Raw genomic sequence first — 112053 nt, forward strand, 5'->3', positions numbered from 1 at the left:
CCTCCCGCCGTTGTGGAGCCACCGGCCGACGAGCTGCCGGCGCCCGTACCCGAGCCCGAGCCGGAAGCGCCGCCGACCCCGTCGGCGCCCCCGGTCCGCGAGGCGGCGCCCCCGCCCGCACAGACGGGCCCGGCTGCCGGACCGGCGCAGCCCGCCGGCCCGCCGGCCACGACGCCGCAGCCGATCCCCGCGGCCGGAGCGTCAGGCGGGGTCGCCGATCTCCGCCGCATGTGGCCCGAGGTGCTCGTCCGCCTCAAGGAGATCAAGCGCACCCCATGGAGCCTGATCTCGCAGGAGTCCGTCGTCTCCGACGTCTCCGAGGGCGTGCTGACGCTCGCCTTCCGGCAGCCGACGCTGCGCGACACGTTCGCCCGGCGCCCGGACTTCCAGGAGTGCCTGCAGCAGGCCATCAAGGACGTCTTGCTGCTCGACCTGCGCATCGAGGCCATCGTCGACCCGTCCGCCGACCCGTCGGCGCAGAACCGCGGCGGGGCCGCACCCTCGGCGCCGGCCCGGCCCGCGCCGCCCGCGGCGGCACCGGCGCCATCCGAGGCGACCAGCGCGCCGGCCGATCCCGCACCCGCCGAGCCTGCACGCGCCGAACCGCCTGCCGGCCCCGGCGCACCATCCTCCGGCCGGGCCGCCGCGGCCAAGGAGGCCGCCCGCCGGGTCCAGGAGCAAAGCGCAGCCGCGGCCGCCGGAGCCGCCGCCGCGCAGGCGCACAGGGCCACCGATGACGACGCCGATCCCGACGACGACGCCGATCTGGCCGACGACGGCGTGTCCGAGCGCGAGCTGCTCGAGCGGACCCTCGGCGCCACCGTCATCGCGGAGATCGAGCACGAGTGATCACTTCGTCAACGCACCTGGTCAGATCGGGCCGGGTCGGTGACGTAGGCTCGCTGTGACCATGTGCCTAGACAAGACCCCGCGTGGGTGAGGAGGCAGCCGTGTTCCCGCCTGGTTCCGAAGGCTTCGACATGAGCCAGCTGCTGCAACAGGCCCAGCGCATGCAGGAGCAGCTCCTCTCCGCCCAGCAGGACCTCACCGAGGCCGAGGCCACCGGCAGTGCGGGCGGCGGGCTGGTCCGGGCCACCGTCACCGGGGCCGGCGAGCTCACCGACCTGCAGCTCGACCCGTCCGTCGTCGACCCGGAGGATGTCGAGACGCTGGCCGACCTCATCATCGCCGCGGTCCGCGACGCGCACGCCGAGATCCAGCGCCAGGCCAACGAGCAGCTGGGCTCCATCAACGCCGACGTCGCGGGCCTGCTCGGCGGCGCCGGCGGCGCGGGCAACCCGCTGGCCGGCCTGTTCGGCGGCGCCCCCGGCGGCGCGCCCGGCTCCCAGGACACCATCCGTGGCGAGATCGAGGGCGACGACCGCAGCGACGACCGCCCGTCCGGCCAGGGCAGCTGAGCCGAGGCGAGCACCATGTACGAAGGCGTCGTCCAGGATCTGATCGACGAGCTGGGGCGGTTACCCGGTGTCGGGCCCAAGAGTGCCCAGCGCATCGCGTTCCACCTGCTCGCCGCCGACGCCGACGACGTCCGCCGGCTGGTCGCCGCGCTCACCGAGGTCAAGGAGAAGGTCCGGTTCTGCACGGTGTGCGGCAACGTCGCGCAGCAGGAGCAGTGCCGCATCTGCCTCGACCCGCGCCGCGACCCGTCGGTCCTCTGCGTCGTCGAGGAGCCGAAGGACGTCGTCGCCATCGAGCGGACCCGCGAGTTCCGCGGCCGCTATCACGTGCTCGGCGGCGCGATCAGCCCCATCGAGGGTGTGGGTCCCGACGATCTGCGGGTACGGGAACTGATGACCAGACTGGCCGACGACACCGTGCAGGAGATCATCCTGGCCACCGACCCGAACCTCGAAGGTGAGGCGACGGCGACGTACTTGGCCCGGTTGATCAAGCCGATGGGGTTGCGCGTGACGCGCCTGGCCAGTGGACTGCCAGTGGGCGGTGATCTCGAGTACGCCGACGAGGTCACTTTGGGCCGCGCATTCGAGGGACGGAGACTGCTGGATGTCTAGCGCTGTTGCACGACCTGCCGACGACCCTGCCGCCGAGTACGGCGACTTCGCCGCGGAGATCGCCGACCAGATCGAGAGCTTCCTGCTGGCCGTCCGCGAGATCGCCCGTGGCGCCGACCCGGGCAGCACGCTGTCGCTGCTGCTCCTCGAGGTCAGCCAGCTGTGCCTGGCCGGCGGCCGTCTCGGCGCCATCAGCGACGTCGTGCCCGACGAGCGGTTCGAGCCCGACGCCGGCCCGGACGCCGACGTCGACGAATTGCGGCTGCGCATCGCCGCGCTGCTCGAGCCGGTCGACGGCTACGTCGAGGTCGTCGACCCCGTCGACCCGGAGCGCGGCGCCACCGGGTTCCGGCTTTCCGACGACCTCGCCAGCATCGCCCAGGACCTGCTGCACGGGCTGTCGCACTACAAGGACGGCCGGGTCATCGAGGCGCTGTGGTGGTGGCAGTTCTCCTACCTGTCCTCGTGGGGTTCGACGGCGGGCTCCGCGCTGCGTGCGCTGCACTCGCTGATCGCCCACACCCGTCTCGACCACCACGACGAACGGATCGAGGTCGCGCAGGAGGCGCTGCTCCCCGTCGAAGCCGAACTCTAGGCCGAAATCTGAACAACCTGTCCCGCGATCCGGACGTCTCGGGGCACAGCCAGCAGGTCGCCTAGACTGCCAGAGGCACTGATGGCTGTGGGAGGAGTGTGCCGTGGGGCTGGTTGTGCAGAAGTACGGGGGTTCCTCCGTCGCTGACGCCGCGGCCATCAAGCGGGTGGCGCAGCGCATCGTCGCCACCAAGAAGGAGGGCCACGAGGTCGTCGTGGTCGTCTCCGCCATGGGCGACACCACCGACGAACTGCTCGATCTCGCCCAGCAGGTTTCGCCGCTGCCGCCGGCCCGAGAACTCGACATGCTGCTCACGTCCGGTGAGCGCATGTCGATGGCGCTGCTGGCCATGGCCATCGGCGACCTCGGCCACGAGGCCCGGTCGTTCACCGGCAGCCAGGCCGGCGTCATCACCGACTCCGCGCACGGCCGCGCCCGCATCATCGACGTCACGCCGGGCCGCATCCGCCAGGCGCTCGACGGCGGCGGCATCGCCATCGTGGCCGGCTTCCAGGGCGTCAGCCAGGACAGCAAGGACATCACGACGCTCGGCCGCGGCGGCTCGGACACCACGGCCGTCGCGCTGGCGGCGGCACTGAACGCCGATGTGTGCGAGATCTACACCGACGTCGACGGCGTCTTCACCGCCGACCCGCGCATCGTGCCGACGGCGCGGCGCATCCCGCACATCACGTACGAAGAGATGCTCGAGATGGCCGCATGTGGGGCGAAGATCCTGCACCTGCGCTGCGTGGAGTACGCGCGCCGCTATGGCATCCCGATTCACGTGCGATCCAGTTTCTCGACGCTCACCGGTACGTGGGTGTCCGATTCCGAGGGAAGTGAGCAGGCCGACATGGAGCAGCCGATCATCTCCGGCGTCGCGCACGACCGCAGCGAAGCGAAGATCACCGTCGTGGGCGTTCCCGACAAGGTCGGCGAGGCGGCCACGATCTTCAGCTCGGTCGCCGCGGCCGACGTCAACATCGACATGATCGTGCAGAACGTCTCGGCCGTCGACACCAACCGCACGGACATCTCGTTCACGCTGCCGGCCAGCGACGGGCGCAAGGGCGTCGAGGCGCTGACGGCCGTCCAGGCCACCGTCGGCTTCGAGTCGCTGCGCTACGACGACGGCATCGGCAAGGTGTCGCTCATCGGCGCCGGCATGCGCAGCCACCCCGGCGTGAGCGCCAAGTTCTTCAGCGCGCTGGCCGACGCCGGCGTGAACATCGAGATGATCTCGACGTCTGAGATCCGTATCTCGGTGGTGGTCCGCGCCGACGACGTCGACGCCGCGGTCACCGCCATCCACCGGGCCTTCGACCTCGACTCCACCCAGGTCGAGGCGGTCGTCTACGGAGGTACCGGGCGATGAGCGACAACCGTCCCACCCTCGCCGTCGTCGGGGCCACCGGCGCCGTCGGCACCGTCATGCGCGACATCCTCTCGACCCGCCAGAACGTCTGGGGCGAGATCCGGCTCATCGCCTCGGCGCGTTCGGCCGGCCGCCGGCTCACCGTCCGAGGCGAGGAGGTCGTGGTCCACGAGCTGACCGCCGACGTCTTCGACGGCGTCGACGTCGCGATGTTCGACGTGCCCGACGAGGTGTCCGCCGAGTGGGCGCCGGTCGCCGCCGAGCGCGGCGTCGTCGTGGTCGACAACTCCGGCGCGTTCCGCATGGATCCCGACGTCCCGCTGGTGGTGCCCGAGGTCAACGCGCGGACGGTCCGCAACCGGCCGCGCGGCATCATCGCGAACCCCAACTGCACCACGTTGACGATGGTCGTCGTGCTCGGCGCGTTGCACGCCGAGCTGGGGCTGACGGCGCTGACGGCTTCGTCCTACCAGGCTGCGTCGGGTGCCGGTCAGGCCGGCATCGACACGTTGCACGACCAGCTCAACAAGGTCGCCGGCAACCGCGAGCTGGGCACTCACCCGGGCGACATCCGCCGGGTCGTCGGCTCTGACCTCGGCCCGTTCCCGGCGCCGCTCGCTCTGAACGTCGTCCCGTGGGCCGGTTCGCTGAAGAACGACGGCTGGAGCTCCGAGGAGCTGAAAATCCGCAACGAGTCGCGGAAGATCCTCGACCTCCCCGACCTCAAGGTGTCGGCCACCTGCGTCCGGGTGCCGGTCGTGACCACCCACTCGGTGGCCATGCACGCGACGTTCGAGAACGAGGTCACCACCGAGCGGGCCTGGGAGATCCTGCGCGACGCGCCCGGCGTGGTCTTGTACGACGACCCAGCGCGTGGCGAGTTCCCGACCCCGGCCGACGTCGTGGGCACCGACCCGACGTGGGTCGGCCGCATCCGCCGCTCGCTCGACGATCCGTACTCGCTCGAGCTGTTCGTCTGCGGCGACAACCTCCGCAAGGGCGCGGCGCTCAACACCGCGCAGATCGCCGAGCTGCTGGCCGCCGAGCTCACTGCCGCCTGACGCCGCCGCCGGCCCGGCGTCGTCAGGGCGCCGGCCGCACCGCGGCGAGCGTGGCCGGTCCGCCCGTAGCCCATCTACCGGTCAGGACGTGGTCGCCGGCCTGCCCCGTGCCGACGACGCGGACGACGACCAGCTCCAGACCGCCTGCCCGCACGACCGTCGTCGGACCGTCGTCGTGCGGGGTCAGCGGAGTGTCCACGGGCAGCGACGGGTCGTCCTCGCGGCCACTGCCGGTCACTTCGGCCGTCGGCTCGCGCGGAACGAGCTCGCCGTCGACGTCGATCAGTTCCTCGGCCTGCGGGGCACCGGTCAGGACGGCGCGGGCCAGCGCGGCGACCCAGACCGGGTCGGCGCAACCGTCGTAGACCCAGCGGGTGCCGAGGACCGAGTGCTCGGTGGTGCCGACGAGCGCGTGCTCGGCGCCGGCGAGCGGGGCGCCGCGGTAGGTCAGCGGCACATGCAGCACTGTGCCGTCGGAGCCCTGGACGAGGTGCGCCTCGAGGCCGACCTCGCCGGCGGGGTCGTCGAACCGGTAGGCGCCGGCCTGCTGCAGCGCACCGGCGCCGGCGGCCCATGGCCGGTCCGGCAGCCAGGTCGCCAGCAGCTCCAACTTGGTCGGCCGCAGTGTGGCGCGGTGGATGAGGGCCACGGTCAGGCGAGCTTGGCCTTGACGGCGGCCGCGACCTTGCTGCCCTCGACCCGGCCGAGGACCCGCGGCTGCACCAGCTTCATGACCTTGCCCATGTCGCGCGGCGACTCCGCGCCGGCCTCGGCGATGGCGGCTGTGACGATGGCGTCCAGTTCGTCGTCGGTGAGGGGCTGCGGCAGGTACTCCGCGATGACGGCGGCCTCGGCCTCCTCGTTCGCGGCGCTGTCGGTGCGGCCGCCGGTGCGGAACGCCTCGGCCGCCTCGCGGCGTCGCTTGACCTCGCGGGTCAGCAGGGCGGTGACCTCGTCGTCGGTGAGCTCACGTGCGGCGGAGCCGGCCACCTCCTCGTTCCCGATGGAGGTGAGCACCATGCGAAGGGTGGCCTTGCGCACGTCGTCCTTGGCGCGCATGGCCGCGGTGAGGTCGGCGCGGAGTCGTTCCTTGAGGGCTGCCATGCGCTGATTTCCTTTCCCTTGTGGTACTCGCCGCCGCTCGGGACCCTCGCGGTCGGCCTTGGGCTAGTCTGCCTCAGCAGCCATGCGCCGGTGGCAGCCCCGGCGCCGAGCACGGTGCGGGCACGGCCGCCGGCGGCCGGATCGCCTGGGCGGACACCGGCGCCAGCCCCGGTTCCGGTTCCGGCTGCGCGGCGGCCGGAGCGGTCGCCGTCGGCTCGGTGAGGACGCGCGGCCGCAGCGTCATCGCCGCGACGGCGCCGGCGGCGAGCAGCCCCGCGCAGACGCCCACCGCGATGCGGTAGGCGTCGGTGAGCAGCTCAGGGTCCTCGTACGCCGCGCCGGACAGCCCTGCGATGGCGGGCAGGGCGGCGACGGCCAGCAGCCCGGCCGCGCGGGCGACGCCGTTGTTGACGCCGCTCGCGACGCCGGCGAGGTGCTGCGGCGCCGACGCCATCACCGTCGCCGTCAGCGTCGGGACCAGCGTCGTCAGGCCGATGCCGAGCAGCGTCACGCCCGGCAGGACGTCGACCAGATAGCTGTCGCCGTCGCCGACCGCCGCCAGGAGCACCACGCCGACGGCACCGATGAGCGAGCCGGTGACCAGCGGCGGGCGGACGCCGAACCGCTTGGCGAGATCGGCGGACCGGCCCGAGAACAGCAGCATGAGGATCGTCGTCGGGATGGTCGCGATGCCCGCTTCGAGCGGAGTCCAGCCGAGTGAGAGCTGGAGCTGCAGCACGAGGAAGAACATGACGCCGGACAGCCCGGCGTACACGGCGAGCGTCATGAGGTTGATGCCGCTGAACGTGCGGTCGGAGAACAGTGACAGCGGGACCATCGGATGCTCGGCCGCCCGCTCCCGGTGGAGGAACGCGACCGCCGCCGCCACTGACAGCACTGCCATGGTGACGTTCAGCACGGACGCGCCGGAGTCGGGCCAGCTGATCAGCGCGTACGTGCTGGCCCCGAGCGCCGCAGCGCCGAGCACCGCCCCCGCGACGTCGAACCGGCCGCCGGCCTCCTCGTCGCGGCTCTCCGGAGCGGTGACGACGATCAGCCAAACGGTCACCGCGGCCAGCGGGACGTTGATGGCGAAGACCCAGCGCCAGTCGAACTCCAGCAGCCAGCCGCCCAGGAGCGGCCCGATGACGCCGGCGACCCCGGTCAGGCCGGCCCACACGCCGATGGCCCGCGGGCGGTCGTCGGGATGCATGGTGGTCTGCAGGATCGCCAGCGCGCCGGGCGTCAGCAGCGCGCCGCCGATGCCCTGCAGCGCCCGCGCGGCGATCAGCACCTCCGCCGTCGGCGCCACCGCGCACAGCACCGACGCCACCGTGAACCAGACGACGCCGAGCAGGTAGATGCGCCGCCGGCCCAGACGATCGCCGAGAGAGCCGCCGAGCAGGATCAGCGCGGCCAGCGTGAGTGTGTAGGCGTTGACGGTCCACTGCAGCGCGGCAAGGCTCGCGTCCAGCTCACGCCCGATGGTCGGCAGAGCGACGTTGACCACGGTGCTGTCGAGGAACGCCATGCCGGAACCGAGCGCCGTGGCCGCGAGCAGTGCGCGGCCGCGCGGAGTGGCGAGTCGTACACCGTCGGTCATGGGCAAGGAGAGTACCCGTGGGGTCCGACTGTGGGAGTCTGGAGACATGGTCGTGAAGCGGGTTGCGCTCGGTCTGGCGGCGTCGGCCGCCGCCGGGCTCGTCTACTCGGCCGGTTACGAGGTGCGGTCCTACCGGCTGCGACGCTTCGACGTCCCGGTGCTCGGGCCGGGCAGCCGGCCGCTGCGGGTGTTGCACCTGTCCGACCTGCACCTCACCCCCGGTCACCGCGGCCGGGCGGCCTGGGTGCGCCGGCTCGCGGCGCTGGAGCCCGACCTCGTCGTCAACACCGGTGACAACCTCGCGCACCCCGAGGCGATCCCGACGGTGCTCGACGCGCTCGGGCCGCTGCTGCGTGTGCCCGGGGTGTTCGTCTTCGGCTCCAACGACTACTTCGGCCCGCGGCCGAAGAACCCGGCGCGCTACCTGCTGCCGCTGGAGCGGATCCGCCACCAGAACGCGCGCGACCACGCCGACGCCGTCGACCTGCCGTGGAAGGAACTGCGCGACGAGTTCCGCTCAGCCGGGTGGCTGGACCTCACGAACAACCGCGGTGCGTTGACCGTCGACGGGCGGCGGCTGACCTTCGCCGGCGTGGACGATCCGCACCTAGGCCGGGACCGGCTGGACGAGATCGCCGGACCGGCTCCCGGTGATGCCGATCTGGCCGTCGGGGTGGCGCACGCGCCGTACCTGCGGGTCCTGGACGCCTTCCAGCGCGACGGGTACCGCCTGCTGCTCGCCGGCCACACCCACGGCGGCCAGATCTGCCTCCCCGGGGTCGGCGCGCTGGTCACCAACTGCGACCTCGACGCGGCGCGGGCGAAGGGTGTGTCGCGGCATCCGCGACCCGGCGGTGCTGGGGCAGCATGGATGCACGTCTCGGCCGGCCTCGGCACGTCGCCGTACGCGCGGGTCCGGTTCGCCTGCCCGCCGGAGGCGACCCTGCTGACGCTGACGGGTGAGCGCTGACGCTCGTCGTGCGGGCGGGGGCGACCGAGTGCTGAACCGGATTTCGATCCTGCGCCCGGCTCGGATATGCTGGCTCAGCACTTCGGGGTGTGGCGCAGCTTGGTAGCGCGCTTCGTTCGGGACGAAGAGGTCGCAGGTTCAAATCCTGTCACCCCGACACAGGTCAGAGCCATATCGATCACTCTCTAGCGGTGGTTCGATCATGGACTGTGGGGATCCCGTGGGATGATCTTGCTTACAAGGTCGGCGGTACTGCTCCTGGAGCTGCCTCGTTCGGCGTGTTCATCCGGTGATTCGTCGTCCGCTCGGTGCCGCCCTTCCATGCGCTCAGGTTCGTTGGCCTGATCCGCGCAGGAGACTCGCGACGGCACGGCCGCGGCGGACAGTGGGTGTTGATCATGGAGAAGGTCACCACCCGCCCGATGCCAAAGGCGACCTTCGCCATGATCAACGGAGATCTGGCGCCGCCGTGTGGTCGTTCGACTCGCGTCGTCACGGTGGTGTCGCCGATGACAGGACCCGGCCGGCAGCGCCGGCGACAGTTCGTCGTAGCCCCCATGACGCCGACATCCTCAATCTCAGCGGCGGCCAACACCGCAATTGGCACGGTCTTCGTGCGCGCTGGGATCGTTGCCGACACCGACGCTCCAAGAAGGAAACGCCATCTACTTCTTTGACAGCGGCGAGGCGCCGACCGCGTTCCGCGAACCCGAACTCGCGTGCACGATTCCTGCAGCGTATGACGCGATGGACGAGCGCCGGGAAGCCTATGAGCTGCAGTACTCACTGCAGCCCGACCGTGGGCCATTCGCTGCGGTAGGTCGGGTAACGGACCCGCCATAGCCGCCAGTCGATCCGGCACCGCCAGGCAGAAGCTCACCCAGCGACAGCGGAGGATCGACTTCGCTCCCCAGGCGGCTGTGCCGGCGGTCCCGCGACCAGGCAGGCTTCGGCTATCTGGACGTGCCCGCCGCCCAGAGCGCCTGGTTGCGGGTCCGCACACGACCTTCGGGCGTGACCAGCGGGGCCCATGCCTCGGTGACCTTGCGCCATACCCGCTCGGCCACAGCGTCCGGCTGACCGCGCACGAGATTCGCGATGGGGGCGGACAAGTCCTTCGTCCACTCGGTCATCGCCTCTGGGGACGCGGTTTCGTAGACAGCCTCGACGGAGCCGGTCTCGACGTCGCGGAACCCCGCTTCCGCCAGCAGCGTGGCCAACCGGCCGGCGTCGGCCAGGGCGAAGATGCCGGGCCGGCCAGGCGGCGGTGACGGCAGCCCCAGTTCCGCGAGCACCACCGGGACGGGCCGTGCGAAGTCCACCGTCGCCGGCGGCCCCCAGACCGCCGCCGCCAGCCGTCCGTCCCGCTTGAGAAAGGACAGTAGTCGCCGGAGAGTACCGGGGACGTCGGGCAGGAACTGCAGGCCCTGCCGGGAGAGCACGGCGTCGAACGTCCCTGGGTCGAAGGAGAGGCCCTCGGCGTCGGCCTCCACGAACTCGATGTTGGCGAGCCCGTGAGCGGCCGCCCGCTCCCGACCGAAGGCCAGCATCTCGGCGCTGATGTCGGTGGCCACGACCCAGCCGGCCGGGCCGACCGTGCGCGCGGCCGCAAGCGCGGGCTCCCCGTAGCCGGTTGCCACGTCGAGCACCGCGTCGCCGGGGCCGATGCCGGCCCGCTCCACGAGCGTCCGCGTCACGGCTTGCCCGCCATCCTCCACTACGTCGTACCAGCGGCGCCACCCTGGCGCCACCCCGTTCCAGTCCCGGCGTTGGCTCTGCTTGAACGCAACCGCGTCGAACGTCTCGGTCATCATCGACACCTCCATCAGGTTGAGTCTCTGGACCCGAGTCCACTCCTCGCAGGGGGGAGGCGCATCGCCCGATCGCACCAAACCTGCCCGACCCGGCGGCTGATGTGTACACACCATTCGGGGTCGCTCAAGCGAGGCCGCAGCGGACGGCGTATGCGGCCGCCGCCGCGCGGGTGGAGACGCCGAGCTTGGTGAAGAGGTTCTGCAGGTGACGACCCACCGTGTGCTCGCTGATCGACAGGGTGACCGCGATCTCACGGTCGGTCATGCCGGACGCGATGAGACGCAGCACCTCGGTCTCCCTGGGCGACAACACCGCAGGACGGTCGAAGTGGACGCCCAACAGGGCCAGGAACGTCGGCGGCTCCGGATCCGCGTCGAGACGGCCCAGGGACGAGTGCGCGGCCTCGATGTCGAGGGCGGCGCCCTCCGCATCACCCAGGTGGCGCCGCGCCACGCCGAGGCAGGTGCGGGCGTATGCCTCCTCGTACGGGAGGCTCAGGGACGCCCACCTTGACTGGGCGTCGCGCAGTTCGGAGAGGGCGCGTGGAAAGCTGCCCTCCATGAGGAAGGCCACTCCCCGAGCGTGGGAGGCGCGTGCCTGCGGAACCGGGAGACGCGTGCGCTGGGCGATGGAGGTCAGCTCGGCTGCGGACTCGCGGGCCAGGTCCACGTCACCGGTCACCGGCGCGGCCTCGAGCTGGGCCCACCGGAACGCTGCCCGCTCCTCGTCCGCGCGGCTTTCGTCGACGAGGCCCGTCCGCAGCGCCGCCAGGGCCGCCTCGACCCGGCCCTGCGCCAACCACACCAGCGAGATTCCTGGCTGCGGGTCGCCGCCGAGCTGGTGGGCGCGCAGATACGCCTGCTCGGCGCCGGTCAGATCGCCGCGCCACCGGCGAATCTCTCCAAGGGAGCAGAGCGCACTCGCCGCTGACAGGGGCTTCCCGCTCGCCAGCTCCTCGGCTGCGGCCCGGATCTCCGCCTCGGCCTCGACCCATCGACCCAGCAGCCCCAGGACCTCACCCCGGTGGACGCGACAGATCCCGTGGAAGGGCGTGGTTGCGGGAAGGGTGTCGCACCAGGCGCGCGCTGCCTCCGTCCACTCGGACGCGCGTGGCAGGTCCGCAACCGCTCGGCACTCGGCGATGACGGCGCAGTACACGGCCCCGCAGAAGTAGTCCGTGAGCTGGCCGGTGAGCACGAACGTCATAGCCTCGTCGAGGGCCGAGGACCCCTCGTCGAGTTGACCGAGCGCGTGCTGGATCCGACCCTGCAAGACCAGTCCGAGTGCGATCACTGCGGGACTGCTTGTCTGTTCCCCGAGTGCGACAGCGTCCGCAGCCCGGCGCCGAGCCTCGTCCAGCTGGCCCCGGTTGAGAGCCAACTCGGCGTCGGCCAGCGCCACCAGCCCATGCTCCGGGACCTCGGTCAGGCTCGCCAGGTGGCGTCGCGCCCGACGTAGCCAACCCAGTGCCACCGCCTGGTCGCCTGCAAACAGGTTCTCCCAGAACAGCCGCCACGCCTGCCGAGCTGCGGCGCGGTGGTCGCCAGCGTCGGCGTACGCCGCGAAGGACTGGCGCCGCGCGGTCATCGCCTCGTCGACGTGGCACAGCAGCCAGGCTGAGTCCGCGAGTGCTTCGAGCTCCCCAGCGGTCAGGTCATCGACGTCGCGGTCGCTGAGGCGCACGTACTCGGCCACCCACTGCCCGCGGGCAGCCACCGGGCTGTGGTTCCGCGACCCCGCGGAGCCGGTCGGGCGTGTCACACCAGAGCCTCTCGATCCTGGTCCCACTGTGGCAGATTTCGGCCCCACCTGCCCCGGCGTGAACGCGTCCACTTGGCTCGGACGCACGAGGCTGGAGTGCCGGCCGGCGTCGTGCATCGCAACCTCCTTGATGCCATGCGTTCGGCGATCGCGATCACCGATGCGTCGGCAGACCACACCGCCCGCCACCCAGGCCTGACGACGTACGCCGATCGGGGCGGGTGGCCACGATGACCCTGGGTCCAGGCGCCCGACCACTATTGACGCAACCTCACGTGAGCGCCGGGGCCGCGGTGTGGTGTGAGACGAATTCTGCGATCGGCTCGGCTACGGCCGCTGGGTCCGTGGTGACCGAGAAGTGATCTCCAGCCTCGAGGATTACCTCCTCACGCTGCGGGAACAGCTCGTGGAGGAAGGCTCGCGTCGCGGGGTTGACCGGGTTCTCCGAAGCGGAACCCCACGAGAGCACTGGGTTGTCGATCGTTGCCGCCTGCTCGACCCCGTAGTTCCACTGGACCAATGCGGAAGCTTCGCCCTCGACGAATGTTGCCGCGTCCTTGATGCCCTGGTTGACGACGCCGGGCCCCGCGGCTTCCGCCGCCGCGCGCCAATCCAGACCAGTTGGCTCGAAGAGCGCATCGTAGGCGCCTGCGATGTCACCCGCCTGGTAATGACCCACCATCGCCGCGAATGCCGGTTCCAGAATTCTCAGCAGGTCCGCGAAGTCGCTGGCAGCCAGCCAACTGCTCGACGGCAGCGGCTCGAGCAGCGCCAGAGACCGTACTCGGTCGGGGTGGGAGGCTGCGAGTACGAGAGCGATCATCGCACCCTCGGAATGGCCGACAAGGTGTGCCCGGTCCACCTCGAGGTGGTCCAACAGGGCGACGATGTCGGCCGCCTGCATGCCGAAGCCACCGGCCGGTCCGCCGCTCTCGCCGTATCCGCGCCTGTGGTAGCGGATCCTCTGGAACCCGCTGAACGCCGGCTGTTCGGCCAACGGACGAAGGAAGTCGGCCCAGATGGCGCCATGGATGAACAGCACCGGTTCCCCCTCACCCTGGACGTTGTAGGCCAACTCGATGCCGTTCACGTTTGTTGTCTTCATCGGAACCCCTTAGGTCGTAGGTCTCGTTCCTGTGGTGCCCGCCTTGCGAGCTTCTGATTTGAGACTGGCCGGCCGAGCAGCGGGACGGATCGGCATTGGCTGCCACCCTGAGTCCGAGGGCCTGGGTACAACTACCCATCCGCGATCCGGCGGGCCATGCTGGTGGCATGGAGGCCGCCGCCACGGCACACCTGGCCCGCGCACGGGACCTTCACCGTGCCTCCCGGTGGGCGGAGGCGTGCGCGGAGTACGCCGCGGCAGACGCCGAGGAGCCGCTCGCCGTCGAGGATCTGGAGGCGTTCGCCGAGGCGGCCCAGGTCTCTGCCCGGGGTGACGAGGCGGTCGCCCTGCTCCAGCGAGTCTTCGACCTCCAGGTCAGGGCCCACGAGCTCGATGACGCGGCGCAGGTCGCGTTCTGGCTGTGGTGGGTCCTGTTGAACAACAATGAGCTCGTCCACGCAAACGGTTGGCTCAGGCAGGCGCGCCGCACCCTGGGCCCCGACATGGCCACAAGCCTGTGGCTCAAGATCCCCGAAGCGATGTTCCACGCAACGACGGGCGACTACTCTCGCGCCGACGAGCTGCTGAGGGCGATCGTCGACGATGGTGAGGGCGAGGTGGTCCCATGGGCTTTGAGCATGTGGGGTCAGACCCTGATCGACGACGGGCGGCTCCAGGACGGGCTGGATCGCCTGGAGGAGGCGATGGCCATTCTCCTCGACCATGGCCTGTCGCCACGCGTCACCCCATGGATCTACTGCGCCGCCGTCCGCGGGTGCTGTCTGGCGCGCGACTTCGCTCGCGCCCGGGCGTGGAACCGGTCGATGGCCAGGTGGCTCGATTCGCTGAACAATCTGGTAGGCGCATACCTCGGGAACTGCCGCATCTACCGCTCACGGTTGATGCTCCTCAACGGTGCCTGGCCGGACGCCCTCGACGAGATCGCCGCGGTCTGTGCCGACCTCGACGGTTACACCGGCTGGGTCTGCGGCCACGCGTACTACCAGCTCGGGGAGGTACGCCGGCAGCGTGGCGAGTGGGATGCCGCCGAAGACGCCTACCGCCGCGCCGCGGAACATGGCTGCCCTACACAGCCGGGACTCGCCCTCCTCAGACTCGCCGAAGGTGACGCCGACGCCGCGTCGGCCGGCGTCCGGCGCGCGCTGACCGAGGCGACCGCGAAGCCCGACCGCCTCGACCTGTTGAAGGCCGCGGTCGCCATCCACCTCGAGGAGGGGAAGATCGAGGCGGCCCGGGATTTCGTGACCGAGTTCGAGGAGATCACGCAGGAGCTGAGGACGCCTGTTATCGAGGCCGAGAGGTCGGCCGTCAGGGGCGCGCTGGCCTTCTCCGAGGGCGACCCGGCAGGTGCGTTGCCACTCCTTCGGCGGGCCGTCGGCATCTGGCAGTACCAGGATGTGCCGCACGAGGTGGCCAAACTGAACGTCCTGATCGGGCAGGCTTGCCGCGCGCTCGCTGACCACGATGGTGCGCGCCTCCAGTTCGCAGCGGCCCGGGACACATTCGAACGGCTCGGCGCACGTCCGGATCTGGCTCAGCTGGACCGGATCGTCGCGGCCACGGACGCTGGTTCAGAGAAGCACGGGCTCACTCGACGGGAGATCGAGGTCCTCTGCCTCATCGCCCGCGGCAAGGCGAACCGTGCGATCGCCAACGAGTTGCACCTCAGTGAGCGCACGGTCCATCGCCACGTGTCCAACATCTTCACCAAGCTCAACGTCGACTCGCGAACCGCCGCAGTCGCGTACGGAATCAAGCACCGCATCGTCGAGATGGGCACCCTCTGAGGGTCGAGCTCGCGTTCGTGGCGGCGTGCAGCATTCCCGCAGGCGACGCTGACCCGTGACGTTCGCCGTCTGCTGCCCCGTTCTCTTGCCTCGACCACGCGTCTGCGGCCAAGAACGCGCAGCGATCAGGAAAACGGGGCAAGTCTGGGCGCACCTCGGGCCACGTGCCGTTGGCAGTATCAGTTGCCGGAGCTGTTGGTGAGGTGCTCGACCAACCAGGCAGCGTCATACTGCACGAAGCCGAGCAGGGCCGATCCCTGTGTGTGCTGCCAGGTCCGGCCGATCGTGTACAGGCCGGGGACGCGCGTGATTCCCCTGCGCTGTATCAGCTGTCCTTGATCGTCGAGGGCTTCGGGAACTCTGACCCAGGTGTCGTCGACGCGGTAGCCGGTCGCCCAGACCACTGTGTCGGCCTTGCTCTTCGAGCCGTCCGCGAAGCTCACCGTCGAGCCGGCGGCGCTGGTGGTCTGAGGCCGGAAGGTGACCCCGTGCCGCCGCAGGTCCCTCCGGGAGGAGCCGATGACTGGGACGTTCCTGGCTTTCAGTCTCGTGCCGATGCGCGAGTCCGCGGTTGCGCGGACCAGGCCGAGCCGATCGAGCCACCAGAACAGATCACGTCCGAGCGGCCGCTGCGGAACGCTGCGGTTGCGGCGGCGCTCGGACAACTCCACCTTGCGCCCGGAGTTGACGAGTTCGGCAGCGATCTGGAAGCCGGAGTTGCCACCGCCGACGACCACGACCCGACCCGGCGCGATCTGGTCGGGACTGCGGTAATCGGAGGTGTGCATCTGCGTGACGTCGGGCGCCAGACCCGCCGCCACCCTCGGGACGTACGGAACCGAGAACGGACCCGTGGCGACCACGACCTGACGCGCGACGAGGTGCTGTCCGCGCTGTTGTCCGCGCTGCAGGGTCAGGTCGAAGCCGCCGTCGGTGCGGACGAGCCCGGTGACGCGGGCGCCGAGGCGGACAGGAAGTGCGAACCGCTCGGCGTAGGCGACCAGATACTCGCCCACGTCGTCCTTGCCGGGATAGGTGTCGGGGGGAGCCGGGAACGGCATTCCTGGCAGGCCCGCGTACTGCGCGGGTGTGAACAACCGCAGCGAGTCCCACCGCTCCCGCCACACGTGACCGAGTCGCGCGCCCGCTTCGACGATCGTGAAGTCGACACCTGCTCGGCGTAGGTGGTAGCCAACGGCCAATCCGGCCTGACCGCCTCCGACCACGACGACCTCGTGCTCACTCATCTTCGCATCTCCGTTCCGTGGAGTCTCGCAGCTGGGCGCCGGTTACCACCGCGTTGTCGTTGCCTGCCTGTGTCGCCGCCTGATGACGAGGTTGACGCCTAGGGCGAGGGCCAGTCCGGCCAGGCCGAGGAGGAGAGGGCGCATGGCCAGCGTCCATGGCCAGCTGCGACCGGTCAGGCCCAGCTCTGCGGTTGGGTATTCCAAGATCTTGGCGGTCCACAGTGCCGTGCGGATGTCCGTGATGCGTGCCATCTCCCGCAGGGCCGGGTCGAACGCGAAGCCCGGTTGGGCGTGCAGATAGGCCACGGGCACGTCGGCGCGGCGAGCGGCGGCGACGATGTCATCGTCCGGGTTGGCAGCAGTCTCGGTGCCGGGGACCAGGAGGTGATCGACGCGGACTGTCGCGTCCAGGTCGGCTCGGGGAAGGAACGTCAGGCCGTGGCGGGAGCGGATGGGGTCGTCGTCGGTTGCGATCGCGACGGTCCGGGCGGCCTTGACTTCGGCGTAGGGGGCGAACGCCGCGGCGAGCTCGAGCTCCCCGACTCCATCGGTGAGCACCACCCCGATGGTGGTGTTGTCGGCCCGGAAGCCGAGGTTGAGCAGGTGCGTGACGGCGTCGTCGGGAGCCAGCTGTGAACGCGGCAGCGTCGCGGCCTTCCCCGGTGAGTAGTACCGCCAGCCCGCGGTTTCGGCAGCCGCCACCGCGGTGTCGGTGCCCAACAGCCGCTCGATGACACGCAGCGTCCCGTCTACCGAAGAGAGCAGGCCACCGGTGGTGATCACATCACCGTCGTCGACGTATCGCAGCCCGCGCCGCCAGATCACGCCGGGGTTGTCGTTCTGCAGGGTGCGGAGCCGGTACCAGTGCGAGGTCGCCTCCCGGCCGTCGAGCAGTCCAGCCTCGGCGAGCAGCCGTGCACCGGTGCACACGCCGAGCAGCAGCCCGTCGCTGGCGGTGTCTCGCAGCCACGCCGTCACCGCGGCGTCGGAATCGTCGGACTGGGGCATGTCCGGTACCACGGTGACGTCAGGCGCCGACCCAGCCAGCCGCTGCTCCAGCTGCGCGAAGCTGAGGTCGGGCACCAGGTCCAGCCCGCCGAGCAGGGGCAGCGGGCGGCGTTCGGGAGCGACCGTGTAGAGGTTGAACGCTCCGGTCTCGGCCAGGATGTCGTACGGGACCAGTGTGTCGGCGACATTGGCACCGCTGTTGCCGACAACGACGACAGCGGTGGGCTTGCTGGGATCGTGCGCCGGCGGCGTGGCAGCGGTTAAAGCGCTGCCCGCGGTGGGCTCCGGCTGCGCGTACCGGCTCTGCTCGTAGGCCCTGGAGTCGGCGACGAACGCTGCGGACGGAATCGCCAGGAAGGCGAGCAGGACGACCAGGCCGCGGCCGAGCACCGACAGCACGCGCCGCCACCAGCGACGACGCTCTCTGCCGGCGGGCCGTTCGTGACCTGTGGTTCGCTGGTCGGGGACGAGCTGCGCGGCGCTGTGCATGCTGACCTCCGCAAGTTCGGCCGGACCGGACGGGGTCTCGGCTCGGGTGGTGCTACGCGTTGCTCAGTCTCGTCTGACCTCGAAAGACGCAACCAGTGCGCACAGCCATCACCTTGCTGGGGGTTCCGCAGGTACCCGACGTGCAGATTGCACAGTGCCCGCCGCGCACCCCGGAATGAGTGGGACGCCCCGAACGGCCGGTTCGCTGTCAGACTGGTTCCAAGGGCCCGCGCGCGGGTCCGGGGGGCCGAGGTGACCGGATGAGCGTGACACGGGTCGTCATCGCCGACGACGACGTCCTCCTGCGGGAGGGGCTGGCGAGCCTGCTCGACCGCTCAGGGTTCGACGTCGTCGGGCAGGCGGGGGACGCGCCCGAACTCCTCGACCTCGTCGCGCGCAGCGAGCCGGACCTCGTGATCGTCGACATCAGGATGCCGCCGGGGCACTCGACCGAGGGGCTGGAGGCGGCGCACGCGATCCGGCGGGATCATCCGGCGACGGCGATCCTGGTGCTGTCGGCGCACGTCGAGGTCGAGCACGCCATGCAGCTGCTGGCCAGCGGCGAGGGCATCGGCTACCTGCTGAAGAGCCGGGTCACGGACGTGGCGGAGTTCGTCGACACGGTGGAGCGGGTGGCCCGCGGCGCGACTGTCGTCGACCCGGCGTTGGTGCAGGAGCTGGTCGGCGCCCAACGCCGACACGATCCGCTGGCGGTGCTGACGGAGCGCGAGCGGGAGGTGCTGGCGCTGGTCGCCGAGGGACGGTCCAACGCCGGCGTCGCACGGCGGCTGTGGGTCACCGAGGGCACGATCGAGAAGCACGTGCGCAGCATCCTCACCAAGCTCGACCTGCCGGAGACCGACGAGGATCACCGGCGGGTGCTGGCGGTGCTCACGTTTCTCGAGCAACGCTAGTCAGAAGGCCGGCCGCCAGGTGCGTCCTCGGCGGACGGCGCGGTCAGCCGTGCCGCCAGCAGCCGCCCGGTCTCCTGGACGACGGACGGGATGGCCTCGAGCGGCACGTTGAGCATCGCCACGAGGTCGCGGGTCGACAGATCTTCCTGGTGGGCCAGCATGGTTCGGCTCCTTCCACCCCCGTGCTCCCAGCATCGCCGCGGCCGGCGGCCGTGTCGTCAGGGCCAGCGGGTGATTCTTCTACCGGCTAGCTGGAATTCCGGAACTCCTGCTGTCCCCGATGCGCCGCCCGGGCGGCCGGAGGGAAGCTCGAGGGAAGCGTCCGTTCGAGTGTGCGAGGAGGTCCGCAATGAGCCGCATGGTCCACGTCGTCCATGGCCCGACGGCCACTGCCGGGACCCCCGTCCGTCCGGACCATCCCCATGACGTCGTGGTGCCGGGCTGGAAGCCGGACCCCCCCAACGCTGCCCCCTGGCACCACGACTCCTCAGCCGGCACCCCCCGCGCCGGCTTCTCCCAGGCCGGCGATCCCCTCCACGCCGGCCCGCCCGCCGCCGTCCCCGAGGCCGACCCACGCCTGTCGGCGACCGTGCACGGCGAACACCACACCGGTCTGCTGCGGGTTCGGCTGGCCGGGGACGGCGGCGACGCGGCGGAGTACGAACTGGATGTCGAGCAGGCGCTGCAGCTCTCGCAGCGGCTGCGCGACGCCGCCGTGGCTATGCAGGAGTTCCTGTCCGCGCCGAAAACCTTCGGCGCGGGCCGGGATTCCCGTTAGCAGCAATGCCGGGCCGATGCTCTGGTGCAATGCTGGTGCGGTGGTGCGGCGCTGTGTCATCGTTGATGACAACGAGCGATTCCTGGCCGTGGCGCGCTCCAGCCTCGAGCGCGGCGGCCTGGAGGTGGTGGGAACCGCGACCACGACGACACAGGCCCTCGAGCTGATCGGCGCCCTGCGACCGGACGTCGTGCTGGTGGACATCGCTATCGGCACCGAGAGCGGCCTCGACCTCGTCCACCGGATCGCCGCGGCCGAGGCGGGTCCGCAGGTCGTCCTCATCTCCACCCGCCGGGAGGAGGACGTCGCAGAGTTGGTGTCGGCGAGCCCGGCAGCCGGATTCGTCTGGAAGGCCGACCTGTCGGCGAGGGCCGTGCGAGATGTGGTGGCGTCGGGAGAGCAGTGATGCGTCAGGATTCCTGACCGGCTCGCCGCCGCGACGGTGGGCGGGTGGGGTGTTCATCGGCGCCGGCCTCGTGGTTCTGGTGACCGGTCTGGTCGCGATCCTGAATCTGAGCCTGCCGCCCCGCGGGTTGCTCGTGCTGTACCTGCTGGCCGTCCTGCCGGTGGCGATCCACTGGGGAGCCGGGCCCGCGGCGCTGGTGTCGGCGCTGAGCGTGGCCACGTTCGTCCTGGTCATCGCGCCGGCCCACAGCGAGGGCCCGGCCGTGGTGGCGTTCGCCGTGTTCCTGGCGGCCGCGTTCGTGGTGGACGAGCTCGCCGCGGGGCTGCGCCTCAGCGCGGCGCGGTCGCGGGAGCTCGCCGACGAGCAGTCGGCGCTTCGGCGGGTCGCGATGCTGGCGGCCCGGGAGACACCCGCGACGGAGTTGTTCGAGGCCGTGACCCGCGAGGTGGGTCTGCTCTGCGCCGCCGACCTCGCCCGGCTGGGGCGCTACGAGCCCGGTGGGACGGTGGCTGGCATCGCCGCCTGGAGCCGGGCGCCGACGCGGCTGCCGGACGGCGTCCGGATCGCCGTGGGCGAGGTGGGCGTCGCCCGCGAGGTGCAGCGCACCGGCGGCCCGGTCCGGGTCTCCGACGTACCGCTCGGGAACGACGAAATCGCCGCGTCCGTCAGGGAGTTCGGCCTGCGGTCGTTGATCGGCTGCCCGATCGTCGTCCGCGGGGAACCGTGGGGCCTCGTCGTAGTGGCGGCACGGAACCCGCGGGCGTTCCCGCCGGAGACGGAGGAGCGGCTCCTGCGCTTCACCGAACTGGTCGCCACCGCGGTCACTAACGCCGAGGCCCGCGCGGAGCTCCGGCGGAACGCCGACGAGCAGGCCGCGCTGCGCCGGGTGGCGACGCTCGCCGCGCGCGGCGGCGCCGACCCGAGCCCTGTCTTCCGGGCGGTCGCCGACCAGGTGGTCGGGCTGCTCGGCGCGGACTCCACCGCGGTGTTGCGGTTCGAGAGCGACGGGACGGCGACGTACCTCGCGTCGCGCGGCTGGCGCGATGCCGAGCGACGCCGGCCGGGTGCGCGGTGGCGGCCGGAGACGCCGTCGGTCATCGAGCGGGTGCTGCGCACCGGCCGGTCCGCCCGGCTCGACTACACCGGGGTTGCCGAGCCGCTCGAGCCGGCGCCGAGTCTCGGCGGCGAGGAGATCACGTCGGCGGTGGCCAGTCCGATCGTGGTGGAGTCGCGGCTGTGGGGCAGCATCGGCGTGGCGTCGCGGGCCGGGCCGCTCCCGCCCGACACCGAGGACCGGCTGGTCGCGTTCACCGAGATCGTCGCCACGGCCATCGCCAACACCGAGAGCCGGGCGCAGCTCGCCGCGTCGCGCGCCCGCGTCATCGCCGCGGCCGACGCCACCCGCCGCCGGCTCGAGCGCGACCTGCACGACGGCGCACAGCAGCGGCTTGTCTCGCTCGCCCTGGAGCTGCGCAACGTCGAGGCGGAGGTGCCGGACGAGCTGCCCGGTCTGAGCGCCGACCTCAGCCGGCTCGCCGCTGACGTCACCACGGTGCTGGACGAGCTGCGCGAGCTGTCGCGCGGCATCCACCCGGCGATCCTCTCCGAGGGCGGTCTCGGCCCCGCGCTGCGCACCCTGGCGCGTCGCTCGCCGGTCCCGGTCGAGCTGGCTGTCCGCCTCGACCACCGCTACGACGAGGCGGTGGAGGTCGCGGCGTACTACGTGGCCTCGGAGGCGCTCACCAACACCGTCAAGCACGCGCAGGCGACGTACGTGGAGCTTGTCGTCGAGGAGCGTGGCGGCGAGCTGTACCTCCTCGTCCACGACGACGGCGTCGGCGGGGCCGCCCAGGGCCGCGGCACCGGGCTGACGGGCCTGTACGACCGGGTCGAGGCACTCGGCGGCACCATCCGGGTCAGCAGCCCGGCCGACGACGGGACGCGTATCGAGGTCGCGCTGCCGCTGACGCCGCGGTGAGGCCGCGTCGTTACCCTGACACGGTGACGACGCGGGGAGAACGTCCGGCCGTGCGGGGCATCGGGCTGGGTCTGGCGGCCCTGGGCCGGCCCGGCTATCTCACCCTCGGCCACGGCGACGACTTCCGCGACGGTGCGACGGTGGACGACCTGCGGGGGCGTACGCACACGGTGCTCGATGCGGCGTGGGCGGCGGGCGTGCGGTACGTCGACGCGGCGCGGTCGTACGGCCTGGCGGAGCGGTTCCTCGGCGAGTGGCTCGCGGCGCATCCCGGCCGCCGCAACGAGCTGACCGTCGGCTCGAAATGGGGCTACACGTACACCGCCGACTGGCGCGTCGACGCCGAGGTGCACGAGGTGAAGGACCACTCGGCGGCGACGTTCGAGCGGCAGTGGCAGGAGACGCTCACGGCGCTGGGCGGGCCGCCCGACGTGTATCTGGTGCACAGCCTCACGTCGGACAGCTCGGCGCTGGACGACGCCGAACTGCTGGACCGGCTGGCCGCGCTGACGGACGACGGCGTCACCGTCGGGTTCTCGGCCAGCGGCCCTGACCAGGGCGCCGTCATCGAACGCGCGCTGGCCGTGACGGCGGCCGGCCGGGCGCCGTTCCGCGCGGTCCAGGCGACGTGGAACGTGCTGGAGCCGTCCGCCGGCCCGGCGCTGGCCCGGGTCCACGACGCCGGCTGGCTCGTCGTCGTCAAGGAGGGCGTCGCCAACGGGCGGCTCACCGATCGCGGCGACGTGGCGAGGTTCCGCGCAGCGGCGGACGCGGCCGGGGTCGCGCCCGACGCGCTGGCGCTGGGCGCGGTGCTGCGGCAGTCGTTCACCGACGTCGCGCTCAGCGGCGCCACCACCGTCCACCAGCTGCGCAGCAACCTCACCGCCAGCGACGTCGTGCCCGGCGACCTGCCGGACGACCTCGCCGAGGACCCGAAGGCCTACTGGGCGACGCGGTCCGGCCTCACCTGGAGCTGATCCGGCACTCAGCGCCCGCGCAGCTCGTCGTGCAGGCCGCGGGCGACCCGGCCCATGGCGATCTCCGCGGCCGGCTGGGCGGCCGCCGCGACCTGCGACCGGGTCAGCGCGACGACGGCGAACCGGCCGCCGTCGGCGTGCTCGACGACGCCGGCCTCGTGGCGCAGGTTGAGCAGCGTGCCCGTCTTGGACGACCATGTCGAGGCGTCGCTGACGAACTCCGGCGCGAGCCGGTTGCGGTGCACGTTCGCGGCCAGCAGTTGCCGCAGTCGCGCCGCCACCGCCGCGTCGATCGTGCCGCCGGTCCAGATGACGGCGAGCAGCCCGGCCAGCGACCGCGCCGTCGCGGTGTTGGCCCGGGCGACGTCGAGCTCGGCGATCGGGCTGCCGCCGCTGCGCCCGGTGGTCCCGATAGCGAGGTCGTGACGCAGCCCGCCGGCCAGCGCCTCGGCGGGCGTCGCCATGAGGACGTCCATGCGGTGCCGCAGCGTGAACCCGTCGATGCCCAGCTCGCGCAGGACGGCCGCGACCCGCCCCGGCGGGGTGAGGTCGAACAGCGCGTCCGTGGCGGCACTGTCGCTCAGCGACGTGCTCAGGTACACGAGGTCGGCGACGGCGACGCGGGCCGGGTGATGGAACCGGGTGATGCCGGTCGGCCCGGGGGTGTCGACCCGGCCCGGCGCGACCTCGACCGGCTGCGCGCCGTCCAGCTCGCCGCGACTGATCCGGTCCAGCGTCGCGAGCGCCAGCGGCAGCTTGACCAGCGATGCGATCGGCAGCTCGACGTCGGCGTCGAGGGCCAGTTCGGCTCCGTCGTCGAGGTTGCGGACGAGGAACGAGCCGGCCAGTCCGGCGTCGTCGAGGCGCTCGCGCCATTCGCGCAGAGACGTCACGACGGGTCCGCGCCGAGACAGCGGGCCAGCAGTGGCCCGAGCGTCGCCGTCGTGCGGTCGGTGTCGAGGACCGACGCGGCGACGACGGCGTACCCGCGCACCAGCGGCGCGTCGCCGAGCGGCCGCCAGGTCAGCCCGGTGTCGGCCGCCTCGCGCGGCGTGCACAGCAGCGCGTCGTCGGTGCGGATGACCTCGGCGACGGCGCCGGCCAGCGACGACACCCGCAGCTGGGACGGACGGAGCCCAGCGGCGACGGCGAGCCGCGCGAGCGCGTCGCCCACGTGCGGCACATCGTCCTCGGGCCGCAGCCAGAGGCGCCGGTCGGGCGTGCCGGCGTCGCGCCGAGGCCGGAACTCGGCAAGGAACACCCGCCGTCCGGCGGACGGCCGCAGCGTGGCCGGCCCGAGCGGCACCGTCCACCGCGCCTCCGGCTCCGGCACCGGCAGGACGGCGGCCCGGACGGCTCGGTCGCGGACCAGTTCGCGCCGGCGGTCCGGCTCGGCGTGCTCGACCACAAGGGCGACCCCGGCGTCGCGGGCATCGGCGATGAGGTCGACCAGGGCGGCGAGCGGGAGGTCGACGGGCAGCGCGAGACCGACCGGTGCTGAGCCGGCCCGGACCGCTCCGACGCGCAGGTCGTCGGCGGCGTCGAGGACGCGGCGCGCGGCGGGCAGCATCGCACGTCCGAAGTCGGTCAGCGCGGCCCGCCGCGTCGTGCGGTCGAACACGACGCCACCCAGGTGCTCCTCGAGCGCCGCGACCCGGCGGCTCGCGACCGGCTGCGGGATGCCGATGGCGGCCGCGCCCTGGGTGAAGCTTGCGCGCTCGCTCACGGCGACGAACGCGGCGCAGGCGGCGACCAGGTCCATGCCGGCACCGTACTATGCCGGATCGGCATGGAATCTTCGGTATCCGTCTTTGCGTGTATGAGACGGCGCGACGAGGCTGACGGCATGCGACTCACCACCCTTCCGGTCCTCGCGGCCGTCACCGCCGCGGTCCTCGCCGGCTGCGGCTCGGACGACCCGCCGACTCCGGCGGCGACCAACCCGGCCCCGACCAGACCCGTCGAGACGAGCCCGCCGGCCGAGATTGCCGGCCCCCCGGTCGCTGCCGCGTTGGCCGCCCTGGAGACGGACTACGCCGCCCGGCTCGGCGTCTACGCGGTCGACACCGGAACCGGCGAGACGGTGGAGCATCGCGCCGACGAGCGGTTCGCCTTCGCCTCGACCCACAAGATGCTGTCCGCCGCCGCGGTATTGCAGGCCACCGAGCCCGCGGAGCTGGCGCAGGTGATCCCGTTCGACGCCGCCGACGTGGTCGGCTTCTCGCCGGTCACCGAGCCGGCCGTCGGCACGGGGCTGACCCTGCTGGAGGTCATCCAGGCGGCGATCACCGTCAGCGACAACACCGCCGCGAACCTGCTGTTCGAGCAGGTCGGCGGGCCGGACGGGCTGGAGGCCGTCGTGCGCGGCTTCAGCGACGAGACCACGTCGTTCGACCGCATCGAGCCCGACCTCAGTGAGTGGGCGCCCGGCGAGACGCGCGACACGACGACGCCTCGGGCGATGGCGGCGAACCTGCGGGGGCTGCTGCTCGGCGACCTGCTGGCCGAGGAGGACCGGACGCTGCTGCACGACACCATGCGCGCCAACACCACCGGCGACGAGCTGATCCGGGCCGGCGTGCCCGAGGGCTGGGTGGTCGCGGACAAGACCGGCTCGGCGACACACGGCGGTCGCAACGACATCGCCGTCATCGAACCGCCCGGCGCCGCGCCGATCGTGCTCGCCGTCTACAGCAACCGGCTGGATCCCGAGGCCGAGTCCGACCCGGCCCTCATCGCCGCCGCCACCGCGATCGTCCTCGACGCGCTGGCCGGGTGATCACGGCTCGGACGGGCGCAGCCGCGACCCGTAGCGCGCGAACAGCGCCTCGTTGTGCGCGTCGCCCTCGGGCACGTTCGCCGAGACCAGCACCGGCACGTCCTCGCCGGCCGCGAGCAGCAGCCCGCACACCTCCGTCACCAGGAGCTGTGCGATCAGCACGCCGGTCAGCGACGACGTCGGGGTGATCCGGACGCCGGTAGGCAGCTCGAGGGCGGCGTCGCCGCGCGGCGAGCCGTTGTCGATCACCACGTCGGCCAGCTCGAACAGCCGCAGGCCAGACGGGTGCCGCGACGTGATCTGCCCGCTGTGCTCGGCCGACGTGATCGCGATGACGGGGTGCCCGGCGGCCTTGACCAGCCGCGCCATCTCGACCACTGATCCGTTGCCGCCGGAGTTCGACGTGATGACGAAGACGTCGCTGGGGTGGATCTCGGCGAGGTCGAGGATGCGCTGGGCCAGTGAGGGGTCTCGCTCGACGGTGGCGTCGAGGATCTCCCGCGGGTCGGCGCCGCCGTACATGACGAGGTCCTTGATCGACAGCGCGTTCGCCGGGACCAGCCCACCGGCCCGGCCGACGATCTCGGCGGTGATCGAGCGGGAGTGCCCGGTCGCGAACGCCTGGATCAGCCCGCCGGCGCGCAGCCCGTCGACGATCAGCCGCGCGGCCGCGGAGATGGCCTCGGCCTGTGTGGCGATCAGCCGGTCGGCCGCCTCCCGCAGGATCCGAGCGGCGGCCTTCTGGCCGATCGGCTCGACGTCGGTGGTCATGGGTGTCAGCCTCCGTGGGTGGTGCGGTGGACGAGGTCGTGCATGACCCCGGCGACCCGCTCGGCGGCGTCGGGGCGGAACGGTGAGATCAGAACCTCGTAGCTCGGCGTGGCGAAGTCGGCCGCGGCCGGCAGGTAGCCGGCGTAGCCGTTGGCGTAGCCGAGCAGCACGGACGGCGCGGCGGTATCGCGCAGCGCGAGGAACGGCTCGCCACCGATGCCCTGCAACGTCAGCCCGCCGAGCCGGACGGCGGCCAGCTCCAGGGGCACCGTCTCCGGGCCGTCGGCCCGGTCGGCGGCCGCCTCGACGCCCTGGAGCGCGGTGACGACGGCGCGCCCGGCCGGGTCGTCGTCGGCCAGCCCGGCCAGCTGGGCGGCGAACGCCTCGCGCAGGCCGGCGAGCCGCTTCCGGTCGTCGTGGCGGGTCGGCAGCGGCAGCGTCGCGCGGGCCGCGGCGATGCCGTCGTCGGCGGTCCAGGCCCGGCCCGGCGCGGCGGCGAGCGCGGCGAGCTGCTGCGCCGCCAGGCCGGCGAGCCGCCGACCCTCGGCCACGGTCTGCGCGGTGCGGGTCCAGCGGGTGCTGATGTCGCCGGCCGCGCCGGTGGCGACGACGATCCACGGCGACCCGTCGAGCCGCGCCCGCAGCTCCTCCCGGATCCACGCCGTGAGGTCCCCGCTGACCACCGACGACGATGCCGGCAGTACCGTCGGGTGCACCGGTACCACGGCCAGTACCCCGGCGAGCCGGTCGCCGTCGGCGAAACGCAGCAGGTCCACCGGGACCCGCCGTTCGCCGGTGTCGGCGCTGCGGCGAGAGCCGACGCCGTCGAGCCCGCCGTCGTGGTGGCTCGCGACGCACTCGGTCTCGCTCGCCACCGCGAGCCGGGCCGCCTCGGCGGCCGCGTCCGCGACGGCCGTCAGCCACGAGGCCGGCGTCGTGCCGCCGCCGGCTCGCGAGCCGACGTCGGGGCCGGAATGCGTATGGGTCGCGCAGACCCAGACCTCACCCTTGGCCCGCCGGCGGATCTCCGCCACGAGGTCGGCGTTGACCCCGACCAACTCCGCGACGACCAGCAGGAACCGATCCGGGCCGGCTGCGATCGACACGCAGTCGACCCGTAGCGGCGCCAGCGCTCCGGACGAAGGTGACGTGCGCGCGGCGTACCCGCCCAGCGGTGTGCCGTCCGGGATGGTGAGCGTCGCGGACCCGTGCCCGGCCCTCATCGCACGGCCTCGACCAGCCGCCGGGTGATCGCCATCGGGTTCGTGACGGCGGTCCCGACGACGACGGTGTGCGCGCCCGCATCGAAGGCGGCCAGCACGTCGTCGCGGGTCCAGTACCGGCCCTCCGCGACGACCGGGCAGTCCAGCTCGCCCGCCAGCGCCTTGACCAGCGCGAGGTCCGGCCCGTCGTCACCCGGACCACCCGAGGCGGTATAGCCGGACAGCGTGCTGCCGACGAGGTCGGCTCCGGCCGCACGGGCGTACCGGCCGGCGTCGAGCGTGTCGACGTCGGCCATGACGGGCACGCCGAGGCGGTCGTGGATCTCGGCCACGAGGTCCGCCAGCGAGCCACCGTCCGGCCGTGGCCGCGCCGTCCCGTCCAGCGCCACGACCGTCGCGCCGGCCTTGACCACGGCGGCGGCCGTCTCGAACGTCGGTGTGATGTAGACGCCGTCGCGGTCGCTGGTCTTGTTGATGCCGAGCACCGGCACCGAGACCGCGGCGCTGATCGCGGCGACGTCGGCCGGGCCGTTCGCCCGGATGCCGGCTGCGCCGCCGGCCTCCGCGGCCCGTGCCATCAGTGCCATCGGACCGGGGCCGTGCAGCGGGTTGTCCGGCCCGGCCTGGCACGACACGACGATCGAGCGGAGCGGGAACACGGCGTCAGACATGTGCGTCACTCCCGGCGGTCAGCATCAGCGGCGTGTACGGGCCGAGCCCGCCGGCCAGCAGCCGCACGGCGCCCTCCAGCGGGCTGCCCAGCGGCTCGCGCACGCGGATGCCGGGACAGTGCACCTGGACGGCGTCGGCGAACGGCCGCCGCACGAGGTCCTCGATGGCGAACAGCCCGCCGGCATAGGACACCGGGACGTCCTCGGCGCCGGAGAACGCGCGGGCCAGCACGGCCGCCGTCGTCGTCACCAGGTCGTCGACGGCGGCGGCCCAGATGCGGCGCGCCACCGGGTCGCCGGACCGGGCCACCGCGGCCACCCAGGGCGTGCACGTGGCGAGCAGCCGCACCGGCGCGGGCGAGGTGTAGATGCGCTGGGACAGCCCGGCGAGGTCGCCGAAGGCCTCCTGCGCGGCCTCGGTCAGCGTCGTCGCCGGGCCGCGGCCGTCGCGGGCTGCCAACACCGCGCGCAGCGCCGCCCGGCCGATCGCGAACCCGCTACCGTCGTCGCCGAGCAGGTAGCCGTGGCCGTCGGCCTGGTGCGCGGTCCCGTCGGCGGCGATGCCGAGGCAGACGACGCCGGTACCGGCCGCGATCACCACTCCAGGGTCGCCCCCGAGCGCGCCGGCGTGTGCGGTGACCATATCCGCGCCCAGCCACACCTCCGCGCCGCCCAGGCGGTCGCGGATCCGGGTGGCCAGCCGGCGGCGCCGGTCCGGCCGCAACGGCGCCGCCGTCAGCCCGAGGCAGATCCGCCGCACGCCGGCCGGCGACCCGAGCGCGCCGTACGCCTCCATGACCGCGTCGGAGACGCTGTCCAGCAGGTCGGTCTCGGCGCTGTACGCGAACCCGCCGGCGTGCGCGATCTCGACGGCGGCGCCGTCACGGACCAGCGCCATCCGCAGGTTCGTCTGCCCGCCGTCGACGGCCAGCTCCAGACTCACTTGATCCCCGCCGTCATCGTGATCCCTTCGACGAACTTGCGCTGGAGAACCAGGAACAGCAGCAACGTCGGCAGCAGCGCCAGCAGCGCCGCGGCCATCATCATCGGCAGGCCGCCGGAGCCGAGGTTGTTCGCCTGCATCGCCGCCAGCCCGACCGGCAGCGTCCGGTGCTCCTCGTCGTTGCCGACCAGGAGCGGCCACAGGTGGCTGTCCCAGTTGGTCATGAAGATGAACAACGCGAGCGCGGCCATCGGCGAGACCATCATCGGCGTCACGACGTTCCACAGGATCCGCAGCTCGCCCGCGCCGTCGATGCGGGCCGCCTTGAGCAGCTCGTCGGGCAGGCCGTCGATGCTCTGGCGCATCAGGAAGATCCCGAACGCGCTGGTGGCCGACGGGATGATCAGCCCGGCGAAGCTGTTCACCCAGCCCAGGTCGAAGACCAGCGCGTACAGCGGCACGTAGATGACCTCCAGCGGCACCATCAGCGTCGCCAGCACGACCAGGAACAGCACGTTGCGGCCGCGGTAGGCGAACTTGGAGAAGCTGTACCCGGCCAGCGTGCAGGTGACGACGTTGAGCAACGTCACCGAGACTCCGACGACGGTGCTGTTGAGGTAGTACCGCGCGAACGGTGCCTGCTCGAACGGCAGCGTGAAGTTGCCCCAGAGCCACTGCGTCGGCAGCCAGCGCATCGGACTGGTCAGCACCTCGTCGGCCGGCTTCACCGCGGACAACGCCGCGTACACGAACACCGACGCGAACACGAGGCCGCCGGCGAGCAGCAGCACGAACACGACGATCTTCCCCACCGGCCGGCGCCGGCGCGACACGGGCGCCGGGCGCGCCACGATCCCCGCGCTCATGCCGACCTCCGCAGCGCGCGCAGCTGCACGAACGTCACCATGAGCAGCAGGATGAACATGAGAACGGCGACGGCGGAGGCGCGGCCCATGCGGGCGCTGGCGAAGGCCGTCTTGTACACGAACAGGTTGATCACCTCGGTGCCGAAGCTGCCGCCGGTGAGCACCACCTGCGGGCTGAACGACTGGAAGCCGCGGATGACCGCCATCACCAGGACGACGACGGTGATCGGCTTGAGCAGCGGGAGCGTGACGTAGCGCAGCCGGCGCAGCGAGCCGGCGCCGTCCAGCGCCGCGGCCTCCTGCAGGTCCTTCGGGATGTTCTGCAGCCCGGCCAGGAAGATGATCAGGAAGAACCCGACCTCCTTCCAGATCGCGGCGATCGCGATCGCCCACTTGGCCCACGTGCTCGACGTCAGCCACGGGATGTCGGTGTTCAAGGTCTGGTTGAGCAGCCCCTCCGGCTGCAGGACCAGCCGCCAGATCACCGACACCGCCACCCACGACGTCGCGACCGGCGCGAAGTAGAGCAGCCGCACGAACGCGCTGCCGTGCATCCGGGTGTTCAGGCCGAGCGCCAGGATCAGCGCCAGCAGGACTGCCGGGCCGTACGTGACGGCGACGTAGAACAGCGAGGCGCCGAGGGAGGCCAGGAACCGTTCGTCGCCGAAGAGGAAGCGGAAGTTGTCCAGGCCGACCCAGACCGGTGGGCTGGTCAGGTTGTAGTCGTACAGGCTGAGCTGGAATACCCGCAGCATCGGGTAGATCGCGAACGCCGCGAAGAGCACCAGCGCGGGCAGCGCGAACACCAGGCCGACGGCGTCGCGGCGGCGCCGCCAGCCGGCGCGGCCGGCGCCCGGGAGCCTGGCCCGCTCGCCGCCGGCCCGGTCCGGTGCGGTTCGGGTCAACGCCATGCGACTAGCTCGACACGCTCTGGTCGACCGACTCGGACGCCTCTTCGAGGCTCTCCGCCGGTGGCTGGCCGTCGAAGATCGACCGCTCGACCGCGGCCTTGATGGCGTCCTGTACCTCGCTCCAGTGCGGGCCGACCTCGTCGAACGTGCCCTGCTGGTAGGCCTGCGACCAGACGTCGAGGAACGGGATGTTCGCCGCCGCCTCGGACTGCTCCCAGCCCTGCAGCGGCTGGACGAAGTTGACGTCGGTGAGCCAGCGCTCATGCTGCGACGTCATGTACTCGATGAACCTCCACGCCTCCTCCTGCTGCTCGGAGGCCTTGTTCACGGCGAAGTAGTAGCCGTACCAGCGCCCGGACGGATTGGCCGGGTCGACCTGCGGCAGCGGGACGACCGCCAGGTTCTCGAACGTCTCCGGGTTGTCTTGCGCGATCTGCTCGACCGCCCACGGGTAGATCATCGTCATCGACCGGCGGCCGGAGGCGAAGTCCTCGAACGGCGACGTGGCCTCGCGAGAGGCGGTGTCGGCGTTGCCGACCTGGTCCTCGCGGATGAGGTCGTACCAGATCTGCAGTGCCTCGACCGACTCCGGCTCGGTCAGTGCGGACCCGGTGCCGTCCTCGTTGAGGATCGACCCGCCTGTCTCGTTCAGCAGCGTCTGCAGCTGCTGGGTGTGCCAGCCGGAGTGCAGGTAGACGAAGTTGAAGCCCTCGTGTCCCGCCGCGACCAGCTGCTGGCCGTACTCGGACACGTCGTCCCAGGTCTGGGGCGGGCTGGCCGGGTCGAGGCCGGCGTCGGCGAAGTGCTGGGTGTTGATGGCGAACGCGGTCGCGTTGAACTCGCTCGGCACGCCGTAGAGGGTGTCGTCGTCGCCCTTCGCGCCGTCGAGCGTGCCGTCGACGTACAGCGCCTCCAGCTCCTCGACCGACTCGACGCCGAAGGCGGACGGGTCGATCGGCGCCAGCAGCTGCTTCGGGATGTACTCGCCGCGCAGCGCGCTGTCGTCCATGTTGATGATGTCGGGGCCGGAGCCGTTGCTCAGCGACGTCAGCATCTTGGTGCCGAAGTCGTTGTTCGGGATGGTCTCGTAGGTGATGTCGACGTTCGGGTTCGCCTCTTCGTACTCCGCGATGAGCTGCTCGTTCAGCTCGGTCATCGGCGGGTGCGTGTGCGTCCAGTAGGTCAGCTCGATCTGGTCGCCGTCGCCGGTCGAGCCGCCGTCGGAACCGCAGGCGGCGGCGACCGCGAGGACGGCCGCGGCCGGGATCAGGACGGCGCGGGCGCGCGCTCGTGCGCTCATGGGTTGCTCGCTTTCGTCGGTCCGCCCACGATGGGGCGGTGCGGAAGGTCAGGCAGGTCGCCGGACGCGCCGGTGCGGTGCCGCCGCGGGCACGGGCCGCAGTTCGGCCGTGAGCTGGAACCGGTCGCCGCGGAACACGTCGGTGCCGCACTCGACGACCCGTCCGTTCGCGCCGAACGTGACGACGTCGAGCTGGAACGCCGGCCGGCCCGGCTCGGTGTGCAGCAGGGCGGCGTCCTGCCCGTCGAGGAGCGTCGGCTCGATGGTCGTGCGACCGGTGAGGATCGGAATGCCGTAGCGGTCCGCGAGGAGGTCGTACCAGGAGCCGTCCAGGTCCGCCGGCGCCAGGCCCGGCACGACGTCGTCGGCCACCCAGGTTGTCTCCAGGCCGATGGGGTCGCCGTCGGCGGTGCGGAGCCGGGTGAACCGGACGATCGTGGTGTTGACGGGGATGCGCAGCGTCCGGGCCTGGCGCGGCCCGGCCGGCAACCGCCGGAACTCCAGCGTCACACTGCCCGGCACCAGGCCGCGGCTACGCATCTCCTGCGAGAACGAGGTCATCGCGAGGCGGCGGTTCAACTTCGGTCGCGCGACGAAGTTGCCCCGGCCGTGCTCACGTACGACGAACCCGGCCGTCGCCAGGTCGTCGAGGGCCCGCCGCAGCGTCATGCGGGCCACACCCCAGTCGTGCGCCAGCCGGCGTTCCGGCGGGAGCGCGACGCCTTCGTCGCCGTGGTCGATGAGCTCGAGCAGGCGGCCGCGCACTTGTGCGACCTTGCCGGTCGCCGACCCGAATGCGTCGTTCGCCATGTCGTGAGCTCCTCGGCGTGAGAGGTGCGCACCTTTATAGTCCGTCGCGCTGGACCGCACCAGGGCGGCGGCGAACCTGGATTAGACCAGTCGTCGGCGCAACCGGGCGGTGCTGCCGCAGGCCACGGGCTTTTCCGTGCGGCCGGACCGGCACTGGTCCAACGACTCAGCGCAGCAGCGACCGTGCCGTGGGTGCCAGCCGCAGCGCGACGGGTGGGGCGCTGAGCCGCCGGTCCAGCTCGGCGCGGAGTGCGGTCCGGCTTTCCCAGGCGGCCGTGTGCTCGGCCTGCGCGGCGGCGTCGTCGAAGCGGGCGGCCCAGACGAACGCGTTCGCGTCCTCGCGCACCGGCAGCCCCGGAAAAGTGTTCGGCGACCGGTCGGTCTCGAGCCGGGCCAGCGGGGTGACGCCCAGCGCCGGCTCGATCTCGGCGGCGAAGAACCGGCCGAACTCGCGCACGTCGCCGGCCACCGGGTAGACCACCACGCTCACCAGCGACGACGGCGTCAGGGTCGCCCCCGCGGGCGGCCGGGCCGCCGCGACGTCGCCGCCGACGCCGGGGAACGGGAACCCCGACCCGGCATCGACGGGATGCAGTAGGTGCACGTCGTCGACGTCGATCATGGTGGCGTTGGCGGCCGCGCCGTGCCGCTTCCAGACCGGCCCGGAGTAGAACGCCGTCAGCGCCTCGTGCCGCGTCGCCATGTCGGCGAAGCCCCGGATCCAGACGAACCGGTTCGGCGCGTCGAGGTCGCGGAACTGGCCGATCAGCCGCATGCCGAGCACTTCCTGCGACTCGACGAACTCGCGGTCGAAGATCGTGATGAGGTCGTCGCGGCGCTCCGGGTACACGGTGTACTGCCGCAGCTCGACGATGGGGCAGCACAGACTTCCCCTTGCGGGGCTCGCCGCGGCCTGGACCTCGCGGTCGGCCTTGGGACGGTCACTGGTCATGCCGCGCACGGTAGCCGCAGGCACCGACAGGCGGTCAGCGCTCCAGCAGCGTTCGCAGCTCCGCGACGATCACCTCCGGCGCCTCCTCGGCCATGAAGTGACCCGCTGTCGTCGTGGTGTGCCGCAGGTCCGGCACCCACGCCTTCCAGAGGCCGGCCGCGTCGTAGCCGAGCGCCGCGCCCCAGTCCTGCTGGACGACGGTGACCGGCATCGCCAGCCGCCGGCCGGCCGCCCGGTCCGCCGCGTCGTGCTCGACGTCGATGCCGGCGGAGGCGCGGTAGTCGGCCACGATCGACGGGACGGCGGCCGCGCAGGCCCGCAGGTACTCGGCGCGCACGCCGGCCGGGATCGCGTCCGGCCCGGCGCCCCACTGGTCGAGGAAATACCCGAAGAACTCGTCGGCCGACGCGGCGATCAGCCGTTCCGGCAGCCCGGGCGGCTGAGCCATGAGGTACAGGTGGAACGCGACCGCCGCCGACGCTCCGTGCAGCACGTCCCACATGTCCAGTGTCGGCAGCACGTCGAGGACGGCGAGGTGGCTGACGCGGTCGGGGTGGTCCAGGCCGGCGCGGAACGCGACCAGTGCGCCGCGGTCGTGGCCCGCGAGCGCGAACCGCTCGTGGCCCAGCCGCCGCGCCAGCGCGACGACGTCGGCGGCCATGGTGCGCTTGGAGAAGGTGCCGGCGTCCGCCGCCGCGGGCTTGTCGCTGCCGCCATAGCCGCGCAGGTCCGGGACGATGACGGTGTGGTCGCGGGCCAGGTCCGCCGCGACGTGCCGCCACATCAGGTGCGTCTGCGGGAACCCGTGCAGCAGCACGATCGGGCGGCCGGCGCCGCCGACGGCGACGTTCAGCGCGACGTCGCCGTCGACCGGGACGCGCTGGTACTCGAAGTCGGGGATGGTGGGCGGCATGACACTCCTCTGGGTGAAGCTGGGGACGTGACCAGCCTCCGGCCTGCCGATGAGCGTTCGATGAGCACGCGGTTCGGCGTCCTCGGCCCGGTCGTCGCGTGGACCGGTGCCGGTGCGGTCGTCGACCTCAAGGGGCCGCGGCACCGCGAGGTGCTGGCCCGGCTGATCGTGGCGCGCGGCCGCGTCGTCCCGGTGGAGCGGATCGTCGCCGACCTGTGGGAGTCGCCGCCGGACGGTGCCGTCGTCGCCGTCCGCACGTTCGTCGCCGCGCTGCGCCGGGCGCTGGAGCCGGATCGCGCGCCGCGCGAACCGGCCCGGCTGCTGGTCACCGAGGGCCCCGGCTACGCGCTGCGGGCCGGCGCGGACGCCGTCGACGCGTGGCGGTTCGCCGCCGCGGTGGACGCCGCGAGTGACGCGGCGCCGGCCGAGGCGCTGCGGCTGCTCGACGACGCGCTCGCGCTGTGGCGCGGTCCGGCCTACGCCGACTTCGCCGCGGCCGGCTGGGCGTCGGCGGAGCGGTCACGGCTGATGGAGCTGCGGCTGACGGCGGTGGAACGGCGGGCCGAGACGCTTCTGAAGCTGGACCGGTCGGCGGACGCCGTCCCGGACCTCGACGCGCACGTCGCCGAGCACCCGTGGCGGGAGGACGCGTGGCGGCTGCTGGCGCTCGCGCTGTACCGTACCGGGCGGCAGGCCGACGCGCTCGACGTGCTGCGCCGGGCCCGGACGCTGCTCGGCGACCAGCTCGGCGTCGACCCCGGGCCGCGGCTGCGGCAGCTGGAGACCGACATCCTCCGGCAGGACCTCCCGGTGGACGCCGTCGGGCGCGTGTGGGCCGACGCCGCCGCGGCCTACGACCAGACGGTGGCCGCGAGCGCGCCAGGCCGGCTGGAGTCGACCGTCGGCTTGCTGCGGATCCTCGCCCTCACCGGCGGGCGCGGGCTGGCGGCGGCGCAGGAGCAGCGGGTCGCCGCGATCGCGGCGGCCGAGGACCTCGGTGACCCGGAGCTGACGGCGCGGGTCATCGGCAGCTATGACGTGCCGGGCATCTGGACCCGCTCGGACCATCCGGACCGGTCCGCCATCGTGGTCGCGGCGGCCGAGCGTACGCTGGCCGCGTTGCCGCCGTCCGCCTCGCCGGCGACCCGGGCCCGGCTTCTGGCGACAGTCGCGATGGAGTCGCGCGGGACCCTGGAACCGCGGGCCGCGCGGGCCGCCGCCGAGGCGGAGCGGATCGCCCGCCGCCTGCACGACCCCGCGCTGCTGGCGTTCGCGCTGAACGCGAGGTTCCTGCAGACGTTCAAGCGGGCCGGGCTGGCGCCGGAGCGCGACGGCATCGGCGCCGAGCTGGTGTCGCTGTCGCAGACGCACGGGCTGCCGGCGTCCGAGATCCTCGGCCGGCTGGTCCGCATGCAGGCGCACGCCGCCCTGGGCGATTTCGCCACCGCCGACGAGCACGCCGCCGCGGCGGACGAGCTGGGACGACGACACGAGCGGCCGCTGGTCGACGTGTTCACCCGCTGGTACCGGGCGACGCGGCTGGCGGCCGTCGGCGGTGCGGGCGCGTTCGACGAGGCCGAGGCCGCCTACCGCGGCGCGGCCGCCAGGCTGGAGGGCACCGGCATGCCCGGGCTCGAGCGCGGGCTGCTGCCGCTGGCCCTGCTCTGTCTGCGGGTCTGGCACGACCGGCCGGCCGACTTCCCCGACAACACCGACTGGGGCCCGTACGCGCCGTGGGCGCGGCCGCTGGTACTGCTGGCCCGGGATCGTCGCTCCGACGCCGCCGTGGCGTTGCGGGCGGTGCCGGAGCCGCCCCGCGACCTGCTGTTCGAGGCGTCCTGGTGCCTGACGGGACGCGCGGCGCTGGCGGTCGGCGACCACGCACGGGCGGCGCGGGCCCGGGCCGCGCTGGCGCCGGCGGCCGGCGAGCTGGCCGGAGCGGGCAGCGGCGTGCTCACCGCCGGCCCCGTCACGCTGCATCTCGCCGCCCTCGACGCGGCCGGGTGAGGTGTACGGTGCCGAGCAGGGGGTCGTCATGAGTGCTCGTGGCAAGGACTTCGACGCCGCGCTGGACGTCGCCAGCAGCCGGGCTCGCGCCTGGCTGGACGGGCTCGACGAGCGGATCGTGCGTGCGACGGTGAGTGCCGATGACGTCCGTGCGGCGCTCGGAACGGAGCTGCCCGACGGTCCCAGCGACCCGGCGGACGTGGTGCGGCTGCTCGCCGACGCCGCGGAGCCGGGGCTGGTGGCCACGCCGTCGGGGCGGTTCTTCGGATTCGTCATCGGCGGAACGCTGCCGGCCGCGTTGGCCGCGGACTGGCTGGTCAGCGCCTGGGATCAGAACGCCGCGCTGCGCGCCGCCAGTCCGGCCGGCACCGCGGTCGACGACATCGCGGCCGCCTGGTTGCTGGACGTGCTGGGGTTGCCGGCGCAGGCCGGGGTCGGGTTCGTCACCGGCGCGACGATGGCGAACTTCGCCGGGCTGGCGGCCGCCCGCGACGCCGTCCTCGCCCGGGCCGGGTGGGACGTCGGTGCGCGCGGGCTCAGTGGGGCGCCGCGGGTCCGGGTGCTGGCCGGCGCCGAGCGGCACGACTCCGTCGACGTCGCGCTGCGGTACCTCGGCCTCGGCACGCCGGAGTTCGTCGCCGTCGACGATCAGGGGCGGATGCGGGTGGACGCTCTGGCCGCGGCGCTGTCGTCGGATGCGGACGGGCCGGCGGTCGTCTGCCTGCAGGCGGGCAACGTCCATTCCGGCGGCTTCGACCCGTTCACCGAAGCGGTCCCGATCGCGCACGACGCTGGTGCGTGGGTCCATGTCGACGGCGCGTTCGGCCTGTGGGCGGGTGCGTCGCCCCATGCTCGTGGGCTGGTCGCGGGCGCCGACGCCGCCGACTCGTGGGCGACGGACGCGCACAAGACGCTCAACGTGCCGTACGACAGCGGCATCGTCGTGGTCCGCGACCCCGTGGCCATGCGGGCGGCGCTCAGCTACCACGGCGACTACCTGATCACCGACGCCACGTACCTCGAGCCGTACGAGCGCGTGCCTGAGACGTCGCGGCGGGCGCGGTCGGTACCGGTATGGGCGGCGCTGCGCTCGCTCGGCCGGTCCGGCCTGGCCGCCCTCGTCGACCGGCTGTGCCGCCACGCGGCCGCGTTCGCCTCCGGGGCGCGCGCGATCCCCGGCGCCGAGGTCCTCAACGATGTCGTGTTCACGCAGGTCTGTTTGGCTTTCGGCGACGACGACCGCACCCGCGAGGTCGGCCGGCGGCTCATGGCGGACGGCACTGTGTGGATGACCGGCTCGCGGTGGCGGGGTCGCGAGGTGCTGCGCATCTCGGTGAGCAACTGGTCCACCGACGACACCGACGTCGCCCGCGGCCTCGATGCCCTCGCCCGCGCCGTTTCACACACTGCCCGGTGACGACAGCGACCTCACACCGTGAAGTTGATCATGGAGAAAGCGGGGTTCTGCGGCGCTGGGAACCCCGCTTTCTCCATGATCAACGCGGTGCGGCGCGCGCGGTTGCGTTGTCCGTGCCCGGCTCATACGGAGGCTCCGGACCGAAGGAGTCGTGATGGCGCGTCACCGCCGCCTCACCCCGTCCGGACGCCGAGCAGTCCCACGGCGCGCCGAGGAGGAACCAGCTCACCCATCGATCTCAGCGCACCCCGTACAGGTAGTCCAGCGCCAGCTGGTCCAGCCGCTCGAACGCCATGCCGCGCTGGGCCGCCTCCTCGGGGTCGAACTCGTCGTTGCGCAGCGAGTCGACGGTCTCGCCCGGTGCGGCGGTGGGCGTGGCCAGCTGGTCCAGCCGGGCCGCGGCCAGTGCCTCCTGGACCTCCGGGTCGGCGCGGAACGCCGCGGTCTTCTCGCGCAGGATCAGGTAGTTGCGCATGCAGCCCGCGGCCGACGCCCAGACGCCGTCCATGTCCTCGGTGCGCGGCGGCTTGAAGTCGAAGTGGCGTGGGCCGTCGTAGCCGCCGGACTCGATGACGTCGACGGTCCAGAAGGCGCCGCGGGCGTTGCCGGCGCCGAACCGGAAGTCCTGGTCGTAGCGCGGGCCGGTCTGCCCGTTGAGGTCGATGTGGAAGAGCTTGCCGTGCCAGAGCGCCTGGGCGATGCCGTGCGCGTAGTTCATCGACGCCATCTCCTCGTGCCCCACCTCGGGGTTGAGGCCGACCAGCTCGGGGTGTTCGAGCTCGTTGATGAACGCGATGGCGTGGCCGATGGTCGGCAGCAGGATGTCGCCGCGCGGCTCGTTCGGCTTCGGCTCGATGGCCACCTTGAGGTCGTAGCCGCGGTCGAGGATGTACTGGCCGAGGAGGTCGAATGCCTCCTTGTAGCGGTCCAGCGCGGCCCGGATGTCCTTGGCGGCGCCGGACTCCGCGCCCTCGCGGCCGCCCCAGGCGACGAACACCTTGGCGCCCAGCTCCGCGCCGAGGTCGAGCTGGTCGGCGGCCTTGCGGATGGCGAAGCGGCGCACGTCGCGGTCGTTGTTGGTGAACCCGCCGTCGCGGAAGACCGGGTGCGAGAACAGGTTCGTCGTGACCATCGGGACCTGCAGCCCGGTCTCGTCCAGCGCCTGGCGGAACGGCTTGAGCGCGGCGTCGCGCTCGGACAGCGACGCGCCGAACGGGATGACGTCGTTGTCGTGGAACGTGATGCCGTAGGCGCCCAGCTCGGAGAGCTTGTGCACAGCGGCGGCCGGGTCGAGCCGCGGCCGGACGGCACCGCCGAAGACGTCCACCCCCTCCCAGCCGACCGTCCAAAGACCGAAGGAGAACTTGTCCTCACGAGTGGGGGTGTAGTCGTTCATGCGCGCGTCCTCCAGTGGAGCGCTCCGGGGAGCTGTCGAAAGTTTCTGAGAGGCTTTCGCCACCCTAGGCCGTAGTGGCATGGGTCGCAAGGCCCCTACGTGTCCAGATGTCACGCCATTGACATCCGATTGTGACGCTCGTTACGGTGACGGTTCCGAAACTTTCGGACGACGGACGGAGAAACGCGGTGCTGCTGGTCAGGTTCGCCACCCCGTCGTCCCCGGCCGCGAGCGTCGGCGTGCTCGACGGCGACACCGTCACGACGCTCGACGGGGTCGGCTCGCTCGCGGCGCTGTGGCGGCTGCCGATCGCCGACCTGCGTGTGGTCGTCTCAGCGCCGACCGGTCCCGCCTTACCCATCGACCGGGTGACGCTGCTCCCGCCGGTGGACGGCGGCACCGAGGTGTGGGCCTGCGGCGTCACGTACAAGGTGTCCGAGGAGGCGCGGGTCGAGGAGAGCGAGCGCGCCGCGTCCGTCTATGAGCTGGTCTACGACGCCGAGCGGCCGGAGCTGTTCTTCAAGTCCGTCGCCTGGCGGGTGGTCGGTGACGGTGAGCCGATCGCCGTTCGGGCCGACTCCCGCGTCGACGTGCCGGAGCCCGAGGTCGCCGTCGTCGTCACCGCGTACGGCGAGATCGCCGGGTACACCGTCTGCAACGACGTGTCGTCGCGCACCATCGAGGGCGAGAACCCGCTCTACCTGCCGCAGGCCAAGGCCTATCTCGGCGCGTGCGCCGTCGGCCCGGGCATCCGGCCGGCTTGGGAGGTGCCGGACCCCTACGCGCTGCCGGTGTCGATGACGATCGAGCGCAACGGCGGGGTCGACTGGTCGGGGACGGCGAGCACCGGCCAGCTGCGCCGGCGGTTCGACGAGCTGGTGTCGTTCCTGCTGCGGGCCGACATGTTCCCCGACGGCGCCGTGCTGTCGACCGGTACCTGCCTGGTCCCGGCCGCGCCGTGGACGCTGTGCGCCGGCGACGTCGTCCGCATCGAGATCGGCGGCGTGGGCGAGCTGGCCAACCCCGTCGTCGAGGGCGTCGAGGCGATGTCGTGGCTGGCCGACGCGCGCGACGACGTCAGGCTGCGCGCCGCGGGCAGGCCGGCGCCGTGACGACGGAACGCGCGCGGGTGACCATCGCGGAGATCGCCCGCGAGGCCGGCGTCTCCGAGGCGACGGTCAGCAAGGTGCTCAACGGCCGGACGGAGGTCGCGCCGGCCACCCGCGCCCGCGTCCAGGACCTGCTCGACGCCCGCGGCTACGAACGACGCGGCACCCGGGTCGAGGAGCGCAGCGGCCTCATCGACCTCGTCATCTCCGAGCTCAACACGCCGTGGTCGATGGACGTGCTGCGCGGCGCCGAGCAGGAGGCGCGACGTGCCGGTGCCGGCGTCGTCGTCACCTCCACCGAGGGCCGCGACGACGCGAGCTGGCTCGACCGCGTCACGGCCCGCCGCTCCGACGGCGTCCTACTGGCCCTGGCGCCGCTGCCGTCCGGTGGCGCCCGCCGGCTCACCGCGGCCGGCATCCCGTTCGTGCTAATGGATCCGGTTGGCGGGTTCGACCCCGACATCCCCACCGTCGGCGTCACGAACTGGGCCGGCGCGCTTGCCGCCACAGAGCACCTGATCGGGCTCGGACACCGGCGCATCGGCGTCATCACCGGTCCGCCGGAGCTGGTCTGCAGCCAGCAGCGGGTCGAGGGGTACCGCGCCGCGCTCGGCCGGGCCGGGCTGCCGGCCGACGACGCCCTCGTCCGCTACGGCGACTTCCGCCCTGGCGGCGGCGAGGACCAGGCGCGGGCGCTGCTAGACCTGCCGGACCCGCCGACGGCCATCTTCGCCGGCTCGGATCTGCAGGCCACCGGCGTCTACGCCGAGGCGCACCGGCGCGGGCTGCGGCTCCCCGACCAGCTCAGCGTGGTCGGCTTCGACGACGTCGCACTGTGCGAGTGGGTCTCGCCGGCGCTCACCACGGTGCGGCAGCCGCTGCTCGAGATGGCCCGCATCGCGATCCGCACCGTCCTCGACCCGCCCGGCACCGACCAGCCGCTGCGGATCGAGCTCGCCACCAGCCTGATCACCCGGGAGAGCACGGCGCCGCCACGCTGACTCTCCCTTCCCTTGTGGAACTCGCCGCCGCCTGGGACCTCGCGGTCGGCATTTGTGGCGGGCCACAATGGCCGGGTGGTCGCCCCGGAGATCTCGGCGCGCGAGGCCGAGGTGCTCGCGGCGCTCGGTGAGCACCTGACCAACGCCGAGATCGCCGCCAGGTTCGTCATCTCCGTCCGCACCGTCGAGAGTCACGTGTCCGCGTTGCTGCGCAAGTTCGGCGCGAGCGACCGGCGGGCGCTGGCCGCGCTGGCGCCTTCCGTTCTGCCGGCCGGACGGGCGGGTGGTGTGGCGCCGCCGTTGCCCGCCCCGCTGACGTCGTTCGTCGGACGCGAGGCCGAGCGGGCCGCGCTGCTGGAGGCCGTCACGTCGCAGCGGCTGGTGGTCGCGGTCGGCCCGGGCGGGGTGGGGAAGACCCGACTGGCGCTGGCCGTCGCCGCGGGCGTCGCGGACCGATTCGCCGGCGGCGTCTGGTACACCGACCTCGTCCCCGTGCCCGACGGCGACGCCGTGCCGGCCGCGGTGGCGACGGCGCTGGGCCTGGGCGAGCAGCCCGGCCGGACCGCCGCCGAGACCCTGCTCAGCTGGACTGCCGGGCGCACGGCCCTGCTGGTACTGGACAACTGCGAGCACGTGCTCGACGGCGTCGTCGGGTTCGTGGAGCCGCTGCTGGCCGCCGCGCCCGGGCTCACGGTGCTGGCCACCAGCCGGTCGCGGCTGCTGCTGCCGTTCGAGTGGGTGGTGCCGGTCGGCGGGCTGGGCGCCGACGCGGTGACGCTGTTCGAGCAGCGTTCTCGTGCCGGCGGCGTGGTGCTGCCGGCCGAGACGGCCGACCGGGTGGCGACGATCTGCGCCGCGCTCGACGGCAACCCGCTGGCGATCGAGCTGGCCGCCGCACGGTTGCCGGCGGTCGGCCTGGACGGGCTGGAGGGCGGGCTGGCCGACCGGCTCCGGCTGCTCGACGGCGCACGGCGCGGCGGCGGGCGGCACGGGTCGCTGCGCTCGGCGCTGGACTGGAGCCACGATCTCCTCGACGACGTCGGACGGGCGGTACTGCGCCGGGTCTCGGTGTTCGCGGCGCCGTTCCGCGTCGACGCCGCCGAGGCGGTGACCGGTGTGGCGCCCGGGTCGGTGCCGGGGGTGCTGGCCGCGCTGGCGGACGACAGCCTGCTGGTGCCGGTCGCCGGCGGGGACGGGACCCGGTACCAGGCGCTGGAGACGATCCGCCAGTACGGCGCTGAGCTGCTGATTGCGGCCGGCGAGGAGACCGCCGTTTACGCCGCCCACCTGCGCTGGAGCGTACGCGAAGGGACGGCGCTGCTGGCGGCCGACGCAGCGGCACCGGACTGGCGCGGCCGCTTCGACCTCCTCGCCGACGACCTCCGCGCCGCCGTCGCCCGGGCCGCGCCCGCCCCGCCGAGTCCGGCCGTCCACGGGGCGCCGCCGACGTCCAGGGCTGCGGAGGCGGCGTCGCTGCTGGGCCGGCTCTGCCATCGTCGCGGGCTGCCGGCCGAGGCACAGCGCCGGTTCGAGCAGGCCGCCGCCCTCGCGCCGGACGACGCCGGTAAGGCCGCTCAGCTCCGCCTCGCCGCCGGATCGGCGCGCTCCCGGCTGGCCGGCGACGACGCGCTGCGACTGCACCTCGCCGCGGCCGAAGCGGCGGAGCGGGCCCGCGACACCGTCCTGGCCGCCCGGCAGTACGCCCACGCGGCGGAACTGATGCACCGCTCCGCCGGGATCCTGGCCGAGGTGCCGCCCGCCGCGGCCGCGGCCGCCTGGCTGGCGACCGCCGAGCGGCTGGGCGGCGACGACCCCGGCACCCGCGCCCGGTGCGCCGTCGTCGAGGCGTTCGCCGCCGCGGACGACGACCCGGGCACCGTCGCCGTCACCGAGCGGGCGCTCGAGCTGGCCCGTGAGAGCGGCGATCCGATCGCCGAGAGTGCGGCCCTCGACGCGCTCACCGGCGTGCGGCTGGCGCGCGGCGAGGCGCGCGCCGCGCTGGAGAGCGCGCTGCGGCGGACCACGTTGCTGGCCGGGCCGCCGGATCCGGAACGGGGCTTCGAGCTGTCCGACGCCTACGGCATGGCGACGGAGTCGGCGATCGCGGCCGGCGACCTCCGGCAGGCACGGCGGGCCGCCGAGACTCTGCGCGACCTGCCGTCGCAGCGCGAGGTCGCGCACGTCGGCACCGCGCGGCTCATCGTCGTCATGGTGCTGGCCGGCGACTGGGCCGAGGCGATCGCCGTCGGGGAGCTGTTCCGGGAGAGCTGGGAGCGGGCCGGCCGGCCGCGCATCCCGTCGCTGCGCCGGGTGGCGGCCGCGCTCGGCGCTGTGCACGGTGCGCGGGGCCACGCCGCCGCGCGGGCCGTCTGGCGTGACGTCGAGGTAGGCGTGGGCTCGGCCGAGCGGCGGCCGCACGACCAGCGCGCCGTCGAGAGCGTCTTCGCCGCCCTCGAGGCGTTGCACCTCGACCGGCCCGCCGAGGCCGTCGACGTCCTGCACCGGCCGCCGGAGGAGTTCCGCGGTTGGTTCGAGCTCATCTGGCGGCCGTGGTACGCGGCGCTCTGGGCCGAGGCCGCGGTCCTGGCCGAGCTACCCGACGCGGCCGAGCGGATCGGCCGCGCGCGCCCGTTCACCACCGACAACGTCGTGGCCGCCGCCCTTGTCGACCGGGCAACCGCGCTGGCCGGCGGCGACCGCGACGGCGTGCTCGCGGCCGCGGAGACGCTGGACGCGGCCGCCTGCCGGTACCAGTGGGCGCGCAGCCTGCTGCTGGCCGGCGGCGAGTACCGGCCCCGCGGCGCCCGAGCTCTCGCCGAACTGGGCGCGCCTACCACCTACTGACCGTTCCTACGGAGACCTTTCCGTGGTCGATCCGTGCTCAGCACGGATGTCCGGCCGCCCTCGCCCGGCGATCGTGAAGTCATCGCGAAAAAGTTCCGCCGCGGATGTCGAGAACGGGTCCCGCTCTCCGACGTACCGGGTGAGACCGCCCAGAGGAGACGAGATGACGATCACGATCCAGCACCAGCAGACCTCCGCCGCGACCGCACTCCGTGGCGCCATCGCGGGCGCCGTCCACGAGCCGGGCGACGCCGGGTACGACGAGCACCGCAAGCCGCTGCTTCCGACGCTCGACCCGCGGCCCGACGTCGTGGTCGAGGCGCGCTCGACGGCGGACGTGCAGGCCGCGGTGCGGGCGGCTCGCGAGCACGACCTGCCGTTCTCCGTCCAGGCGACCGGCCACGGTACCTACGTCCCCAACGACGGCGGTCTGCTGCTGAAGACGACGGCGATGTCGTCGGTGTTCGTCGACCCGAGCCGGCAGGTCGTCCGCGTCCGGCCCGGCACCGTGTGGGGCGATGTCCTGGCGGCGACCCGGCCGTACGGGCTGGCGCCGCTGTCCGGTTCGTCTCCTACGGTAGGCGTCACGGGCTACACGCTCGGCGGCGGCATGGGCTGGCTGGCCCGCAAGCACGGCTTCGCCGCGGACAGCGTCCTCTCCGCCGACATCGTGACGGCCGACGGCTCGCTGCTGACCGTCAGCCCCGATCGGCACCCGGACCTGTTCTGGGCGATCCGCGGCGGTGGCGGCGGCTTCGGCGTGGTCACGTCGCTGGAGTTCCGCGTCTACCCCGTCGCACAGGTCTACGGCGGCATCTCCTGGTTCGACGTGTCCAACGCGGCGTCCGCGCTGCGGGTCTACCGCGACTGGGCCGCCGCCGCGCCCGACGAGATGAGCACCGCTGTCGTGCTGACGACGATCCCGGACGTCGAGGCGATGCCGGCCGAGCTGCGCGGCCGCCGGGCGCTCGGCATCAAGGCCATGTACACCGGTCGCGCCGACGAAGCCGAGCGGCTGCTCCGGCCGCTGCGACTGGCCGCCGGGCCGGCGCTGGCCGACGGTTACCGGAGCATGGACTACGCCGACGCCGCGATGGGCGGCACCCCGGCCCGGTTCTTCGACTTCTTCCCGGCCCTCGGCGACGAGGTCGTGGACACGGTGGTCGAGGCGGCCGAGGCGGGGTCGACGGTGGAGATCCGGCACTACGACGGCGCGACCGCCCGCCCCGGTCCCGACGCGGGCCCGGTCAGCCACCGCGGCGTGCCGTTCAGCGTCATCCTCGACAAGCCGACCCCGGAGTTCGCGGACCGGCTGCGTCCGCACGGCATCGGCGGCGCGTTCCTCAACTTCCTCGCCGACACCACCCGGACCGCGGCCGCCTACACCCCGGCCGACTACGCCCGGCTGTGCGCGGTCAAGGCGGCCTACGACCCGGACCGCTTCTTCGCCCGGGGCCACGCCGCCCTCGGCGCCTGAGGACGCCAACCGCGACGGGAGAGTCTCAGCTGGGGCCGGCGTGGGCGAGCGCACGGACGCGGGCCAGGCGGTCGCGCCACCACTGTTCACGTTCGGGGTCGGTGAGGCGGAACTCCGCCAGCCGCTCCGGGTCGGGTGGCGGAGGAGCGGCGGGGACGGAGAGCGACCCGCCCACCGGCCGCAGGCTGACGCCGTCGCCGACCACATCGCCGGTGAACAGCGAGAGCGTTCCGAGCCCGCACGCGTACGGCAGCTCCGGCAGCGCCGCCGCGAGCGCCAGCTGACCGGCCAGCCCGACGCTGGTCTCCAGCGCCGACGACACGACGCACGGCAGGCCGGCCGCCTCCGCGACCCGCAGCGCCCGCCGCGCCCCGCCCAGCGGCGTCCCCTTGACGACGGCGATGTCGGCGGCGCCCGCGACGGCGACGCGGAGCGGGTCGTCGGCGCGGCGGATCGACTCGTCGGCCGCGATCGGGACGTCGACCGCTCGCCGCACCGCCGCCAGCTCGTCCAGCGTCCGGCACGGCTGCTCCGCGTACTCCAGCCCGCCCGCCGCCCGGTCCAGCAGCCGCAGCGACCGCACCGCCGTGTCGACGTCCCAGACCGCGTTGGCGTCGACCCGGACTCGTCCCGGCGGGCCGAGCGCCGCCCGGACCGCCTCGACCCGGGCCAGGTCCTCGGCCAGCGCGTCCGGATGGTCGGCGACCTTGACCTTCGCCGTCGTACAGCCCGACGCTGCGACGATCTCGTGCGCCCGCTCCGGCCCGACCGCAGGGACCGTGCAGTTGACGGGGATCCGGTCGCGCACCGGCGGCGGCGGCGGACGCGTCGCCTGCTCGACGGCGGCCAGCAGCCAGAACACGGACTCGGCGTCGTCGTAGTCGGCGAAGGGGCAGAACTCGCCCCAGCCGGCCGGCCCTTCGATCAGCATGCCCTCACGAACGGTGATGCCGCGGAACCGGGTGCGCAGCGGGATCGCGTAGACCAGCGCGCTCGAGAAGTCGACCTCAGCGGGCACCGGTCAGTCGACCGATCCAGCGGGCACGATCCACTCCGTCGGTTGGCCGGTGACTTCGGCGATGACGTCGAAATCGCCGTCGTAGTGGACGACCACGGCGTCGTGTGCCACGGCGCACGCCGCGACGACGAGGTCGGCCAGCGAGAATCCGCGATGCCGGCTGACGGCCGCCATGCGGCGCTGGGTGTCGAGCGCTTGGGCCATGACGTCCGGTGTGATCGGGAGTTCGCTGTACGCATTGATCAACGCGGCCCGGCGTGCTTCGTAGTCGGCAGGAGAGACCGAACTGCGCAGCACCTCGAGGTCGGTGACAGCGCATCGGTACAGCGGCCGTTGCACGCCCAGTGCCTCGACTCGATCGGCAACCCGAGGTGTGGCAAGCCGGTGGATGACCGATGTGTCGAACAGGTAGCCGCTCAGTGCCACGCCTTCTCCGCCTCGCGGTCGAGTTCGGCGGGCGTCAGACCGGACGCCGCGATGAGTTCGCCGAGTCGCCGGCGCGCCTGCCGCGCTGTCGTCGCACGGAGCGCTGCCTCCACCGTCTCGCGCTTCGTCTTGGTGCCGAGGATCTCAGCAGCCTGGGCCAAGAGACTGTCGTCGATGTCGATCTGCGTCTTCGTCATAGATGCCTCCTGAGCCCGGATATCAAGCCAAGGATATCTTGCCGAAGATATCAGCGACGGCGAGCGTTTGTTCGCCCGCAGGCCGGGCACCCTAGGGGCGGAGGCGCGTGCCATGGACTTGTTCTCCGCCGAGGGCTACTGGCTGAGCCGGCTGGTGTTCCAGCGGGCTCTGGCCGTCGTCTACCTCATGGCGTTCGTCGGCGCCGTCCGCCAGTTCCGGGGGCTCATCGGCGAACGCGGCCTGACACCGATCCCGCGGTACGTGGCGCGGGTGCCGTTCCGCCACGCGCCGAGCCTGTTCCAGTGGCATTACTCCGACCGCTTCTTCGCGGCCGTCGCATGGCTGGGCGTGCTGTGGTCGGCGGGCCTGGTGCTCGGCCTGGCCGACGATCTGCCGGTCTGGGCGAACCTGCTCGTCTGGGCGGTGCCGTGGGCGCTTTACCTGTCGATCGTGCAGGTCGGGCAGGTCTGGTACAGCTTCGGCTGGGAGTCGCTGCTGTGCGAGGTGGGATTCCTGGCGATCTTCCTCGGCCCGTCGACGGTGCCGCCGCCGCTGCTGGTGCTGGTCGCTCTGTGGTGGGTGCTGTTCCGGCTGGAGTTCGGTGCCGGGCTGATCAAGCTGCGCGGCGACCGGTGCTGGCGCGACCTGACCTGCCTGTACTACCACCACGAGACCCAGCCGATGCCGAACCCGCTGAGCTGGTGGTTCCACCGGCTGCCGCGGTGGGCGCATCGGGTCGAGGTCGCGGCGAACCACGTGACCCAGCTGGTCGTCCCGTTCCTGCTGTTCCTGCCGCAGCCCGTGCGCACCGTCGCCGCCGTCGTCGTCATCATGACGCAGGGATGGCTGGTGCTCAGCGGCAACTTCGCCTGGCTCAACGTGCTGACCATGGTGGTGGCGACGACGGCGGTGGGCGGCGGCCTGTGGTCCGCGCTGCTGCCGGTGGACCCGCCTGCCGAGCTGTCCGACATGCCGGCCTGGTACGCCGTCGTCACCATCGGGCTCGCCGCCGTGCTGGTGGTGCTGAGCTACTGGCCGGTGCGGAACCTGGTCTCCAGCCAGCAGGTGATGAACACCAGCTTCAACCCGATGTTGCTGGTGAACACGTACGGCGCGTTCGGCAGCATCACGCGGATCCGGCACGAGGTCGTCATCGAGGGGACTGCCGACGCGGTGCCCGGACCGGACACCGTCTGGCTGGAGTACGAGTTCCGCGGAAAGCCGGGCGACGTGCGCCGCCGCCCGCGCCAGTTCGCGCCCTACCACCTGCGGCTGGACTGGCTGATGTGGTTCGCCGCGATCTCACCGGGCTACGCGCAGCCGTGGTTACCGGCACTGCTGGCGAAGCTGCGCGACAACGACCCGCCCGTGCTGGCGCTGCTGCGGCACAACCCGTTCCCACACCTGCCGCCGGCGCACGTCCGGGCGCGGCTGTACCGGTACCGGTTCACCGACAGACGGGAGCGACGCGACACCGGCGCGTGGTGGCACCGGACGCTCGTCGGCGACTACCCGGTCTGACGATGCACGTCCTGTTGGGCTGGCACGCGACGCCAGTGCGGCGTACAACTTCCTGTACGTGAACCAGAGAGGTGCGAGATGCGAACCATGACGTACTCGGAGTCGCGGGCGAAGTACGCAGAGACGCTCAACGCGGTGACCGACGACCGCGAAGAGGTGATCATCACGCGAGCGGGTCACGATCCAGTCGTCATCGTCGCACTCGACGACTACCAGTCCCTGAAGGAGACTGCTTACCTACTCAAGAGTCCTGAGAACGCTCGGCGGCTCCTGGCTTCGATCGATCGTCTGGAGCACGGCGGCGGCACGGAGCGGAACCTGGTGGAATGAAGCTCGTCTGGGACGAGAGCGCCTGGGAAGACCACCTTTGGTGGCAGTCGCAGGACCGAAAGGTCCTCAAGCGCATCAACGCCTTGATCAAGGACGTGCAGCGCAACGGCAACGAGGGCATCGGCAAGCCCGAACCGCTGAAGCACGGGTTCCAGGGCTACTGGTCGCGCAGGGTCACTGACGAGCACCGCCTCGTCTACAAGGTGGCTGATGGGGAGATTCGGATCGCGGCGTGTCGGTATCACTACGGCGCCTGACGCGGACATACGCCGGCCCCGGGCCTGCGCCCGGGGCCTCAGCGTTCTTCTTAGTGGCGTCAGCCGGCCTTGACCATGTACTCGTCGCGTGCGGCTTCGAGCAGCCCGCGCCACGACTGGACCTCGGGACGACGGCGGAGGAGGGCGCGACGCTCCCGCTCCGTCATGCCACCCCAGATACCGAACTCGGTCCGGTTGTCCAGTGCGTCGGCCAGGCACTCGGTGCGCACCGGGCAGCCCAGGCACACGGCCTTGGCCCGGTTCTGCGCCGCACCCTGGACGAACAGCTCGTCTGGCTCAGTGCTGCGGCACGCCGCCAAGCTGGTCCAGTCATCGATCCATGTCATCCGGCTGTCACCCCCGTCAACTCGGTGAACACACCAAACCCTCTCTAGTTCACCCCGATGACGTGACGCTATGCAAACCCGGGGGTCATGACCAGACCCTGATTGACCCAAACCAATATCAGCCGCTTGGACGATGGCGGCCGAGCCGAGCATCTGATAGTTGGCGGCGCGCCGATTCTCGGTTAGAGCCAGTGTGGCATAACGACGTAAGCTTGCCGTCCATGGCGATACGTCCCTCCGCCGTCGTTGCGACGGTACGCCGAGTCCTCCTCGTCGCGGGCGTCGCCGCGCTGTGCGGCGTGCTGCTCGCCGGTCTCGCCCTGCCCGTGGTCGCGGGTCTGGGGCTCACCGCCCGCGAGAGCGCCGACACGTTCGCCGCCATGCCGGCCGACCTCGAGCCCGGCCCCATGGCCCAGACGTCCTACATGTACGACGCCGACGGCCAGCAGCTGGCCTCGTTCTTCGAGGAGAACCGCGTCCCGGTCGGCCTCGACGCGATCGCGCCGGTGATGAAGGACGCCATCCTCGCCATCGAGGACGACCGCTTCTACGAGCGCGGTCCCATCGACATCCAGGGCACGCTGCGCGCGTTCCTGCGCAACGTCGAGGCCGGCGAGACCCAGGGCGGTGGCTCCACGCTCACGCAGCAGTACGTGAAGCAGGTGCGCATCTCGCAGGCCACCACGCCAGAGGAGGTCCAGGAGGTCCAGGCCGCCAGCGGTGTCGAGGGCTATCGCCGCAAGCTCGAGGAGCTGCGCATGGCCGTCCAGGTCGAGCAGGAGCTCAGCAAGGACGAGATCCTCGAGCGCTACCTCAACATCGCCTTCTTCGGCTCCCGCTCGTACGGCATCGAGGCGGCGGCGCGGACGTACTTCTCCACCTCGGCCGCGGAGCTGACGCTGCCGCAGGCGGCGCTGCTCGCCGGCATCGTGCAGCAGCCGGTCGCCTACGACCCCACTCGCGACCCCGAGGCCGCGCTCGGCCGCCGCAACGTCGTGCTCAACCGCATGGCCGCCACCGGCCGCATCAGCGAGCAGGAGGCCGCGGAGGCCCGCCAGACCGACCTCGGCCTGAACCTCAGCTCCACGCCGAACGGCTGCGTTCCCTCGTACGCCGGCTACTTCTGCGACTACGTCGTGCACGAGCTGCTGACGCTGCCGGAGCTCGGCGAGACCCCGGAGGAGCGGCAGGCACTGCTCGAGCGCGGTGGCCTGCGCATCGAGACCACCGTCAGCCCAGCCGCGCAGCAGGCCGCCCAGGCCGCGGTGTCCGACCGCGTCGCACCCACCGACTCCGTCATCAGCTCGCTGGCCACGGTGCAGCCCAACAACGGCTACATCCGGGCGATGGCCAACTCCCGCACCTACGGCGTCGAGGGCAACGGCGTCAGCAGCATCAACTACGCCGCCGACGAGATCATGGGCGGCGGCAACGGCATCCAGTCCGGGTCGACGTTCAAGGCCTTCGTGCTGGCGGCCGCGATCGACCAGGGCATCCCGCTCAACACGTCGATCAACGCGCCGCAGCAGGTCAGCCTGCGGGTGAACTCGTTCACCACTTGCGAGGGCCGCATCCGCAGTAGCGAGACGTGGCGGCCCAAGAATTCCACCGGCAGCGGCACGTTCAACCTGCGCACCGGCACCGAGCGGTCGGTCAACACGTTCTTCGCCCAGCTGGAACAGCGCACCGGTCTGTGCGCGCCGGCCACCATCGCGCAGGGTGCCGGCGTCATGCGCGCCGACCTCGACGAGAACGGCGCGGTGCAGCCGCTGAACCAGGTGCCGTCGTTCACGCTGGGCGCCAACGAGGTATCGCCGCTGTCCATGGCCGCGGGCTACGCGATGTTCGCCAACCGCGGCGTGCACTGCCCGACCACCTCGATCGTGCGGGTCACCGACGCCGCGGGGAACGTCCTCGTCGACCACACGCAGCCCACCTGCGAGCAAGTCCTCGAGCCGGAGGTCGCCGACGCCGTCAACTCCGTCCTGCAGGGCGTGATCCACAACAACGGCGCCACCGGCAACCGCATGCGGCTCGCCGACGGCCGCATCGCGGCCGGTAAGACCGGTACGACGAACGACGCCATCGCGGTCTGGTTCGTCGGCTATACGCCGCAGCTGTCCACCGCCGTGGCCGTCGCCGACGTCGAAGCGCCGCAGGAGTCGCTCGACGGACGCACCTACAACGGCGAGCGCATCAGCGAGGCGTGCGGTGGTTGCATCCCCGGTCCCATCTGGAAGGCGATGATGGACCGCGCGCTCGACGGCGCCGAGGAGATCCCGTTCACCGCTCCCGACCCGGAGACCATCCGCGGCGTCACCGTTCCGGTCCCCGACGTCCGCGGCATGGACGCCGATGCCGCCATCCAGACACTCGAGGGCGAGGGCTTCAGCGCCTCGGTTGCCGGGGAGGTGAATTCGGACTTACAGGAGGGCCTCGTCGTCAGCACCGACCCAGGTGCAGGCGCAGAGGTCGCCTCAGGTTCGAACATCGCCATCACGGTGAGCAACGGCGAGCCGGAAGTGCCCACTGAGGACTTCACCGTCGGCCCGCCCACCGAGCCGCCGGTCTTCGGCGACGAGGACGGTGACGGTGAGGGAGGCGGCGGCGATGGCTGGCGCGACGGTCTGCCCGACGGCTGGCTGGACACGGTCCCGTAGCCGATCGTCGCGCTGACGGAGCGGAGCCGTCACCTGGCCAGCAGAACCCGGAGGATCAGCGGTCCCGTCATCGAGTGAGCCGTCAGCCGGCGTCGAAGAGGGCGCCGATCTGGCGCAGACCGTCGAGGTCGTGGATGTCGCCGGCCAGGGCGGGGATGCGGGTGACCGGGACCTCCGGGTGGGCCGCGCTGAACCGTTCGCCGATCCGCTCGTCGCGGGCGGCCAGCTTGAGCCGGTCGGCGTGCAGGCGCAGCAGGGCCGCCGTCAGCGCGTGCGATCCGGACGACTCCAGCCGCTCGGCCGCTGCGACCGCCTGCTCCGCGCCGATGCCGGCCGCCTCGGAGGCGTGCACGCGGTTGAGCACCAGGCCGGCCAGCGGCATCGCGTCGCGGCCGAGGCGGTCGACGAAGTAGGAGGCCTCGCGCAGGGTGTCGTGCTCGGGGGCCGCGACGACGATGAAGGCGGTCTCCGGGCGCTTGAGCAGGGCGTACGTCTGCTCCGCCCGTTCGCGGAAGCCGCCGAACATGGTGTCGAGGGCGTTGACGAAGGTCGACACGTCGCGCAGCAGCTCGCCGCCGAGGATCTTGGTGAGCGTCGAGGTGATGACGCTGAAGCCGGCGTGCAGCAGCTTGAGGTACGTCCGCCCGCCCGCCCGCGCCGTCCCGCCGAGCAGCCGGATGAGCCGTCCGTCGAGGAACGAGCCGAGCCGCTCCGGGGCGTCGAGGAAGTCCAGCGCCGACCGCGCCGGCGGGGTGTCGACGACGATGAGGTCCCAGTCCGACCGGGCCCGCAGCTGGCCCAGCTTCTCCATCGCCATGTACTCCTGCGTCCCCGCGAACGACGACGACAGCGCCTGGTAGAACGGGTTGGCCAGGATCTGCTTGGCGCGGTCCGGCGTGGTGTGGTCCTCGACCACCTCGTCGAACGTGCGCTTCATGTCGAGCATCATCGCGTCGAGGCTGCCGCCGGCCTCGACGTCGACGCCCTTGACGGCGCGCGGGGTGTTGTCGAGCTCGGACAGCCCCATCGACTGGGCCAGCCGGCGGGCCGGGTCGATCGTCAGCACGACCGCATTGCGGCCCCGCTCGGCCGCCCGCAGCGCGATGGCCGCCGCCGTCGTGGTCTTGCCGACGCCGCCGGAGCCGCAGGTGACGACGATGCGGATGCGGCGGTCGTCGATCAGGCGATCGACGTCGAAGTGTGCGGGCTTCGCGGCCCGTGGTCCGGGATTCACACGGCACCCTGCTCGGCCAGCGAGTCGGCCAGTTCGTAGAGGGCGGTCGGGTCGATGCCGTCGGCGATGCGCGGCAGTTCGTACACCGGCCGGCCGAGGTCGTCGACCAGCGCCCGCTGGGTCTTCTCCAGCGCCGTCCGCTCGGCGTGGTCGGCGGCCTCGCGGGTGAGCAGCTCGACGACGCCGTCGGAGGCGGGCAGCCCGGCGGCCTGCAGCCCGGCCAGCACGTCGTCGTGGTCGAGCCGGCCGCGCCGGGCGGCGGGCAGCGACCGGGTCGCGAGGTGCGGCGGCCGGACCCGGTTGACGACGACGGCGCCCACCGGGATGTGCGCGGCCTGCAGGTCGGCGACCACGTCGGCGGTCTCCTGGACCGGCATGTCCTCGAGCAGTGTCACGACATGCACGGCGGTGCGCGGGCTGTGGATGAGGTCGGTGATGGAGTTGGCCTGCCGGTTGATCGGGCCGACCCGGGCCAGCGACGACACCGACGTGGTGACGTCGAGGAAGCGGACCACGCGGCCGGTCGGCGGCGCGTCGAGCACGACGGCGTCGTAGGCGTAGTGGTCGCCGGTGCGGCGCCGGGTGGCCTCGTACGCCTTGCCGGTGAGCAGGACGTCGCGCAGGCCCGGCGCGATGGTGGTGGCGAAGTCGACGAAGCCGAGCTTGTCCAGCGCCCGCCCGGCCCGGCCGAGCCGGTAGAACATCGCGAGGTACTCGTGCATCGCCTCGCGCGCGTCGATGGCGAGCGCGAACACCTCACCGCCGCCGGGCGCCGACGCGACCCGGTGCTCCTCGTAGGCCAGCGGCGGCACGTCGAACAGCTGGGCCAGCCCCTGCCGCTCCTCGACCTCGGCGATCAGCACCCGGCGGCCGCCGGACGCCAGCGCCATGGCGAGCGCGCCCGCCACGGTCGTCTTGCCAGTGCCACCTTTCCCGGTGACGACGTGCAGCCGCACGCCCTCCCAGTCGCCCATAGGAGAGAGCCTACGGAACCGCCCGCACGTGCTGCTTGAAGGCATGGAAGGAACGGCCGTGCAGCAGCCGCTGGAGGCCGAACCCGGCCGCCAGCGTGACGTAGCCGCCGACGGCGTCGAGCACGTAGTGGTTGCCGGTGGCCGTGATGACCAGCACCGTCGCGAACGGGTACAGAACGCCCAGGACGCGCACCCATCGGCGCCGCGCGAAGATGATGATCGCGATGCCGCACCACAGCGACCAGCCGGCGTGCATCGACGGCATGGCGGCGTACTGGTTCGACAAACTCTGCAGGTCGCCGGACGTCAGCGCTCCCACGGTCTCGTGGATGGCGACGGTGTCGTAGAACCCGCCGGACGGCAGCAGCCGCGGCGGCGCCAGCGGGAACAGGTAGTAGCCGAACAGCGCCAGCCCGGTGGTGAACGCCAGCACCGTGCGGGCCGCCCGGTAGCGGCCGGGATGGCCGACGAACAGCCAGACCAGCACCGCCCCGGTCACCACGAAGTGCAGGAACACGTAGAAGTAGTTGACGGTGACGGTCAGCCACTCGACGGCGTGCACGGTGTGGTTGAGCCAGAGCTCGAAGTCGACGTTCATGCTCTGCTCGGTGGTCCAGATGCGGACGCTGTTGGCGACGGCCTGCGCTTGGTCGTCGGGCACGCTGTTGCGGATGACCGAGTACACGCCATAGACAGCGGCCAGGATGCCGAGCTCGACGATGAGGATGGGGCGACGCGGCGTGCGGAGGTGCCGCAGCGCTCGCCGCAGGAGTTCGGACGGGGTACGTGGAACGGCCGGCGCGGGGGTTTCCCGCGCCGGCTCTTCCACGACTGACGGATGTGCCACCCTGATTTCCCCCAGTAACCGATTCAGGTCGTCGTCAGGTCACGCCGGCGGAAGCCGAGCAGACCGATCCAGAGAAGGGCGACCGCTAGCACACCCATTATGACAACCGCCACCGTGCCGAGGTCACCTCCGGGCAACGTAGAAGCGGCGTCGAACGGGGAGATCTTCGTCACCCAGTCGGGGAACTGGAAGAATCCGCCCAGCACGCCGACGACGACGCCGTAGGTGAGGACCACCCAGGTGAGGTGCACCAACTGCGGCGCCAGGCCGATCAGCGCGGCGGCGACGGCGACCACCAGCCACACGCCGACGGTGTGCGCCAGCGCGGCCACGAACAGCCGGCCGAACACGCTCCCGTCGTCCAGCGCGATGGCGGCGGTGATACCCAGGCCGAGACCACCGACCAGCATGAGCAGCAGGCTGCCGCCCAGCGCGACGACCAGATGGCTGGCGGCGAACCGCGTCCGCGAGACCGCCGTGGCCAGCACCGGCTCGGCCCGGCCCATCGTCTCCTCGCTGCGCAGCCGCAGGACGGCCGTCAGCCCGTACGCCGCCGCGAGCAGCGCCATCATCATGACGACCATGGCCATGAACCCGTCGATGAGGCTGTCGGAGTCGCCCAGGAAGTCCTGGAGGGTCGAGTTCTCCGACACGAACTCCTCGATCGACGAGGCCAGGCTTCCGTAGGCGAGCCCGAAGACGAGCAGGCCGACCGTCCAGCCGATCAGGTTGCCCCGCTGCAGGCGGACGGCCAGTCCCAGCGGCGTCGACAGCCGGGCGCCGGCCCGCGGGCTGCCGGGACGTGGCTGGATCACGCCGGCGCCGACGTCGCGGCGGCTGGTGATGGCGAACGCCAGCGCGACCAGCAGCACCGTCAGGCCCAGCGACAGCAGCAGCGGCCACCAGCGGTCGTCGACGTAGACCCGGGTGCGCTGCGCCCAGCCGATCGGCGACAGCCACGACAGCGCCTCCGTGCCGACGTCGCCGATGGCCCGCAGCGCGAACGCGACGCCCACTGCGGCGGCGCCGAGACCGGTCGCGGCCCGGGCGTGCTCGGTGACCTGCGCGGTCAGCGCGCCGACACCGGTGAAGACGACGCCGACGGACGTGGCCGCGGCACCGAACAGCAGCGAACTGGACATGGACAGCTCGTCGAGCGCGGCCGGCATCAGCGCGCCGAGCAGTAGGCCGATGAGCACGTTCGCCCCGGCCACGACGGTGAACGCGGCGGTGGTGCCGGCGTGCCGGCCGAGGACGGCGGCCCGCAGCAGCTCGGTGCGTCCGGTCTCCTCCTCGGCCCGCGTGTGCCGGACCATCAGCAGGACACTCATCAGCGCCATGGTGATGGCGACCCAGACCAGCAGCTCGTTCGCGGTCATCGCGCCGAACGTGTAGTTGTCCGTGCCGTACGCCGGGCCGGTCAGTGCGATGGTGGCGGGGTTGTCGAGTAGGTCGGCGCGGGCCTGGCGGTCGGCTGCCGTGGGGTAGGTCTCGGGGAATGTCGGCAGACTCCCGACGACGCCGAGGACGATCGCGCCGATCCAGATGGGCAGCCGGACGCGGTCGCGGCGCAAGATGAACCGGATCACCGTCCCGGTGCCGGTGAGCGTGGTACCGCCCTGGCGCCGCTGGGCGGCGCGCTGGCGGGGCCGGGGTTCGGCTGTCGTGACACTCACGACACGGCACCCGCCTCGGTCGTGACGCCCTCGGCGGCGAGCTCGTCGCCGTAGTGGCGCAGGAACAGCTCCTCGAGCGTCGGGGGCTGGCTGGTGAGGCTCTGGAGGCCGAAGCCGGTGACGTGCTTGACGGCGCCGTCGAGCTGAGCGGTGTCGACGTCGAACGTGACCCGGTGGTCCTCGACGACGAGGTCGTGGATGCCCGGCAACTGGTCCAGCCCGGTGACCGCACGGGCGGTCTCGGCGTGGATGGACGTGCGGGTGAGGTGGCGCAGCTCGGCCAGAGTGCCGCTCTCGACGATGGTGCCGGCCCGGATGATGCTGACGCGGTCGCACAGCTTCTCGACCTCGGCCAGGATGTGGCTGGACAGCAGCACGGTCTTGCCGTCGTCCTTCCACTCGTCGATGCACTCGGTGAACACCGCCTCCATCAGCGGGTCGAGGCCCGAGGTGGGCTCGTCGAGGATGAGCAGCTCGACGTCGGAGGCGAGCGCGGCCACCAGCGCCACCTTCTGCCGGTTGCCTTTGGAGTAGGTGCGGCCCTTCTTGGTCGGGTCGAGGTCGAACCGCTCGAGAAGATCCTGACGGCGCTTCTCGTCCAGGCCACCGCGCAGCCGGCCGAGCAGGTCGATGGCCTCGCCGCCGGTGAGGTTGGGCCAGAGGTTGACGTCGCCCGGCACGTAGGCCAGCCGCCGGTGCAGCGCCACGGCATCGTCCCAGGGGTCGCCGCCGAGCAGCCGGACGGTGCCGGAGTCGGCCCGCAGCAGCCCGAGCAGGACGCGGATCGTCGTCGACTTGCCGGCCCCGTTGGGGCCGAGGAACCCGTGGACCTCGCCGGTCGAGACCCGCAGGTCGAGCCCGTCGAGGGCGCGGACCGTCCCGAAGGTCTTCACGACGCCGGCGACGTCGATCGCAGTTGTCATGATGGCGACCCTACACACTCTTCACAGTTTTGTGAATTTATTTAAGTCCGTTATGGTCGGAACACATCGAGGGGGTGGGAATGTGTCCAGCCAGGGCGCCGAGCTGGCGCGCGCCCGGTTCGTCGAGCAGTTCGCAATGGTGCTCAGCGACGCCGGCATGCAGCGGATGCCGGCCCGGGTGTTCGCGTTCGTGCTGGCCTCTGACGCCGAGACGCACACGGCTGCCGAACTGGCCGACGGCCTGCGGGTCAGCGCGGCGGCCATCTCTGGGGCGGTGCGGCCCCTCATCGACATGGGGATCCTCCTGAAGGACCGCGTGCCGGGCGACCGCGTCGATCACTACCGCGTGTACGGCGACGACGTCTGGTCGACCGTCATCGGGCGGCAGGAGCCGCTGTACCGCCATATCGACGTGCTCTTCACCGAGGGCCTGAAGACCCTGCCACCGGGCCCCGGGCAGCGGCGGATCCACGAGACGCGCGAGTTCTATCGCTTCATCTCTACGGAGATCGACACGCTGGCGAGGCGGTGGCGAGAGCGCCGGGCCGGTGTTACGGCGTCACGGGAACCCGCTCGGGCCGCATCGGGCGAGTGACCGGCGCCCGGCTGCCGCGGGCCAGCAGCACCACGCCGGCCGCGGCCGTCAGCGCCGCGGCCACGGACAGCGTCACCTCGACCGGCCCGCCGGTGAACCGCTCGCCCAGCAGGCCGATGCCGATAGCCGACGCGGTGACCGGATTGACGATGGTGGCGGTGGCCAGCGGGGCGCCCAGGCCGACGCGGTACGCCCGCCGCGCCAGCAGCAGGCCGGTGGCCGCGAGCACCAGGACGACGGCGCTGGCCGGCTGGAGCGCCGCGGACACGCCCGAGTCGGCGACGCGGATGGTCACCGTCTGCGTCAGCGCCGACGACACCCCGAAGGTCGTGCCGGCGGCGAGCGCGAACAGCAGACTCCGGCGGACCGGCCGCAGCGTGAGCCGTGACGCTGAGGCAACCGCGACAGCGATGAGCGCAACGACCGCGAGCGTCAGGAGGAGGATCTGCGTGGAGCTCAGCTCGCTGCGCGGCCGGGTCGGCGCGGCCAGCAACAACAGCCCGGCAAGGCCGGCCATGCTCAGCGCCATGCCGCGCCACTCGCGCGGGGTGACCCGGCGCCGCGTCAGCGCCCACGAGAGCACCAGCGCGAACGCGAGGCTGAGCACGCCCAGCGGCTGGACCAGCGTCAGCGGGCCGAAGTGCAGCGCGCAGACGTGCAATCCGGACGCGGCGACGGTGAGCGCCGTGGGGTACCACCAGCGGCGCTGGGCGACCATGCCCAGGGCGGCCAGGGCGTGCAGGCTCGCGGCTCCGACGGCGAACGCCACCGCCAGGCCCGTGCTGCTCACCGCCATCCCCCAATCCGGCGCCGGGTGGGGCGGCGTGACCCGCAGCGCCCACGGCTCTACCGAGAATGTAGTGGCTCGCCGGAGCGTGCGGCCGCAGCACCCCCGCCTGTCGGCCAACCTAGCGTGCATTCACGAAGTTGTGAAATGGGTAAACGTATGATGATGCTCACAGCGAAGGAGGACACCCGATGACCGGTCCGGCAACGGACGACGAGCGGGACGCGTTGCTGCGGTTCGTCGAGCAGTTCGCGCTGGTGCTCACCGAGTCCGGACTGCCCCGGATGCCCGCCCGGGTGTTCGCCTACGTGCTGGCCGAGGACGCCGAGCGCTACACCGCGGCCGAGCTGGCCGAGGGCCTGCGGGTGAGTCCCGCCGCCATCTCCGGCGCCGTGCGCACCCTGGTGCAGGCCGGCCTGCTGGCGCGCGAGCGCGAGCCCGGCTCCCGCGCGGACCACTACCGCATCTACGACGACGACGTCTGGTCGCACATCATCATGCAGCGTGAGCCGCTGCTGCGCCGCTACACCACCGTCCTGTCCGAGGGCCTCGACACCCTCGGCGAGGGCCGCGGCGCCCGGCGGATCGCCGAGACGATCGACTACATGCAGTTCATGCGCGCGGAGCTGCCGCTGATGATCGAGCGCTGGCGCGAGCATCGAGCCAAGCACGCGTTTCATCAGGACTGACGTCAGACCTCGCAGTCGGCGACCAACGCCTCCCCGGCCCGTCAGAGGTCGAGGAGTAGCCCCAGCGGCGACTCGACGCAGTCGGCGACGTAGCGGAGGAAGCCGCCCGCGACGCCGCCGTCGCAGACGCGGTGGTCGAAGGTCAGGGACAGCTGGGTCACCTTCCGGACGGCCAACTGCCCGTCGACGACCCACGGCTTGTCGACGATGCGGCCGACGCCGAGGAGCGCGGCCTCCGGGTGGTTGATGATCGGAGTCGAGCCGTCGACGCCGAAGACGCCGTAGTTGTTCAGGGTGAACGTGCCGCCGGTGACCTCGGCCGGGGTCAGCGTGCCGGCCCGCGCGGCGTCGGTGAGTCGGGCGAGCTCCGCGGCGAGCTCCGCCGTGCTGAGGTCCTGGGCGTCGCGGACGACGGGGACGACAAGGCCACGGTCGGTCTGCGCGGCGAAGCCGAGGCCGACCGAGCCGTGGCGGACGAGTACGAGGTCGTCGCCGTCGGCGTCCACGGACGCGTTGAGCGCGGGGAACCGCACGAGCGCGGCGACCGTGATGCGGCCGAGCAGCGCGAGCAGCCCGACCGGGCGGTCCGGCGCGGCAGTCCGCAGCGCGTCGCGCGCCTCGACCAGCGCCGTGGCGTCGACGTCGACCCAGGTGGTGGCGTCGGGGATCTCGCGCCGGCTGCGTGCCAGCTTGTCCGCGATCGCGCGGCGCACTCCGCTCAGGGGTTCTCTGCCGATTGACGGGGTTGGGTGCGGCCTCCGGTGGGGTACTCCGGAAGACGCCGGGGCGACGTCGTGTGCAGCCGCGCCGTTCGCCACCCCTGCCGCGTGCGCCGCCACGCCGGCCGACTCGACGTCGCGGCGGAGGATCACGCCGCCGGGGCCGGAGCCGCTGAGCACCCGCACGTCGACGCCGCGGTCGCGGGCCAGCCGGCGCACGACCGGCGACAGCACCCGCGGCGCGCCAGCGTGCGCCGTCCGCGACCGGGACCGCCGCCGCAGCGACGCGTTCCCCGTCCCGTAGCCGACGAGCACCGCGCCCGACTCCGCCCCACCGGCGGCAGCACCGGCCGCAATGTCCGGCCCGCCGCCGGCCACGGCCGGCTCCGGCGCGGCCACCGTGATGAGCGGCGCGCCGACCGTGATCGTCGTACCCGGGGCGCCATGCAGCTTCGTCACCCGGCCCGCGTGCGGGCAGGGGACCTCGACCGTCGCCTTGGCGGTCTCGACGTCCACCACGACGTCGTCGACACCCACGAGATCGCCCTCGGCGACCCGCCACGCGACGATCTCCGCCTCCGTCAGGCCCTCGCCGAGGTCGGGCAGCCGGAACGTCCGTTCCTCGCCAGGCATCGGGTAGTCGGTCATCGCGACCCAGCCAGGAACCGCGGGTCGGGCACGTCGTCCCACTGCAGCCGCTCGACAGTGTCGAGGACGCGGTCGACGCCGGGCAGGTGGTACTTCTCCAGCACCGGTGGCGGATACGGCACGTCCCAGCCGGTGACCCGGAGCACCGGCGCCCACAGCGAGTGGAAGCAGCGTTCCTGCACGCGCGCGGCGATCTCCGCGGACACGCTGGCGAACCCGGCCGCCTCGGCGACCACGACGCAGCGGCCGGTCTTGCGTACCGACGCCGCCACCGTCTCGTCGTCGAAGGGGACCAGCGTGCGCAGGTCCACGACCTCGAGCGAGCGCCCGTCCGACTCCGCCGAGGCGGCGGCCTCCAGCGCGACCGGCACCGCCGTCCCGTACGCGACCAGCGTCGCGTCCGACCCGGCGCGCCGCACCACCGCCGTCCCGAACCGCTCCGTCGTCACCGGCAGCGTCGTCTCGTCCTTGGCCCAGTAGAGCTTCTTGGCCTCCATGAACACGACCGGGTCGGGGTCGGCGATCGCCTCGCGCAGCAGCGAGTAGGCGTCGGCGACCGTCGCCGGAGTGACGACCTTGAGGCCGGGCGTGTGCGCGTAGTACGCCTCGGAGGAGTCCGAGTGGTGCTCCACGCCGCCGATGCCGCCCGCGTACGGCACCCGGATCACCATCGGCAGGCCGACGGCGCCGCGGGTGCGGTTGCGCATCTTCGCGACGTGCGAGGCGATCTGCTCGAACGCCGGGTAGGCGAACGCGTCGAACTGCATCTCGACGACGGGGCGGAAGCCGTTCATCGCCATGCCGACCGCCATGCCGACGATGCCGCTCTCGGCCAGTGGGGTGTCGAAGCAGCGGTCCTCGCCGAACTCGGCGGCCAGCCCGTCGGTGACCCGGAAGACGCCGCCCAGAGCGCCGACGTCCTCGCCGAACATCAGGACGGTGTCGTCCTCACGCATCGCGTCGCGCAGCGCGGCGTTGAGCGCCTTGCCCAGGGTCACCGTCATCGGGCGAGCTCCTCGGCCAGCCAGCCGGCCTGCTCGCGCAACTGCGGCGTGGGCTCGGCGTAGACGTGTGCGAACAGGTCGGCGGGGTCGCCGGTCGCCTCCTCCGACAGCCGCTCCCGCACCCGGGAGGCGAACGCCTCGCCCGCCTCCCGCGCCGCCGCGACGTCGTCGTCGGTGAGCTCGTCGCGGGAGCGCAGGTGTGCCTCCAACCGGGCGATCGGGTCGCGCCGCTTCCACGCCTCGACCTCGTCGTGATCGCGGTAGCGGGAATCGTCGTCGGCGTTGGTGTGTGGCTCGACGCGGTACGTGTGCGCCTCGACGAGCACCGGCCCGCCGCCGGCGCGCGCGGACTCGACGGCCTCGGTGAGGACCGCCAGCATGGCGAGCGGATCGTTGCCGTCGACGCGCTCGCTCCGGACTCCGTAGCCGACACCCTTGTGCGCCAGCGACGGCGCCGCCGTCTGCCGCGACAGCGGGACCGAGATCGCGTACCCGTTGTTCTGCACCAGGAACACCACCGGCGCGTGGAACACCGCGGCGAAGTTCAGCGCCTCGTGGAAGTCGCCCTCGCTGGTGCCGCCGTCGCCGACGATCACCAGCGCGACGGTGTCCTCGCCCCGCCGGCGCGCGGCGTAGGCGACGCCGACGGCGTGCGGCGCGTGCGTCGCCAGCGGCGTGCACTGCGGCGCCGTGCGCGTGGCCATGGGGTCGTAGCCGCAGTGCCAGCTGCCGCGCAGCAGCGTCAGCGCCTCGACCGGATCGATGCCGCGGCCGATCAGCGCCATCGTGTCGCGGTAGGTCGGGAACAGCCAGTCGGTCTCGCGCAGCGCCAGGACGGCGCCGATCTCGCCCGCCTCCTGGCCACGACTGGACGGGTAGACGGCCAGCCGGCCCTGCTTGGTCAGTGCCGTCGCCTGGGCGTCGAACCGGCGGCCGAGCACCATGGCGTCGTACGCGCGGCGCAGCAGCTCGGTGGACGGGCGCTCGTAGCGGCCGTGGGCGTCGCCCGGCGCCGGGCCGCCGTCGTCGTCGAGGAACCGGATCGGCTCGGCGGACGGCAGCAAGTGGGCGTCGGCGGGCGCCGCCGCGGCGCTCGTGGCGGCGGGCATCCGGTGCTCGGCCTGCGTGGTCATGGCTCAGTCACCTCTGTCGGCAGGCGGACGCTCTATTCCGAATACTGCGCCTCGTGAGATGGTCATCTCTACAACCGGCCGAAATCGGTGACAACTGGCAGAGCGGAGCGGCCATGAGCGACCAGATGTCTCAAGGTGACCGGGGTCACACCTGGAATACCGGCCGATCGTCTGCCCGTGAACTCGACGACGTCGACCGCCGCATCCTCGCCGAGCTGGTCGAGCAGGGCCGGCTGTCCATCCGCCAGCTGGCCGAACGGGTGCACGTGTCGCGGGCCAACGCCTACGCGCGGGTCGACCGGCTGCTCGCCGACGGCGTCATCACCGGGTTCTCCGCGCAGGTCAACCCCGAGCGGGCCGGACTGGCCACCAGCGCCTACGTCATGCTGTCGATCCAGCAGAACGCCTGGCGCGAGGTGTCCGCCGCGCTCGGGTCGCTGCCCTACGTCGAGCACTTCGCTCTGGTCGGCGGCGACTTCGACGTGCTCGCGCTGGTCCGCGCGCCCAACAACAGCGAGCTGCGCCACGTCGTCCTCGAACACATCCAGGACGTCCCCGGCGTGCAGAGCACCCGCACCTGGCTGGTGTTCGACGAGCACCTCGGCCAGGGGTCGCGCTGGGCCTGACGATCGCCGGCTGCCGTCGGGCGTTGATCATGGAGAAGGTCGCCTTTCCCGCGTCTCCAGAGGCGACCTTCTCCATGATCAATCAAGACCGCGCCTCACACCGTCGGGGTGGTGCGGCCCGGTGCGCGCTAGCCGTGCCGCCCGGACCGTCACCAGGCACCAGTAGGCTCGCGCCCATGGCCAAGTGGGAGTACGCGACGGCACCCGTGCTGGTGCACGCGACCAAGCAGATCCTGGACAACTGGGGCGAGGACGGCTGGGAGCTCGTCCAGATCGTGCCCGGCATGAACCCCGAGAACGTGGTGGCTTACTTCAAGCGGGAGAAGGCCGAATGACTGGAACCCCCGAGGAGCGGCTGGCCGAGCTCGGGCTGAGCCTGCCCGACGTCGTCAAGCCGGTCGCGGCGTACGTGCCGGCCGTGCGCAGCGGCTCGTTCGTGTTCACCTCCGGGCAGGTGCCGGTGCGCGACGGCGAGCTGCTGTACAAGGGCAAGGTCGGCGCCGAGGTCACCCCGGAGCAGGCATACGAGTGCGCCCAGCAGTGCGCCCTCAACGCGCTGGCCGCCATCCGCGCCGAGGTCGGCGACCTCTCCGCCGTCACCCGCGTGGTGAAGGTGCTCGGCTTCGTCGCGTCGACGCCCGACTTCACCGGCCAGCCGCAGGTGGTCAACGGCGCCAGCGAGCTGCTCGGCAAGGTCTTCGGCGATCTCGGCCAGCACGCCCGCAGCGCCGTAGGCCTGACGGTGCTGCCGCTGGACGCGCCGGTCGAGGTCGAGATGACCGTCGAGGTCGGCTGAGACCAGGACCGTGACCGACCGGCCGGCCGAGCTACGGCGCGCGCTGCCCGCTCGCATCGCGGAGCGGGCCAGGGCGTTCGCCGCCGGCGGCCTGCCGATCGTCCCGTCCCGGCCCGCGGCGACGGTCGTCCTGCTGCGCGACGCCGGCTTCGGCGTCGAGGTGTACGTGCACGTCCGGCACACGGCGATGGCGTTCGGCGGCATGCTGGCGTTCCCCGGCGGACGGGTCGACCCGGCCGACGGCGCCGACCCCGCCGAGGCGTTCGTCCGGGCGGCGATCCGCGAGACGCAGGAAGAGACCGGCGTCGTGCTGACGCCCGGCGACCTGGTGCCGTGGGCGCACTGGATCACGCCGCGGTTCGAGGAACGCCGTTACGACACCTGGTTCTACCTGGCGGCGCTGCCGGACGGCCAGGAGACCGCCGACGTCTCCGGCGAGGCGTCGGAGGTGGGGTGGGTGCGGCCGGCGGACGCACTGGCCCGGGCCGACGCCGGCGAGTGGGTCCTGATGCCGCCGACGGCGGTGGTGCTGGCCTCGCTCACCGGTTTCGCGACGGTGGCCGAGGCGCTGGCCGCGGGCACCGGCCGCCGCGTCGAGACCGTCGTTCCCGGCTGGCTCGACGACGGCACGCAGGTGTGGGGGCTGCTGCCCGAGGACCCGGACTATCCCGGCGACGACCCAGGAGACGAGCGGTGAGCGAGGTGACCCAGGCGACGCTGCCGCCGTGGTGCCGGCTGGTGCGGGCGGACAACCCCGGCCCGATGACCCTCGACGGCACCAACACCTACGTGCTGCGCGCCGGCGATGGCAACGTCGTCATCGACCCCGGTCCGTGGCTCGAGCCGCACCTGAACGCCGTCCTGGAGCTGGGGCCGGTCGCCGTCGCGCTGATCACCCACCACCACGCCGACCACTGCGGCGGCGTCGAGCTGTTCCGCGAGCTGACCGGCGGCGCGCCGGTGCTGGCCCGCGACCCGGCCGCCAGCGGCGCCGACGCGGAGCTGCCGGCGCACGGGCAGCGGCTGGACGACCTCGGCATCACCGTCCTGGACACGCCCGGCCACACCGCGGACTCGGTGTCGTTCGTCGCCGACGACGGCGACTCCGTGCTGCTGTTCAGTGGCGACACCGTCCTGGGCCGCGGCACCACGATCGTGTCGCACCCCGACGGCGACCTCGGCGCCTACCTGGCGTCGCTGGAGCTGCTGCGCACGGCTGTGCCCGAGGACGCGGTGCTCGCGCCGGGGCACGGCCCGCTGCGGCCGCGCGCCGTCACCGTCGTCGACGAGTACGTCGCGCACCGGCAGCAGCGGATCGAGCAGGTGCGGGCCGCCCTCGCCGGCGGCGCCCGAACCGCCCGCGACGTGGTCGAGGTCGTCTACGCCGACGTCGACCGCGCGCTCTGGCCCGCCGCCGAGCGCACCGTCGAGGCCACGCTGGCCTACCTGCGCGCGGCCGGCTGAACCCGCCCGTCAGCGGGCGCGGCGGCGCAGGCGGTCGACGTCGAGGACGACGACCGAGCGCTGCTCCAGCCGCAGCCAGCCACGGGACACGAAGTCGGCCAGCGCCTTGTTCACCGTCTCGCGGGACGCGCCGACCAGCTGGGCCAGCTCTTCCTGCGTGAGGTCGTGGACGACCCGCATGCCCTCCTCGGACGGCACGCCGAACCGGGTCGAGAGGTCCAGCAGCTGTTTGGCCACCCGCCCCGGCACGTCGGAGAAGACCAGGTCGGTCTGGATGTCATTGGACCGCCGCAGCCGCGACGCCAGCTGCAGGAGCAGGCCGCGGGCCACCTCGGGCCGCCCCGTCAGCCAGGGCGTGAGGTCGGCGTGGCTCAGGCTCCACAGCGTGGTGTCGGTGACGGCGGTGGCCGTGGCCGAGCGCGGGCCGGGGTCGAACAGCGACAACTCGCCGAACATCTGCCCGGGACCGAGCAGCGCCAGCAGGTTCTCGCGGCCGTCGGGTGCGGTGCGGCCGAGCTTGATCTTGCCCTCGGTGACGACGTAGACGCGATCGCCTTCGTCGCCCTCGCGGAAGAGGGTCTCGCCGCGGCTCAGGTGCACCTCGGTCATCGACGCGCGCAGCGCGCCGGCGGCCTCGTCGTCGAGTTCGCGGAACAGAAGTGCGCTCCGTAGAGCGTCGTCAGCCACTGCCAGGTCCTCCTTGCCGTCGAGCCACGCGCGGTCAACGGTCTCGTGTTTCGCGTCACGTCGGCCGCAACCTATTGTGCCTGGGGGTCATCATGGCCGACCATTCGCCCCTGCGACGTGTCTTTGCTCGCCGAGCAGGGTTCGGATTCGCGCTGACTCCTCGAGCAGCCCCGTTTCGACGTGCCAACGCATGCGGGCGGGTCGGATCTTCCGCACCGGGTCTGTCGGCCCGGGAACGTAGAGTGAAGTGGTGTCGATGGTCGCTACCGAGTCCAAGCTCGCCCTCACGCGCCGGGCCCGCAAGATCAACCGTGAGCTCGACGCGACGTATCCTGACGCGCACTGCGAGCTCGACTTCACCACACCGTTCGAGCTGCTGATCGCGACGGTGCTGTCCGCGCAGACCACCGACGTCCGGGTCAACGGCGTCACGCCCACGCTGTTCGCCCGCTACCCGAACGCGGTCGCGCTGGCGGCCGCGGAGCGCGAGGACGTCGAGAAGATCATCCAGCCCACCGGGTTCTTCCGCGCCAAGACGCAGTCGATCCTGGGGTTGTCGCAGGCGCTGGTCGAGCGGTTCGGCGGCGAGGTCCCCGGAAGGATGAAGGACCTCGTCACGCTGCCCGGCGTCGGCCGTAAGACGGCCAACGTCGTGCTCGGCAACGCGTTCGGCGTCCCCGGCATCACCGTCGACACCCACTTCGGCCGGCTGGTGCGCCGATTCGGCTGGACCAGCGAGACCGACGCCGACAAGGTCGAGCTCGAGGTCGGCTCGCTGTTCCCGAAGAGCGAGTGGACCATGCTGTCGCACCGGGTCATCTGGCACGGACGGCGGCGCTGCCACGCCCGCAAGCCGGCCTGTGGTGCGTGCCCGCTGGCCCGGCTGTGCCCGTCGTACGGTGAGGGCCCCACCGATCCCAAGGTGGCCGCCAAGCTGGTCCGCGAAGGGCCGCGTGCATGACGTCCGCCGACGCCGCCGGTGGTCCGCCCGCGTGGCTGCGGCGTGTCGCCGACACCGCGGCCGGTGCGTGGGCCGAACAGGCCGGCCGGTGGTCACCACCTGACGACACCGCGCGCGAGTCGGCGGTCCTGCTGCTGTTCGGCGAGACCGACGGCCGGCCCGACGTGCTGCTCATCGAGCGGGCGGCCGGGCTGCGCCGCCACGCCGGGCAGGCCGCATTCCCCGGCGGCGGCGCCGACCCCGGCGACGACGGCCCGATCGGCACGGCGCTGCGCGAATGCGCCGAGGAGACCGGCGTCGACCCCGCCGGTGTCGAGGTCATCGCCACGCTGCCGCCGGTGTGGATCTCCGTCTCGAACTACTCCGTCACACCGGTCCTGGCCTGGTGGCGCGAGCCGTGCGAGGTGCGCGTCGCCGATCCCACCGAGGTCGCGTCCGTGCACCGGGTGCCGGTCAGCGAACTCACCGACCCCGCCAACCGGCTGCAGCTGCAGTACCCGTCCGGCCACTCCGGCCCCGCCTTCCGGGCCAGCGGACTGCTCATCTGGGGGTTCACCGCGAAAGTGCTGTCCAGGTTGTTCGATGCGGCCGCAATCGCGCAGCCATGGGATCGTACTCTCGTCGAGCCGCTGCCAACGGGGCCGGCTCTTCGCCGTGAAGGTCGAGGTGGGTCGTGACGCTGGGCTTGAACGCCGTCGACCTGATCATCATCATCCTGGCGGTCGTCGTCGGTTACACCGGCTGGACCCACGGTTTCGTCGTCGGCCTCCTGTCCTTCGTCGGGTTCGTCGGCGGCGCGGTCGCCGGGCTGCTGCTGGTGCCGTTGGTGCTCGGCAGCTTCGACCCCGGGCTCGGGGTGTCCGTGCTGGCCGTCCTGCTGGTACTCGGCGTCGCCTCGATCGGGCAGGGCGTGCTGGCGTGGGCCGGCGGCTGGGTGCGGTCGAAGGTGTCGTCGCAGCCTGCCAAGAACTTCGATGCCGCGGGTGGGGCCATCCTCGGCGTCGCCGGCCTGCTGCTGGCCTCGTGGGCGGTCGGGCTGGCCATCTCCACGGCCGCCGTACCGTACGCGTCGCCCGGCGTCCGCGAGTCGCGGCTGCTCGACCTGGTCGACGACGCCGTGCCGATCTCGCCCGACCGCCTGCGCGACGCCTTCGAGGACGTCGTCGCGGCGGGCGGGTTCCCGCAGGTCGTGGTCCCGTGGGCGTCCGAGCCGATCGTCGACGTCGGCCCGCCCGGCAGCCTGCTGCGCCGCGACCCCGAGGTGCGCACCGCCGCCCAGAGCGTCGTTCAGATCACGGGCCGTGCGGAGGCCTGCGAACGCGTCATCACCGGCAGCGGCTTCGTGGTCGCGGCTGAGCGCATCCTCACCAACGCGCACGTGGTGGCCGGCGTCAGCGAGCCCGTCATCACCTTCCCTGACGGCGACCCGCTGGCCGCGCAGGTGGTCGCGTTCGACCCCGAGACCGACCTCGCCGTGCTCGCCGTCCCCGGACTGCCGCTGGACCAGCTCTCCATGGCCGCCGAAGAGCCCGGCAACGGCGACGAGGCCGCCGTCGTCGGCTACCCGAACAACGGCCCGCTGCGCAGCGAGGAGGTCCGCGTCCGCGACGTCCACGAGCTCATCGGGCACGACATCTACGACGAGAACACCGTCACCCGCGAGGTCGTCTCGCTGCGCGGCAGCATCCGGCCGGGCAACTCCGGCGGGCCGCTCATCTCGCCGGACGGCACCGTACTGGGCGTGGTGTTCGCCGCCTCGCTGACCGACCCGGACACCGGCTACGCACTTGCGCCCAGCGAGTTCACCGACCTCGCGGCCGATGCGGCCGAGGCGACCGAGCCGGTGCCGACCGGCTCCTGCACCTGACGGCCCGCTTGTCGCGTCCTAGGCGCAACGCCTGATGATGGCCGTCCGCCGCGCGAGCGTGCCTGCCACGCCCTCCCCCCCGTTGATCTTGGAGTTGTTCGGCCATTGCGGGGCGATATGCCCGATAGATGGCCGAACAACTCCAAGATCAACGAAAGGGGCGGGGCCGCACGACCTCCAGCGCGCTTGTCACAGCAGGCAACTGTGCAACGACTCTGGGCCGACGCCTGCCTCGCCCATTCCGCGCGAATTCTTAGTCGTGCCGGGCGCGCTGCTTGACCAGCCAGTCCAGCAGTGCGTCGGTGACGGCGTCCGGCGTCTCCTCGTGCGGGAAGTGCCCGGCCGACTCCAGCGACAGCCAGTGGTACTCGCCGGCCACCAGTTCACGCGACGCCGCCGCGAGGTCGATGTCGAGGTTGGAGTCGTGGACGCCGTGCACCTGCAGCACCGGCATGGTGAGCGGATCCTGGACGCGCTTGGCGAAGCGGCGGCCGTCGCCGCGGAAGAGGGAGCGGAACAGCCAGCGCTGGTACTCAAGCGCACAGTGCGGCGCCGGCCACAACTGCATGGCCGCGCGGTAGTGGCGCGACGCCTCGTCGTCGGGGAAGGCCGAACCGGGCGCCGACCAACGGCGCAGCAGCGTCTCGACGTGGGCGCCGTCGTCGGCGATGAGCCGTCGCTCCGGCGCCATCGGCGTCTGCACCCAGGCCAGCGAGCCGCTGCGCCGGAGCCGGCCGCGCAACAGGTGCCGCCGCAGGATCAGCGGGTGCGGCATCGACAGGACGGCGAGGGCGTCGACGTGCGCCGGGCGCATCGCCGCCGCCGTCCACGCGCCGTAGGCACCCCAGCCGTGCCCTACGAGCACCGCGCGCCGCTCGCCGAGCGAGCGGATGGCGCCGGTGATGTCCGCGGCGAAGGTGAACGCGTCGTACCCGCGCGGGGTCTTGTCGCTGCCGCCGGCGCCGCGCAGGTCGAGCGCGACGGCGCGCCAGCCGGCCGCGGCGAGCGCGGGCAGCTGGTGCCGCCAGGCCCACCAGAACTCCGGGAAGCCGTGCAGGAGCAGGACGAGCGGCCCGCGCCCCATCTCCACGGCATGGAACTGCGCCCCGTTGGCGGCGACGGTTCGATGCGTCCAGGGGCCGGGGATCTCGACCGTCTGGCGATGTGCGTCGTTGGTGATCACGTGCTGTTGCTGGACCTCTTCAGAGCGCGGGCGGCGTCGCGAGCGGTGATCTTCGTCCGCTCGGCCTTGGAGATCCTGCCGAATCGGCTCCGGGCCGCCAGCAGCAGGAGGAGTGCGACGAGAACGTAGGCGCCGGCGACCACGAGGAACGACCAGCCGAGGGTCAGTCCGAGCGCGCGGACGGCGTACACGAGCGCGAAGGAGGCGAGGATGAACGCCACCAAGCCGAGGAAGGCGGCCACCGCCGCCATGGCGCTGCCGAGCGCGGCCTCCTTGGCGTCCTCCTTCAGCTCGGCCTTCGCCAGCTCGATCTCGTCCCGGACCAGCCCGGTGAGGTCGTCCTTGATCGAGGCCACGAGCTGGCCGATGGAGGCCGAGCCGTCGGCCTGGCTGGTTGCCCGCGCGGCCATCCGGAACCTCCTCGTCGCAGTAGTCACGAGTGACGTCGGCCGCGGCGGCGGGCTGCCGGCGTGGCCTCGTGTTCGACTCTAGAGCAGGTCGGGGAGCCTGGTCGCGAAGACGGGCCGACCAGTCACGGCCGAGTGCCCGGCTCCTCGGCCTGGTAGGCGTCCGGGATGCCGTCGCGGTCTTCGTCGCGCGCCTCCTCCGCGGCCAGCCGCTTGTAGATGACGTTGCGCCGTATCAGCAGCACCGTGGCGATGATGGCGGCGAGCACCGAACCCACGAGCACAGCGGTCTTGACCAGTTCTTCCATGTGCGCATCGTCGCGGAACGCCAGCTCGCCGATGAGCAGCGAGACCGTGAACCCGATGCCCGCGATGGTCGCCAGTCCGAGGACGTCACTCCAGGCGAGGTCGGGGTTCAGCTCGGCCTTGGTGAACCGCGCCATGAGCCAGGTTCCGCCGAAGACCCCGATCGTCTTGCCCGCCACCAGCCCGAGGACCACGCCCAACGCCACCGGCTCGGTGAACACCTCGCGCAGCGACCCGCCTGACACGGTGACGCCGGCGGCGAACAGCGCGAAGACCGGCACGCACAGGACGGCGGAGAACGGCCGTATACGATGCTCGATCCGCTCCGCGGGCGCCTGGCTCTCGCCCGTGCGACGGTGAGCGCGGGTCAGCAGGCCGAACGCCACGCCGACGACGGTGGCGTGCACACCGCTCTCGTGCATCAGTGCCCACGCCACGACGCCCATCGGCACGTACAGCCACCACGCCCGCACGTCGAACCGCTGCATGACGGCGTACGCCACGAGGATCGCGACCGCGCCGAGCAGCGGCCAGAGCTCGACGTCGGTGGTGAAGAAGATGGCGATGAGCAGGATCGCGAGCAGGTCGTCGACGACGGCGAGCGTCAGCAGGAACGCGCGCAGTGCCGATGGCAGCTGCGACCCGATGACGGCGAGTACGGCGAGGGCAAACGCGATGTCGGTGGCAGTCGGTACCGCCCAGCCGTCCGGGCTGCCTCCGCCGATGCCGTTGACCACCAGGTACACGAGGATCGGACCGAGCATGCCGCAGGCGGCGGCCACGATCGGGAGGACCGCCTCGGCCGGTCGGCGCAGGCTCCCGACGACCAGCTCGCGCTTCAGCTCCAGGCCCGCGACGAGGAAGAAGATCGCCAGCAGGCCGTCGGCCGCCCACGTCGCGAGGTCGAGGTCGAGGTGCAGTCCCGACGGGCCCACCGTCGTGGTGCGCAGCGTCTCGTAGGAGTCGCCGCCGACGTTCGCCCAGACGAGTGCGGTGGCCGCGGCGAGCAACATGAGGAAGCCGCCGGTCGTCTCGCTGCGCAGGACGGAGGCGACGTACTGGGCCTCCGGCCAGGTCGGGCGGGCGAACACACGGCGTCGGGACACGGTCGGGCCACCTTCCGTCGCAGACATGGCTGTGGACGATCGCCGACCAGACTTCCCGGCACACCTGGCGTCGATTCTACGGGACTGGATCGAAAAGGATGGTAAGTAATAACTTACGGTAAGTGGAAACTTACGGATGCTTCGGGGTGCTCGGCGACGCGACCAGGCGGTCGATCGTCGAGCGGCTCCGGCACGCCCCGGCCTCGGTGGGCGAACTCGCCGCGGGGCTGCCGGTGAGCCGCCCGGCGGTCAGTCAGCACCTGAAGGTGCTGGCCGAGGCGGGACTGGTGGTATCGAGCGCCGCCGGCACGCGGCGGATCTACCGGCTCGCACCGGAGGGGTTCGCCGCGCTGCGGTCCGAGCTCGACCAGCTGTGGGGTGACGCGATGGCGGCCTTCGCGGCCGCGGAAGCGGAAGGAGAGGCAGATGGCAACGACGAGCGACACGACCGTCCGGCGTGAGGTTGTGGTGAACCTCACCCACTCGTACCCGGTGCCGTCGGCGGCGGTCGCGGGTGCTGTCCGGTGACGCCGCGGCGGTCAGCGGGTGAACGTCCGGACCGGCAGTCCGGGCCGCCAGAGCCTGATCTCCATGCCGGTGCGCGCGTCGTTCAGGCCGGCCAGCACGACATCGTCGATGCCGAGCCGGAAAAGGTGGAACGGCCCGGGCGGCAGGTCGGTCGTGTGGGCGGCCCGGTAGGCCTCGAACTCGGGCCCGACGACCTCCACGGCGCGGCCGGAGATTTTCACGTCGGGCACCGTCATCGACCCGTCCCCGGGGTTGCTGTGCAGCGCGTACCGCGGGTCGCGCTGCAGGTCGTGGGCCTTGCGTGCCTCGGGCATCGAGCCCAGCGTGAGGTGGTCGCCGCCGAAGTCGACCTCGGTGCCGCTGATCCGTGGCGAGCCGTCCGCGCGCAGCGTCGCTAGGACGTGGTGCTTGGTGGCCGTGAACTGCGCGTGCACGATCGTCGCCAGCTCGGGGGCCTCGTCGTGGAACTGCTTCCAGGTCGCCATGCGCCCATGCTGCCGCGAGATCGCTGACATCTTCTGTCAGCATCCTGGCGTAGGTTCGGCGATGTGAGAGCCAGCCGGTTGATGGCGATGATGCTGCTGATCCAGCAGCGGCGGACGTTGACGGCGGCCGAGGTCGCCGCCGAGCTCGAGGTGTCCGTCCGCACGGTCTACCGCGACATCGCGGCGCTGCAGGCCTCCGGTGTCCCGCTCTGGACGGAGTCGGGGCCGGGCGGCGGCATCCGCCTGGTCGAGGGCTGGCGCACGACGCTCGACGGGCTCACCGGCGACGAGGCGGCCGCGCTGTTCTTCGGCGGCGTCCCGAGCGCGGTCGCGGACCTCGGGCTGGGCACCGTCCTCGTGGCGGCGCAGACGAAGGTCATCGCGATGCTGCCGCCGGAGCTGCGTGGGCGGGCCGCCCGCCTGCGCGAGCGGTTCCACGTCGACGCGCCCGGCTGGTTCAATGACGCGGCGCCGCCGGAGGCGCTGGCGGAGGTGTCCGACGCGGTGTGGTCGGGCCGGCGGCTGGACGTGTCGTACCGGCGGTCCGACCGGGCGGTGTCGCGGCTGCTCGACCCGCTCGGTCTGGTGCTCAAGGCCGGCACCTGGTACCTCGTGGCGGCGCACCGGCAGCAGGTACGGACCTACAAGGTGGGACGCATCCACGCCGCGACGGTGCTGCCGGAGCCGAGCTGGCGGCCCGACGGCTTCGACCTCGCCGAGTGGTGGGCGTCGTCGTCGGCGGAGTTCGATCGGTCGCTGCTGCGCTACCGGTGCCGGATCCGGCTGTCGGCGCCGGCGCTGCGGCGGCTGCACACGGCGGTCGGCGCGCTGGCGGCGGCGCAGGCCCGCGAGACGGCGTCCGCGCCCGACAGCGACGGCTGGAGCGAGGTCGAGCTGTGGACCGAGGGCGAGGACGTCGCCGCGGCGCAGCTGTTCAGCCTGATGAACCACGTCGAGGTGCTGGAGCCCGCCTCGCTACGTGCGACCCTGCGCTCCGTCGCGCTCGAGCTGGCGGCCCGGAACGCTCCGCAGCGCGGGCGTGATGAGTTCTAGCAAACTGGAACTCAAGGCGCTGATATTCTAGTTTTCGGCGAGATACTTGAATTTCATGGCTGTAGTTTCCAGGTTGCGAGGACTTCATGGACCGGGACCGGTTCAGTGACAGCCCCATCGGGTCGATCGTCGTCATCCGTGGGACCGATGGCCGTACCGGGGCCGAGTACGACCACGTCGCATATGTCCCGAACCCGCTCGACGACGAGCCGGCCCTCGACAATGCCACCTGGCGCGCCGTGAGCGCCGCGAACCGTGCGCTCGGCGCGCTGGATCAGGCCGGTCGGCAGGTGCCGGAACCAGCGTTGCTACGTCGTCCGACACTACGGCGTGAGGCACAGAGCACCTCGGCCCTGGAAGGCACGTTTGCCCCTCTCGCCGCTGTTCTCGGGGCCGACGGAGACGCTCAGTTGAGTGCGGAGTTGGTCGAGGTCTTGAACTACGTGCGAGCGGCCGAACTCGCTTACAGTGCCGTAGCCAGTGGACAGCGCCTGTCGATGAGCATGTTGCTGGCGCTGCATCGCACGCTGGTCAGCGGCACAGCTGCAGAGACCAGAGACGCTGGCCGGATCCGTCAGGTGCAGGTGGCCATCGGCAGTCCAGCCACTCGTATCAGTGACGCGCGCTTCGTGCCGCCGCCGCCCGGCCTGCAACTCCAAGCGTCCACACAGGACCTCATCGACTGGATCAACGACTCACCACGCATGGGTCGGGACCCGGTCGTGTCTGCTGCGATGGCGCATTACCAGTTCGAGACGTTGCACCCGTTCAACGACGGCAACGGTCGGTTGGGACGCCTGCTGATCGTGTTGGGCCTCATGCAGGACGGCGCAATCGGCGATGCGCTGCTGAGTGTGTCGCCGTGGTTCGAGGCGAGACGCACTGACTACCAAGATCACCTCGCACAGCTGAGCGCCACCGGTGACTGGAACCGTTGGGTGCGCTTCTTCGCTCATGGCATCAAGGACTCTGCGGAAGACACCGCGGCGATCGTCAAGAACCTGCTCGACCTCGAGGTGAGGCACCGTGAGCAGCTTCGTGCCGTCGGAGTACGAGGGATTGCCGTCGATATCGCCCGATCGTTGATCGCCAAGCCGATCATCACCATCCCCGAGGCTGCCAGGACGGTGGACAAGGGCTACCAGGCCGCGAGTAACGCCGTCCAGCGACTTGTCGATCTCGGCATTCTCCAGCCGTTCGGAGCACAGGAGCACCCACGGCGGTTCCTGGCGCCGGAGGTCCTGGCGGCGATCCAGGGGCGCGGACACAGGTGATCGGCGGGGAGCGGCCCTGGAAGGCGCGGCGCCCCGCCGATCGTGGCGGACGAACGGTCGTAGCGTCAGTCCTCGGACGAGCCGCCCTTGCTCAGGCCCTCGCTGATGAGGTTCATCACCGTCGGGTCGGCCAGCGTCTGGACGTCGCCCAGCTCGCGGTTCTCGGCGACGTCGCGGAGGAGGCGGCGCATGATCTTGCCGGACCGCGTCTTCGGCAGCTCCGGCACGATCATGATCTGCCGCGGCTTGGCGATCGGGCCGATCTCCTTGGCCACGTGGTTGCGCAGCTCCTGAGTGATTTCGGAGCCGCCGGCATCTCCTTCTGGCAACGCACTGGCGCGCAGGATGACGAACGCGACGATGCCCTGGCCGGTGGTCGGGTCGGAGGCGCCGACGACGGCGGACTCGGCCACCTTCGGGTGCGATACCAGCGCCGACTCGACCTCCGTCGTGGAGATGCGGTGGCCGGACACGTTCATGACGTCGTCGACCCGGCCGAGCAGCCAGATGTCGCCGTCGTCGTCCTTCTTGGCGCCGTCGCCGGCGAAGTAGCGGCCCTCGAAGCGTGACCAGTAGGTGTCGATGAAGCGCTGGTCGTCGCCCCAGATGGTGCGCAGCATGGACGGCCACGGCTCGGTGAGCACGAGGTAGCCGCCGTGGCCGTCGGGCACGATGTTGCCGGCGTCGTCGACCACGTCGGCCACGATGCCCGGCAGCGGTGTCTGCGCCGAACCCGGCTTGGCGGCGGTGACGCCGGGCAGCGGGCTGATCATGATGGCGCCGGTCTCGGTCTGCCACCAGGTGTCGACGACGGGGGTGCGGTCGCCGCCGATGACGCGGCGGTACCAGATCCACGCCTCGGGGTTGATCGGCTCGCCGACGCTGCCCAGGACGCGCAGTGACGAGAGGTCGCGGCGGCCGGGGATCTCCTCGCCCTGCTTCATGAACGTGCGGATGGCCGTCGGCGCGGTGTACAGGATGGTGACCTTGTACTTCTCGACGAGGTCCCACCAGCGGCCGGGCTCGGGGAAGTCGGGCGTGCCCTCGTACATCACCTGGGTGGCGCCGTTGGCCAGCGGCCCGTACACGATGTAGCTGTGGCCGGTGACCCAGCCGACGTCGGCCGTGCACCAGTACACGTCGGTGTCTGGCTTGAGGTCGAAGACGTTGCGGTGCGTGTACGCGGCCTGCAGCAGGTAGCCGCCGGACGTGTGCTTGATGCCCTTCGGCTTCCCGGTGGTGCCGGACGTGTAGAGGATGTAGAGCGTGTCCTCAGAATCGTTGGGTCGTGCGTCATGTCGGTCGGACTGCCGGTCGACGATGTCGTGCCACCACACGTCGTGGCTCGCGTCCCAGTCGACCTCCTGCTCGGTGCGCCGCACCACCAGCACCTTCTCGACCGACGGCGACTTCGCGACGGCCTCGTCGACGGCCGGCTTCAGCGCCGACGGCTTGCCCCGCCGGAACCCGCCGTCGGCGGTGATGACGAGCTTGGCCTGCGCGTCCTCGATGCGGCTGCGCAGCGCCTCGGCCGAGAACCCGCCGAACACCACGGAGTGGATGGCGCCGATGCGGGCACACGCCAGCATCGAGATGGCGGCCTCGGGGATCATCGGCAGATAGATGGCGACGCGGTCGCCGTGGCCGACGCCGAGCTCCGTCAGTGCGTTGGCCGCCTTGGACACCTCGCGCTGGAGGTCGGCGTAGGTGAGCGTGCGGCTGTCGCCCGGCTCGCCCTCCCAGTGGAGCGCGACGCGGTCGCCGTTGCCGGCCTCGACGTGCCGGTCGACACAGTTGTACGCCACGTTGAGCCTGCCGCCGACGAACCACTTGGCGAACGGCGGGTTGCTCCAGTCGAGGACCTGCGACCACTCGGTGTCCCACGACAGGAGCTCGCGGGCCTGGCGCTCCCAGAACGCGAGCCGGTCAGTGGCCGCCTCCTCGTACAAGTCGGCCTTGGCATTCGCCTGAGCAGCGAACTCCTCCGACGGTGGGAAGCTGCGGTCCTCGTGCAGCAGATTGGAGAGAGCGTCATTGGTCACGTTCGTCTGCTCCTCGTGTCGGGATGTCCGTGGCAGCGTCGATCGCGCTGCCGTCTACCTCACCATCGCAGATACCTGATCGGCAAGGACGGCGAGGTCGACGGCAGCGCGCGTCGGGGTCGGTCAGTGCGTGGTCGTGGCCTTCTCGGCTCCGGCGCCACTCAGTGAGCGGACCTCCATCTCGGCGTACTTGGCCGCGTTGTACTCCTTCGACAGGCGGGCGCCGATGAAGCCGAACAGGAATCCGGCCGGGATCGAGATGATGCCGGGGTTGTCCAGCGGGAACCAGTGGAAGTCGACGTCCTGCAGCATCGACGGGCTGCGGCCGGTCGCCGGGTTCACCGGCTTGCCCGACACCACCGGGGAGAAGACGATCAGCGTCACCGCGGTGAGCAGACCGCCGTAGATGCTCCATACCGCGCCTTGGGTGTTGAACCGCCTCCAGAACAGCGAGTAGAGGATCACCGGCAGGTTCGCGCTGGCGGCGACGGCGAACGCGAGCGCCACGAGGAACGCGATGTTCTGGCCGTTGGCGAAGATGCCGCCGACGATCGCCACCGCGCCGATGACGACCGCCGTGATGCGGGCGACCCGCACCTCGTCGTTCGCGCCGATCTCACCCTTCTTGATGACGTTGGCGTACACGTCGTGCGCGAATGAGGCCGACGCGGTGATCGTCAGGCCCGCGACGACGGCGAGGATGGTCGCGAAGGCGACGGCCGCGATGATGCCCAGCAGGATCGTGCCGCCCAGCTCGTACGCCAGAAGCGGCGCCGCGGAGTTCACGCCGCCCGGTGCGCCCAGGATCTCCTCCTGCCCGACCAGGGCGCCGGCGCCGTAGCCGAGGACCAGCGTCAGCAGGTAGAACAGGCCGATCAGGGCGATCGCCCAGGTCACGCTGTGCCGGGCGTCGCGCGCCGTCGGCACCGTGTAGAACCGCATCAGCACGTGCGGCAGGCCGGCGGTGCCGAGTACCAGGGCCAGCGCCAGCGAGATGAAGTCCAGCTTCGAGGTGTCCGTCGCGCCGTACTGGTTCATCGGATCCAGCAGGCCGGCGGCACCGCCCGCGCTCTCGACGGCCGCACCGAGCAGCTGCGACAGGTTGAAGTCGTGCTGCGCCAGCACCCAGATGGTCATGACGAACGCGCCGCTGATCAGCAGGATCGCCTTGACGATCTGCACCCAAGTCGTGCCCTTCATGCCGCCGACCAGGACGTAGAACACCATCAGCGCGCCCACGACGGCGATGACGACGCCCTGCCCGCCGCGGTCCGTCACGCCCAGCAGCAGCGCGACCAGGCCACCGGCGCCGGCCATCTGGGCCAGCAGGTAGAAGAACGACACCGCGAGCGTCGACGTCGCGGCCGCCGTCCGCACCGGGCGCTGCCGCATCCGGAACGACAGCACGTCGGCCATGGTGAACCGGCCGGTGTTCCGCAGCAGCTCGGCGACCAGCAGCAGCGCGACCAGCCACGCGACCAGGAAGCCGATGGAGTACAGGAAGCCGTCGTAGCCGTAGATGGCGATCGCGCCGGCGATACCGAGGAACGACGCCGCCGACAGGTAGTCACCGGCGATCGCGATGCCGTTCTGCTGTCCGGTGAAGGCTCGGCCGCCGGCGTAGTAGTCCGCCGCGGTCCGGTTGTTCTTCGATGCGCGCAGGACGATGACCAGCGTGATCGCGACGAAGAGCGCGAAGATCGTGATGTTGACCGCGGGGCTGCCGACATGGGTCTCCATCAGAGCACCTCCTCCAGCTCGTCGCGGATCTGCTTGGCGATCGGGTCGAGCTTGCGGTCGGCGTGCCGGATGTACAGCCACGTGATCAGGAACGTCGACGCGAACTGGCCGAGGCCGAACAGCAGGCCGACGTTGATGTTGCCGACCACTCGCTGCGACATGAAGTCGACCGCGTACGTCGACAGCAGCACGTACAGCAGATACCACGACAGGAAGGCGGCGGTCATGGGAAACGCGAAGCTGCGGAACCGCCGGCGCAGCTCGGCGAACTCCGGGCTGGCCTGCATGCGCTCGTATTCCTCGGCGGTGGGTAGGGCCCGCTCGGGCGGGGGTGTCTCGAGACTGGCCACGCTCCGACCTCCTCGTCGTCATGTGGTCCGGGTCACAGTGATCCCGTTTGGGGCGCCACGGTAGGACGGCCCCTCGGACCCTCGGGAGGGGCCTGGCGGCGGCGTGCGGCGAGTGGCACGAGAGTGCGGTGTGTGGGGCTCGACGCTGCGATGAACGGTCGCTGCTGTGCGACGAGCGGTCGTCGCGAGGGTCGCCTACGCGACGTCCGGCTGAGACGGTCCGCTCCCGCCGACGGTGACCAGGCCGGTCTCGTAGGCGACCACGACGGCCTGGACGCGGTCGCGGACGCCCAGCTTGGCGAGGATGCGCGCCACGTGCGTCTTGACCGTCGCCTCGGACAGGTGGAGCCGCCCGGCCAGCTCGGCGTTGCTCAGCCCGCGGGCGAGGAGCGTCAGGACCTCCAGCTCGCGCGGCGTCAGCTCGGACAGGTCGCGGTGCAGTGTGGCCGTCTCGCCGTCACGCGCGAACCGGGCCACGAGCCGCCGGGTGATGGTCGGTGCCAGCAGGGCGTCGCCGGCACGCACGGTGCGGACGGCGGCCACCAGCTGCTCGGGCGTGACGTCCTTGAGGAGGAAGCCGCTGGCGCCGGCGGACAGTGCCGCGTAGACGTACTGGTCGAGGTCGAACGTGGTCAGGATGATGACCCGCGGCTCGTCGGCGGTGCCGGTCAGGATCCGCCGGGTCGCCTCGAGGCCGTCGAGCTCGGGCATCCGGATGTCCATCAGGACGACGTCGGGACGGGTGCGGCGGACGGCGTCGACGGCTTCCGCGCCGTTGGTCGCCTCCGCGACGACGTCGATGCCGTCGGCCGTCAAAATCATCCGGAACCCGGTGCGGACCAGGGTCTGGTCGTCGGCGACGACCACGCGCAGCGACTCGGTCACGAGGCCTCCACCGGGATCACGGCCTCGACGCGATAGCCGCCGGTGAGGCGCCGACCGAACACCAGCGTCCCGTCGTGGACGGCCAGGCGCTCGCGCAGCCCGATCAGGCCGCGGCCGTCGCCGGACCGGGCCGACGCGACCGGTGTGCCGCCCGTGTCGGCGACCTCGACCCGCAGCCGGTCGTCGCCGTAGTCGACCGTCACCGTGGCGGCCGCGCCCGTCGCGTGCTTCATCGTGTTGGTCAACGCCTCCTGCACCACTCGGTACGCGGCCAGCTCGATCCCGGGCGGCAGCGGCCGGACCCGCCCGGCGACGGTCAGCTCGGCCGGCAGACCGGCCTCGCGGACCCGGTCGACCAGCGACGGCAGCCGGTCGAGGCCGGGCTGCGGAGTCAGGTCGTCCGAGTCGTCCGCGTCAGGATCGCCGCCGTCCCGGCTCAGCAGCCCCATGACCTGGCGCAGATCGGCCATCGCCGCCCGGCCGCCCGACTCAACGGCGAGCAGCGCCTCGCTCGCCTGCTCGGGCGCCGACGCCATCACCTTGCGGGCGGCGCCGGCCTGGATGACCATGACGCTCACGTTGTGGGTGACGACGTCGTGCAGCTCGCGAGCCAGACGGGCGCGCTCGTCCTCCGCGGCGCGGCGCACCGCCTCGGCCTGCTCGCGTTCCAGTTCCTCCATCCGGACGCGGCCCTGCTCGACCCGCAGCTTCCAGCGGCGCAGCCCGTCGGCCGCCACGACGATCGGCACCAGGACCATCAGCGGAACGTACTTGCTCGGCACGACCGGCAGTGCCGCGTCATGAACGATGGTGACCACCACCGCCGTCACGACGACGACCGCGATCGTCGGCACCCGGTACGGGCTGTATGCCGCGGCGCTGTACGCGGCGACGACCAGCGCGTAGAACGTGAGCCGCGGTTCGTCGGAGACGACGGCGGTGGTGATCGCGAACACGATGCACAGGACGGTCAGCGGGAACCGCCGGCGCAGCACGAGCGCCGCCGAGCAGGCGAGCGCGGTGAGCGCACCCTGAATCCGCGTGTCCGTGTCAGGCGCCGGCCCGGGCAGGGGCGGGGGCCGCAGCCCCGGCGCCGGGACGTCCTGCACGACCAGGACGGGGCTGTCGGAGCCGTCGACCGCGTACCAGACCGCGGCGACCGCCAGCACCAGCGCGAGGCCGGCGTCGAAGAGCAGGTTGCGCCGGGTCGGCCGCGGCGGCGGGCCGGACGGCCGCACGACCGGCGGCGCCGCCCAGTCGCGCAGCCGCTGCGCGATCGACAGCCACGTCACCGGTCCATTCTGGCCGACGGCCGGGCCGCGGGCGACGTCATGAAGGAGGAGCCCGGCTACGCCCACGGACTACATCCAGGGGATGACACGGGCGCGCGTCGTCCGATCGCGGTACCCGAGATGGCTCCTGCGGCAGACGCGGCCGGCGCCGCCGCGCTCCTAGCGTCGAGCAGGCCACCCCGCGGACCCGAAGGAGCCGACCATGACCGTACCGATGATCACCGTACGCGCCGCCGCCCGCCAGTACGACGAGGGCCCACCGGCCCTGGACGACGTGTCGCTCACCGTCGTGCCGGGTGAGGCGGTCGCGATCCTGGGGCCGTCCGGCAGCGGTAAGTCCACGCTGCTCAACCTGATCGCCGGGCTGGACCGCCCGGACTCCGGCACCGTGACGGTGAACGGCGTCCGCGTCGACACCCTGAGCGAGACCGCGTCCGCGCGCTACCGGCGCGGCACGCTCGGGATGATCTTCCAGTTCTTCAACCTGCTCGACGACCTCACCGTGACCGAGAACGTCGTGCTGCCGGCGCAGCTCGCGGGCATGCCCCGTCGGGAGGCCCGGCGTCGGGCCGGCGAGCTGCTGGAGACCCTCGGGATCGACCGGCATGCGGGCGCGTATCCGGGCCGGCTGTCCGGCGGCGAGCGGCAGCGCGTCGCGGTCGCCCGGGCGCTGATGAACCGGCCGCCGCTGCTGCTGGCCGACGAGCCGACCGGCGCCCTGGACACCGCGTCGGGCGAGGACGTCATCGGGCTGCTCGCCGCCCTCAACGCCGACGGCCAGACGATCGTCGTCGTCACGCACGATGTCCGGCTGGCGCGGTCGTGCACGACCCGCACGATCGAGTTGGTGGACGGGCGAGTCGCCTCGGACGTCACCACCGGCGTCGCGGCGGAGCCGATCCGATGAGCGCGCTGGGCACGGTCGTGCGATCCGGTGTCGGACAGCGCCGCGTGCAGACCGTCGTCATCGCGCTGTCGACGACGATGGCGGTGACCGCGACGATCCTGGGCGGGTCGCTGCTGGTCGCGTCGGACGATCCGTTCGACGACGCATTCACCCGCTATCACGGCGCGCACCTCTCGGCTCAGTTCGACGGGAGCGCGGTGAGCGCCGCGGAGCTGTCGGCGTCGAGCGGTGCGGTCGACGGTGTGTCCGCCACGGCCGGGCCGTTCCCGATGGTGTCGGTTGTCCCGACCGTCGAGCTGCCGGCGAGCGAGGAGCCGCTCGGCGGACCCAACACCGGCCCGCCCGGGACGACGTCACCGATCACGGTCGTCGGGCGCGGGGATCCCGACGGTGAGGTCGACGACCTCGCGTTGACCGAGGGGGAGTGGGCGACCGAGCCGGACGAGATCGTCGTCGCCGCCGACCGTCCCGAGCCGCTGGGGACGACGTTGACGTTCGCCGATGTTCCCGGCAGCCCGACGCTGACGGTCGTCGGCAAGGCGCGCTCGGCGACCCGGACGGCGGACGCCTGGGCGACCCCGTCGGCGGTCGAGGCCCTGACGACGCCCGAGGCCGACCTCGCCTACCAGATGCTCTACCGGTTCGCCGACGCCGACACCGCGGCGGACGTGGCCGCGGGCCGGGATGCCGTGACCTCCGCCGTCGGCGCCGAGGCGATGACCGGGTCGCAGTCGTGGCTCGCTGTTCGAGAGGACCTCACCCGCGAGACGGCGTTGTTCGTGCCGTTCCTCGGCGCCTTCGGCCTGATCGGCCTGCTCATGTCGGTGCTGATCGTCGGGAACGTGATCGCGAGCGCGGTCGGCTCCGGCGCCCGCCGCATCGGGATTCTGAAGGCCCTGGGGTTCACGCCGTCGCAGGTCGTCCGCGGCTACGTCGTGCAGGCCCTCGTTCCCGCCGTCGTCGGCACGGTGCTCGGCGTCGTCGCCGGCAACCTGCTCGCCGTGCCGATCCTGGACCAGACGGAGACCGCATACGCGGCCTCCGGGCTGACCGTCGCGTGGTGGGTGAACGTCGCCGCGTCGGCCGGGATCCTGGTCGTCGTGGCAGCCACCGCGCTGGCCGCCGCGTGGCGGGCGGGACGGCTGCGCACGGTCGACGCGCTCGCGGTCGGGCGCACGCCGACGGCCGGCCGCGGGCTCGGTGCGTCCCGTCTGGCGGCCCGCCTGCCGGTGCCGCGGCCACTCAGCCTGGGTCTGGTCCGGCCGTTCGCCCGGCCAGCGCGCGCCGTCGCCATGGTGGCGAGCGTCGCGTTCGGTGCCACGGCCATCACCTTCACCGTCGGACTGAGTTCGTCGCTGAGCGAGGTCCTGGCCGCGACGGCCAACGACAGCGCCGACGTACGGATCCAGCCCATGATGATGCCGCAGGGACCCGGTGCGGAGAGCGGCGGCGGACCCCGCGAGACCGCCGACCACGGCGCCGTCGCCGCGGTGATCGAGGACCAGCCGGAAACAGCCGCCTACTACAGCACGGCGCGAACCGAGGTCACCGTGTCCGGGATGACCGGGGCGGTGGCGGTCGAGGCGTTCACCGGGGACGCGTCGTGGGGCGGCTACGAGATGATCTCCGGCCGCTGGATCGAGGGGGCCGGCGAGGTGGTCCTTCCGACGCCATTGCTGGCCGCGAGCGGGTCAGCCGTCGGCGACACCATCACGCTGAACCACGAGGGCGTCGCGATCCCGGTGCGCATCGTCGGCGAGGTGTTCGATACGACCGACGGCGGGAAGACCGTGTTCACCGACGCGGCGACGTTCGCCGACGCGGGCCGGCCGGTCACGCCGTTCGACTACCACGTGGCGCTGACCGGCGGCGCCGACGTCGGCGCGTACATCGACGCCGTCACCGCGGAGGTCGAGCCGCTCGGCTTCGCGGCCCTGCCCGGTAGCGAGGAGCAGGAGAGCAGCGTGACCGCGACGCTCAACGCGCTGGCCGCGATGCTGTCGTTGTTGCTGGTCACGGTCGCGGTGCTGGGTGTGCTGAACGGCGTCCTGCTCGACATCCGGGACCGGGTCCGCGAGCTCGGCATCCACAAGGCGCTCGGCATGGCGCCGCGCCAGACCATCGCCCTGGTGCTCGCGTCGGTCGCGCTGCCTGGCGTCGTGGGCGCCGCGATCGGCGTCCTGCTCGGCTACGTCCTGCACGCCGTCGTCATGCCGGCCATAGGAGACAGCGCCGGACTGCGGCTGCCGCAGGTGGTGACCGACGTGTACGGGCCGGGCCTGCTGGTCCTGCTCGGCGTCGCCGGTGTGCTGGTCGCGATCGCCGGCTCGCTCCCACCGGCCGGCTGGGCCGCCCGTACGCGCACGGCGACCGCGCTGCGGACCGAATAGGTGCCGGAGGGGCTCGGCGGGGCGGCGTTCACGTGCGCCAGCGGTCCTCGGGATCCCAGTCGCCGCGGTGAGGTCTCCGCCATGAGATGCCGAGCAGCAGCAGTGGTACACTTGGTACATGTCTGAAGCTCCCGTCGAATCGATCCGCCAGGTTCGCCAGCACCTGGCCGATGTCGTCGAGCGCGCGGCAAGCGCTACCCCCACCGTCATCACTCGACGTGGTCAGGCCGTGGCTGCGGTCGTATCGCTGGCGGACTATCAGAGACTGCGTGGTAGGGATGGCGGTTCGCACCGAGCCTGGGCGGCCCGTGTGGCGGCGCTGCCGCCGATCTCGGGTGAGGTCGACACGCTCGACGTGCTGCGTCTCGCTCGAGCCGAACGCGATGCCGACCTCGCGCAGTGATCATCGTTGACGCGTCGGTCGTTGCGGAGGCGCTACGAGATCACACGTCTGGATATATGAGCGTGCTGATGACCGGCGAGGCTGCGGCACCGGCACATGTCGACGCCGAGGTCCTGTCGGTCCTCCGCGGTCTTGTACGCGGTGGGCACCTGAAGGGCGAAGACCTACCCGCATACGTCGAGGCTCTGGCGACGGCTCCGATCGATCGGCTGGACGTCCCAGTGTTGTTGAGCACCGCGGTCACGATGTTCGACAACCTCAGCGCCTACGACGCGCTGTATGTGGCTGCTGCGATGCATCACGACGCACGCCTCGCCACCCGGGATCGCGGCATGGCCCAGATCGCCTCTCGGCTCGGTGTGCCACTGGTGGCTGTCACGTGATTCAGGGACTGCGCCAGCGGTCCTCGGGATCCCAGTCGCCGCGGTTGAGGTCGAGGTTCTCGGGAGTGTGCAACCGGACCATGGTGCGGTTCACGCCGGGGGCCGTGTGCTGCCTGGTCCCGAGCGACACCGCGATCATCACGAGGAACGCCAGCGGCATCGTCCAGGCGGCCGGCTGGGCGAGCAGCGCGCCGATCCAGCCGTCCTGGGGGCCGCCGAGGATGGTGACGACGACCGCGAGCGTGGACGTGCCGCCGCCGACCAGCAACCCGGCCACGGCACCCGGCCAGGTGAGCCGCCGCCACCAGATGCCGAGCAGCAGCAGTGGGCAGAACGACGACGCCGCGACGGCGAAGGCGAGCCCGACCACGTCGGCGATGCCGAGGAACGGGCTGGTCAGCGCGAGCCCGATCGGCACGAGCAGGGCCAGGAAGGCGCCCAGCCGGAACCCGGTGACCGGGCTGCGGACCCGGCTGTGCAGCAGGTCCTGTGACAGCACGCCGGCCACCGACACCGTCAGCCCCGACGACGTCGACAGGAACGCCGCGAACGCGCCCGCCGTCACCAGCATCGACAGCGCCTCGCCGGCCACGCCGTCGATCAGCCGGCCGGGGAGCACCAGCACGACGGCGTCGGTGCGGCCGGTGAGCAGCAGCTCCGGTGTGTACAGCCGGCCCAGCGCGCCGTAGACGCCGGGCAGCACGTAGAACACGCCGAGCAGCCCGAGCACCGCCAGCGTCGTGCGCCGCGCGGCCCGCCCGTCGGGGTTCGTGTAGAACCGCACCAGCACGTGCGGCAGCCCCATCGTCCCGAAGAACAACGCGACGATCAGCGAGTACGTCGCGTACAGCGGATGGTCGCCGCCCGCGGTCAGTGGCAGCGCCCACGACTCGCCGGTCATCGGGGTCAGCGACGACGCGTGCGGGATCGGCGCACCGGCCGGGAAGTCGAGCACTGTCCCGGCCTCGATGTCGTGCGACCCGGGCTCCAGCACCAGCTCCTCGCCGTCCGACGTCACCACGACTTGCGACGGCACGTCCACCGTCACGTCGATGGTCACCTCGACCGACGTCGCCTGCTCGAACACCGGCTCGCCGGGTGGCGCGAGCTCCGGCCGGCCGTCGTTCTGCCAGACCAGCAGCAGGAAGATCACCGGGACGGCGAGCGCAGTCAGCTTCAGCCAGTACTGGAACGCCTGGACGAACGTGATGCTGCGCATCCCGCCGGCGAGCACGCTCACCAGGACGACGAGCGCGACGACGACCGGGCCGGCCCACTGCGGCGCACCGGTGACGGTACGCAGCGTCAGCCCCGCCGCCTGGAACTGCGGCAGCAGGTACAGCCAGCCGATCGTGACGACGAGGATGCTCGCCGCCCGCCGAGCGTAGGCCGACTCCAGTCGCGCTTCGGCGAAGTCGGGCAACGTGTACGCCCCCGACCGCCGCAGCGGCGCGGCCACGAGCACCAGCAGCATCAGGTAGCCGGCGGTGTAGCCGACCGGGAACCACAGCATGTCCGTGCCGTACGCCAGCACCAGCCCGGCCACGCCCAGGAACGACGCCGCCGACAGGTACTCCCCGCCGATCGCCGACGCGTTCCACCACGGCGTCACGGTGCGGGAGGCGACGTAGAAGTCGCTGGTCGTGCGGGCGGCGCGGACGCCGTAGATGCCGATGAGCACGGTTGCGACCGACGTCAGGACGACCGCGACGATGCCGGCGGACGTGGTCACCGGCGGTTCACCATGTCGCCGAAGTCGCGCTCGACCCGCTCGGCCGCGCGGACGTAGAACCAGGCCGCCGCGACCAGCGCCGGATAGATCAGCCCGCCGAGCACCAGCCACGGCAGCGGCACCCCGGCCAGCTCGATCTCGCTGACCCGGGGCGCGATGGCGAACAGCAGCGGTAGTGTCGCCAGCAGGCCCAGCACGACGCCGGCGACGGCCAGGCTGAGCCGCAGCTGGGCGCGCAGCAGCGCTCGCATGTACACCTCGCCCAGCTGCGTCTGGGCGTCGATCTCCGCGGTCACCGCCCGTCGCCGGGCCGGTGGGCGGCGCCGTCGCGGTCCGGTGACGGTGACCCGCTCCGTCATGGCGTCACCGCGTCCCGCCGGCTCGCCGGACGAGCCGGTCGCGCAGCTCACGGGTGTGCCGCCGGCTCACCGGCAGCGTGGTGTCGCCGATGACGACGGTGTACCGCCCGCCGTCGGCGCGCAGCTCCTCGATGGACGTCAGCGCCACCAGGTAGCTGCGGTGGATGCGGACGAACCCGGCCGGCGCCCAGCGGTCCTCCAGCGTCGCGAGCGGCACCCGCAGCAGGTGGCTGCCACCGTCGGCGGTGTGCAACCGCGCGTAGTCGCCCTGCGCGCTGACGTAGGCGACCTCGCTGCGCCGGATGAACCGGGTGACGCCGCCCAGCTCGACGGAGATGGTCTCGTCGTCCGCCTCGTCGCCGGCCGACCGCGTGTCGCTGACCGCGTCGGTGGCCCGCCGGATCGCCTCGAACAGCCGCTCGCGCCGGTACGGCTTCATCACGTAGTCGACGGCCTGCAGGTCGAACGCGGTGACGGCGTGGTCGTCGTAGGCCGTGACGAAGACGACGGCGGGCGGGCGGCGGAAGCGAGCCAGCACGCGGGCGAGGTCGAGGCCGGACAGCCCGGGCATCCGGATGTCGAGGAAGACGGTGTCGACGTGCTGCTGCTCGAGCAGCCGCAGCGCCGCGGCGCCGTCGCCGGCGGTCAGCACCTGGCCGACGTGCTCGTTCTGCTCCAGCAGGTAGGCGAGCTCGGCCAACGCCGGTGGCTCGTCGTCGACCGCCAGAACGCTGAGCATGGCGGCGAGGCTAATGCCCGCTGACGGCGTAAGGCCAGAACTGGGCTGGGCCGGCGTCAGTTCGCGTGCACGCCTGGGCGGTACTTCGGGACCCGCAGGCTGACCTTCGTCCCGGCGCCGTGCGCGGTCTCGATGACCAGGCCGTACTCGTCGCCGAAGACGGCGCGCAGCCGTTCGTCGACGTTGCCGAGGCCGACGCGGTCACCGGCGGGGTCGCCGGCCAGCAGGCGCCGGGCCAGCTCGGGATCCATGCCGACGCCGTCGTCGTCGATGCTGATCAGGGCTTCGTTGCCGGCGTCCTCGGCGATGATCGTGATGTTGCCGGGGTCGGAGCGGCCCTCCAGCCCGTGCCGGACGGCGTTCTCGACCAGCGGCTGCAGGCACAGGAACGGCACGGCGACGGCGAGCACCTCGGGCGCGACCCGCAGCGTCACCGACAGCCGGTCGCCGAACCGGGCCTTCTCGAGCGTGAGGTACCGCTCGATCGAGCGCAGCTCCTCGGCCAGCGTCGTGAAGTCGCCGTGCCGCCGGAACGAGTACCGGGTGAAGTCGGCGAACTCCAGCAGCAGCTCGCGCGCGTGCTCGGGGTCGGTGCGCACGTACGACGCGATCGCGCCGAGCGCGTTGTAGATGAAGTGCGGCGAGATCTGCGCCCGCAGCGCCCGGATCTCCGCCTCGGCCAGCTTGGCCCGCTCGCGGTCGAACTCCGCGAGCTCGAGCTGCCCGGACACGAACCGGGCCACCTCCTCGACGGCGCGGACGAGGCCGGCGGACGGGCGCGCCGACGTGTACGCGATCAGCGCGCCCTCCACGCGGTCGTCCGTGGTCAGCGGGGCGGCGACGGCGTGCCGCACGGGGCAGTCCAGCCGGTCGCACTCGACGACGGCCGGGCCGAGCACGTCGGTGTTGCCGTCCAGCGCCCGGGCCGCGTGCCGCCGGACGTCGTGCACGTGCACGTTCGCGCCGGCGCCGTCCCAGGTGACGACGCCCTCGCCGTCGGTCAGCGCGAGCGCGGGTGTGGCCAGCAGTTCCCGCAGGTGCCGGACCGCCTTGTCCGCGCCGGCGGCCAGGCCGGCGCGGAGTTCGGGCGAGGCGAGGCTGGTGGTGTGCAGGATCCGGTACGTCGTCTGGTCCTCGGTGGTGCCCAGGACCAGCCGCGAGCGGACCAGACGGGTCAGCAGGACGGCCGCCAGCGACACCGCGATGACCGCGACGACGATGACGACGACCGGCGACTCCATGCCCGGACCCTACTGAGAACAGAAGTCTTGGAACCATTGTGCGGGTCTCCGACCCGATTCCGTGCGTTCGGGGGCCGGGCCGTGGGGTCGAGGCTCGGGGCCGGTGGCGTGGGTTGGCGAGCGGTTCACCCACGTCCGGCCACGACCCCTTCCCTGACGCTTCTGCCTGCGCACGCCCGCAGACGGTCGCGGTACGGGAACGTGTCGGTGAGCGTCGACTCGCTGTTTCGCCGAGCGGAAGAACGCCCAGCGAGGTGCACGGCGCAGCTCCGCCTCGCCGGCGCCGCTGCCGGTCCAGGCCTTCCTCACCGCGCTGCACGAGCTGGTCGCCCTCGAGCCCGCCTGGCCGGCCGGGGCGGAAGGGGGCCGGCCTACGACTGGAAGAACTCCAGCAGGTCGGCGTTGACCACGTCGGCGTGCGTGGTGGGCAGGCCGTGGGGGAGGTCCTCGTACGTCTTCAGGACCGCGTTCTTCAGCAACTCGGCCGACTTCGGGCCGGAGGCGACGTACGGAACGATCTGGTCGTCCTTGCTGTGGACGACCAGGACCGGGATCGAGATCTTCTTCAGGTCCTCGGTGAAGTCGGTCTGCGAGAACGCGACGATGCCGTCGTAGTGTGCCTTCGCACCGCCCATCATGCCCTGGCGCCACCAGTTCGCGATGATCGCCTCGGACGACTGCATGCCGGGCCGGTTGAAGCCGTAGAACGGACCCTCCGGAAGCGCGCGGTAGAACTGCGAGCGGTTGGCGGCCAGTTGCGCCTGCAGGTCATCGAAGACGTCCTTGGGCAGACCCTCCGGGTTGGCGGCGGTCTTCATCATCAGCGGCGGTACGGCGCAGAGCAGTGCGGCCTTGGCGGCCCGTCCCTCGCCGTGCCGGGCCAGGTAGTGCGTGACCTCACCGCCACCGGTCGAGTGGCCGACGTGAATCGCGTCGTGCAGGTCGAGGTGCTCGACGACCGCGGCCAGGTCGTCGGCGTAGTGGTCCATGTCGTGACCGTCGCCGGTCTGTGTTGACCGGCCGTGACCACGGCGGTCGTGGGCGATGACGCGGTACCCCTTGGACAGGAAGAACAGCATCTGGTTGTCCCAGTCGTCGGCGGACAACGGCCAGCCGTGACTGAAGACGATCGGCTGGCCCTCGCCCCAGTCCTTGTAGAAGATCTCCGTACCGTCGCTGGTGGTGATCGTTCCCACGGTTGCCCCCTCTTCGGAGCAGGTCGTCGAAGGCATGACTCGAACAGACCCAGGCTCCTCAGCACACCTCGGCCTTGGGCGCGGCGCCGCTCGTCCGCGGACCGGAAACCCCTTGTCGGCAACGGGTGCAGTGGACTTGCCACCCCCACGACACACTAACGGCGCTCCCGCCGGTTCCGACAGCCCCAGCGGTCGAGCAGTATCGGGCGGCGCGCGGACCGTGCGCTAGGAGGCGCCGACGGGCTGGCGGGCGGCGGGGATGACCAGCGGCGTGCCGGTCTCGGGGTCGTCGATGATCCGGCAGGCCAGCCCGAACACGTCGCGCACGAGGGTCTCGTCGACGATGGCCGCGGGCGCGCCCTCCGCGACGATCTCGCCGTCGCGCATGGCGATCAGGTGGGTGGCGTAGCGGCAGGCGTGGTTGAGGTCGTGCAGGACGGCGACCAGCGTGCGGCCGTGCGAGACGTGCAGGTCGTGGCAGAGGTCGAGCACCTCGATCTGGTGCGCGATGTCGAGGAACGTCGTCGGCTCGTCGAGCAGCAGGATCGGTGTCTGCTGCGCCAGCACCATCGCCAGCCAGACCCGCTGGCGCTGCCCGCCGGACAGCTCGTCGACCTGGCGGTGCCGCAGGTCGGTGATGCCGGTGTTCGCCATCGCCTCGGCGACCGCCGCGGTGTCGGCCGCGGACCATTGCCGGAACAGCCGCTGGTGCGGGTATCGGCCGCGGGAGACGAGATCCGCGACAGTGATGCCCTCGGGCGCGATGGAGGACTGCGGCAGCAGGCCGAGCCGGCGCGCCGCCTCCTTCGTCGAGTACTGGGTGATCAGCTGCCCGTCCAGGTGTACCGCCCCGGCCGACGGCTTGAGCATGCGGGCCAGCGCGCGCAGCAGCGTCGACTTGCCGCAGGCGTTGGGTCCGACGATCACCGTGAACGACCCGTCGGGGATCGACACGGACAGCTCGCGGGAGATGACCCGCTCGTCGTAGGCGAGCGTGAGGTCGTTCCCGTGCAGCCGGGGTTCAGACATGGTTGCGCCGCCCTTCCCGCGCGAGGAGCCAGACGAGGTAGAGACCGCCGATGCACACCGTCACCACGCCGACCGGCAGCGGCGTCGGCAGCACCCACTGGGCGACGAGGTCGCTGGCGCCCAGCAGCACGGCGCCCATCAGCGCCGCCGCGCCGACCGCTGCGCCGGACGCCCCCGTCAGCCGCCGGGCCAGGTGCGGTGCGGACAGTGCGATGAACGCGATCGGCCCGGCCGCCGCGACGGCGATGGCCGCGAGCACGGTCGCGGCGATGAGCATGCCCAGCCGGGTCCGCTCCGCGTTGCCGCCGAGCCCGGTCGCGGCGTCGTCGCCCATCTCGATCAGCCGCATCGGCCGGGACAGGACGGCGAGCAGCGGCACGACCACGGCGACGCCGATGCCGACGGCGACGACGTGGTCCCATGCGCGGGTGTTCAGCGACCCGGTCAGCCAGACCTGCGCGCTCGCCGCCTGGATCAGCTCGGCCCGCATGAGCATGTAATGAACGGCCGAGGTCAGCATGGCGCCGGCCGCGATACCGACGAGGATCAGCCGGAACCCTTGGACGCCGCGCTTGTAGGCCAGCAGGTAGACGGCGACCGCGGTGGCCAGTCCGCCGGCGACGGCGCCGCCGGCGACCTGCAGCATGCTGCCGCCGGTCACCAGGATCACGAACACGGCACCGGCCGACGCGCCGGACGTGAAGCCGATGACGTCGGGGCTGCCCAGCGGGTTGCGCGACAGGCTCTGGAACACCGCGCCCGACGCGCCGAGCGCGCCGCCGACCAGGAAGGCCACGAGCACCCGGGGGAGCCGGCGGCCGTTGACGATGAAGTCGGCCAGCGGGTCCGTCGGATTCCCGAACAGCGTCCGGATCACGTCGCCCGGCGAGATGGTGAAGTCGCCGACCGCCAGCGAGGTCACGAACACCGCGATCAGCACCGCGACGAGCAGCCCGCACATCAGCACGACCCGGCGGTCGAACCGGACGGACAGCTCGCCGGGCGCGCGCAGCACGTAGCCGGTCGGCGACAGGTCGGTCGGTGCGACGGCGAGCCGCCGGCGAGTGGCGGCGGGCGTGGTCGGGGCCGTCACGACGACACCATCCGGCGGCGGCGGACCAGCACGATGAGGACCGGGCCGCCGATGACCGTCGTGACGATGCCGACCTGCAGCTCGCCGGTCCCGAGCACGACGCGGCCCACGATGTCCGACGCCAGCAGCAGGATCGGCGAGACGACCAGGCAGAACGGCAGGATCCAGCGCTGGTCCGGGCCGGTGAACGCGCGCACGATGTGCGGCACCATCAGCCCGACGAACGCGATCGGCCCGATCGCCGCGGTCGCCGCCCCGCAGAGCAGCGTCACCGCAAGCACGCCGATCACCCGGGACAGCAGCACGTTGACGCCGAGCGCCGCCGCGGTGTCGTCGCCGAGCGCCATCGCGTCCAGCGTCCGGGCCAGTCCCAGCGCGAGCAGCACCCCGACCACGACGAACGGCAGCACCGAGCCGACGGTCCCGGCGTCGCGGCCGGCCAGCGAGCCGACCTGCCAGAACCGGTAGACGTCGAGCACCTCCGGGTCCATGATCACCATGGCCTGGGTGAACCCGAGAAGCACCGCCGCCAGCGCGATGCCGGACAGCGCCAGCCGCACCGGCGACGCCTGCCCCCGTCCGACCGAGGCCAGGGCGTAGACGACGATGCTGGCGAGCGCCGCGCCGGCGAAGGCGAACCAGATGTAGCCGTACAGGCTCATCGACCCGAACAGCGTCACGCCGAGCACGACGGCGAACGTGGCGCCGGCGTTGACGCCGAGGATGCCGGGGTCGGCGAGCGGGTTGCGGGTCAGCGCCTGCATGAGCGCGCCGGCCAGGCCGAGCGCGATGCCGCAGATCACGCCGAGGAGCGTCCGGTTCACCCGCATGTCCCCGACGATGACCTGGTTGTTCGCGTCGCCGGAGTCGAACAGCGCCCGCACGACGTCGTCCAGCGGGATGTACTTCGCGCCGATCGCGATGCTGGCCAGGCAGGTCACCGCCAGCACCGTCGCGCAGACCGCCAGCCACAGCAGCCGGCCGCGGGTCGTGCGGACAAGCCCGGCTGCCGCAGTGGCGGCGTCGGCCGCGGTGCCGCCGGACGGCGGCTCGGGCGGCCGGTCGACGACGGGAGCGGGCATGAGCAGAGGCTAACCTTACTCGCCCCGGCGCGCGAATCCGTCCCGTCCGTCCACGTCCGGAGCAGATTGTCCGCAGCCGCGTCCGGCGCCGCCGCCGTCAGTCGCGGCGGGCGTCAGCCGCGCATTGAGCGGAAGCAGTGCGTCAGGTACGGAAGCACGAGGCCGTCCGGGCCGGCGACGCGGTCGTAGAGCGCGCCGACGCGGGCGAGCACCGCGTCCCGTTGCGGTGCGGCCAGGATGGCGATGTACGAGCGCGACGCGACCAGGCCGAGCAGGCCGTCGCGGTCCAGCCGCTGCTCGTGCCGGAACGTCCGCTGCTCCACCGGCCCGAACGGCGGGATCACCTGCGGGTCGTCGGCTCGGCGGACCTCGTGGTCGCCGAACATCGACCAGAGCTCGTCCACCCACCCGACGGAGTCGTCGCGGAGGTTCCAGACCAGGCCGAGCCGTCCGCCGTGCCGCAACACGCGCGCGATCTCGGGCAGCGCCGACGCCGGGTCGAACCAGTGATACGCCTGACCGGCCGTCACCACGTCGACCGTCGCGTCGTCCAGCGGCAGCCGCTCCGCCGACCCGGCCCGTGCGTCGACGTCGGGCAGCGCGGCTCGCAACCGGGCGAGCATCGGTTCGGACGGGTCGACCGCGACGACGTCGTGCCCCGCGGAGACGAGCGACCTCGTCAGCTTGCCGGTCCCGGCGCCGAGGTCGAGGACGCGCACGGGCCGGTCGCCGGTGAGCCAGCGCACCGCCTCGTCCGGGTAGCCGGGCCGCGTGCGTTCGTACAGGTCGGCGACGCCGCCGAAGGAGGTGGCCCGCAGGTGGAACTCGTCGGTCGTCACCCCGTGACTGTAACTCCGTCGCGGGGGGTTGTCGTCGGAACGGTCGCGATATATCGTCTAAATATCGCGACCGTTTCGATGGGAGAGTGGGTGAACACGATGCACGGACGACGCGGAGGTCACGGCTCCGGGCCGTGGGACATGTTCGGAGGAGGGGGCCGCGGCTCCTGGGGCGGACCGCCGTGGGGCGGTGGCCCGTGGGGCGGGCCGCCGCCCTGGGCGCGACGGGGTCCGAAGGCGCGTCGCGGCGACATCCGCGCGGCGATCCTCGGGGTGCTGGCCGACCGGCCGATGAACGGCTACCAGATGATCCAGGAGATCGCCGAACGCAGCGGCGGCATGTGGAAGCCGAGCCCCGGCTCGATCTACCCGACGCTGCAGCAGCTCGAGGACGAGGGCCTGGTCCGCGCCGAGGAGGAGAACGGACGGCGGACGTTCCGGCTCACGCCGGAGGGCGAGGAGTACGTCCGGGCGCACGCCGCCGAGGTCAACGCGCCGTGGGAGTCGATGTCGGCGAGCGCCGAGGGTGAGGACGCGGCCGGGCTGCGTCCGCTGATCGGCCAGACGGCGTCGGCGCTGTGGCAGATCATGGCGACCGGCAGCGCGGACCAGCAGGCTCGCGCCCGCGACGTGCTGTCCGACACCCGGCGCAAGCTGTACGGCATCCTCGCCGACGGCGACGACGACAACGAAGGCGGTCCCCGATGAGCGGGCCGGCGCTCCGGGTCGGCGACGCCGAGCGCGACGCCGCTGTGGCGGCCCTCGGCGAGCACTTCGCCGCGGGCCGGCTCACCAAGGACGAGTTCGACGAGCGGTCCGGCCGCGCGTGGTCCGCACGCTACGCCGACGATCTGGACGAGCTCTTCACCGACCTGCCGCAGCCGGTCGCCGTCCGGTTCGAGTCCGAGCCACGGCCGCGGGCGCGCGGACCCCGGCCCTTGCCTCGCCTTCTGGTCACGCTGCCGCTGGCGATGATGGCCTTCGGCGGGCTGCTGTTCCTGATCGTCGCGACGGCGCCGTGGCTGCTGTTCGTCTTCGGCATGCTGTTCCTCTTCGGCGGGCCGCCCTGGCGGCGTCGGCACTGGCACTGGCACGACGGCGGCGGCACCCGGTCCGGCTGGGGACCGCCGAGCCGCGAGGACCGGTTCTCCGGTCGCCGTGACTGGCCGCCGGCCCGTCCAGGCTGGGGCCCGCAGCCGCGCAACGGCTGGGCGTCCGGCCGCTAGCCCGATCTGCTGGCCGGGAGGCGCGAGATGACCGGATGGACGGCGGCGGACGTCCCCGACCAGCACGGACGCACGGTGGTCGTCACCGGCGCGACCAGCGGACTAGGCGCCGAGACGACCCGGGTGCTGGCCGGCGCCGGCGCGACGGTGATCATGGCGTGCCGCGACCCGGACAAGGCGCGGGCCGCGGCCAACGGGATCGCGGGCGCCATCGAGGTGCGCCGGCTCGACCTGGCCGATCTGGCATCGGTGCGGGCGTTCGCCGCCGGCCTCGATCGCGACGTCGACGTGCTGATCAACAACGCCGGTGTCATGGCGGTGCCGCGCGGCGCCACGGCCGACGGCTTCGAGCGGCACCTCGGCGTGAACCACCTCGGGCCGTTCGCGCTGACCGGCCTGCTGGCCGACCGGGTGCGCGACCGGGTAGTCACGGTAGCGAGCGGACTGCACGTGCTCGGCCGGGTCCGCGACGACGTGAACTGGGAGCGCCGCCGCTATCAGCGCTGGCTGGCCTACGCACAGTCCAAGCTGGCCAACCTGCTGTTCGCGTTCGAGCTGCAGCGGCGACTCGCCGGGGCGGGCCGGCGGACGGTGTCCGTCGCCGCTCATCCGGGGGTCGCCGCGACCGAGGGACAGCGCCGCGACACCTCGCTGCAGGGAAAGCTGCTGGCCGGCGGGCCGGCGCAGAGCCCGGAGATGGGGGCGCTGCCGATCCTGTACGCGGCGACCGCACCGGATGTCCAGGGTGGTGTGTGCATCGGGCCGGACGGGTTCCTGCAGCGCCGCGGCCATCCGGCGGTGGTCGGCACCAGCCTCCGGTCACGCGACGCCGATCGCGCCGCGTGGCTGTGGAAGCGCTCGGAGCAGCTGACCGGCGTCCGCTACGCCATCCAGCCGCCCGGCGATGTCCGGTGATCGTGGTCTGTGGGCCGGGGCCCTCCGTCAGCCGAGGTCGACCGGCGACTCGGCCAGCACCGCGGCCAGCGACAGCAGCGGCGTCCGCTGGAACGCGCCCGCGTGCTCGAACCCCTCCGCCCGCAGCCACACCACCGACGAGTCGCCTGTCTAGGCTGGCCGCATGGACGATCCGCTCGCGGGGGTGCTCACCCTGACCGGCGTGGGAGCGGCGGCCGCGCAGGCCCGCAGCTCCGTCGACGCGTTGCTGCGGCACCCGGCCCTGCGCCGCGACGCCGGCCGGGTGGCGGCGCTGTCGGCGTTACGCGGTGCGCAGGCGTCGGCCGCGCTCGACGGCGGCGACCCGGACGCCGTCGACGATCCGGTGCTGCAGGGTGCGCTGCGGGTCACGGCGGCGGTGCCCGAGCTCGCCCAGGTGTGGGGACGCTCGCCCCGGCAGGCGCTGGCTCGGCTGCACATGCTGGCCGCACGCGATCTGGTCTCCGATGCCGATCAGTTGGGGCGGCCGCGGGCGTCGGCGGATGCCGTGCGGCTGGACCAGCTGCTGCGCCTGGTGACCGCCCGGACGGCGGCGCCGGGTGTGGTGGTGGCGGCGCTCGTGCACGGAGAGCTGCTGGCACTGCGCACCTTCGGGATCGCGGACGGCGTGGTCGCGCGAGCAGCGGAACGGGTGGTCCTGGTCGCGTCGGGGGTCGACACCAAGGCGGTGAGTGTCCCGGAGGCCGGGCACCTCGCGCTCGAGCGGGCGTATGTGCCGCTGGCGCAGGCGTATGCCGGCGGCGCGCTGGACGGGGTGGGTGCGTGGATCCGTCAGTGCGCCGGCGCGTATGCGCGCGGCGCCGAGGTCGGGCTCACGCTGGCCGAGCAGGTGCGGACGGCAGCCTCCGAGGCCGGCTGATTCCGCTGGTGCGGTGTCTACCGAGGGGCGTCCCGCACGTGCGAGCGGCGCCCCGCGTGAGGTAGGGCGCCGCCGCTGACACGGCTAAGACGGGTTACCAGAGCGTGCATCGCGTCCGTCGCCCCGGCATTCCCGGGGACGACTGCCCGTACATGGGTGGATCGCCGCGTGGGTTCCCCTCCGCCGTGCTGTGGACCTTGCGGTCCGTACTTCGTTTCTAGGTCATCGCGGGGGCTGGGCGAAAGGGCAATGGGCAGATCTTTACGTTTCGCAGACGCGGACCGCCAGGCGGACCAACTCGATCAGCGTTGGGTTACCCAGCGGCTGCGAGACACGAGTGTCCATGCTCTCGTTCCGGATGTTGACCGCCACGGTCGCCTCGGCGAATCGGGCGGCGCCCTCGCAGTCGGTGACTGTCCACAGCGTCTCGACCTGCACCGTCTGGCCGGCCTCGACATCGATGGGCAGCGGGTCGGTGGTCATGGCGAAGCCCGGGGTCGTGGTCTCCATGGCGGTGACGGTGAGCGGCTCGTCGGCGCCGTTGGTCACCGGCAGGACGATGTGCGCGCCGCTGGCGTCGGACGAGACGGTGCGGGTGTCGCCGATGAAGACGCCGGTGCCGCTGTCGGACTCGCAGCCGCCCTGCCAGGCCCAGATCAGCTGGTCGTCGCCCGGCTGGCCGGTCACGACGACCGACTGCCGGCCTGAGCCGGTGCGGACGTGGACCTGCAGCGTTCCCGGCGGACGGGTGGTGCAGTCGGCTTCGACGGTGGTCTCCACGCGGACCCATTCACCCGGTGCCGCCGTGACGGGGTCGTCTCCACCCTCGGCGTCCACCGACCGGAAGCCGTCGACGTCGATGGAGAGGATCTCCAGCTCACGGGGGCCGGTGTTGATCAGGTTGATGTACAGCCGCTGCGCGTCGGAGGACAGCGGCGAGCCGTACTCGACGTCGACCGTGCCGCGGACGAGGTCGACCTCGGCGTACTCCGCGGCGTCGTTGCGGGCGTTGTTGGCGACGATGCCCACGACGGCGCCTACGACCAGCGCCGCGCCGAGTCCGGCCCACAGCCGCCATCGCGGCGTCGGGCCGGCGGACTCGCCGTCGTCATCGGTGGACGCCGGACCGACGGTGCCCAGCTCCAGGGGCACGGTTCGTTCGTCGTCGGCCTCCATGGACCGATTGTGGCCCCGACCTGCTGATCGGGACATCACGCGGCGGTCACGGTTCGTTCCGTTTGCGAGGTCTGCATATCGGGGCCATGATCGGAAACCATGGTGAACCGGGGGAACCGGCTCAGATACGTCATGTGGATCGTTCTGGCCGGCGTCGTGGCGCTGCTTGCAGCGCTGATCGTGGCGATCGCGATGGACATTCAGATCTCCACCGCGACCTCGGCCACGATCCTCGCGGCCTGCGGCGTCATCTCCGCGGCGCTCGTCGTCGGCTCGCGGGCGCTTGCGCAGCAGCCTGTTCGTACCGACCAGGCGGCCGACTCCGGACAGGTCACCGATCCCTCGGCGGGCAACATCTCCAACTGGATGTTCCTCGCCGACGCCTACGTGGAGCGACGGGAGTTCGAGTCGGCGGAACGCTTCTACCGCCGCGCCGCCGACGCCGGCCACGTCCCCGCAATGGCCCGCCTCGGCGAGGTCCTCTACGAACTCGGCCGCGACGACGAGGCGGCGTACTACCGCGACAAGGCACGCGAACTCGGCGGCTGACTCTCATCGGCGACGGGTGGAGCCGTCGGGACGCCGCGGCTGCAGCGGACGGTCGCCCGGCTGTCTTCGAGCTCGAGGGGCAGCACGCCCGCAGCCGATACCGTCGATCCAAAGGTCTCAGGAGCGGCGCCGCCGGACGGCGTACCAGGCCAGCCCCGCGGCGGCCGCCCCCGCACTGATCGCCGCCGCCGCGATGGCCGGCTTCGGCGCGTCGCGGATCGATGCCCTCTGGCGCAACGCGACCGGCTTCGAGAAGACGAGGACGGGCCAGCCGTTGTCGGCGGCGGCGCGGCGCAGCGCGCGGTCGGGGTTGACGGCGTACGAGTGGCCGACCGCCTCGAGCATGGGCAGGTCGGTCGCGGAGTCGGTGTAGGCGTAGCTGCGGCTGAGGTCGTAGCCCTTGTCCTTGGCCAGCTCGCGGATCGCCTCGGCCTTGTTGTCGCCGTAGGCGTAGTAGTCGATCTCGCCGGTGTACTTGCCGTCGTCGCCGACGACCATGCGGGTCGCGATGACGCGGTCGGCGCCGAGCATGTCGCCGATCGGCTCGACGACCTCCGCGCCACTCGACGACACCACGACCACTTCGCGGCCGGCCAGGTGATGTTCCTCGATCAGCGTGACCGCCTCGTCGTACACGATCGGGTCGACGATCGTGTGCAGCGTCTCGGCCACGATGTCCTTGACCACCTGCACGTCCCAGCCTGTGACCAGGCCGGACAGGTACTCGCGCATGCGCTCCATCTGATCGTGGTCGGCGCCGCCCACGAGGTAGACGAACTGGGCGTACGCACTGCGCAGCACAGCTCGACGGTTGATCAGACCGCCCTGGTAGAAGCTCTTGGAGAAGGCCAGCGTGCTCGACTTCGCGATGATCGTCTTATCGAGGTCGAAGAACGCCGCGGTCGCAGTGCGGTCGTCATTGTCCACGAGGAACGAGGATATCGATCTCCTGCCTGGGCGCTGCGCAGGCGGCTCCGTGACGGTGCGGATTAAAAAGTCGTCACGTGTGTTTGGCCCGAGTCGTCGTTGGGGACGATGCGTTTTGGCGGCACCCCCCCGCCGCCTTTTGACCCGGCCCGCCCCCCTGGCCGGGTCCCGCACGGCTCCTGCCTCCCACCCGGCAGGGGCCGTGTCTTTTTGTGGCACCGGTTTCATCCCGCTGTCGTCGCCTGACGGGGACGGTTTCCGGCCCGCTTCGCCAGGCGTTCTACCGCTCTACCAGGCATGCATACCTGCTGCACCGGTCGACGAAGAGGGCGGTTGTCCACAAGCACGTCGAAATTCGCGGAGTTGTCCACATTTCGTGGATCGGCCGGCCAGCGAACGGCTCGCGGAGGCAAGGGTGGAAGGGAGTTCCGCCCCATCCCCGGAGGTCCCCATGTCCCGCACCGCCACCCGCTCTCGCCATCGGCCGGCTCGTCCGATCGACGTCGCGCCGCCACCGCGTCCGCTCGTCGTCACCCGCGACGAATCCCTGCTCGACGACCTGTTACGCCTCGCCGCCGCGGCGTCCGTCGAACTCGAGGTCGCAGGGCGTCCCGATTCGGCGCGCTCGCGCTGGTCGCAGGTGCCGCTGGTGGTCGTCGGCGACGACGAGGCCGACATGCTGACGGCGTTGTCGCTGCCGCGCCGCCCCGGCGTCCTGCTGATCGGCGACAGCGAGGACGATGCCGGCGTCTGGCGCCGCGGAGTCGCGCTCGGAGCGGAACAGGTGCTGTTCTTCCCCGACGACGAACCGTGGCTGGCGGGCCGGTTCGCCGACGCGGCGGAAGGCGGCGACGGCGAGGCGCTCGTGGTCGGCGTCATGGGCGGTCGCGGCGGCGCAGGCGCGTCGGTGCTGGCCACCGGCCTCGCGGTGACGGCGAGCCGGCAGGGGATGGCCGTCATCCTGGCCGACCTCGATCCACTCGGCGGCGGCCTCGATCTCGTCCTCGGCGCCGAGGACGTCACCGGCCTGCGCTGGCCCGACCTCGCCGACAGCAAGGGCCGGCTCGGCGCCCGGGCGCTGCGGTCGGAGCTGCCCGGCCGGCACGGGCTGGCCGTCCTGTCCTGGGACCGCGGTGACCTGCTGACCCTCGCGCCCGACGCCGCAGACGTCGTCCTGGCGGCGGCCCGGCGGGCCTGCGACCTGGTCGTCCTCGATCTGCCGCGCTGGCCGGATCCGGCCGCCGAGTACGCCATCGGGCTGTGCGCCTGCGTGCTGCTGGTCGTGCCGGCCGAGGTCCGGGCGGTCGCGGCGGCCACGCGGGTTGCGGCCGGCCTCACCACGCTCGCGGCCGACGTCCGAGTGGTGACGCGCGGACCGTCGTCGTCCGGCCTGAGCGGCCCGGACGTCGCGATGGCGCTCGGTCTGCCGTTCGCGCTGCACTTCGCGCCGGAGCCTCGCCTCGGCGTGCAACTCGATCGCGGCGAGTCGCCTGGTCTCGACGACAAAGGGCCGCTGGTCCAGGGGTGCGGGCGGCTGATCGAGACGCTGCTTCGCGATCATCGGCCGGTCGGCGCATGAAGCGGGCCTTGGCGTCCTGCGCCCGGGCCGGATCGGTGGTCGAACCGGTGCGGGCGACGTTCGCCCCGTTGCGGCCGGTGGAGGGGCGATGAGGTTCGACGACACGCTGCTCGACCGGATCCGGTCCACTCTGGCCCAGGCCGCGGAAGCGCCGACGCCCGCCCGGGTCGCCGCGCTGCTCCGGGCCGAGGGCGCCGTACTCGGCGACGCCGCGGTGCTCGAGGTCACCGAGGCGCTTCGGGCCGAGATCACCGGCGCCGGTCCGCTCGATCCGCTGCTGCGCCGCCCCGGTGTGACGGACGTGCTGGTCAACGGCCCCGACGAGGTCTGGGTCGATGACGGCGACGGCTTGCGGCGCGAGCCGGTGCGGTTTCGCGACGAGTCCGCGGTCCGGCGGCTCGCGGTCCGGCTCGCCTCATCGACTGGCCGGCGTCTCGACGATGCCGTTCCCTACGTCGACGCTCGGCTGGCCAGTGGCGTGCGGCTCCATGCAGTCGTGCCACCGATCGCTCCCGACGGCACCGTCATCTCGCTGCGGGTTCCATCCGGCCGCGCCCTGAGCCTTGCCGACCTGGTCGCCGCGGGGACCGTGCCCGGCGCACTGGAGCCGTGGCTGACGGCCCTGGTCCGGGCGCGGCTCGCCTTCCTGATCACCGGGCGGACCGGCTGTGGAAAGACCACCGTGCTCGAGGCGCTACTCGGCGTCTGCGATCCGGGTGAGCGGATCGTGCTCGTCGAGGACGCCGGTGAGCTGCGCCCCGACCATCCGCACGTCGTCCGGCTCGAGGCCCGCGCCGCGAACGTCGAGGGCGCCGGTCGCGTCGGGCTCGACGTGCTGGTCCGCCAGGCACTGCGCATGCGGCCCGACCGGATCGTCGTCGGCGAGGTTCGCGGTGCCGAGGTGGTCGACCTGCTCGCCGCCCTGAACACCGGTCACGAGGGCGGCTGCGGAACGCTCCACGCCAACTCGACGGCGGACGTCCCGGCGCGACTGGAGGCGCTCGGGCTGGCCGCTGGGCTGGGCCGGGCGGCCGTGCATGCTCAGGCGCGGGCGGCGCTCGACGCTGTGATCCACCTCGTTCGCGACGACAGCGGCCGGCGACGGGTCGCACAGGTCGACGTTATGGCCGGCGACGGCGCGGGTCGGACGGTGCGCGCGTCCGGCGGCGGACTGGCAACGGCGACGGCCTTCCGGGTCGACGGCGACGGCGCGGTGTCCCGCGGACCGGGGTTCGACGTACTGGCCGAACTGCTCGCGCGGCGGGGGTGGGAGCCGTGACTGGGCTGGTGGCGATCGTGTTGGGTGGGCTGGCGGCGGTGGTCTGGGTGGGGCGGCCGTCGTTGCTGGCGGCCCGGCTCGGCCTGCCCGCCGCTCGTCGTGCGGAGGTGTGGCGGAGGTTGTCGCCGCGCATGGTGCTCCTCGGCAGCACGGTCGCGGCCGGAACGGGTGGTCTCGCCGTGGCGGGACCGGTCGGGCTGGCGGCCGGGCTGTTCGCCGTCCCGTTCGGACAGTCATGGCTGCGCCGCCGTCGGCAGCGACAGGCCCGGCGACGGCGCGACGCCGACGTCGCCGAGGGCTGCGTGGCCCTCGCGGGCGAGCTGGCCTCCGGCGTCCCGCCTGCAGGCGCGCTGAGTGCGGTCGCCGTGGAGTGGCCGGACCTGTTCGGTCCCGCCGCCGGCCGAGCCGCGCTCGGCGGTGATCCTTCGGCAGCCCTGCGAGCAACCGGCGCACGGCCGGGAGCCGGCGCACTACGAGCCGTCGCGGCCGCCTGGGAGCTGTCCGAGCGCACCGGGGCCGCTCTGTCCTCGGTACTGGTCGCGGTGGCCGACTCCGTTCGAGCCGAGGCGACCGTCCGGCGCGAGGCCGAGGCACAGCTCGCCGCCGTCCGGGCGACCGCGCGACTGATGGCTTGCCTGCCGGTCGCGACACTGCTGCTGTTCTCGGCAGGTGACGGCGACGCGCTCGGCTTCCTCACCGGCACGCCGGTAGGCCTGGGCTGCCTGGTCGTCGCCGCCCTGTTCGTCGCAGGCGGCGTGTTCTGGGTCGACCGCGTGTCGCAACAGACGAGGTCATCGTGGGAATCGTGACGTCGTCGGGCGCCGTTTCGGCGGCCGCAGTGAACCGAGCGGTTCGATGCACGCGTCACCCGGCGCGAGGGCGGTGAGCTGATCGTGGCGCTGCTGGCCATGCTGTGTGCCGCCCTCGCCGCCGTCGTGGCGCTCGCTCCCGCGCCGGGAGTGGCCCGGCTACGCGCCGTTCTGCGTCATCCCGAGTCCCGCTGGGTCCGGACTCGGCCGGTTACGGCGGGACGCGCCGAGACCGATGCTCGTGCCGCGGGCGGGCTGGGCAGGCGATCAGGTCGCGGCGTGAAGCAGTTCAGCAGCGCCGGGCTTCCTCGACCCAGCCGACGATCGGTGGGATCGACCCGGCGATTCGACCGTGCTGCGGCTCCCACGACTGGTCGAGGACTGGCCGCGGCGGTCGCCGGTGTGGCCGCCTTCCTCGTGCTCGGCGGCGCGGCGGGAGTCCTCGTCGGTGCCGGTGTCGTAGCAGCCGCCTGGTACGGGTTGGGCCGGCTCGAACCGGCGTCCCGCAAACGCGGCCGCGAACGGGTCGTCGCGATGCTGCCGCTCGCCGCCGACCTCATGACCGCGGCGCTCGCGGCCGGCTGTCCGCCCGCCGTCGCTGCCGAGGCCGTCGGTACGGCGATCGGCGGACCACTCGGCCGGGCCCTCGTCGATTCCGCCGCGGCCGCCGGTGTCGGCGTCGAACCGGGCCGGGCCTGGTCCGATCTGGCCGCCGAACCGGCGGTCCGGCCGCTGGCCAGGGCACTCACCGCGGCGATGACTCGCGGGACGTCGCCGTCGCCGGTCCTGGAGCGCGTGTCCGTCGACGCTCGCGACGCCGCCCGCTGGGCCGGCGAGGCCCGCGCCCGGTCGCTGGGCGCTCGTGCCGCCGCGCCGTTGGGACTCTGCTTCCTGCCGGCGTTCGTGCTGGTCGGCGTCGTGCCGATCATCGCGACCTCGGGTCCGCTCCTGCTCTGACCCCGCCGGTAGCCTCGACGTGGGCGGTGATGCGTCATGCGGCTGACGTCGGAGGTGTGCAGGCAGCGGATGGCGGCTGCCCGGGTCGCGCACCTGGCGACCACTGGCGCCGACGGTCACCCGCACATCGTCCCCGTCACGTTCGCGCTGGTGTCGTCGTCCGGGACCGACCGCATCGCGATCGCCGTCGACCAGAAGCCGAAGACCACCCTCGCGTTGCGGCGGCTGATCAACATCGCCGAGAACCCGCGGGTGGCGATCATGTGCGACCACTACGACGAGGACTGGACTCAGCTCTGGTGGGTCCGCGCCGACGGCCGGGCGGTGGTCCTCGACGACGGCGACGGCCGCGACGGCGCGCTCGTCGCGCTGAGCCTTCGCTACGACCAGTACCGAGCCGATCCTCCGCGCGGGCCGGTCATCCTGATCGAGATCATCGCCTGGTCCGGTTGGTCCTACGCCTGACGTGACCCCGCCTCGGCGGCGTCCTCGCCTGGCCGGATCGCGCGAATGCGCCGCGCCCATCCACAGGCGGATCGGATTCCGCTGGTTGTCCCCAAATCGGCGTTCGGGCCTGGGATCCGCTCGCCCGGCCGAAGAACCTGGTCGCAGGCCTGCAGATCGCGGGCTCCGCGCCGGCCGGTCGCCGGGTTCCAGGGAGGTCCACCATGTCCAAGGTCACCAGCCGACTCGGTCATCTGCGCAGCGAGCGCGGCATGACCACCGCCGAGTACGCCGTCGGGACGGTCGCGGCGTGCGGCTTCGGCGGCGTTCTCTACAAGCTGCTCACGAGCGAGCCGGTTCAGAACCTGCTGAGCACCGTCATCGAGAAGGCGTTCGGGGTGATCGGCGGATGAGCCGCCGGCAACCCGCGGCTCGGGGCGATCCTGGCGTCGTCCCCGATGAGGGCCGTGGCAGCCGACCGCGAGGTCTGACGTCAGTCGCCGATGAACAGCGCGGCATGGTGACTGCCGAGCTCGCGGCCGGGTTTCCGGCCCTGGTGCTGGTGCTGCTCATGGCGGTCTGGGCGGTGACCATCGCCGCAGGGCACCTGCGGTGCACCGACGCCGCTCGCGAGGCGGCCCGGGCAGCGGCACGTGGCGAGGACCCGGCGGTGGTGCGCGACGTCGCGGCGGAAGCGGCGCCGCAGGGCGCGGATGTCACCGTCGACGAGATCGACGGCACGGTCGAGGTCCAGGTGAGTGTGCGGATGAATATGCCGGGTCCGCTGGGCGACACGCTCCCGGCGCCGACGGTGTCGGCTCGCTCGGTCGCGCTGGCCGAGGCCGGATGACGCCGGTCGGGCGCCGCGGCGGCGAGCGCGGCGGCGAGCGCGGCGGCGAGCGCGGCGCGGGGACGGTGCTCATCCTGTCGATCGTGCTGGTGATCATGGTCGCGACGCAGGCCGTGGCTGTCCTGGCGGCGGGCCAGTCGGCTCGTCACCGGGCGGCCGCGGCGGCTGATCTCGCCGCCTTGGCGGCGGCGAACCAGCTGGCGCTCGGCTCGGCGGATCCTTGCGCCGACGCCGGTCGCATCGCCGACGCCAACGGCGCGGTTCTACGCGACTGTGTCCTCGACGGCATGGAGGTCGAGGTCCAGGTGTGGGTGGAGACGACGTCGCTACTCCCGTGGCTGCCTGCCCAGGACCGACGTGCTCGCGCCGGACCACCACGGCCGGGTTCGGCCTGGACGGCCGGGCGTGGGTGAGCTGCTCGTCGTGCCCAAACGGGCCGGACGAGAGGGGCTGGGCGCCGCCGCGACAGCGGCGGGTCAGGTCTCGGCGCGGCTCGGTGGCTGCCGGGTCGCGCCGAGACAGGCCACGACGACGAGTCCGACCGCGACCCATTCCTGGACGTGCAGCACCTCGTTCAACACCACGAGCCCGACCAGCGCGGCGACCGCCGGTTCGAGGCTCATCAGGATCCCGAACACCGTCGCCGGCATGCGACGCAACGCCTCGATTTCCAAGGAGTACGGAATCACCGATGACAGCAGTGCGATCGCTGCGGCCAGCATCAGCACGTGAGGTTGCCAGAGGTCGGAGCCGCCAGTGGTCAGCCCGATCGGCGCCACCGCGACCGCGCCCACGACGCTGGCCATGGTCAGCCCGGACGAGCCCGGGAACCGCTGGCCGAGCTGCTTGCCGAGCAGGATGTACGCCGCCCAGCCGACAGCCGCCACCAGGGCGAACAGCACGCCCACCGGATCGATGCCGCCTGGCCCGCCGCGGGCCAGCAGCACGACGCCGGTGCCGGCCAGCAGCACCCACAGCAGGTCGAGCCGGCGGCGCGACAGCGCGACCGCCACCCCGAGCGGGCCGATGAACTCGATGGTGACGGCGATGCCGAGCGGGATGCGGGAGAACGACTCGTAGATCGCGATGTTCATGGCGGCCAGCGAGAGTCCGAAGGTGACCGCGAACCCCAGGTCGCCGCGCGACGCACGATGCAGCGCCGCACGGACAGCCCGCTGGGTGATGGCCACCAGCGCGACGGCGGCGAACGCCAGCCGCAGGAACACGACGGCGGTCGGCGGCAGCGTGTCGAACAGGCCCTTCGCGAGACCGGCGCCGATCTGCAGTGAGAAGATCCCGCCGAGCACCAGCCCGGGAGCGGGAATCGACCCGAACGGCGACGTCACGCGGCCAGCCTAGGTGCTGGGTCGAGCCGCCTCGACCCGCTGGCGCCGAGTACTCGGCCGGGGTTGCCGCAGCTGGCATGCGCAGTCGAGGCGCTGGTTCGGCGGCACCGTCCGTGGCCTGGCGGCGGACGCCCTCGGCCTGGTCGCGGATGTGGCCGGTCTACCGCTGGGGCGCGAGCGGCGTGCGTCGGTCTGCCGGCGGCCAGCCAGGCGTCAGGAGCCGTCGCGGTCGGGGGCCGGGGATCCGGAGTCGGCGCGGGCCGGCTCCTGGCGGTCGCCGTCACGATCCTTGCCACGGTGCTCGTCGCCGTCGGCGGTATGCCGGCCGTCGTCGGAGGACGGACGGTCGTCCGCCGGCGCACCATGCGGTTGGTCGTCGCGCTCGGCACGTCGCTCGAGATCACGCATCCGCTTGCGCTGCTTGAACTCCTTGCGCAGCCCGATCCGCAGCAACCACAGGGCGGCCAGCGTCGCGAGCCCGGTGATCAGACCGGCGACGTACAGCGCGGACCCGGACGTCGTGACCTCGGAACCGAGCAGGTCAACGGAGAGCGACTCACCTGCGCCGGTGAGTACGCCGATGGTCAGCAGCAGAGCGAGCAGGAGAACGATCAGTGCCACAGCGACCACGACGACCACCCTTCATCGAACCCCCATGTCCCACCGTAGCGACGACTGGGGCCGCCGACATGCGAATCCGGCCGGTGTCAGTCCGCTCCGGACAGCAGCATGTCCAGCAGGCGCACCGCACCGGCCTTGTCGAGCGGTTCGTTGCCGTTGCCGCACTTCGGCGACTGCACGCACGACGGGCATCCGTCGCGGCAGGGGCAGGCGGCGATCGTGTCGCGCGTCGCCGTCAGCCAGGACCGCGCCGCGTGGAACCCGCGCTCGGCGAACCCCGCGCCGCCGGGATGCCCGTCGTGCACGAAGACGGTGAGCGTGCCGGTGTCCGGATGCAGCAGCGTCGACAGCCCGCCGATGTCCCACCGATCGCAGCTCGCCACCAGCGGGAGGATCCCGATCGACGCGTGCTCGGCGGCGTGCGCCGCGCCCGGCGCGTCCGTCATCGAGACGCCGGCGGCGGCGATCGAGTCGTCGGGCAGCGTCCACCAGACGGAGCGGGTGCGCAGCCGGCGTTCGGGCAGGTCGAGCGGCACCTCGCCGAGCACCTCGCCCGAGCGCAGCGCCCGCTTGAGGTACCCGACCACCTGGCTGACCACCTCGACGGTTCCGAACGTGAGGCGCGCCGGCCCCCACTTCTCCGACGCCGACTCGTCCAGCACCCGCAACGTGCTGACCTCGCGCGCCGTCGTCGTGTAGTCGGGAGCGTCGGCCCGCGCCATCGCGACGCCGTCGTCGAGGTCCAGGCTCTCGATGAGGTACGTGTCGCCCTGGTGCACGTAGACGGCGCCCTCGTGCGCCGTCGAGTGCGCCCGGACGCCGTCGACGGTCCCGAGCACGCGGCCGGTGCCCACCTCGACGAGGCTCACCAGGCCGCCGGAACCGCGCAGGTCGGCCAGGTCGGTCGGACGTTCCCGCTTGGTCCAGTGCCAGGTCGTCTCGGCCTTGGCCCGTCGCCGCAGCAGCCGCCGGTGCTCCAGCGTGGGCAGGACGTCCTCGGTCGACGGGCCGAAGATCGCCGCGTCCTCGACGGTCAGTGGACGTTCAGCCGCGGCGGCACACAGGTGGGGGGCCAGCACGTAGGGGTTGTCCGGATCGAGCACGGTCGCCTCGACCGGCTGCTCGAAGATCGCCTCCGGGTGCTGCACCAGATAGGAATCGAGCGGGTTGTCGCTGGCCACCAGGACCGCAAGGCTCTCCTGACCGGCCCGGCCCGCTCGGCCGGCCTGTTGCCACAACGACGCGCGGGTTCCCGGCCAACCGGCGATCAGCACGGCGTCCAGTCCGCTCACGTCGACGCCGAGCTCCAGTGCCGTCGTCGCCGCGAGCCCCATGAGCGACCCGCCGTTGAGCGCCGCCTCCAGCGATCGGCGTTCGTAGGCGAGATAGCCGGCCCGGTACGACGCCACCCGGTCCGGCAACGATGGGTCCACCTCGGACAACGCCGACCGTGCCAGGCCGGCGACGGTTTCGGCGGCCCGCCGCGACCGCACGAACGCGACGGTCCGAGCATCGGCCACGACGAGGTCGGTGAGCAGGTCGGCGGTCTCGGCCAGAACGCCGCGTCGCCGGGCGGTGCCGCCGTCGACGCCCCAGGAAGCCGAACCGCCGGCGCCCTCGCCGAGC

113 protein-coding genes, 1 tRNA gene and 1 pseudogene (1 of these 115 only partly in view) are annotated in these 112053 nt (G+C 72.3%); 56 read left to right on the forward strand and 59 right to left on the reverse strand.

Annotated features, from left to right (window positions below):
- From E1262_RS31680 to E1262_RS09065, 6 genes and pseudogenes are all read left to right on the forward strand, one after another.
- Positions 1–849: pseudogene (locus E1262_RS31680) on the forward strand (hypothetical protein); the annotation flags it as partial.
- Between the two features lie 131 nt (positions 850–980).
- Positions 981–1418: a YbaB/EbfC family nucleoid-associated protein gene (locus tag E1262_RS09045; RefSeq protein ID WP_132102809.1), complete on the forward strand. Its 438-nt coding sequence runs from the start codon at positions 981–983 to the stop codon at positions 1416–1418.
- Positions 1419–1433: 15 nt separating this feature from the next.
- Complete coding sequence (gene recR, locus E1262_RS09050; RefSeq protein WP_132102810.1) at positions 1434–2033, forward strand: recombination mediator RecR; 600 nt, start codon at positions 1434–1436, stop codon at positions 2031–2033.
- Positions 2026–2628, forward strand: coding sequence for a DUF5063 domain-containing protein (locus tag E1262_RS09055; RefSeq protein ID WP_132102811.1), 603 nt, complete (start codon positions 2026–2028; stop codon positions 2626–2628). The genes recR and E1262_RS09055 overlap by 8 nt, the downstream gene beginning before the upstream one ends.
- A gap of 103 nt (positions 2629–2731) precedes the next feature.
- A complete protein-coding gene (locus tag E1262_RS09060; RefSeq protein ID WP_132102812.1) occupies positions 2732–4006 on the forward strand; it encodes an aspartate kinase in 1275 nt (424 codons plus the stop codon).
- On the forward strand, positions 4003–5067 hold the full coding sequence (locus E1262_RS09065; protein WP_132102813.1) for an aspartate-semialdehyde dehydrogenase: 1065 nt from the start codon (positions 4003–4005) through the stop codon (positions 5065–5067). Before E1262_RS09060 ends, E1262_RS09065 begins: the two co-directional genes overlap by 4 nt.
- A gap of 22 nt (positions 5068–5089) precedes the next feature.
- On the opposite strand, the gene E1262_RS09070 is transcribed toward E1262_RS09065, so the two are convergent.
- From E1262_RS09070 to E1262_RS09080, 3 genes are all read right to left on the reverse strand, one after another.
- Positions 5090–5716: a CG0192-related protein gene (locus tag E1262_RS09070; RefSeq protein ID WP_132102814.1), complete on the reverse strand. Its 627-nt coding sequence runs from the start codon at positions 5714–5716 to the stop codon at positions 5090–5092.
- Positions 5717–5718: 2 nt separating this feature from the next.
- Positions 5719–6171 (reverse strand): GatB/YqeY domain-containing protein, encoded by a 453-nt coding sequence (locus E1262_RS09075; protein ID WP_132102815.1) that lies wholly within the window; start codon positions 6169–6171, stop codon positions 5719–5721.
- A gap of 73 nt (positions 6172–6244) precedes the next feature.
- Positions 6245–7774, reverse strand: a complete 1530-nt coding sequence (locus E1262_RS09080; protein WP_162605831.1) for an MFS transporter — start codon at positions 7772–7774, stop codon at positions 6245–6247.
- Between the two features lie 46 nt (positions 7775–7820).
- On the opposite strand from E1262_RS09080, the gene E1262_RS09085 reads away from it, so the two are divergent.
- From E1262_RS09085 to E1262_RS09095, 3 genes are all read left to right on the forward strand, one after another.
- Complete coding sequence (locus E1262_RS09085) at positions 7821–8744, forward strand: metallophosphoesterase (RefSeq protein WP_132102817.1); 924 nt, start codon at positions 7821–7823, stop codon at positions 8742–8744.
- An 83-nt stretch (positions 8745–8827) separates the two neighbouring features.
- Positions 8828–8901: transfer RNA gene (locus tag E1262_RS09090), tRNA-Pro, on the forward strand.
- Positions 8902–9142: 241 nt separating this feature from the next.
- Positions 9143–9421, forward strand: coding sequence for a hypothetical protein (locus tag E1262_RS09095; protein WP_132102818.1), 279 nt, complete (start codon positions 9143–9145; stop codon positions 9419–9421).
- 276 nt (positions 9422–9697) lie between these two features.
- Here the strand turns inward: E1262_RS09095 and E1262_RS09100 are convergent, their stop codons facing one another.
- The 3 genes from E1262_RS09100 to E1262_RS09110 all read right to left on the reverse strand — a co-directional run bounded on the left by E1262_RS09100 (position 9698) and on the right by E1262_RS09110 (position 13425).
- Positions 9698–10633, reverse strand: coding sequence for a class I SAM-dependent methyltransferase (locus E1262_RS09100; protein ID WP_162605832.1), 936 nt, complete (start codon positions 10631–10633; stop codon positions 9698–9700).
- Positions 10634–10682: 49 nt separating this feature from the next.
- The gene (locus tag E1262_RS31290; protein WP_132102820.1) at positions 10683–12509 is read right to left on the reverse strand and encodes a LuxR family transcriptional regulator; all 1827 of its coding nucleotides are present in this window, start codon (positions 12507–12509) and stop codon (positions 10683–10685) included.
- Between the two features lie 82 nt (positions 12510–12591).
- Complete coding sequence (locus E1262_RS09110) at positions 12592–13425, reverse strand: alpha/beta fold hydrolase (protein ID WP_132102821.1); 834 nt, start codon at positions 13423–13425, stop codon at positions 12592–12594.
- Positions 13426–13592: 167 nt separating this feature from the next.
- On the opposite strand from E1262_RS09110, the gene E1262_RS09115 reads away from it, so the two are divergent.
- Complete coding sequence (locus E1262_RS09115) at positions 13593–15233, forward strand: helix-turn-helix transcriptional regulator (protein ID WP_132102822.1); 1641 nt, start codon at positions 13593–13595, stop codon at positions 15231–15233.
- A 179-nt stretch (positions 15234–15412) separates the two neighbouring features.
- Here E1262_RS09115 and E1262_RS09120 read toward each other — a convergent pair whose 3' ends face one another.
- Together E1262_RS09120 and E1262_RS09125 are read right to left on the reverse strand one after the other, a co-directional pair.
- Positions 15413–16480, reverse strand: a complete 1068-nt coding sequence (locus E1262_RS09120) for a flavin-containing monooxygenase (RefSeq protein WP_132102823.1) — start codon at positions 16478–16480, stop codon at positions 15413–15415.
- Positions 16481–16522: 42 nt separating this feature from the next.
- On the reverse strand, positions 16523–17977 hold the full coding sequence (locus E1262_RS09125; protein WP_132102824.1) for a DJ-1/PfpI family protein: 1455 nt from the start codon (positions 17975–17977) through the stop codon (positions 16523–16525).
- 260 nt (positions 17978–18237) lie between these two features.
- Here E1262_RS09125 and E1262_RS09130 point away from each other — a divergent pair, with 260 nt between their 5' ends.
- Entirely contained in the window at positions 18238–18891 is a 654-nt protein-coding gene (locus E1262_RS09130) for a response regulator transcription factor (protein ID WP_132102825.1), read from the forward strand.
- Here E1262_RS09130 and E1262_RS30235 read toward each other — a convergent pair.
- Positions 18888–19052 (reverse strand): hypothetical protein, encoded by a 165-nt coding sequence (locus E1262_RS30235; RefSeq protein ID WP_162605833.1) that lies wholly within the window; start codon positions 19050–19052, stop codon positions 18888–18890. The two genes, E1262_RS09130 and E1262_RS30235, sit on opposite strands and share 4 nt — an antisense overlap.
- A 188-nt stretch (positions 19053–19240) precedes the next feature.
- On the opposite strand from E1262_RS30235, the gene E1262_RS09135 reads away from it, so the two are divergent.
- Genes E1262_RS09135 through E1262_RS09150 form a run of 4 tightly spaced genes read left to right on the forward strand, consistent with a single transcriptional unit; the run spans position 19241 to position 23030 of the window.
- Complete coding sequence (locus tag E1262_RS09135; RefSeq protein ID WP_132102826.1) at positions 19241–19669, forward strand: hypothetical protein; 429 nt, start codon at positions 19241–19243, stop codon at positions 19667–19669.
- Between the two features lie 16 nt (positions 19670–19685).
- The gene (locus tag E1262_RS09140) at positions 19686–20075 is read left to right on the forward strand and encodes a response regulator (RefSeq protein WP_132102827.1); all 390 of its coding nucleotides are present in this window, start codon (positions 19686–19688) and stop codon (positions 20073–20075) included.
- Positions 20050–22053, forward strand: a complete 2004-nt coding sequence (locus E1262_RS09145) for a sensor histidine kinase (RefSeq protein ID WP_132102828.1) — start codon at positions 20050–20052, stop codon at positions 22051–22053. Before E1262_RS09140 ends, E1262_RS09145 begins: the two co-directional genes overlap by 26 nt.
- Before the next feature lie 23 nt (positions 22054–22076).
- Positions 22077–23030 (forward strand): aldo/keto reductase, encoded by a 954-nt coding sequence (locus tag E1262_RS09150; RefSeq protein WP_203453705.1) that lies wholly within the window; start codon positions 22077–22079, stop codon positions 23028–23030.
- A gap of 8 nt (positions 23031–23038) precedes the next feature.
- Here the strand turns inward: E1262_RS09150 and E1262_RS09155 are convergent, their stop codons facing one another.
- Positions 23039–23923 (reverse strand): serine hydrolase, encoded by an 885-nt coding sequence (locus E1262_RS09155; protein WP_132102829.1) that lies wholly within the window; start codon positions 23921–23923, stop codon positions 23039–23041.
- Positions 23920–24792 carry a LysR family transcriptional regulator gene (locus tag E1262_RS09160; protein WP_132102830.1) on the reverse strand — a complete coding sequence of 291 codons (873 nt, stop codon included), beginning with the start codon at positions 24790–24792 and terminating at the stop codon, positions 23920–23922. Before E1262_RS09160 ends, E1262_RS09155 begins: the two co-directional genes overlap by 4 nt.
- An 84-nt stretch (positions 24793–24876) precedes the next feature.
- Here E1262_RS09160 and bla point away from each other — a divergent pair, with 84 nt between their 5' ends.
- On the forward strand, positions 24877–25809 hold the full coding sequence (gene bla / locus E1262_RS09165) for a class A beta-lactamase (RefSeq protein WP_132102831.1): 933 nt from the start codon (positions 24877–24879) through the stop codon (positions 25807–25809).
- On the opposite strand, the gene E1262_RS09170 is transcribed toward bla, so the two are convergent.
- The 10 genes from E1262_RS09170 to E1262_RS09215 form a co-directional block, all read right to left on the reverse strand.
- The gene (locus tag E1262_RS09170; protein WP_132102832.1) at positions 25810–26580 is read right to left on the reverse strand and encodes a sugar isomerase domain-containing protein; all 771 of its coding nucleotides are present in this window, start codon (positions 26578–26580) and stop codon (positions 25810–25812) included.
- Positions 26581–26585: 5 nt separating this feature from the next.
- Entirely contained in the window at positions 26586–27803 is a 1218-nt protein-coding gene (locus E1262_RS09175) for a hypothetical protein (protein ID WP_132102833.1), read from the reverse strand.
- Complete coding sequence (locus E1262_RS09180; RefSeq protein WP_132102834.1) at positions 27800–28474, reverse strand: N-acetylmannosamine-6-phosphate 2-epimerase; 675 nt, start codon at positions 28472–28474, stop codon at positions 27800–27802. The genes E1262_RS09175 and E1262_RS09180 overlap by 4 nt, the downstream gene beginning before the upstream one ends.
- Entirely contained in the window at positions 28467–29417 is a 951-nt protein-coding gene (locus E1262_RS09185; protein WP_132102835.1) for an N-acetylglucosamine kinase, read from the reverse strand. Before E1262_RS09185 ends, E1262_RS09180 begins: the two co-directional genes overlap by 8 nt.
- Positions 29414–30283 carry a carbohydrate ABC transporter permease gene (locus E1262_RS09190; RefSeq protein ID WP_132102836.1) on the reverse strand — a complete coding sequence of 290 codons (870 nt, stop codon included), beginning with the start codon at positions 30281–30283 and terminating at the stop codon, positions 29414–29416. The genes E1262_RS09185 and E1262_RS09190 overlap by 4 nt, the downstream gene beginning before the upstream one ends.
- A complete protein-coding gene (locus tag E1262_RS09195; RefSeq protein ID WP_162605835.1) occupies positions 30280–31194 on the reverse strand; it encodes a carbohydrate ABC transporter permease in 915 nt (304 codons plus the stop codon). The genes E1262_RS09190 and E1262_RS09195 overlap by 4 nt, the downstream gene beginning before the upstream one ends.
- A gap of 4 nt (positions 31195–31198) precedes the next feature.
- On the reverse strand, positions 31199–32494 hold the full coding sequence (locus E1262_RS09200) for an ABC transporter substrate-binding protein (protein WP_132102838.1): 1296 nt from the start codon (positions 32492–32494) through the stop codon (positions 31199–31201).
- 48 nt (positions 32495–32542) lie between these two features.
- Positions 32543–33304, reverse strand: a complete 762-nt coding sequence (locus E1262_RS09205) for a GntR family transcriptional regulator (RefSeq protein WP_132102839.1) — start codon at positions 33302–33304, stop codon at positions 32543–32545.
- A 166-nt stretch (positions 33305–33470) separates the two neighbouring features.
- The gene (locus E1262_RS09210) at positions 33471–34256 is read right to left on the reverse strand and encodes an NIPSNAP family protein (protein ID WP_132102840.1); all 786 of its coding nucleotides are present in this window, start codon (positions 34254–34256) and stop codon (positions 33471–33473) included.
- Positions 34257–34290: 34 nt separating this feature from the next.
- Positions 34291–35169 carry an alpha/beta fold hydrolase gene (locus E1262_RS09215; protein ID WP_132102841.1) on the reverse strand — a complete coding sequence of 293 codons (879 nt, stop codon included), beginning with the start codon at positions 35167–35169 and terminating at the stop codon, positions 34291–34293.
- Between the two features lie 60 nt (positions 35170–35229).
- On the opposite strand from E1262_RS09215, the gene E1262_RS09220 reads away from it, so the two are divergent.
- Both E1262_RS09220 and E1262_RS09225 read left to right on the forward strand, forming a co-directional pair.
- Positions 35230–37176: an AfsR/SARP family transcriptional regulator gene (locus E1262_RS09220; RefSeq protein ID WP_132102842.1), complete on the forward strand. Its 1947-nt coding sequence runs from the start codon at positions 35230–35232 to the stop codon at positions 37174–37176.
- 28 nt (positions 37177–37204) lie between these two features.
- Positions 37205–38593: a pyridoxal phosphate-dependent decarboxylase family protein gene (locus E1262_RS09225; protein WP_132102843.1), complete on the forward strand. Its 1389-nt coding sequence runs from the start codon at positions 37205–37207 to the stop codon at positions 38591–38593.
- 238 nt (positions 38594–38831) lie between these two features.
- On the opposite strand, the gene xylA is transcribed toward E1262_RS09225, so the two are convergent.
- Positions 38832–39989 (reverse strand): xylose isomerase, encoded by a 1158-nt coding sequence (xylA, locus tag E1262_RS09230; protein WP_132102844.1) that lies wholly within the window; start codon positions 39987–39989, stop codon positions 38832–38834.
- A gap of 188 nt (positions 39990–40177) precedes the next feature.
- Between xylA and E1262_RS09235 the strand changes: the two genes are divergently transcribed.
- The 4 genes from E1262_RS09235 (at position 40178) to E1262_RS09250 (ending at position 46420) form a co-directional block, all read left to right on the forward strand.
- Positions 40178–41101, forward strand: a complete 924-nt coding sequence (locus tag E1262_RS09235; RefSeq protein ID WP_132102845.1) for a fumarylacetoacetate hydrolase family protein — start codon at positions 40178–40180, stop codon at positions 41099–41101.
- Complete coding sequence (locus E1262_RS09240) at positions 41098–42099, forward strand: LacI family DNA-binding transcriptional regulator (protein ID WP_132102846.1); 1002 nt, start codon at positions 41098–41100, stop codon at positions 42097–42099. Before E1262_RS09235 ends, E1262_RS09240 begins: the two co-directional genes overlap by 4 nt.
- A gap of 75 nt (positions 42100–42174) precedes the next feature.
- The gene (locus E1262_RS09245) at positions 42175–44943 is read left to right on the forward strand and encodes an ATP-binding protein (RefSeq protein ID WP_132102847.1); all 2769 of its coding nucleotides are present in this window, start codon (positions 42175–42177) and stop codon (positions 44941–44943) included.
- 163 nt (positions 44944–45106) lie between these two features.
- Positions 45107–46420, forward strand: a complete 1314-nt coding sequence (locus E1262_RS09250) for an FAD-binding oxidoreductase (RefSeq protein ID WP_132102848.1) — start codon at positions 45107–45109, stop codon at positions 46418–46420.
- A 25-nt stretch (positions 46421–46445) separates the two neighbouring features.
- Here the strand turns inward: E1262_RS09250 and E1262_RS09255 are convergent, their stop codons facing one another.
- Genes E1262_RS09255 through E1262_RS09265 form a run of 3 tightly spaced genes read right to left on the reverse strand, consistent with a single transcriptional unit; the run spans position 46446 to position 48061 of the window.
- On the reverse strand, positions 46446–47438 hold the full coding sequence (locus tag E1262_RS09255; RefSeq protein WP_132102849.1) for an o-succinylbenzoate synthase: 993 nt from the start codon (positions 47436–47438) through the stop codon (positions 46446–46448).
- 3 nt (positions 47439–47441) lie between these two features.
- A complete protein-coding gene (locus E1262_RS09260; RefSeq protein ID WP_132102850.1) occupies positions 47442–47864 on the reverse strand; it encodes a PIN domain-containing protein in 423 nt (140 codons plus the stop codon).
- Positions 47855–48061 (reverse strand): type II toxin-antitoxin system VapB family antitoxin, encoded by a 207-nt coding sequence (locus E1262_RS09265; protein ID WP_132102851.1) that lies wholly within the window; start codon positions 48059–48061, stop codon positions 47855–47857. The genes E1262_RS09260 and E1262_RS09265 overlap by 10 nt, the downstream gene beginning before the upstream one ends.
- A gap of 112 nt (positions 48062–48173) precedes the next feature.
- Here E1262_RS09265 and E1262_RS09270 point away from each other — a divergent pair, with 112 nt between their 5' ends.
- The 3 genes from E1262_RS09270 to E1262_RS09280 all read left to right on the forward strand — a co-directional run bounded on the left by E1262_RS09270 (position 48174) and on the right by E1262_RS09280 (position 50170).
- The gene (locus tag E1262_RS09270; protein WP_132102852.1) at positions 48174–49583 is read left to right on the forward strand and encodes a lipase maturation factor family protein; all 1410 of its coding nucleotides are present in this window, start codon (positions 48174–48176) and stop codon (positions 49581–49583) included.
- Positions 49584–49661: 78 nt separating this feature from the next.
- A complete protein-coding gene (locus E1262_RS09275) occupies positions 49662–49913 on the forward strand; it encodes a type II toxin-antitoxin system Phd/YefM family antitoxin (protein ID WP_132102853.1) in 252 nt (83 codons plus the stop codon).
- Positions 49910–50170: a Txe/YoeB family addiction module toxin gene (locus E1262_RS09280; protein ID WP_132102854.1), complete on the forward strand. Its 261-nt coding sequence runs from the start codon at positions 49910–49912 to the stop codon at positions 50168–50170. Before E1262_RS09275 ends, E1262_RS09280 begins: the two co-directional genes overlap by 4 nt.
- Before the next feature lie 59 nt (positions 50171–50229).
- Here E1262_RS09280 and E1262_RS09285 read toward each other — a convergent pair whose 3' ends face one another.
- Positions 50230–50517 (reverse strand): WhiB family transcriptional regulator, encoded by a 288-nt coding sequence (locus tag E1262_RS09285; RefSeq protein WP_132102855.1) that lies wholly within the window; start codon positions 50515–50517, stop codon positions 50230–50232.
- A 221-nt stretch (positions 50518–50738) separates the two neighbouring features.
- Here E1262_RS09285 and E1262_RS09290 point away from each other — a divergent pair, with 221 nt between their 5' ends.
- Positions 50739–53177: a transglycosylase domain-containing protein gene (locus E1262_RS09290; protein ID WP_162605836.1), complete on the forward strand. Its 2439-nt coding sequence runs from the start codon at positions 50739–50741 to the stop codon at positions 53175–53177.
- A gap of 82 nt (positions 53178–53259) precedes the next feature.
- Here the strand turns inward: E1262_RS09290 and bagB are convergent, their stop codons facing one another.
- From bagB to E1262_RS09315, 5 genes are read right to left on the reverse strand one after another with little or no spacing between them, the layout of a single operon-like run.
- Positions 53260–54411 (reverse strand): ArsA family ATPase, encoded by a 1152-nt coding sequence (gene bagB / locus E1262_RS09295; RefSeq protein WP_132102857.1) that lies wholly within the window; start codon positions 54409–54411, stop codon positions 53260–53262.
- Positions 54408–55385, reverse strand: coding sequence for an ATPase BagA (gene bagA / locus E1262_RS09300; RefSeq protein ID WP_203453706.1), 978 nt, complete (start codon positions 55383–55385; stop codon positions 54408–54410). Before bagA ends, bagB begins: the two co-directional genes overlap by 4 nt.
- Before the next feature lie 10 nt (positions 55386–55395).
- Positions 55396–56214 (reverse strand): phosphatase PAP2 family protein, encoded by an 819-nt coding sequence (locus E1262_RS09305; RefSeq protein ID WP_203453707.1) that lies wholly within the window; start codon positions 56212–56214, stop codon positions 55396–55398.
- Between the two features lie 41 nt (positions 56215–56255).
- Positions 56256–57908, reverse strand: coding sequence for an ABC transporter permease (locus tag E1262_RS09310; protein WP_132102859.1), 1653 nt, complete (start codon positions 57906–57908; stop codon positions 56256–56258).
- Complete coding sequence (locus E1262_RS09315; protein ID WP_132102860.1) at positions 57905–58831, reverse strand: ABC transporter ATP-binding protein; 927 nt, start codon at positions 58829–58831, stop codon at positions 57905–57907. The genes E1262_RS09310 and E1262_RS09315 overlap by 4 nt, the downstream gene beginning before the upstream one ends.
- Positions 58832–58913: 82 nt before the next feature.
- Between E1262_RS09315 and E1262_RS09320 the strand changes: the two genes are divergently transcribed.
- Positions 58914–59426: a GbsR/MarR family transcriptional regulator gene (locus E1262_RS09320; RefSeq protein ID WP_132102861.1), complete on the forward strand. Its 513-nt coding sequence runs from the start codon at positions 58914–58916 to the stop codon at positions 59424–59426.
- Here E1262_RS09320 and E1262_RS09325 read toward each other — a convergent pair.
- On the reverse strand, positions 59383–60216 hold the full coding sequence (locus E1262_RS09325) for a DMT family transporter (RefSeq protein ID WP_132102862.1): 834 nt from the start codon (positions 60214–60216) through the stop codon (positions 59383–59385). The genes E1262_RS09320 and E1262_RS09325 overlap by 44 nt on opposite strands.
- 188 nt (positions 60217–60404) lie before the next feature.
- Here E1262_RS09325 and E1262_RS09330 point away from each other — a divergent pair, with 188 nt between their 5' ends.
- The gene (locus tag E1262_RS09330) at positions 60405–60902 is read left to right on the forward strand and encodes a GbsR/MarR family transcriptional regulator (RefSeq protein WP_132102863.1); all 498 of its coding nucleotides are present in this window, start codon (positions 60405–60407) and stop codon (positions 60900–60902) included.
- A gap of 41 nt (positions 60903–60943) precedes the next feature.
- Here the strand turns inward: E1262_RS09330 and E1262_RS09335 are convergent, their stop codons facing one another.
- From E1262_RS09335 to E1262_RS09345, 3 genes are read right to left on the reverse strand one after another with little or no spacing between them, the layout of a single operon-like run.
- Positions 60944–62269 carry a dihydrolipoamide acetyltransferase family protein gene (locus E1262_RS09335; RefSeq protein ID WP_238992881.1) on the reverse strand — a complete coding sequence of 442 codons (1326 nt, stop codon included), beginning with the start codon at positions 62267–62269 and terminating at the stop codon, positions 60944–60946.
- Positions 62266–63273: an alpha-ketoacid dehydrogenase subunit beta gene (locus E1262_RS09340; RefSeq protein ID WP_132102864.1), complete on the reverse strand. Its 1008-nt coding sequence runs from the start codon at positions 63271–63273 to the stop codon at positions 62266–62268. Before E1262_RS09340 ends, E1262_RS09335 begins: the two co-directional genes overlap by 4 nt.
- Positions 63270–64406 carry a thiamine pyrophosphate-dependent dehydrogenase E1 component subunit alpha gene (locus E1262_RS09345; protein WP_203453708.1) on the reverse strand — a complete coding sequence of 379 codons (1137 nt, stop codon included), beginning with the start codon at positions 64404–64406 and terminating at the stop codon, positions 63270–63272. Before E1262_RS09345 ends, E1262_RS09340 begins: the two co-directional genes overlap by 4 nt.
- Positions 64407–64519: 113 nt before the next feature.
- Between E1262_RS09345 and E1262_RS09350 the strand changes: the two genes are divergently transcribed.
- The 5 genes from E1262_RS09350 to E1262_RS09370 all read left to right on the forward strand — a co-directional run bounded on the left by E1262_RS09350 (position 64520) and on the right by E1262_RS09370 (position 67292).
- Complete coding sequence (locus E1262_RS09350) at positions 64520–65032, forward strand: Lrp/AsnC family transcriptional regulator (protein WP_203453709.1); 513 nt, start codon at positions 64520–64522, stop codon at positions 65030–65032.
- Between the two features lie 176 nt (positions 65033–65208).
- Complete coding sequence (locus E1262_RS09355) at positions 65209–65367, forward strand: Sp36 family protein (protein ID WP_074946573.1); 159 nt, start codon at positions 65209–65211, stop codon at positions 65365–65367.
- Positions 65364–65828: a RidA family protein gene (locus E1262_RS09360; protein ID WP_132102865.1), complete on the forward strand. Its 465-nt coding sequence runs from the start codon at positions 65364–65366 to the stop codon at positions 65826–65828. Before E1262_RS09355 ends, E1262_RS09360 begins: the two co-directional genes overlap by 4 nt.
- 10 nt (positions 65829–65838) lie before the next feature.
- On the forward strand, positions 65839–66525 hold the full coding sequence (locus E1262_RS09365) for an NUDIX hydrolase (RefSeq protein WP_203453710.1): 687 nt from the start codon (positions 65839–65841) through the stop codon (positions 66523–66525).
- Positions 66522–67292, forward strand: a complete 771-nt coding sequence (locus E1262_RS09370) for an MBL fold metallo-hydrolase (RefSeq protein WP_203453711.1) — start codon at positions 66522–66524, stop codon at positions 67290–67292. Before E1262_RS09365 ends, E1262_RS09370 begins: the two co-directional genes overlap by 4 nt.
- A 9-nt stretch (positions 67293–67301) precedes the next feature.
- Here the strand turns inward: E1262_RS09370 and E1262_RS09375 are convergent, their stop codons facing one another.
- Positions 67302–67979, reverse strand: coding sequence for a Crp/Fnr family transcriptional regulator (locus tag E1262_RS09375; protein ID WP_046766478.1), 678 nt, complete (start codon positions 67977–67979; stop codon positions 67302–67304).
- A gap of 256 nt (positions 67980–68235) precedes the next feature.
- Between E1262_RS09375 and nth the strand changes: the two genes are divergently transcribed.
- The 3 genes from nth to E1262_RS09390 are packed head-to-tail and all read left to right on the forward strand — an operon-like array spanning position 68236 to position 70807.
- The gene (gene nth / locus E1262_RS09380) at positions 68236–68940 is read left to right on the forward strand and encodes an endonuclease III (RefSeq protein WP_132102966.1); all 705 of its coding nucleotides are present in this window, start codon (positions 68236–68238) and stop codon (positions 68938–68940) included.
- Positions 68937–69617: an NUDIX hydrolase gene (locus tag E1262_RS09385; RefSeq protein ID WP_132102866.1), complete on the forward strand. Its 681-nt coding sequence runs from the start codon at positions 68937–68939 to the stop codon at positions 69615–69617. The genes nth and E1262_RS09385 overlap by 4 nt, the downstream gene beginning before the upstream one ends.
- Positions 69614–70807, forward strand: a complete 1194-nt coding sequence (locus E1262_RS09390) for a MarP family serine protease (protein ID WP_132102867.1) — start codon at positions 69614–69616, stop codon at positions 70805–70807. Before E1262_RS09385 ends, E1262_RS09390 begins: the two co-directional genes overlap by 4 nt.
- 253 nt (positions 70808–71060) lie before the next feature.
- Here the strand turns inward: E1262_RS09390 and E1262_RS09395 are convergent, their stop codons facing one another.
- The 3 genes from E1262_RS09395 to nhaA all read right to left on the reverse strand — a co-directional run bounded on the left by E1262_RS09395 (position 71061) and on the right by nhaA (position 73836).
- On the reverse strand, positions 71061–71990 hold the full coding sequence (locus tag E1262_RS09395; protein ID WP_203453712.1) for an alpha/beta fold hydrolase: 930 nt from the start codon (positions 71988–71990) through the stop codon (positions 71061–71063).
- Positions 71987–72400, reverse strand: coding sequence for a phage holin family protein (locus tag E1262_RS09400; RefSeq protein WP_132102868.1), 414 nt, complete (start codon positions 72398–72400; stop codon positions 71987–71989). The genes E1262_RS09395 and E1262_RS09400 overlap by 4 nt, the downstream gene beginning before the upstream one ends.
- A 122-nt stretch (positions 72401–72522) precedes the next feature.
- Entirely contained in the window at positions 72523–73836 is a 1314-nt protein-coding gene (nhaA, locus tag E1262_RS09405; protein WP_132102869.1) for a Na+/H+ antiporter NhaA, read from the reverse strand.
- Between the two features lie 95 nt (positions 73837–73931).
- Between nhaA and E1262_RS09410 the strand changes: the two genes are divergently transcribed.
- Positions 73932–74270 carry an ArsR/SmtB family transcription factor gene (locus E1262_RS09410; RefSeq protein ID WP_132102870.1) on the forward strand — a complete coding sequence of 113 codons (339 nt, stop codon included), beginning with the start codon at positions 73932–73934 and terminating at the stop codon, positions 74268–74270.
- A 78-nt stretch (positions 74271–74348) separates the two neighbouring features.
- Here the strand turns inward: E1262_RS09410 and E1262_RS09415 are convergent, their stop codons facing one another.
- Entirely contained in the window at positions 74349–74822 is a 474-nt protein-coding gene (locus E1262_RS09415) for a pyridoxamine 5'-phosphate oxidase family protein (RefSeq protein ID WP_132102871.1), read from the reverse strand.
- 63 nt (positions 74823–74885) lie between these two features.
- Between E1262_RS09415 and E1262_RS09420 the strand changes: the two genes are divergently transcribed.
- Positions 74886–75875, forward strand: coding sequence for a helix-turn-helix transcriptional regulator (locus E1262_RS09420; RefSeq protein WP_132102872.1), 990 nt, complete (start codon positions 74886–74888; stop codon positions 75873–75875).
- Between the two features lie 86 nt (positions 75876–75961).
- Positions 75962–77149, forward strand: coding sequence for a Fic family protein (locus E1262_RS09425; protein WP_132102873.1), 1188 nt, complete (start codon positions 75962–75964; stop codon positions 77147–77149).
- Positions 77150–77214: 65 nt separating this feature from the next.
- Here the strand turns inward: E1262_RS09425 and acs are convergent, their stop codons facing one another.
- From acs to E1262_RS09450, 5 genes are all read right to left on the reverse strand, one after another.
- The gene (acs, locus tag E1262_RS09430; protein WP_132102874.1) at positions 77215–79191 is read right to left on the reverse strand and encodes an acetate--CoA ligase; all 1977 of its coding nucleotides are present in this window, start codon (positions 79189–79191) and stop codon (positions 77215–77217) included.
- Between the two features lie 123 nt (positions 79192–79314).
- Positions 79315–80931: a solute symporter family protein gene (locus E1262_RS09435; protein WP_132102875.1), complete on the reverse strand. Its 1617-nt coding sequence runs from the start codon at positions 80929–80931 to the stop codon at positions 79315–79317.
- Positions 80931–81218, reverse strand: coding sequence for a DUF485 domain-containing protein (locus E1262_RS09440; RefSeq protein ID WP_132102968.1), 288 nt, complete (start codon positions 81216–81218; stop codon positions 80931–80933). Before E1262_RS09440 ends, E1262_RS09435 begins: the two co-directional genes overlap by 1 nt.
- A 258-nt stretch (positions 81219–81476) precedes the next feature.
- A complete protein-coding gene (locus E1262_RS09445; protein ID WP_132102876.1) occupies positions 81477–82166 on the reverse strand; it encodes a response regulator in 690 nt (229 codons plus the stop codon).
- Positions 82163–83458: a sensor histidine kinase gene (locus tag E1262_RS09450; protein WP_132102877.1), complete on the reverse strand. Its 1296-nt coding sequence runs from the start codon at positions 83456–83458 to the stop codon at positions 82163–82165. The genes E1262_RS09445 and E1262_RS09450 overlap by 4 nt, the downstream gene beginning before the upstream one ends.
- Positions 83459–83660: 202 nt before the next feature.
- On the opposite strand from E1262_RS09450, the gene E1262_RS09455 reads away from it, so the two are divergent.
- From E1262_RS09455 to E1262_RS09470, 4 genes are all read left to right on the forward strand, one after another.
- The gene (locus tag E1262_RS09455; RefSeq protein WP_132102878.1) at positions 83661–84365 is read left to right on the forward strand and encodes an ABC transporter ATP-binding protein; all 705 of its coding nucleotides are present in this window, start codon (positions 83661–83663) and stop codon (positions 84363–84365) included.
- Positions 84362–86755: an ABC transporter permease gene (locus E1262_RS09460; RefSeq protein ID WP_203453714.1), complete on the forward strand. Its 2394-nt coding sequence runs from the start codon at positions 84362–84364 to the stop codon at positions 86753–86755. Before E1262_RS09455 ends, E1262_RS09460 begins: the two co-directional genes overlap by 4 nt.
- A gap of 118 nt (positions 86756–86873) precedes the next feature.
- Entirely contained in the window at positions 86874–87158 is a 285-nt protein-coding gene (locus E1262_RS09465; protein WP_132102879.1) for a type II toxin-antitoxin system Phd/YefM family antitoxin, read from the forward strand.
- The gene (locus E1262_RS09470; RefSeq protein WP_132102880.1) at positions 87155–87541 is read left to right on the forward strand and encodes a type II toxin-antitoxin system VapC family toxin; all 387 of its coding nucleotides are present in this window, start codon (positions 87155–87157) and stop codon (positions 87539–87541) included. Before E1262_RS09465 ends, E1262_RS09470 begins: the two co-directional genes overlap by 4 nt.
- Before the next feature lies 1 nt (position 87542).
- Here E1262_RS09470 and E1262_RS09475 read toward each other — a convergent pair whose 3' ends face one another.
- From E1262_RS09475 to E1262_RS09515, 9 genes are all read right to left on the reverse strand, one after another.
- Positions 87543–89273, reverse strand: a complete 1731-nt coding sequence (locus E1262_RS09475) for a sodium/solute symporter (RefSeq protein ID WP_132102881.1) — start codon at positions 89271–89273, stop codon at positions 87543–87545.
- A complete protein-coding gene (locus E1262_RS09480; protein WP_132102882.1) occupies positions 89270–89632 on the reverse strand; it encodes a hypothetical protein in 363 nt (120 codons plus the stop codon). Before E1262_RS09480 ends, E1262_RS09475 begins: the two co-directional genes overlap by 4 nt.
- 4 nt (positions 89633–89636) lie before the next feature.
- Entirely contained in the window at positions 89637–90371 is a 735-nt protein-coding gene (locus E1262_RS09485; RefSeq protein WP_132102883.1) for a LytR/AlgR family response regulator transcription factor, read from the reverse strand.
- A 56-nt stretch (positions 90372–90427) separates the two neighbouring features.
- Positions 90428–91612, reverse strand: a complete 1185-nt coding sequence (locus E1262_RS09490; RefSeq protein WP_132102884.1) for a sensor histidine kinase — start codon at positions 91610–91612, stop codon at positions 90428–90430.
- Positions 91613–91983: 371 nt separating this feature from the next.
- Entirely contained in the window at positions 91984–92808 is an 825-nt protein-coding gene (locus E1262_RS09495; protein WP_132102885.1) for an alpha/beta fold hydrolase, read from the reverse strand.
- A gap of 225 nt (positions 92809–93033) precedes the next feature.
- Complete coding sequence (locus E1262_RS09500; protein WP_132102886.1) at positions 93034–93837, reverse strand: ABC transporter ATP-binding protein; 804 nt, start codon at positions 93835–93837, stop codon at positions 93034–93036.
- Complete coding sequence (locus E1262_RS09505) at positions 93830–94930, reverse strand: FecCD family ABC transporter permease (RefSeq protein ID WP_238992884.1); 1101 nt, start codon at positions 94928–94930, stop codon at positions 93830–93832. Before E1262_RS09505 ends, E1262_RS09500 begins: the two co-directional genes overlap by 8 nt.
- Positions 94927–96012, reverse strand: coding sequence for a FecCD family ABC transporter permease (locus E1262_RS09510; protein ID WP_132102887.1), 1086 nt, complete (start codon positions 96010–96012; stop codon positions 94927–94929). The genes E1262_RS09505 and E1262_RS09510 overlap by 4 nt, the downstream gene beginning before the upstream one ends.
- 113 nt (positions 96013–96125) lie before the next feature.
- Entirely contained in the window at positions 96126–96851 is a 726-nt protein-coding gene (locus tag E1262_RS09515) for a class I SAM-dependent methyltransferase (protein ID WP_132102888.1), read from the reverse strand.
- A gap of 99 nt (positions 96852–96950) precedes the next feature.
- Between E1262_RS09515 and E1262_RS09520 the strand changes: the two genes are divergently transcribed.
- From E1262_RS09520 to E1262_RS09535, 4 genes are all read left to right on the forward strand, one after another.
- Positions 96951–97559 (forward strand): PadR family transcriptional regulator, encoded by a 609-nt coding sequence (locus E1262_RS09520; RefSeq protein ID WP_203453715.1) that lies wholly within the window; start codon positions 96951–96953, stop codon positions 97557–97559.
- Entirely contained in the window at positions 97556–98077 is a 522-nt protein-coding gene (locus E1262_RS09525) for a DUF1707 SHOCT-like domain-containing protein (RefSeq protein WP_132102890.1), read from the forward strand. Before E1262_RS09520 ends, E1262_RS09525 begins: the two co-directional genes overlap by 4 nt.
- A 27-nt stretch (positions 98078–98104) precedes the next feature.
- Positions 98105–98992 carry an oxidoreductase gene (locus E1262_RS09530; RefSeq protein ID WP_132102891.1) on the forward strand — a complete coding sequence of 296 codons (888 nt, stop codon included), beginning with the start codon at positions 98105–98107 and terminating at the stop codon, positions 98990–98992.
- Positions 98993–99155: 163 nt separating this feature from the next.
- Positions 99156–99890, forward strand: a complete 735-nt coding sequence (locus E1262_RS09535) for an oxidoreductase (RefSeq protein ID WP_132102892.1) — start codon at positions 99156–99158, stop codon at positions 99888–99890.
- A 261-nt stretch (positions 99891–100151) separates the two neighbouring features.
- On the opposite strand, the gene E1262_RS30240 is transcribed toward E1262_RS09535, so the two are convergent.
- Entirely contained in the window at positions 100152–101066 is a 915-nt protein-coding gene (locus tag E1262_RS30240) for a hypothetical protein (RefSeq protein ID WP_162605837.1), read from the reverse strand.
- A 99-nt stretch (positions 101067–101165) separates the two neighbouring features.
- On the opposite strand from E1262_RS30240, the gene E1262_RS09545 reads away from it, so the two are divergent.
- Complete coding sequence (locus E1262_RS09545; protein WP_132102893.1) at positions 101166–101615, forward strand: tetratricopeptide repeat protein; 450 nt, start codon at positions 101166–101168, stop codon at positions 101613–101615.
- 117 nt (positions 101616–101732) lie between these two features.
- Here E1262_RS09545 and E1262_RS09550 read toward each other — a convergent pair whose 3' ends face one another.
- Positions 101733–102542 carry an HAD family hydrolase gene (locus tag E1262_RS09550; protein ID WP_238992885.1) on the reverse strand — a complete coding sequence of 270 codons (810 nt, stop codon included), beginning with the start codon at positions 102540–102542 and terminating at the stop codon, positions 101733–101735.
- A gap of 451 nt (positions 102543–102993) precedes the next feature.
- On the opposite strand from E1262_RS09550, the gene ssd reads away from it, so the two are divergent.
- The 8 genes from ssd to E1262_RS09590 all read left to right on the forward strand — a co-directional run bounded on the left by ssd (position 102994) and on the right by E1262_RS09590 (position 108873).
- Positions 102994–104121, forward strand: coding sequence for a septum site-determining protein Ssd (ssd, locus tag E1262_RS09555; protein ID WP_132102895.1), 1128 nt, complete (start codon positions 102994–102996; stop codon positions 104119–104121).
- A gap of 88 nt (positions 104122–104209) precedes the next feature.
- Positions 104210–105400 (forward strand): TadA family conjugal transfer-associated ATPase, encoded by a 1191-nt coding sequence (locus tag E1262_RS09560; protein WP_132102896.1) that lies wholly within the window; start codon positions 104210–104212, stop codon positions 105398–105400.
- Positions 105397–106209, forward strand: a complete 813-nt coding sequence (locus tag E1262_RS09565) for a type II secretion system F family protein (RefSeq protein ID WP_132102897.1) — start codon at positions 105397–105399, stop codon at positions 106207–106209. The genes E1262_RS09560 and E1262_RS09565 overlap by 4 nt, the downstream gene beginning before the upstream one ends.
- A 402-nt stretch (positions 106210–106611) precedes the next feature.
- Positions 106612–107166 (forward strand): type II secretion system F family protein, encoded by a 555-nt coding sequence (locus E1262_RS30245; RefSeq protein ID WP_162605838.1) that lies wholly within the window; start codon positions 106612–106614, stop codon positions 107164–107166.
- Positions 107167–107202: 36 nt separating this feature from the next.
- Positions 107203–107631 carry a TIGR03668 family PPOX class F420-dependent oxidoreductase gene (locus E1262_RS09575; RefSeq protein ID WP_132102899.1) on the forward strand — a complete coding sequence of 143 codons (429 nt, stop codon included), beginning with the start codon at positions 107203–107205 and terminating at the stop codon, positions 107629–107631.
- A gap of 203 nt (positions 107632–107834) precedes the next feature.
- Positions 107835–108023, forward strand: a complete 189-nt coding sequence (locus E1262_RS09580; protein WP_132102900.1) for a DUF4244 domain-containing protein — start codon at positions 107835–107837, stop codon at positions 108021–108023.
- A gap of 104 nt (positions 108024–108127) precedes the next feature.
- Positions 108128–108460, forward strand: a complete 333-nt coding sequence (locus tag E1262_RS09585) for a TadE family type IV pilus minor pilin (protein WP_132102901.1) — start codon at positions 108128–108130, stop codon at positions 108458–108460.
- Complete coding sequence (locus E1262_RS09590) at positions 108457–108873, forward strand: Rv3654c family TadE-like protein (protein ID WP_132102902.1); 417 nt, start codon at positions 108457–108459, stop codon at positions 108871–108873. The genes E1262_RS09585 and E1262_RS09590 overlap by 4 nt, the downstream gene beginning before the upstream one ends.
- Positions 108874–108936: 63 nt before the next feature.
- Here the strand turns inward: E1262_RS09590 and E1262_RS09595 are convergent, their stop codons facing one another.
- From E1262_RS09595 to E1262_RS09605, 3 genes are all read right to left on the reverse strand, one after another.
- A complete protein-coding gene (locus E1262_RS09595) occupies positions 108937–109806 on the reverse strand; it encodes an EamA family transporter (protein ID WP_132102903.1) in 870 nt (289 codons plus the stop codon).
- 213 nt (positions 109807–110019) lie between these two features.
- Positions 110020–110436, reverse strand: a complete 417-nt coding sequence (locus tag E1262_RS09600; protein ID WP_132102904.1) for a hypothetical protein — start codon at positions 110434–110436, stop codon at positions 110020–110022.
- Positions 110437–110513: 77 nt separating this feature from the next.
- On the reverse strand, positions 110514–112053 hold the 3' portion of the coding sequence (locus tag E1262_RS09605) for a DEAD/DEAH box helicase (RefSeq protein ID WP_132102905.1). Its footprint extends 788 nt past the window's final position; only the last 1540 of its 2328 coding nucleotides appear in the window; the start codon falls outside the window, past its right edge — the gene reads right to left on this strand; the stop codon is at positions 110514–110516.

This window comes from Jiangella aurantiaca (genome assembly GCF_004349105.1).
Taxonomy (GTDB): Bacteria; Actinomycetota; Actinomycetes; order Jiangellales; family Jiangellaceae; genus Jiangella; species Jiangella aurantiaca.

Bases quoted from the DNA above. Each gene is read 5' to 3' on its own strand.
- E1262_RS09460 (WP_203453714.1), top strand. From the start codon at position 84,362: ATGAGCGCGCTGGGCACGGTCGTGCGATCCGGTGTCGGACAGCGCCGC.
- E1262_RS09345 (WP_203453708.1), bottom strand. From the start codon at position 64,406: ATGACCACGCAGGCCGAGCACCGGATGCCCGCCGCCACGAGCGCCGCG.
- E1262_RS09535 (WP_132102892.1), top strand. From the start codon at position 99,156: ATGGACGATCCGCTCGCGGGGGTGCTCACCCTGACCGGCGTGGGAGCG.
- E1262_RS09480 (WP_132102882.1), bottom strand. From the start codon at position 89,632: ATGACGGAGCGGGTCACCGTCACCGGACCGCGACGGCGCCGCCCACCG.
- nth (WP_132102966.1), top strand. From the start codon at position 68,236: ATGGTCGCTACCGAGTCCAAGCTCGCCCTCACGCGCCGGGCCCGCAAG.
- E1262_RS09115 (WP_132102822.1), top strand. From the start codon at position 13,593: ATGGAGGCCGCCGCCACGGCACACCTGGCCCGCGCACGGGACCTTCAC.
- E1262_RS30240 (WP_162605837.1), bottom strand. From the start codon at position 101,066: ATGGAGGCCGACGACGAACGAACCGTGCCCCTGGAGCTGGGCACCGTC.
- E1262_RS09265 (WP_132102851.1), bottom strand. From the start codon at position 48,061: ATGACGAAGACGCAGATCGACATCGACGACAGTCTCTTGGCCCAGGCT.
- E1262_RS09500 (WP_132102886.1), bottom strand. From the start codon at position 93,837: ATGTCTGAACCCCGGCTGCACGGGAACGACCTCACGCTCGCCTACGAC.
- E1262_RS09250 (WP_132102848.1), top strand. From the start codon at position 45,107: ATGACGATCACGATCCAGCACCAGCAGACCTCCGCCGCGACCGCACTC.
- E1262_RS09560 (WP_132102896.1), top strand. From the start codon at position 104,210: ATGAGGTTCGACGACACGCTGCTCGACCGGATCCGGTCCACTCTGGCC.
- E1262_RS09285 (WP_132102855.1), bottom strand. From the start codon at position 50,517: ATGACATGGATCGATGACTGGACCAGCTTGGCGGCGTGCCGCAGCACT.
- E1262_RS09140 (WP_132102827.1), top strand. From the start codon at position 19,686: ATGCTCTGGTGCAATGCTGGTGCGGTGGTGCGGCGCTGTGTCATCGTT.
- E1262_RS09360 (WP_132102865.1), top strand. From the start codon at position 65,364: ATGACTGGAACCCCCGAGGAGCGGCTGGCCGAGCTCGGGCTGAGCCTG.
- E1262_RS09160 (WP_132102830.1), bottom strand. From the start codon at position 24,792: ATGGACCTGGTCGCCGCCTGCGCCGCGTTCGTCGCCGTGAGCGAGCGC.
- E1262_RS09585 (WP_132102901.1), top strand. From the start codon at position 108,128: ATGGTGACTGCCGAGCTCGCGGCCGGGTTTCCGGCCCTGGTGCTGGTG.
- E1262_RS09055 (WP_132102811.1), top strand. From the start codon at position 2,026: ATGTCTAGCGCTGTTGCACGACCTGCCGACGACCCTGCCGCCGAGTAC.
- E1262_RS09280 (WP_132102854.1), top strand. From the start codon at position 49,910: ATGAAGCTCGTCTGGGACGAGAGCGCCTGGGAAGACCACCTTTGGTGG.
- ssd (WP_132102895.1), top strand. From the start codon at position 102,994: ATGTCCCGCACCGCCACCCGCTCTCGCCATCGGCCGGCTCGTCCGATC.
- E1262_RS09195 (WP_162605835.1), bottom strand. From the start codon at position 31,194: ATGGCGTTGACCCGAACCGCACCGGACCGGGCCGGCGGCGAGCGGGCC.
- E1262_RS09330 (WP_132102863.1), top strand. From the start codon at position 60,405: ATGACCGGTCCGGCAACGGACGACGAGCGGGACGCGTTGCTGCGGTTC.
- E1262_RS09510 (WP_132102887.1), bottom strand. From the start codon at position 96,012: ATGCCCGCTCCCGTCGTCGACCGGCCGCCCGAGCCGCCGTCCGGCGGC.
- E1262_RS09175 (WP_132102833.1), bottom strand. From the start codon at position 27,803: ATGAGGGCCGGGCACGGGTCCGCGACGCTCACCATCCCGGACGGCACA.
- bagA (WP_203453706.1), bottom strand. From the start codon at position 55,385: ATGGGCGACTGGGAGGGCGTGCGGCTGCACGTCGTCACCGGGAAAGGT.
- bla (WP_132102831.1), top strand. From the start codon at position 24,877: ATGCGACTCACCACCCTTCCGGTCCTCGCGGCCGTCACCGCCGCGGTC.
- E1262_RS09145 (WP_132102828.1), top strand. From the start codon at position 20,050: ATGTGGTGGCGTCGGGAGAGCAGTGATGCGTCAGGATTCCTGACCGGC.
- E1262_RS09490 (WP_132102884.1), bottom strand. From the start codon at position 91,612: ATGGAGTCGCCGGTCGTCGTCATCGTCGTCGCGGTCATCGCGGTGTCG.
- E1262_RS09215 (WP_132102841.1), bottom strand. From the start codon at position 35,169: ATGCCGCCCACCATCCCCGACTTCGAGTACCAGCGCGTCCCGGTCGAC.
- E1262_RS09340 (WP_132102864.1), bottom strand. From the start codon at position 63,273: ATGACGGTGACCCTGGGCAAGGCGCTCAACGCCGCGCTGCGCGACGCG.
- E1262_RS09290 (WP_162605836.1), top strand. From the start codon at position 50,739: ATGGCGATACGTCCCTCCGCCGTCGTTGCGACGGTACGCCGAGTCCTC.
- E1262_RS09135 (WP_132102826.1), top strand. From the start codon at position 19,241: ATGAGCCGCATGGTCCACGTCGTCCATGGCCCGACGGCCACTGCCGGG.
- E1262_RS09525 (WP_132102890.1), top strand. From the start codon at position 97,556: ATGAGCGGGCCGGCGCTCCGGGTCGGCGACGCCGAGCGCGACGCCGCT.
- E1262_RS09425 (WP_132102873.1), top strand. From the start codon at position 75,962: ATGGACCGGGACCGGTTCAGTGACAGCCCCATCGGGTCGATCGTCGTC.
- E1262_RS09275 (WP_132102853.1), top strand. From the start codon at position 49,662: ATGCGAACCATGACGTACTCGGAGTCGCGGGCGAAGTACGCAGAGACG.
- E1262_RS09465 (WP_132102879.1), top strand. From the start codon at position 86,874: ATGTCTGAAGCTCCCGTCGAATCGATCCGCCAGGTTCGCCAGCACCTG.
- E1262_RS09270 (WP_132102852.1), top strand. From the start codon at position 48,174: ATGGACTTGTTCTCCGCCGAGGGCTACTGGCTGAGCCGGCTGGTGTTC.
- E1262_RS09065 (WP_132102813.1), top strand. From the start codon at position 4,003: ATGAGCGACAACCGTCCCACCCTCGCCGTCGTCGGGGCCACCGGCGCC.
- E1262_RS09190 (WP_132102836.1), bottom strand. From the start codon at position 30,283: ATGAGCGCGGGGATCGTGGCGCGCCCGGCGCCCGTGTCGCGCCGGCGC.
- E1262_RS09435 (WP_132102875.1), bottom strand. From the start codon at position 80,931: ATGGAGACCCATGTCGGCAGCCCCGCGGTCAACATCACGATCTTCGCG.
- E1262_RS09385 (WP_132102866.1), top strand. From the start codon at position 68,937: ATGACGTCCGCCGACGCCGCCGGTGGTCCGCCCGCGTGGCTGCGGCGT.
- E1262_RS09580 (WP_132102900.1), top strand. From the start codon at position 107,835: ATGTCCAAGGTCACCAGCCGACTCGGTCATCTGCGCAGCGAGCGCGGC.
- E1262_RS09200 (WP_132102838.1), bottom strand. From the start codon at position 32,494: ATGAGCGCACGAGCGCGCGCCCGCGCCGTCCTGATCCCGGCCGCGGCC.
- E1262_RS09045 (WP_132102809.1), top strand. From the start codon at position 981: ATGAGCCAGCTGCTGCAACAGGCCCAGCGCATGCAGGAGCAGCTCCTC.
- E1262_RS09205 (WP_132102839.1), bottom strand. From the start codon at position 33,304: ATGGCGAACGACGCATTCGGGTCGGCGACCGGCAAGGTCGCACAAGTG.
- E1262_RS09440 (WP_132102968.1), bottom strand. From the start codon at position 81,218: ATGCAGGCCAGCCCGGAGTTCGCCGAGCTGCGCCGGCGGTTCCGCAGC.
- E1262_RS09355 (WP_074946573.1), top strand. From the start codon at position 65,209: ATGGCCAAGTGGGAGTACGCGACGGCACCCGTGCTGGTGCACGCGACC.
- E1262_RS09125 (WP_132102824.1), bottom strand. From the start codon at position 17,977: ATGCACAGCGCCGCGCAGCTCGTCCCCGACCAGCGAACCACAGGTCAC.
- E1262_RS09075 (WP_132102815.1), bottom strand. From the start codon at position 6,171: ATGGCAGCCCTCAAGGAACGACTCCGCGCCGACCTCACCGCGGCCATG.
- E1262_RS09130 (WP_132102825.1), top strand. From the start codon at position 18,238: ATGAGCGTGACACGGGTCGTCATCGCCGACGACGACGTCCTCCTGCGG.
- E1262_RS09315 (WP_132102860.1), bottom strand. From the start codon at position 58,831: ATGACAACTGCGATCGACGTCGCCGGCGTCGTGAAGACCTTCGGGACG.
- E1262_RS09085 (WP_132102817.1), top strand. From the start codon at position 7,821: ATGGTCGTGAAGCGGGTTGCGCTCGGTCTGGCGGCGTCGGCCGCCGCC.
- E1262_RS09485 (WP_132102883.1), bottom strand. From the start codon at position 90,371: ATGCTCAGCGTTCTGGCGGTCGACGACGAGCCACCGGCGTTGGCCGAG.
- E1262_RS09080 (WP_162605831.1), bottom strand. From the start codon at position 7,774: ATGACCGACGGTGTACGACTCGCCACTCCGCGCGGCCGCGCACTGCTC.
- E1262_RS30235 (WP_162605833.1), bottom strand. From the start codon at position 19,052: ATGCTGGCCCACCAGGAAGATCTGTCGACCCGCGACCTCGTGGCGATG.
- E1262_RS09350 (WP_203453709.1), top strand. From the start codon at position 64,520: ATGAGCGACCAGATGTCTCAAGGTGACCGGGGTCACACCTGGAATACC.
- E1262_RS09545 (WP_132102893.1), top strand. From the start codon at position 101,166: ATGGTGAACCGGGGGAACCGGCTCAGATACGTCATGTGGATCGTTCTG.
- E1262_RS09225 (WP_132102843.1), top strand. From the start codon at position 37,205: ATGAGTGCTCGTGGCAAGGACTTCGACGCCGCGCTGGACGTCGCCAGC.
- E1262_RS09210 (WP_132102840.1), bottom strand. From the start codon at position 34,256: ATGACCAGTGACCGTCCCAAGGCCGACCGCGAGGTCCAGGCCGCGGCG.
- E1262_RS09170 (WP_132102832.1), bottom strand. From the start codon at position 26,580: ATGACCACCGACGTCGAGCCGATCGGCCAGAAGGCCGCCGCTCGGATC.
- nhaA (WP_132102869.1), bottom strand. From the start codon at position 73,836: ATGTCTGCGACGGAAGGTGGCCCGACCGTGTCCCGACGCCGTGTGTTC.
- E1262_RS09095 (WP_132102818.1), top strand. From the start codon at position 9,143: ATGGAGAAGGTCACCACCCGCCCGATGCCAAAGGCGACCTTCGCCATG.
- E1262_RS09110 (WP_132102821.1), bottom strand. From the start codon at position 13,425: ATGAAGACAACAAACGTGAACGGCATCGAGTTGGCCTACAACGTCCAG.
- E1262_RS09455 (WP_132102878.1), top strand. From the start codon at position 83,661: ATGACCGTACCGATGATCACCGTACGCGCCGCCGCCCGCCAGTACGAC.
- E1262_RS09120 (WP_132102823.1), bottom strand. From the start codon at position 16,480: ATGAGTGAGCACGAGGTCGTCGTGGTCGGAGGCGGTCAGGCCGGATTG.
- E1262_RS09520 (WP_203453715.1), top strand. From the start codon at position 96,951: ATGCACGGACGACGCGGAGGTCACGGCTCCGGGCCGTGGGACATGTTC.
- E1262_RS09400 (WP_132102868.1), bottom strand. From the start codon at position 72,400: ATGGCCGCGCGGGCAACCAGCCAGGCCGACGGCTCGGCCTCCATCGGC.
- E1262_RS09575 (WP_132102899.1), top strand. From the start codon at position 107,203: ATGCGGCTGACGTCGGAGGTGTGCAGGCAGCGGATGGCGGCTGCCCGG.
- recR (WP_132102810.1), top strand. From the start codon at position 1,434: ATGTACGAAGGCGTCGTCCAGGATCTGATCGACGAGCTGGGGCGGTTA.
- E1262_RS09220 (WP_132102842.1), top strand. From the start codon at position 35,230: ATGAGCACGCGGTTCGGCGTCCTCGGCCCGGTCGTCGCGTGGACCGGT.
- E1262_RS09590 (WP_132102902.1), top strand. From the start codon at position 108,457: ATGACGCCGGTCGGGCGCCGCGGCGGCGAGCGCGGCGGCGAGCGCGGC.
- E1262_RS09335 (WP_238992881.1), bottom strand. From the start codon at position 62,269: ATGACCGACTACCCGATGCCTGGCGAGGAACGGACGTTCCGGCTGCCC.
- E1262_RS09415 (WP_132102871.1), bottom strand. From the start codon at position 74,822: ATGGCGACCTGGAAGCAGTTCCACGACGAGGCCCCCGAGCTGGCGACG.
- xylA (WP_132102844.1), bottom strand. From the start codon at position 39,989: ATGAACGACTACACCCCCACTCGTGAGGACAAGTTCTCCTTCGGTCTT.
- E1262_RS09180 (WP_132102834.1), bottom strand. From the start codon at position 28,474: ATGTCTGACGCCGTGTTCCCGCTCCGCTCGATCGTCGTGTCGTGCCAG.
- E1262_RS09530 (WP_132102891.1), top strand. From the start codon at position 98,105: ATGACCGGATGGACGGCGGCGGACGTCCCCGACCAGCACGGACGCACG.